Source organism: Pedobacter sp. AC379 (assembly GCF_979258145.1).
This window is the reverse complement of record NZ_OZ409839.1, coordinates 2,710,563-2,825,905: the sequence shown is the minus strand read 5'-3', so window position 1 is coordinate 2,825,905 and position 115,343 is coordinate 2,710,563. Positions and strand designations below refer to the sequence as shown.

General features: G+C 39.1%; 91 protein-coding genes, 5 tRNA genes and 1 pseudogene (1 of these 97 only partly in view). 50 read left to right on the top strand and 47 right to left on the bottom strand.

Going from position 1 to position 115,343, the window contains the following annotated elements; translation table 11 throughout:
- Positions 1-47 precede the first annotated feature (47 nt).
- The gene (locus tag ACZZZW_RS12695; RefSeq protein ID WP_055904708.1) at positions 48-1,682 is read right to left on the bottom strand and encodes an ABC-F family ATP-binding cassette domain-containing protein; all 1,635 of its coding nucleotides are present in this window, start codon (positions 1,680-1,682) and stop codon (positions 48-50) included.
- Between the two features lie 277 nt (positions 1,683-1,959).
- Here ACZZZW_RS12695 and ACZZZW_RS12690 point away from each other — a divergent pair, with 277 nt between their 5' ends.
- The 3 genes from ACZZZW_RS12690 (at position 1,960) to ACZZZW_RS12680 (ending at position 3,636) form a co-directional block, all read left to right on the top strand.
- Positions 1,960-2,535, top strand: a complete 576-nt coding sequence (locus ACZZZW_RS12690; protein WP_463493815.1) for a Crp/Fnr family transcriptional regulator — start codon at positions 1,960-1,962, stop codon at positions 2,533-2,535.
- Between the two features lie 111 nt (positions 2,536-2,646).
- Positions 2,647-3,327 (top strand): type 1 glutamine amidotransferase domain-containing protein, encoded by a 681-nt coding sequence (locus ACZZZW_RS12685; protein WP_055904437.1) that lies wholly within the window; start codon positions 2,647-2,649, stop codon positions 3,325-3,327.
- A gap of 3 nt (positions 3,328-3,330) precedes the next feature.
- Positions 3,331-3,636: a putative quinol monooxygenase gene (locus ACZZZW_RS12680; RefSeq protein WP_055904433.1), complete on the top strand. Its 306-nt coding sequence runs from the start codon at positions 3,331-3,333 to the stop codon at positions 3,634-3,636.
- 373 nt (positions 3,637-4,009) lie between these two features.
- Here the strand turns inward: ACZZZW_RS12680 and ACZZZW_RS12675 are convergent, their stop codons facing one another.
- A complete protein-coding gene (locus ACZZZW_RS12675) occupies positions 4,010-4,744 on the bottom strand; it encodes a DUF92 domain-containing protein (protein ID WP_055904430.1) in 735 nt (244 codons plus the stop codon).
- A 152-nt stretch (positions 4,745-4,896) separates the two neighbouring features.
- Here ACZZZW_RS12675 and ACZZZW_RS12670 point away from each other — a divergent pair, with 152 nt between their 5' ends.
- Positions 4,897-5,382: a glycosyl-4,4'-diaponeurosporenoate acyltransferase CrtO family protein gene (locus ACZZZW_RS12670; RefSeq protein WP_055904428.1), complete on the top strand. Its 486-nt coding sequence runs from the start codon at positions 4,897-4,899 to the stop codon at positions 5,380-5,382.
- A gap of 56 nt (positions 5,383-5,438) precedes the next feature.
- Here ACZZZW_RS12670 and ACZZZW_RS12665 read toward each other — a convergent pair whose 3' ends face one another.
- The 3 genes from ACZZZW_RS12665 to ACZZZW_RS12655 all read right to left on the bottom strand — a co-directional run bounded on the left by ACZZZW_RS12665 (position 5,439) and on the right by ACZZZW_RS12655 (position 7,177).
- The gene (locus ACZZZW_RS12665) at positions 5,439-5,945 is read right to left on the bottom strand and encodes a 2'-5' RNA ligase family protein (RefSeq protein ID WP_055904425.1); all 507 of its coding nucleotides are present in this window, start codon (positions 5,943-5,945) and stop codon (positions 5,439-5,441) included.
- A gap of 173 nt (positions 5,946-6,118) precedes the next feature.
- Positions 6,119-6,502 carry a DUF4260 domain-containing protein gene (locus tag ACZZZW_RS12660; protein WP_055904421.1) on the bottom strand — a complete coding sequence of 128 codons (384 nt, stop codon included), beginning with the start codon at positions 6,500-6,502 and terminating at the stop codon, positions 6,119-6,121.
- 78 nt (positions 6,503-6,580) lie between these two features.
- Positions 6,581-7,177: a Crp/Fnr family transcriptional regulator gene (locus tag ACZZZW_RS12655; RefSeq protein ID WP_463493812.1), complete on the bottom strand. Its 597-nt coding sequence runs from the start codon at positions 7,175-7,177 to the stop codon at positions 6,581-6,583.
- Between the two features lie 386 nt (positions 7,178-7,563).
- Between ACZZZW_RS12655 and ACZZZW_RS12650 the strand changes: the two genes are divergently transcribed.
- Positions 7,564-10,017, top strand: coding sequence for an outer membrane beta-barrel protein (locus ACZZZW_RS12650; RefSeq protein WP_055904416.1), 2,454 nt, complete (start codon positions 7,564-7,566; stop codon positions 10,015-10,017).
- Positions 10,018-10,097: 80 nt separating this feature from the next.
- On the opposite strand, the gene ACZZZW_RS12645 is transcribed toward ACZZZW_RS12650, so the two are convergent.
- Entirely contained in the window at positions 10,098-10,292 is a 195-nt protein-coding gene (locus ACZZZW_RS12645) for a hypothetical protein (protein WP_055904413.1), read from the bottom strand.
- Positions 10,293-10,711: 419 nt separating this feature from the next.
- Here ACZZZW_RS12645 and ACZZZW_RS12640 point away from each other — a divergent pair.
- Positions 10,712-11,551 (top strand): annotated as a pseudogene (locus ACZZZW_RS12640) (manganese catalase family protein); the annotation flags it as partial.
- Positions 11,552-11,672: 121 nt separating this feature from the next.
- On the opposite strand, the gene ACZZZW_RS12635 reads toward ACZZZW_RS12640, so the two are convergent.
- Positions 11,673-13,388, bottom strand: coding sequence for a glycoside hydrolase family 2 protein (locus tag ACZZZW_RS12635; RefSeq protein WP_463493809.1), 1,716 nt, complete (start codon positions 13,386-13,388; stop codon positions 11,673-11,675).
- Between the two features lie 465 nt (positions 13,389-13,853).
- Complete coding sequence (locus ACZZZW_RS12630; RefSeq protein WP_235526004.1) at positions 13,854-14,033, bottom strand: hypothetical protein; 180 nt, start codon at positions 14,031-14,033, stop codon at positions 13,854-13,856.
- Between ACZZZW_RS12630 and ACZZZW_RS12625 the strand changes: the two genes are divergently transcribed.
- Complete coding sequence (locus ACZZZW_RS12625) at positions 13,947-14,744, top strand: glycosyltransferase family 2 protein (protein WP_235526003.1); 798 nt, start codon at positions 13,947-13,949, stop codon at positions 14,742-14,744. The genes ACZZZW_RS12630 and ACZZZW_RS12625 overlap by 87 nt on opposite strands.
- On the opposite strand, the gene ACZZZW_RS12620 is transcribed toward ACZZZW_RS12625, so the two are convergent.
- The 4 genes from ACZZZW_RS12620 to ACZZZW_RS12605 form a co-directional block, all read right to left on the bottom strand.
- Entirely contained in the window at positions 14,730-15,704 is a 975-nt protein-coding gene (locus ACZZZW_RS12620) for a glycosyltransferase (RefSeq protein ID WP_463493807.1), read from the bottom strand. The two genes, ACZZZW_RS12625 and ACZZZW_RS12620, sit on opposite strands and share 15 nt — an antisense overlap.
- A gap of 79 nt (positions 15,705-15,783) precedes the next feature.
- Positions 15,784-16,869: a glycosyltransferase gene (locus ACZZZW_RS12615; RefSeq protein ID WP_055904402.1), complete on the bottom strand. Its 1,086-nt coding sequence runs from the start codon at positions 16,867-16,869 to the stop codon at positions 15,784-15,786.
- 294 nt (positions 16,870-17,163) lie between these two features.
- A complete protein-coding gene (locus ACZZZW_RS12610) occupies positions 17,164-18,024 on the bottom strand; it encodes an SDR family oxidoreductase (protein ID WP_055904399.1) in 861 nt (286 codons plus the stop codon).
- Between the two features lie 76 nt (positions 18,025-18,100).
- Positions 18,101-18,670 (bottom strand): Crp/Fnr family transcriptional regulator, encoded by a 570-nt coding sequence (locus ACZZZW_RS12605; RefSeq protein WP_055904397.1) that lies wholly within the window; start codon positions 18,668-18,670, stop codon positions 18,101-18,103.
- 721 nt (positions 18,671-19,391) lie between these two features.
- On the opposite strand from ACZZZW_RS12605, the gene ACZZZW_RS12600 reads away from it, so the two are divergent.
- Both ACZZZW_RS12600 and ACZZZW_RS12595 read left to right on the top strand, forming a co-directional pair.
- Positions 19,392-19,745 carry an ISAon1 family transposase N-terminal region protein gene (locus tag ACZZZW_RS12600; RefSeq protein WP_463493804.1) on the top strand — a complete coding sequence of 118 codons (354 nt, stop codon included), beginning with the start codon at positions 19,392-19,394 and terminating at the stop codon, positions 19,743-19,745.
- Positions 19,738-20,061, top strand: coding sequence for a hypothetical protein (locus tag ACZZZW_RS12595; RefSeq protein WP_463493802.1), 324 nt, complete (start codon positions 19,738-19,740; stop codon positions 20,059-20,061). The genes ACZZZW_RS12600 and ACZZZW_RS12595 overlap by 8 nt, the downstream gene beginning before the upstream one ends.
- On the opposite strand, the gene ACZZZW_RS12590 is transcribed toward ACZZZW_RS12595, so the two are convergent.
- The gene (locus tag ACZZZW_RS12590) at positions 20,036-21,019 is read right to left on the bottom strand and encodes an ISAon1 family transposase (RefSeq protein ID WP_463492337.1); all 984 of its coding nucleotides are present in this window, start codon (positions 21,017-21,019) and stop codon (positions 20,036-20,038) included. The two genes, ACZZZW_RS12595 and ACZZZW_RS12590, sit on opposite strands and share 26 nt — an antisense overlap.
- A complete protein-coding gene (locus tag ACZZZW_RS12585) occupies positions 21,012-21,365 on the bottom strand; it encodes an ISAon1 family transposase N-terminal region protein (RefSeq protein ID WP_463492336.1) in 354 nt (117 codons plus the stop codon). The genes ACZZZW_RS12590 and ACZZZW_RS12585 overlap by 8 nt, the downstream gene beginning before the upstream one ends.
- A 72-nt stretch (positions 21,366-21,437) precedes the next feature.
- Here ACZZZW_RS12585 and ACZZZW_RS12580 point away from each other — a divergent pair, with 72 nt between their 5' ends.
- Positions 21,438-22,163 carry an ISAon1 family transposase gene (locus ACZZZW_RS12580; RefSeq protein ID WP_463493800.1) on the top strand — a complete coding sequence of 242 codons (726 nt, stop codon included), beginning with the start codon at positions 21,438-21,440 and terminating at the stop codon, positions 22,161-22,163.
- A gap of 154 nt (positions 22,164-22,317) precedes the next feature.
- On the opposite strand, the gene ltrA is transcribed toward ACZZZW_RS12580, so the two are convergent.
- Both ltrA and ACZZZW_RS12570 read right to left on the bottom strand, forming a co-directional pair.
- Positions 22,318-23,592: a group II intron reverse transcriptase/maturase gene (gene ltrA / locus ACZZZW_RS12575; protein WP_463492318.1), complete on the bottom strand. Its 1,275-nt coding sequence runs from the start codon at positions 23,590-23,592 to the stop codon at positions 22,318-22,320.
- A gap of 619 nt (positions 23,593-24,211) precedes the next feature.
- Positions 24,212-24,285, bottom strand: a tRNA-His gene (locus tag ACZZZW_RS12570).
- Positions 24,286-24,459: 174 nt separating this feature from the next.
- On the opposite strand from ACZZZW_RS12570, the gene rnhA reads away from it, so the two are divergent.
- Positions 24,460-24,930: a ribonuclease HI gene (gene rnhA, locus ACZZZW_RS12565; protein WP_055910649.1), complete on the top strand. Its 471-nt coding sequence runs from the start codon at positions 24,460-24,462 to the stop codon at positions 24,928-24,930.
- Here the strand turns inward: rnhA and fbp are convergent.
- The 5 genes from fbp to gloA2 form a co-directional block, all read right to left on the bottom strand.
- Positions 24,927-26,006, bottom strand: a complete 1,080-nt coding sequence (gene fbp, locus ACZZZW_RS12560; protein WP_463493797.1) for a class 1 fructose-bisphosphatase — start codon at positions 26,004-26,006, stop codon at positions 24,927-24,929. The two genes, rnhA and fbp, sit on opposite strands and share 4 nt — an antisense overlap.
- Positions 26,007-26,025: 19 nt before the next feature.
- Positions 26,026-26,517, bottom strand: coding sequence for a metallophosphoesterase family protein (locus tag ACZZZW_RS12555; protein WP_055910655.1), 492 nt, complete (start codon positions 26,515-26,517; stop codon positions 26,026-26,028).
- 233 nt (positions 26,518-26,750) lie between these two features.
- Positions 26,751-28,562, bottom strand: coding sequence for a serine hydrolase (locus ACZZZW_RS12550; RefSeq protein ID WP_463493795.1), 1,812 nt, complete (start codon positions 28,560-28,562; stop codon positions 26,751-26,753).
- 83 nt (positions 28,563-28,645) lie between these two features.
- Positions 28,646-29,347 carry a tRNA1(Val) (adenine(37)-N6)-methyltransferase gene (locus tag ACZZZW_RS12545; protein WP_055910661.1) on the bottom strand — a complete coding sequence of 234 codons (702 nt, stop codon included), beginning with the start codon at positions 29,345-29,347 and terminating at the stop codon, positions 28,646-28,648.
- Positions 29,348-29,728 carry an SMU1112c/YaeR family gloxylase I-like metalloprotein gene (gene gloA2 / locus ACZZZW_RS12540; protein ID WP_463493793.1) on the bottom strand — a complete coding sequence of 127 codons (381 nt, stop codon included), beginning with the start codon at positions 29,726-29,728 and terminating at the stop codon, positions 29,348-29,350. It lies immediately after the preceding gene.
- Between the two features lie 231 nt (positions 29,729-29,959).
- On the opposite strand from gloA2, the gene purL reads away from it, so the two are divergent.
- Positions 29,960-33,658 (top strand): phosphoribosylformylglycinamidine synthase, encoded by a 3,699-nt coding sequence (gene purL / locus ACZZZW_RS12535; RefSeq protein WP_463497743.1) that lies wholly within the window; start codon positions 29,960-29,962, stop codon positions 33,656-33,658.
- A 453-nt stretch (positions 33,659-34,111) separates the two neighbouring features.
- Here purL and ACZZZW_RS12530 read toward each other — a convergent pair whose 3' ends face one another.
- Positions 34,112-34,462, bottom strand: coding sequence for an FEKKY domain-containing protein (locus ACZZZW_RS12530; RefSeq protein WP_463493791.1), 351 nt, complete (start codon positions 34,460-34,462; stop codon positions 34,112-34,114).
- An 11-nt stretch (positions 34,463-34,473) separates the two neighbouring features.
- On the bottom strand, positions 34,474-35,319 hold the full coding sequence (locus tag ACZZZW_RS12525) for an energy transducer TonB (RefSeq protein WP_463493789.1): 846 nt from the start codon (positions 35,317-35,319) through the stop codon (positions 34,474-34,476).
- A gap of 202 nt (positions 35,320-35,521) precedes the next feature.
- Here ACZZZW_RS12525 and ACZZZW_RS12520 point away from each other — a divergent pair, with 202 nt between their 5' ends.
- Both ACZZZW_RS12520 and ACZZZW_RS12515 read left to right on the top strand, forming a co-directional pair.
- A complete protein-coding gene (locus tag ACZZZW_RS12520; protein WP_055910677.1) occupies positions 35,522-37,696 on the top strand; it encodes a glutamine synthetase III family protein in 2,175 nt (724 codons plus the stop codon).
- 868 nt (positions 37,697-38,564) lie between these two features.
- Positions 38,565-39,746, top strand: coding sequence for an AIR synthase related protein (locus tag ACZZZW_RS12515; protein WP_463493787.1), 1,182 nt, complete (start codon positions 38,565-38,567; stop codon positions 39,744-39,746).
- Positions 39,747-39,809: 63 nt separating this feature from the next.
- Here ACZZZW_RS12515 and ACZZZW_RS12510 read toward each other — a convergent pair whose 3' ends face one another.
- Positions 39,810-40,091 (bottom strand): hypothetical protein, encoded by a 282-nt coding sequence (locus tag ACZZZW_RS12510; RefSeq protein WP_463493785.1) that lies wholly within the window; start codon positions 40,089-40,091, stop codon positions 39,810-39,812.
- 214 nt (positions 40,092-40,305) lie between these two features.
- Here ACZZZW_RS12510 and ACZZZW_RS12505 point away from each other — a divergent pair, with 214 nt between their 5' ends.
- Complete coding sequence (locus ACZZZW_RS12505; RefSeq protein ID WP_463493783.1) at positions 40,306-40,941, top strand: acetyltransferase; 636 nt, start codon at positions 40,306-40,308, stop codon at positions 40,939-40,941.
- 97 nt (positions 40,942-41,038) lie between these two features.
- On the opposite strand, the gene ACZZZW_RS12500 is transcribed toward ACZZZW_RS12505, so the two are convergent.
- Both ACZZZW_RS12500 and ACZZZW_RS12495 read right to left on the bottom strand, forming a co-directional pair.
- Positions 41,039-41,350 carry a hypothetical protein gene (locus ACZZZW_RS12500; RefSeq protein WP_463493781.1) on the bottom strand — a complete coding sequence of 104 codons (312 nt, stop codon included), beginning with the start codon at positions 41,348-41,350 and terminating at the stop codon, positions 41,039-41,041.
- A gap of 118 nt (positions 41,351-41,468) precedes the next feature.
- Positions 41,469-44,831 carry a TonB-dependent receptor gene (locus ACZZZW_RS12495; protein WP_463493779.1) on the bottom strand — a complete coding sequence of 1,121 codons (3,363 nt, stop codon included), beginning with the start codon at positions 44,829-44,831 and terminating at the stop codon, positions 41,469-41,471.
- A gap of 695 nt (positions 44,832-45,526) precedes the next feature.
- On the opposite strand from ACZZZW_RS12495, the gene lpdA reads away from it, so the two are divergent.
- The 8 genes from lpdA (at position 45,527) to ACZZZW_RS12455 (ending at position 54,047) form a co-directional block, all read left to right on the top strand.
- The gene (lpdA, locus tag ACZZZW_RS12490) at positions 45,527-46,915 is read left to right on the top strand and encodes a dihydrolipoyl dehydrogenase (RefSeq protein ID WP_463493777.1); all 1,389 of its coding nucleotides are present in this window, start codon (positions 45,527-45,529) and stop codon (positions 46,913-46,915) included.
- A gap of 135 nt (positions 46,916-47,050) precedes the next feature.
- Positions 47,051-47,890, top strand: a complete 840-nt coding sequence (locus tag ACZZZW_RS12485; protein ID WP_463493775.1) for an MBL fold metallo-hydrolase — start codon at positions 47,051-47,053, stop codon at positions 47,888-47,890.
- The gene (locus ACZZZW_RS12480; protein WP_463493773.1) at positions 47,890-48,453 is read left to right on the top strand and encodes an N-acetyltransferase family protein; all 564 of its coding nucleotides are present in this window, start codon (positions 47,890-47,892) and stop codon (positions 48,451-48,453) included. The genes ACZZZW_RS12485 and ACZZZW_RS12480 overlap by 1 nt, the downstream gene beginning before the upstream one ends.
- Positions 48,454-48,564: 111 nt before the next feature.
- Positions 48,565-48,924, top strand: a complete 360-nt coding sequence (locus tag ACZZZW_RS12475) for a hypothetical protein (RefSeq protein ID WP_055910707.1) — start codon at positions 48,565-48,567, stop codon at positions 48,922-48,924.
- Positions 48,925-49,295: 371 nt separating this feature from the next.
- Positions 49,296-49,823, top strand: a complete 528-nt coding sequence (locus tag ACZZZW_RS12470) for a ferritin (RefSeq protein ID WP_463493771.1) — start codon at positions 49,296-49,298, stop codon at positions 49,821-49,823.
- Positions 49,824-50,547: 724 nt separating this feature from the next.
- Complete coding sequence (locus ACZZZW_RS12465) at positions 50,548-51,996, top strand: circularly permuted type 2 ATP-grasp protein (protein ID WP_055910711.1); 1,449 nt, start codon at positions 50,548-50,550, stop codon at positions 51,994-51,996.
- A 10-nt stretch (positions 51,997-52,006) separates the two neighbouring features.
- A complete protein-coding gene (locus ACZZZW_RS12460; RefSeq protein ID WP_055910714.1) occupies positions 52,007-52,942 on the top strand; it encodes an alpha-E domain-containing protein in 936 nt (311 codons plus the stop codon).
- A 109-nt stretch (positions 52,943-53,051) separates the two neighbouring features.
- Positions 53,052-54,047, top strand: a complete 996-nt coding sequence (locus ACZZZW_RS12455) for a transglutaminase family protein (RefSeq protein WP_463493768.1) — start codon at positions 53,052-53,054, stop codon at positions 54,045-54,047.
- Positions 54,048-54,128: 81 nt separating this feature from the next.
- Here ACZZZW_RS12455 and ACZZZW_RS12450 read toward each other — a convergent pair whose 3' ends face one another.
- Entirely contained in the window at positions 54,129-55,460 is a 1,332-nt protein-coding gene (locus tag ACZZZW_RS12450) for a MutS-related protein (RefSeq protein ID WP_463493766.1), read from the bottom strand.
- A 255-nt stretch (positions 55,461-55,715) separates the two neighbouring features.
- On the opposite strand from ACZZZW_RS12450, the gene asnS reads away from it, so the two are divergent.
- Positions 55,716-57,164 (top strand): asparagine--tRNA ligase, encoded by a 1,449-nt coding sequence (gene asnS / locus ACZZZW_RS12445; protein WP_055910722.1) that lies wholly within the window; start codon positions 55,716-55,718, stop codon positions 57,162-57,164.
- Between the two features lie 525 nt (positions 57,165-57,689).
- Here the strand turns inward: asnS and ACZZZW_RS12440 are convergent.
- From ACZZZW_RS12440 to ACZZZW_RS12430, 3 genes are read right to left on the bottom strand one after another with little or no spacing between them, the layout of a single operon-like run.
- A complete protein-coding gene (locus tag ACZZZW_RS12440) occupies positions 57,690-59,351 on the bottom strand; it encodes an FMN-binding glutamate synthase family protein (protein WP_055910727.1) in 1,662 nt (553 codons plus the stop codon).
- A 10-nt stretch (positions 59,352-59,361) separates the two neighbouring features.
- Positions 59,362-59,616: a Txe/YoeB family addiction module toxin gene (locus tag ACZZZW_RS12435; protein ID WP_055910729.1), complete on the bottom strand. Its 255-nt coding sequence runs from the start codon at positions 59,614-59,616 to the stop codon at positions 59,362-59,364.
- Positions 59,609-59,866: a type II toxin-antitoxin system Phd/YefM family antitoxin gene (locus ACZZZW_RS12430; RefSeq protein WP_055910731.1), complete on the bottom strand. Its 258-nt coding sequence runs from the start codon at positions 59,864-59,866 to the stop codon at positions 59,609-59,611. The genes ACZZZW_RS12435 and ACZZZW_RS12430 overlap by 8 nt, the downstream gene beginning before the upstream one ends.
- A 125-nt stretch (positions 59,867-59,991) precedes the next feature.
- Between ACZZZW_RS12430 and ACZZZW_RS12425 the strand changes: the two genes are divergently transcribed.
- The 5 genes from ACZZZW_RS12425 (at position 59,992) to nhaA (ending at position 72,135) form a co-directional block, all read left to right on the top strand.
- On the top strand, positions 59,992-60,612 hold the full coding sequence (locus ACZZZW_RS12425; protein ID WP_055910747.1) for an L-threonylcarbamoyladenylate synthase: 621 nt from the start codon (positions 59,992-59,994) through the stop codon (positions 60,610-60,612).
- Positions 60,613-62,615: 2,003 nt separating this feature from the next.
- On the top strand, positions 62,616-68,390 hold the full coding sequence (locus ACZZZW_RS12420) for a T9SS type B sorting domain-containing protein (protein WP_463493762.1): 5,775 nt from the start codon (positions 62,616-62,618) through the stop codon (positions 68,388-68,390).
- Positions 68,391-68,398: 8 nt separating this feature from the next.
- The gene (locus tag ACZZZW_RS12415) at positions 68,399-69,319 is read left to right on the top strand and encodes a PorP/SprF family type IX secretion system membrane protein (protein WP_055910741.1); all 921 of its coding nucleotides are present in this window, start codon (positions 68,399-68,401) and stop codon (positions 69,317-69,319) included.
- Between the two features lie 828 nt (positions 69,320-70,147).
- Entirely contained in the window at positions 70,148-70,387 is a 240-nt protein-coding gene (locus ACZZZW_RS12410) for a hypothetical protein (RefSeq protein WP_463493759.1), read from the top strand.
- 587 nt (positions 70,388-70,974) lie between these two features.
- Positions 70,975-72,135, top strand: a complete 1,161-nt coding sequence (nhaA, locus tag ACZZZW_RS12405) for a Na+/H+ antiporter NhaA (protein ID WP_055910745.1) — start codon at positions 70,975-70,977, stop codon at positions 72,133-72,135.
- An 858-nt stretch (positions 72,136-72,993) separates the two neighbouring features.
- Here nhaA and ACZZZW_RS12400 read toward each other — a convergent pair.
- From ACZZZW_RS12400 to trpD, 8 genes are all read right to left on the bottom strand, one after another.
- Complete coding sequence (locus tag ACZZZW_RS12400) at positions 72,994-74,400, bottom strand: TolC family protein (RefSeq protein WP_463493757.1); 1,407 nt, start codon at positions 74,398-74,400, stop codon at positions 72,994-72,996.
- The gene (locus tag ACZZZW_RS12395; protein WP_463493756.1) at positions 74,387-77,581 is read right to left on the bottom strand and encodes an efflux RND transporter permease subunit; all 3,195 of its coding nucleotides are present in this window, start codon (positions 77,579-77,581) and stop codon (positions 74,387-74,389) included. The genes ACZZZW_RS12400 and ACZZZW_RS12395 overlap by 14 nt, the downstream gene beginning before the upstream one ends.
- Positions 77,582-77,606: 25 nt before the next feature.
- Entirely contained in the window at positions 77,607-78,809 is a 1,203-nt protein-coding gene (locus tag ACZZZW_RS12390; protein WP_055910926.1) for an efflux RND transporter periplasmic adaptor subunit, read from the bottom strand.
- Positions 78,810-78,879: 70 nt separating this feature from the next.
- Positions 78,880-79,485, bottom strand: coding sequence for a TetR/AcrR family transcriptional regulator (locus ACZZZW_RS12385; RefSeq protein WP_055910893.1), 606 nt, complete (start codon positions 79,483-79,485; stop codon positions 78,880-78,882).
- 634 nt (positions 79,486-80,119) lie between these two features.
- The gene (gene trpA, locus ACZZZW_RS12380) at positions 80,120-80,887 is read right to left on the bottom strand and encodes a tryptophan synthase subunit alpha (RefSeq protein WP_055910895.1); all 768 of its coding nucleotides are present in this window, start codon (positions 80,885-80,887) and stop codon (positions 80,120-80,122) included.
- 92 nt (positions 80,888-80,979) lie between these two features.
- On the bottom strand, positions 80,980-82,161 hold the full coding sequence (gene trpB, locus ACZZZW_RS12375; protein ID WP_132396539.1) for a tryptophan synthase subunit beta: 1,182 nt from the start codon (positions 82,159-82,161) through the stop codon (positions 80,980-80,982).
- A 153-nt stretch (positions 82,162-82,314) separates the two neighbouring features.
- Positions 82,315-82,947 carry a phosphoribosylanthranilate isomerase gene (locus ACZZZW_RS12370; RefSeq protein WP_463493754.1) on the bottom strand — a complete coding sequence of 211 codons (633 nt, stop codon included), beginning with the start codon at positions 82,945-82,947 and terminating at the stop codon, positions 82,315-82,317.
- Positions 82,941-83,930 (bottom strand): anthranilate phosphoribosyltransferase, encoded by a 990-nt coding sequence (trpD, locus tag ACZZZW_RS12365; RefSeq protein ID WP_055910900.1) that lies wholly within the window; start codon positions 83,928-83,930, stop codon positions 82,941-82,943. Before trpD ends, ACZZZW_RS12370 begins: the two co-directional genes overlap by 7 nt.
- A gap of 579 nt (positions 83,931-84,509) precedes the next feature.
- Between trpD and ACZZZW_RS12360 the strand changes: the two genes are divergently transcribed.
- Complete coding sequence (locus ACZZZW_RS12360; RefSeq protein WP_055910901.1) at positions 84,510-85,451, top strand: ion channel; 942 nt, start codon at positions 84,510-84,512, stop codon at positions 85,449-85,451.
- Between the two features lie 227 nt (positions 85,452-85,678).
- Here ACZZZW_RS12360 and ACZZZW_RS12355 read toward each other — a convergent pair whose 3' ends face one another.
- The 4 genes from ACZZZW_RS12355 to recR all read right to left on the bottom strand — a co-directional run bounded on the left by ACZZZW_RS12355 (position 85,679) and on the right by recR (position 88,855).
- Positions 85,679-86,518: an alpha/beta hydrolase gene (locus ACZZZW_RS12355; protein ID WP_055910903.1), complete on the bottom strand. Its 840-nt coding sequence runs from the start codon at positions 86,516-86,518 to the stop codon at positions 85,679-85,681.
- A 144-nt stretch (positions 86,519-86,662) separates the two neighbouring features.
- Positions 86,663-87,481 (bottom strand): SDR family oxidoreductase, encoded by an 819-nt coding sequence (locus ACZZZW_RS12350; RefSeq protein ID WP_055910904.1) that lies wholly within the window; start codon positions 87,479-87,481, stop codon positions 86,663-86,665.
- Positions 87,482-87,500: 19 nt separating this feature from the next.
- Complete coding sequence (locus ACZZZW_RS12345; protein WP_055910906.1) at positions 87,501-88,238, bottom strand: PI-PLC domain-containing protein; 738 nt, start codon at positions 88,236-88,238, stop codon at positions 87,501-87,503.
- Entirely contained in the window at positions 88,238-88,855 is a 618-nt protein-coding gene (gene recR, locus ACZZZW_RS12340; protein ID WP_055910908.1) for a recombination mediator RecR, read from the bottom strand. Before recR ends, ACZZZW_RS12345 begins: the two co-directional genes overlap by 1 nt.
- Positions 88,856-89,368: 513 nt before the next feature.
- Here recR and ACZZZW_RS12335 point away from each other — a divergent pair.
- From ACZZZW_RS12335 to ACZZZW_RS12320, 4 genes are all read left to right on the top strand, one after another.
- The gene (locus ACZZZW_RS12335; RefSeq protein ID WP_463493750.1) at positions 89,369-90,877 is read left to right on the top strand and encodes a sodium:solute symporter; all 1,509 of its coding nucleotides are present in this window, start codon (positions 89,369-89,371) and stop codon (positions 90,875-90,877) included.
- A gap of 17 nt (positions 90,878-90,894) precedes the next feature.
- Positions 90,895-91,602: an LOG family protein gene (locus ACZZZW_RS12330; protein WP_055910912.1), complete on the top strand. Its 708-nt coding sequence runs from the start codon at positions 90,895-90,897 to the stop codon at positions 91,600-91,602.
- A gap of 152 nt (positions 91,603-91,754) precedes the next feature.
- Positions 91,755-92,261 carry a hypothetical protein gene (locus tag ACZZZW_RS12325; protein ID WP_463493748.1) on the top strand — a complete coding sequence of 169 codons (507 nt, stop codon included), beginning with the start codon at positions 91,755-91,757 and terminating at the stop codon, positions 92,259-92,261.
- Between the two features lie 24 nt (positions 92,262-92,285).
- Positions 92,286-92,780, top strand: a complete 495-nt coding sequence (locus tag ACZZZW_RS12320; protein WP_055910916.1) for a hypothetical protein — start codon at positions 92,286-92,288, stop codon at positions 92,778-92,780.
- Between the two features lie 314 nt (positions 92,781-93,094).
- On the opposite strand, the gene ACZZZW_RS12315 is transcribed toward ACZZZW_RS12320, so the two are convergent.
- Positions 93,095-93,685, bottom strand: coding sequence for a DUF502 domain-containing protein (locus ACZZZW_RS12315; protein WP_055910918.1), 591 nt, complete (start codon positions 93,683-93,685; stop codon positions 93,095-93,097).
- 115 nt (positions 93,686-93,800) lie between these two features.
- Positions 93,801-96,260 carry a bifunctional UDP-N-acetylmuramoyl-tripeptide:D-alanyl-D-alanine ligase/alanine racemase gene (locus tag ACZZZW_RS12310; RefSeq protein ID WP_055910920.1) on the bottom strand — a complete coding sequence of 820 codons (2,460 nt, stop codon included), beginning with the start codon at positions 96,258-96,260 and terminating at the stop codon, positions 93,801-93,803.
- Between the two features lie 61 nt (positions 96,261-96,321).
- Between ACZZZW_RS12310 and ACZZZW_RS12305 the strand changes: the two genes are divergently transcribed.
- The 10 genes from ACZZZW_RS12305 to ACZZZW_RS12260 all read left to right on the top strand — a co-directional run bounded on the left by ACZZZW_RS12305 (position 96,322) and on the right by ACZZZW_RS12260 (position 104,374).
- Complete coding sequence (locus tag ACZZZW_RS12305) at positions 96,322-96,810, top strand: regulatory protein RecX (RefSeq protein WP_055910922.1); 489 nt, start codon at positions 96,322-96,324, stop codon at positions 96,808-96,810.
- 94 nt (positions 96,811-96,904) lie between these two features.
- Positions 96,905-96,980 (top strand) — tRNA-Gly (locus tag ACZZZW_RS12300).
- 72 nt (positions 96,981-97,052) lie between these two features.
- Positions 97,053-97,136: transfer RNA gene (locus ACZZZW_RS12295), tRNA-Leu, on the top strand.
- Positions 97,137-97,349: 213 nt separating this feature from the next.
- Positions 97,350-97,703: an ISAon1 family transposase N-terminal region protein gene (locus ACZZZW_RS12290; RefSeq protein ID WP_463493745.1), complete on the top strand. Its 354-nt coding sequence runs from the start codon at positions 97,350-97,352 to the stop codon at positions 97,701-97,703.
- Positions 97,696-98,679, top strand: coding sequence for an ISAon1 family transposase (locus ACZZZW_RS12285; RefSeq protein ID WP_463493743.1), 984 nt, complete (start codon positions 97,696-97,698; stop codon positions 98,677-98,679). The genes ACZZZW_RS12290 and ACZZZW_RS12285 overlap by 8 nt, the downstream gene beginning before the upstream one ends.
- A gap of 241 nt (positions 98,680-98,920) precedes the next feature.
- Positions 98,921-98,993: transfer RNA gene (locus ACZZZW_RS12280), tRNA-Gly, on the top strand.
- Between the two features lie 70 nt (positions 98,994-99,063).
- Positions 99,064-99,147: transfer RNA gene (locus ACZZZW_RS12275), tRNA-Leu, on the top strand.
- A gap of 118 nt (positions 99,148-99,265) precedes the next feature.
- Positions 99,266-100,084, top strand: coding sequence for a helix-turn-helix domain-containing protein (locus ACZZZW_RS12270; protein ID WP_055903969.1), 819 nt, complete (start codon positions 99,266-99,268; stop codon positions 100,082-100,084).
- Between the two features lie 38 nt (positions 100,085-100,122).
- Positions 100,123-101,682, top strand: a complete 1,560-nt coding sequence (locus ACZZZW_RS12265) for an FAD-dependent monooxygenase (RefSeq protein WP_463493741.1) — start codon at positions 100,123-100,125, stop codon at positions 101,680-101,682.
- A 151-nt stretch (positions 101,683-101,833) separates the two neighbouring features.
- On the top strand, positions 101,834-104,374 hold the full coding sequence (locus ACZZZW_RS12260; RefSeq protein WP_055903962.1) for a multicopper oxidase domain-containing protein: 2,541 nt from the start codon (positions 101,834-101,836) through the stop codon (positions 104,372-104,374).
- Between the two features lie 324 nt (positions 104,375-104,698).
- Here the strand turns inward: ACZZZW_RS12260 and ACZZZW_RS12255 are convergent, their stop codons facing one another.
- Positions 104,699-104,953 (bottom strand): hypothetical protein, encoded by a 255-nt coding sequence (locus ACZZZW_RS12255; RefSeq protein ID WP_055903959.1) that lies wholly within the window; start codon positions 104,951-104,953, stop codon positions 104,699-104,701.
- A 187-nt stretch (positions 104,954-105,140) separates the two neighbouring features.
- Positions 105,141-105,956, bottom strand: coding sequence for an alpha/beta hydrolase (locus tag ACZZZW_RS12250; protein ID WP_463493738.1), 816 nt, complete (start codon positions 105,954-105,956; stop codon positions 105,141-105,143).
- Positions 105,957-106,142: 186 nt separating this feature from the next.
- Here ACZZZW_RS12250 and ACZZZW_RS12245 point away from each other — a divergent pair, with 186 nt between their 5' ends.
- Positions 106,143-107,237 carry an AI-2E family transporter gene (locus ACZZZW_RS12245; protein ID WP_055903956.1) on the top strand — a complete coding sequence of 365 codons (1,095 nt, stop codon included), beginning with the start codon at positions 106,143-106,145 and terminating at the stop codon, positions 107,235-107,237.
- A 356-nt stretch (positions 107,238-107,593) separates the two neighbouring features.
- Here ACZZZW_RS12245 and ACZZZW_RS12240 read toward each other — a convergent pair whose 3' ends face one another.
- Entirely contained in the window at positions 107,594-108,133 is a 540-nt protein-coding gene (locus tag ACZZZW_RS12240) for a peroxiredoxin (protein ID WP_463493736.1), read from the bottom strand.
- Between the two features lie 120 nt (positions 108,134-108,253).
- Between ACZZZW_RS12240 and ACZZZW_RS12235 the strand changes: the two genes are divergently transcribed.
- From ACZZZW_RS12235 to ACZZZW_RS12215, 5 genes are all read left to right on the top strand, one after another.
- Positions 108,254-109,444, top strand: coding sequence for an SGNH/GDSL hydrolase family protein (locus ACZZZW_RS12235; protein WP_055903953.1), 1,191 nt, complete (start codon positions 108,254-108,256; stop codon positions 109,442-109,444).
- Positions 109,445-109,614: 170 nt separating this feature from the next.
- Positions 109,615-110,127 carry a hypothetical protein gene (locus ACZZZW_RS12230; RefSeq protein ID WP_055903949.1) on the top strand — a complete coding sequence of 171 codons (513 nt, stop codon included), beginning with the start codon at positions 109,615-109,617 and terminating at the stop codon, positions 110,125-110,127.
- A 122-nt stretch (positions 110,128-110,249) separates the two neighbouring features.
- Positions 110,250-110,666, top strand: a complete 417-nt coding sequence (locus tag ACZZZW_RS12225) for an SRPBCC family protein (RefSeq protein ID WP_055903946.1) — start codon at positions 110,250-110,252, stop codon at positions 110,664-110,666.
- 466 nt (positions 110,667-111,132) lie between these two features.
- Complete coding sequence (locus ACZZZW_RS12220) at positions 111,133-112,524, top strand: TolC family protein (protein ID WP_055903943.1); 1,392 nt, start codon at positions 111,133-111,135, stop codon at positions 112,522-112,524.
- Between the two features lie 13 nt (positions 112,525-112,537).
- A protein-coding gene (locus ACZZZW_RS12215; RefSeq protein ID WP_055903941.1) for an efflux RND transporter permease subunit crosses the window boundary here: on the top strand, positions 112,538-115,343 show its 5' portion. Its footprint extends 479 nt past the window's final position; 2,806 of the gene's 3,285 nt are visible here — the first part of the coding sequence; it begins with the start codon at positions 112,538-112,540; its stop codon lies off the right edge, out of view.

Genomic DNA, 115,343 nt, shown 5'->3' with positions numbered 1-115,343 from the left:
GTTCAGCCCTTATCGAACTGAACCCGAAATACCTTAATAACATTATTTTAGCTTTGCTCAATTTCTTTCAAGCTGTTCATTTTCTTATAGGCCAGGAAGCCTTTAATATCTTCAAAATGTTCGCGCACACGTTTATTCCCAAACTCAAATACTTTAGCAGCCAATCCATCCAAGAAATCGCGATCGTGGGATACCAGGATTAAAGTACCATCAAAATCTTTCAGTGCATCTTTAATAATATCCTTCGTTTTCATATCCAAATGGTTGGTAGGCTCATCCAGTATCAACACATTTACAGGCTCTAAAAGCAACTTAATCATGGCAAGGCGAGTTTTCTCTCCGCCAGAAAGTACCTTAACCTTTTTCGTGGTATCATCGCCACTGAACATAAAAGCACCCAAAAGATCTTTTATTTTGATCGTGCCATCCGTTAACGGAATCTGATCAATGGTTTCGAATACTGTTAAGCTTTCATCAAGCAAGGCCGCCTGGTTTTGTGCAAAATATCCAATTTTGGCATTGTGCCCAACTTTTAAATTTCCTTCAAAATCAATCTCACCCATAATGGCTTTGATCATTGTAGATTTACCTTCGCCGTTTTTACCAACAAAAGCCACCTTTTCTCCCCTTTCGATCACCATCGATGCTTTTTCGAAAACAACATGGTCGCCATAGGTTTTGGTTAACTCTTCTACCATTACCGGATATTGCCCCGAACGTGGTGAAGGTGGAAACTTTAAGCGCAATGCAGAGGTATCCACTTCATCGATTTCAATTACCTCAAGTTTCTCTAGCATTTTTACACGCGATTGTACCTGCAGGGTTTTCGAATAAGTGCCTCTAAACCGATCAATAAATTCTTGATTATCGGCAATAAAACGTTGCTGCTCCTCGTAAGCCTTTAATTGGTGTATGCGGCGATCGGCCCGCAATTGAAGGTAGTGCGTATATTTTGCTTTATAATCGTATATCCTACCCATCGTAACCTCAATGGTCCGGTTGGTAATGTTATCCACAAAAGTACGATCGTGAGAAATAACCATCACTGCTTTTGCCGAGTTGATCAGGAAATCTTCCAGCCACTGAATGCTTTCAATATCCATGTGGTTGGTGGGCTCATCGAGCAAAATAAGATCAGGTTTCTTCAATAAAATTTTTGCCAGTTCAATACGCATACGCCAGCCGCCCGAAAACTCCGAAGTTTGGCGCGTAAAATCTTTACGTTCAAAACCCAGGCCTTTTAATACTTTCTCTACTTCAGCGTCGTAATTGGTTTCCTCTATCGAATAAAATGTCTCGCTCAGCTCCGATACCCTTTCAATGAGTTTCATGTAATCATCACTTTCATAATCCGTACGGATGGTAAGCTGTTCATTCAACTCATCAAGCTCCTTTTGCATTTTATTTACTTCTTCAAAAGCTTTCATCGTTTCCTCAAAAACGGTGAGTTTGTCCTGAGTTAATAAATGCTGAGGCAAGTAGGCAATTACAGCGTCTTTTGGTCCGGTAACACTACCAGTGGTAGGTTTGGCCACATCCGCTATAATTTTTAACATGGTTGATTTACCTGCACCATTTTTTCCCATCAGCGCGATTTTATCATTCTCGTTTATAGAAAAAGTTACGTCGCTAAAAAGGGTAGTTCCGCCAAATGAAACGGAGATGTTATTTACATTAATCACAATCTGGGGTATTAAATTAGCGGCAAAGATAAAATAAAGCAAGCAAATTATTACGACTGAATAAAAGCATCTTTAACTCAATGGCATTGGTATATGTTTAATTACGTTTTACGATTTGATTAAGCATTGGTTAAAGGTTAATCAATAAATCGAAACAAATTATTTCAAAATTCCTGCTTTTTGCCGTTGCAATCAATTGTTTTGTTTTTCCCTGATTGGTGCAACAGAGCGTTTTGAACAGGGCTTTATTTTTTCTACTTTCATCCGCTGAATACAAATGGAAAAATTAAGGAAACATATAGAAGAAATAGTTGCAGTAACTGATGAAGAATTTGCTTACATACAGACTTTTTTTACCACAAAAAGAGTTAAAAAACACCAGTACCTGATACAGGATGGCGACCAGGCAAATTTTGAGTACTTAATCTTATCAGGCATTTTCAGAATGTTTTATTTAGACAGTGATGGAAAGGAGCATATAGTTCAATTTGCTGGCGAAAACTGGTGGATGGCCGATTACCAGGCCTATTTTAAGGAGCGAAAAGCCACGCTTCACATCACCTGTATGGAAGATGCCGAAATACTGTGCCTCACTTTACAAGGCAGAGAAACATTAGCGGCCGAAATGCATAAAATGGAACACTTTTTCAGGGCAAAACTTACCAATGGTTATATAGCCCAGCAACGCCGGATTATTTCGCTGCTCTCAGGCAATCCGCAGCAACGGTATGAGGAGTTTGCACAGCTTTATCCCCATTTAATCCAGCAAATACCCAAAAAATATATTGCCGAATACCTCGGTGTAAGTCGCGAAACTTTAAGCAGGCTTTACTCGGCAAATAAAAACAGCTAACAGGAGTGTGATTACGATCACACTTTTTTAGTGACTTGCCTCCTCGTACAGCATTAGGATATTGAGGACATTTGAAATGTAAAAACAACCAACATTTTAAATGATAAAGTCATGAACAAGAAAATTTTAATCATTGTTTCCAATGCCAATGCCATAGGTCCAAAAAATAGAAGAACAGGTACTTTTCTTCCAGAAGTAGCACACCCATACGCTGAATTTGAAAAGGCAGGTTACCAGATCGATTTTGCCAGTTTAACAGGAGAAACACCCTATCTTGACGCCTTGAATTTGGCCTCTGATCCAGATAACCTTAATTTTTTAACCGGAAAAGGTTGGGAAGATATGCAACAGGGAACACAACTTTCAGCAGTAGATGCAAGTATTTACGATGCTATTTTTATTCCTGGTGGTTTAGCCCCTATGGTTGATATGCCAGAAGCTCCACTACTTAAAAAGGTTATTGCCGAAACCTACGAGCGAAATGCCGTTGTAGGTGCGGTGTGCCACGGCCCGGTATCGTTACTTAATGTAAAATTAAGCGATGGTTCATTTTTAGTAAACGGTAAAAATATAACTTCATTTACTACCGAAGAGGAAGATCATTATGCAAAAGCAGATGTTCCTTTCGATTTGCAAACTGCACTTGCAGCACAGGGGGCAATTTTCCATACCGCAGCACCATGGGCCGATAATAGTATTGCAGATGGCAACCTGGTAACTGGCCAAAACCCAGCTTCGGCCAAAGCAGTAGGAGAAAAAATTGTAGCGATTTTAAACACTGTAAATGCATAAAAAATGAAAAACGAAGCTATTCATGTATTTGCCACCTGGCAGATCAAAGACGGACAATTGCAAAACGTACTTAACTTACTCACTGAAGTAAGGAAACAAAGTATTGCTGAAGAAGGAAACTTGTTTTATGATGTACACCAAAGTCATACCGATGCAAATACGTTAATTCTGTTTGAAGGTTATGCCGATAAAAACGCTCTGGATGCGCACCGCAGCTCAACGCATTTTAAAACGCTGGTGGTAGAACAGATTGTGCCGTTATTACAAGCACGTGAGGTGGTGTTAACTACACCACTCAATATAGATTAAAGCAATTTATGCATGCGTTAGAAAAGAGCGCAAACATAAATGAATCCGGGCATCAAATCGTCATTGCTGAGAAGGCTTTTTCAGCCGACGAAGCAATCTTAAACGATCGCAAACATATATGAATCCGGGCATCAAATCGTCATTGCGAGAAGGCTTTTTCAGCCGACGAAGCAATCTTAAAACGAGCGCCATTGGCATGCGCATTAAGATTGCTTCGTACCTCAAAATGAAAATTTTTTTTGGATGCTAACGCTCGTTTCTAACGGGCGTTTTAAAAGCTTATCGTTTAAAACGATATCACCAAATCGTCAGTACCGATCAGTTGCACCTTTCGGCCAATTACGATCAGCAGATCAATTAACCACAAGGTATGCTAAAATAAAACCTGAAGAAGACCTACAGCAACTCCTGCCGACAAAGTACTTAAAAAATTGACTATATCGTTTCCAATTATTCCTTTTCTTTCCAACAAAGCGCCCAACACAGAATCGGTTAGGTTACCGATTGTACCAGCAATTACGATAAAGGCAATATTGATATTCCAGCCAAACCCTAGGCCGTAAAGCGTAGCAATAATACAACTGCCAGCAACACCAATTAAAGTACCTTCTAAACTAATTACCCCATCCATTCCGCAGCGGTCTGTTTTAAATGTTATTATATTAAAAAACCGTTTTCCATAAAGCATACCCAGTTCGGACGATAATGTATCTGCCGTGGCAGAAGCAAAAGCGGCCGCAATTACCAGTAACATTGTACTACGCAACCCAGGAAAAAACATGATAATTACAGCAGCCAGTGCTGAAACGCCTGCATTGGCCAAAACCTGAGATGCTGTACGACCTTTGCCTGTTTCTTCTTCAATCAAAAATGCCTGCTTTTTATTGCGTTGCCAAGATGTGGCAACTGAACCGGAAATAAAAAAAGCTGTCATCATTGCAACACCAATATAACCAGAAGCTAAATAAATAAGGCAGGCCAATATCCCACCTGTAACCGCAGCCTGAACGGTAAGTTTTTTTGCCAGGATAGCGTAGGCCATTCCAGAGAAAATAATAATTGGCAGAAATATACCACTATTTAAAATAGTACAAAAGATGTAGGCCATGCTCCAAATTTATATTTTTCTTGGCATTAAACACCTTTTAGAAGTTTAGCAGCGTAAAAAACGACCAGTAATTTTTAAGAAAGAAAATGTTTTTATGCCCGAATGCCAATAAATCCTATATTTTTATAAAAATTTCGCTCAACAACAAATTAATGATAAAGTACCTCACGTTTAGCTTTTCCATCTCGGTTATTTCATGGATTATAGGAATGGTTGTGAATGCAATCCTGATCAAGACGACATATTATAATCAGAACCTGACAAACCTCAATTTCCTTAAAAATGAACGTGTGAACAGTTACATTGGCATAGGAATATTTAAATGGATTATTATACATTCTTTCTTTAAATATTTTAACCCAAAGCTATCCATGAAGAAAAAAATTCAGCCATCTGAATTACCCAACCTTCGCCATGAAATGACTATTGCAGAAATCAGTCATTTGATCGGTTTTGCATTTGTAACGGCTTTTGCCATAGTAAAAATAGTTAAGGGTCAGTATTTATTTGCTTTAATAATTATGATTGTAAATATATTATTGAACCTTTACCCAACATTGCTGCAACAACAAAATAAAAGGCGGATTGATAAATACAATAGAATACTTGCAATCAGGGCATCAAATCTAGTCAAGTAAATCAGGATTAATTTCTTTATCATCTCGTTAGCAATGGAGCAAAGTAATTAAATGGACTACAAAGCTTCAAAGTTAAAATACCTGTAATGTTTCCAGGGGCCATTGAGGTAATGCCATAGATCGAGACCATGTACAGTTATTTTAAATGGCTCAAAGTTGGGCTGAAGTAGCTGTAATAGTTCTTTCGCCACTTCAGGTTTCACCTTATTTTGTATAGTAATGTGCGGCCTAATTGTTTGCCGATCCTGGGCACTTAAGTGCGGATGGAATTGATTCCCTAAATTCCGGTGAAGTTGTGAAAGTTCATTGCTTTCTATAAAATAAGCCACACCATTACCAATACTCTTTAAAGCAGTTACCCAGCATTCGAAAGGCTGCTGAGCTACATCTTCGACTATCTGTAGTGTCTGCTTTGTATCAGGGAGTTTATGAAACAACGTGAGATGGGCACTTAGCAAATTTCGCTCAGGAGGAAAATAACGTGACCTCATTTCATCAAAAAACACCTTACTTTTATCGTCAATACGGGCTGTGAGAATACAGGGTGGCTCGAAAATTTCCATAAAGTAGAAATTGGATTTGTGTTTTTTGTGCTTAGCACTTTATTCGATAATTAAATGCGATAATAATCATTATTTGCTTCAGTTGCCTTCTGGAGTTTGGAAAATATCCCCTGGAAGCTTCGCCATTGCTTTTCTTGGTAAATATTTGCTTTTATAAGTGTGTATTCCATGCGCTAAACTGCCTCATTATTCGTCAACTCGCCACCACCCATACTTCCGAGGTGTGTAAATTTAAATCCGGTTGAAAACTTAAGGCCATAACCCATCGCCCGATCGATACTACTATGGCCCAACAGCACCAACCCTGCCAGTTCTATATAATTGTAATGAAGTATGAAACCAATAACTGCAATAGCGGCGGCCAAAAGTTGATGATGGAAAAGATTATAAGAGAGCGCTCCTACCCTATTGCCGAACAAATAGCCAAGCATGCTAATGTCGGGAGCTAAAAAGAGCAGTACCCACATCCACCAGGCAAAGTGAATGGGTAAAGCGTAGATAAGGGGTAAAATGATTAAAAATGGTACGATGGCTTCTGCCCTGATAAGTTTTTTCATTTTCTTTTAGTTTAAGCCTCAAATTTCAATAATAGTTTAAGCCTGAAACGTTAACAAAAGATAATAAATACGCACGATTTACTTTTTTGTACCCGCACGCTTTCGGATGCGACTTAGGCTTACCGGAGTGATACCAAGATAATTGGCGATGAGGTGTTGGGGCATTCTTTCAAGAATCTTTTTCTTATTGCTGTTAAAAAGCCTGTTATACCGCTCTTCAGGTGAAAGCACCAAAAGCTCAACCATCCTTTCTTCAAGTCCGATTACTAAATATTCTGCCAGTTTTCTCCCAAAACGTTCCCATTTTGGCGATAGCTCATACATAAGCACCAGCATTTTATATGGAAAAGATATTAAGCGACAGTTAGACATGGCCTGGATGGATAATTTTGAAGGAGTTCCTGTTAATGCACTGAAATATGAGCTAACCAGATTGTTTTCGAAATAAAAGTATGTTGTTTTTTCTTCTCCATCATGGAGATAAAAGTGCCTCATACTTCCTTCAAGGATAAAACCAACCTGTTGTTCCTTTTCGCCCTCGGCTAACCAATAATCTCCTTTTTTAACATTTCTATAACTTAAATGTGGAATCAAGTGTTCCTTATCTTGCTGTGTGAGCGGTACAAAGCTATTTATAAGGTTAAATAAAAGCGAAATATCTTGTTCAGCAGGCATATGGAATAATATTTCGTTAATAATAAGAAATAAATTGTGCTTAACGATCTCCTTCTACACAACTTTATATGTTTGAGGGAGCAACCAATTTCAAATGAGCATTAACGCCACCAAGTGATATAAAAAGAAAAGAACAGTTTAATTTAAACGCGGTTGCAAAAATGTTTACCTTCAAAAATCATTTACCATTAACCTAATTAACCGATTTCGCCTAAGCCTCCTTTGCTTATGATGCGAAATAATAATCAAAGCCATGTATATTACTGCTCAATACAGTTCAAAATAAGAATTAACGCTGTTTTTACAGGGAAAAGGCTAAGTATAGTTTAGCAGGCAATGGAAATGTTAAGGCAGTTTAAAGAAATTAACAATAAAATTTGATCCAATTGGGCATTATAAAAACCATCAATTTAAGAAATATCTGTTATTTATTCTTCATCGTGACCTGTTTTTGTTCGAAATCATTTGCACAAAATACTCCGGGTTATAGGTTAAAAGGTATCATCAGGAATACGAACAATGAAGTTTTAGCAGGTGCAACCTTATTTTTAAAAAATGGCAATGATGGTGAGGCAATTAAACAAACCTTTACCGATAAGAATGGGGAATTCTCTTTTGCAGTAAAGGCTGGTACTTATATGATTTCGATCAGTTATTTGGGCACACTGGCTTACCAAAGCGACCGGTTAAAAGTATCAGGCAACATGGATCTGGGTATTATAAAGATTGGAACTACCACCCGTAGTTTAAAAGATGTTGTTATTCAAAGTTCAGGGAGTAAGCCGCTTGTTAAAATAGAAGGCCGGAAAATGATTTACAACATTGAAAACAGCATAACCGCTCAAGGTTTAAACGGCCTGGAAGCATTAAAAAAAACACCAGGAGTAATCGTAAACCAGGATAATACAATTACGCTTAACGGAGCAAGTAGTGCCTTGGTAATGATCAATGGCAGACAAACGTATCTTCAGGCTGAGGAGCTGGCGCAACTGCTCAAATCAATGTCTGCAGCTGAATTAAAAGCTATAGAAGTTATTAAAAACCCTTCGGCTGAGTACGATGCCGCAGGAACGGGTGGCATTGTTAACCTGGTGCTTCAAAAATCAATTGCCGAAGGGTTTAACGGTAGAATTAATAATGGTGTGGCCTTAGGTAATACCTTAAAGCAAAGTACCAATTTGAGCGTTAATTACAGAAAAGGTAAACTGAGTGCGTTTGGTAGTTACAACCATAATTTTGGCCATTATACAATGGACTACGACTATGACCGCACAACAAATGGAAAAATATATTTAAACTCCAATCATGACGTTGATAAAAAACATAATATTGGATCTACCGTGGGTTTGGATTATGCAATAGATACCAATAAAACAATCGGAGTGTTGTTGAAGGCTAATTCTTCAAGTGGCGGCGGCCTGATTACGCCGACAACAAATATATTTGATCAAACTACAGGGGCACTTTTACAAAAACTTATCAGTGAGAGCAGCTATCCCGAACAATTGGCGAGCCGTTATAATGCAAATTTAAACTACAGGTTTAAAGGCCGTAATCGAACCAGTTTGGACATAGATGCAGATTACGGTGTTTTTGATGCCGCTATAGATAACCTGAGCACTAACGCCTATTATTCACCTGAAGGAATATTTCTGTCTTCCAATAATTTCCTTATTTCCAATAGCCGGAAAATTAAACTCTATGCGGTTAAGGCTGATTACAGCTTTCCAATTGGTAAAGGAAAAATGTTCACAGGTGCTAAATTTTCTGACGTAGACGCTGAAAATGTTTTTAACCAGTACAATGTTAACAGCAACGTAAAAGTTATTGATTTTAACCGCTCCAATACTTTCAGTTACAATGAACGGATAAATGCCGCATACTTAAAATATGAGGCACCTGTGAATGACAAATTAAGTTTCGATATCGGAGTGAGATTGGAACACACCCATTCTAAAGGAGACTTACAGCCCACCGAAGGTAGTGGCCTATCCGAAATTTCTGTAGTCAGAAATTACCTTAACATTTTTCCAACAGCTGCAATAACTTATAAAACCGGGAAGGAAGGCACCTACAATCTAAGTTTTGCCCGTCGCATCGATCGCCCTGCCTACAACAACCTGAACCCATTTGCATACCCTATAGATGAGCTTTCTTATTGGAAAGGAAATCCGTTCCTGAAAGCGCAGTATGCGAATACTTTAGCACTACAATACAGCTACAAAAAAACAACTATCTCTACAAGTTATACGCATACAAGTGATATAAGCAGCACCATTACGGAAGTTTCGGATCGGAACATTATAGATATGATACCCCGGAATATTGGATTTCAAAACAATTTAAATTTAACCGTAACGCAACAGCTCACCCTCGCAAAATGGTGGAATATGAGCCTGACGGGCATGGGTTATCTGCTGGAAAATAAAGTGGGAACTACAGCCTATGGAAATTACAACCGAAGCCGTTTTGCGGGTACAATTAATGTTCAACAAACCTTTAAACTACTTGGCCACATTACTGCAGAGGCTACAGGCGTAATTAAATCAAAAAGCATAAGCGGATTAAATAGCTATATAAGAGGCAATTCGCAGTTTGACATAGGCCTGCAAAGACGTTTAATGCATGATAAAGCAACTTTGAGCTTAGCAGCCTCTGACATCTTCAGGACTAATAAAATTATTACAGATGCCCAGCTTAATAATTTACTGCTTCACACCACTTATATGGGCGAAACCCGGCAGATTAGATTAAATTTCTCCTATCGTTTTGGTAATACCAAAATTAAATCAAACGACAGCCGCAGAACTGGATTAGAAAATGAATCGCAAAGGCTATAGTAACAACCAATATTATTCCGGTAGAATTTAAGCGGAACGCAATAACTTAACCATCTATATTTTTATCATCGATATTGCTCTTATTGCACCTTATTATTCTCATTACCAGTCGAATCTCTTTTGCTGGTATCTTTCTTTTCTGTTGCTCCATCATTACGGCCAGCTTTTACTGATCCGCTTCCGGGATGAGAATCAGCAGGACTGTTCTGCCCTGAAGTGCAGTTGGTTAGCAATACCGTTATTGGAATCAAAAACAGTTTAATATAATTTTTCATGACTTGTGCTTTTCTCACATTACAACAGCCATAGGGCTTTGTTTTCAAAAGAATATAAATCACGTAGTTAGCACCTGTGCCAGGTATTCTACACAATTAACGTTGATTTAATCCATTCCTGATGATCAATACCGAAGAAACATCCGGTGTTTTTTTCGGCATAAACACGTAGATCGCTTTGCAAAACAGGTATTTACGCCGGCAACTTTTCATGCTTTTATAGGGTTTAAATTTTAGTTGCTTACGCATTTAATCAAAAGCAAGCGGATAATTTTATTGTACCATGCCCCAAAATGCATGCTTGTTAAAGGTTAAATGATGTAATGCAGCAGTAAAACAAGTTAAAATCACTAAATAATTATAACTAAATTTTAAAATCTATGTTTTATCACGACAACAACCTGTAGTACAAAGTTAGGGTAGATAAACCCAATCCTGCATTTGCGAAATTACTACAGCAAGCTATCGGCGGCATTGAGGGAGAAATCAGGGTTTGCCTGCAATACCTGTTTCAGGCATGGGGAAACCGCGGTCCAAATAAATACAGGGACATGCTTTTAGATACCGGTACAGAGGAAATCTCTCACATCGAAATGCTCTGCACCGCTGTAGCATTGAATCTGGATGGTGCTACCAATGAGCTGAAAGATAAAATTGCCTGAGAAAATCCTCTTGTTAGCAACATCCTGGGCGGTATGGATCCAAGGCAGGTATTATCTTCAGGCTTAGCCGCAATGGCTGTAGATAGCAACGGTGTACCTTTCAACGGATCATGAGTGGTAGGAAGCGGAAATATTGCAGCAGATATGTATGCTAACGTGATGGCCGAATCAACAGGAAGAGTTTTAGCAACCAGACTCTATGAACTGACCGATGATTCAGGAATGAAAGATATGCTGTCTTTTCTGATTACCAGAGATGCTATGCACCAAAATCAATGGCTTGCTGTACTGGAAGATTTAGGTGGTGTAAGTGAAAATTTGCCTATTCCGAATACTTTCCCAAGAGAAAACCATGTTCCTGGATTTGACTATGCTTTTGTATCAACAAATATTGAAAATCCGGGAGCATCACAAGGCCGATGGGCAAGCGGGCCATCAATTGATGGAAAAGGTGAGTTTCATGTAATTACGGCACAGCCTGGTGCCCCCATTCCGGATTTGGGTATTCCGGATGTGAAAGGTTATGCACAGCAGCAGCAAATGACTGGTGCTGATAAAGGATTGATTGAGAACATAAAAGATACCCTACTGCCATAATCAATCTATCAACTGTTGGCGCAAATAAGGCTAAAAACTTAATTTGCGCCTTCGGTTGTTTTACTGGTTTGAGTTTTCATATTATCTTCAAATACAAATAATCAAACCAACGTTACAAATGTTATTTTTTCTTTAGTGGATTACCTATTTTTAGCCCTTCAGCAATTAACGCCTTATTGATTTCACTTATCTTTTTAACATCCATTTTTTCAACTGCCCGGTCATAGGTCAACAACCCGTTCACTTCATGCTCCACATCAGTGGTTTGGGTATAAACTGCAACACTTAGTCCTTTGTACTTCATTAGCTGCTCTACCTGACTCATTAAAAGTAGATACCTGTCAGTCAGCGCAGAAACAGTCGGTTCATAAGCGTAAGCATTATTTTCTACAGGCCACATATGATCCCTCACAAAAAGGCCCACTCCCCCAAACTCGCCAAGAGAAGCCGCTCTTTTGCCATCAGGCATTGAAGCCTCGTAAGGACCTACATAGATATGTGTGTCTACAAAATCTCCGTTACCCGGATCACCGGCCGCCTTTTGATAACCGGGATTGTTGTTAAAGCCCGAATTTCCATTCACCAATCTTGAAGGATCATATTTTTTTACCCAATCTGTAATTTCCCGTACATCAAAAGCACCCCAGTTTTCATTAAATGGAACCCAGGTAATCACTGAAGGAGCATTATAATGATCATCCATGATGGCCTTTAGCTCACGCCTGAAAGCCGGCCGTACCCTTGCCGTGTCTTCGTTCTGGTACCAGATTGCCGGCATATCCTGCCACAATAGCATCCCCAGCTTATCCGCCCAATAATAAAAGCGCTTGGGTTCCGTTTTCATGTGCTTGCGGATGAGATTGAAGCCAGCTTTCTTTGTAAATTCGATATCAGATTTCAGCGCATCCTCGCCAGGTGCCGTCAGAATCCCGTCAGGCCAATACCCCTGATCCAGAAGACCAACCTGCATAATAAATTTTCCGTTCAGCAACGGCCTTACCACTCCTTCTACCTTGCCCAAACTGATTTCACGCATTCCGAAGTAACTGCTAATTTCATCAACAATTTTTCCTTTGGAATCCTTAAGCGTAATTTTCAGATCGTATAAAAAAGGATCATCCGGGCTCCAAAGTTTGGGAGAAGTTATGGGAAGATAAAATTCCTTTGCAGCGCTTGCCTCTACTTTTGATACGACCTTATTGCCATCAAGTGCTACTGCGGAGATGAGAGAGGAACCTCCATCTACTGTTATTTTTAACCTGCTATTTTCCAGATCTGGCAATAACCTGATGTTTTTAATAAAATTTGCACCAACCGGCTCGAGCCAAACACTCTGCCAAATCCCCGAGCTGAAGGTATAATCACCTCTTGGCCCGTTTTTTCCTGAAGGCATTCTGCCGTCATTTAAATCGTGGGCCGCAACAATCACCTCATTTGTTCCTGCTTTCAAAAATGAAGTAACATCAAATGAAAAGGAATCGTAACCACCCGAATGTGAACCAGCCTTTTTTCCGTTTACAAAAACAGTCGCGTCATGATCGACCGCCTCGAAATTGATCCGAACATTTTTCCCCTTCCAACTCTGCGGGATGTCAAAATGCTTCCGGTACCACATATTGATCTCCTGATTCCGTTCAATACCGGAAATAACTGATTCTGGGGAATAAGGAACAAGAATCTGTTCGTGTTTTGAGGCAAATGACGCTGGCATTTGCGGATTTAAAGCCCGCGGTTTATCCTTTCCACCAATATAATCCCATTTGCCGTTCAAAGATTTCCATTCTGTGCGTACCAACTGTGGACGTGGATAATCATGAAATGGATTTGATGCCTTCATTGCTTCCCCTGTCCATTTAGTGGGCAGCTTCCCTGTTTGGGAAAACACAGGTTTACAACAAATCAACTGAAACAGGATTATTAGGCACATAAAAGGTAAACCGGTATTTTTCATCTCCTCTATCTGGTTAGTATTTTAAATTATTGAATACTAATGTAGTAATTTTCAATAAACATAAATCGATTTATGTGTTAAATGCACAGCGAAAAACAATAAAAAAGCTGAAAAAACATGCTATCAAATTAACGTTACTTGGTGCAAGTGTGAAACTTAAATAATTTTAATTAAGAATTGATTCGGAACAACACCTGAATTACAAAGCCTTTTTGATGGACGAATAATTTATTATGCAAAATCTTTCAGAAAAGATGTGGGCAAGAAGATTGAAGGGATTTAATAATCAAGCATTTTTCGATTCTCATTAACTATCCAGGTTGTGGAATCATACATGATAACGACCCTGCCTTAATAGCGTACAAATTCTGTTTCTGTTTTGGCTATAAAACTATTTGCAATAAAAAAGGTTAGCAAACTATGAACATTTCCATCCTTACCATTGTGCGCAATCGCAAAACTGCTATATTGAATCTGATTGCTGGGTTGTGTAATGGAATCAAACTCCCTGGTGAGCTTATAATTGTTCATATGAATGAAGAAATTTATGGTTTAGCGGATTCCCTTTTCCCCATTAAAGAATATAAATTTTCTTCTGAAGAACCAATACCTTTAGCTTCTGCAAGAAACTTTGCTGCGTCAAAAGCAGTATATGATCAAATGATATTTTTGGATGCAGACTGTATCCCTTCCACTAATTTTGTTCAGGTATATGAAAATTCATTTTCCGAGCAAGATTCGCTACTATCGGGAAGGATAGAATATCTTTCAAGGTCTGCTATGGACAGGCCTGATTTATTAGATCGAATGCATGAGGTATCTACCATTGATCCTATTCGTGGTAATCTTGACCAATACCCGTACCATTTATTCTGGTCTATAAATTTTGGTTGTTCAAAAAATGTTTACTCCAAAATTGGTGGTTTCGATGAAAATTTCGTTGGTTATGGTGCCGAAGACACTGACTTTGCATTTTCTGCAAAAGCACAGGGAATTAACCACCATACTATCGATGCAACAGCTTATCATCAATATCATCCCAGTTACGATCCACCATTGAATCATTTAAATGATGTAGTAAAAAACGCCAGTCTTTTTAACGTTAAATGGGGGATGTGGCCAATGCAGGGTTGGCTTGATAAATTTTGTGCCATGGGCTTTACTGAATTTGAAAATGGAAAATTGCAAATTTTAAAATATCCCACAGGCAAGCAGATAGAGGATGCGCTAAAGCACACTTGATGTTTTAAAAACAGTGTTGTAGATACTTTTTAAGTATTCAGCGGCAAGCGTGGTGGCTTTATTTGAGATTATTCCTTTCCAAACCGGTTTTACCGTAACCATATTTTCAAAGATTCCCCGCCAGCTCGTAATGCATAAATCCTGGGGGGATATTATTCTGGCTAATCCAAGCTCATGCAGTACACGGGCTTTTACCACTTGCTCATTAAATGGACGATCCTCAGGAATAGTGATAAACCTTTTTCCTAAAGCAGCTACCTCCATAACCGTGTTATGTCCGGCATTGCCAATAACGATACAGCACTTTTCCATAATACCGTCGGGATGCGATACTTTACCATGGTAACAAATATTTTCATATGTGTTATTTGGGTTTTTTACCTCACCGAGTACTTGTAAGCACCAATCTGGGCAGCAATTTGCGATATGCTCAATTAACGGAATGTTAATGCTCGTACCACCCTGGCCCACAACTATTGCTACTTGCTTTTCCCTTGGTTCAGCGGCATCTTCCCGTACTTCAAAGCGCGATATGCCGCCGGCAAAAAAAGTCTTCTCTATAATCCATTTAATGTCGTTCCCACTCATCGTTTTGGGATATGGTGCAAGTACACCTACAGCATTGCTATAGGCATGGATATGAGGCAAATCTATCCGGTCTCCATGTTGTTTTACAACAATGAACGGAACTCCTGAGAGCGTGGCTAGCATAGCAATTTCCACTGAAACATCCACTACCAGAAGCAGCGGAAAAACCGTAGAAAAAAGATGTGTCAAGATATTTACCCTCTTTCGCTGCCCCTCAATATTCAATGGAGCATAATGCAACCCTGCAGGAAGATTGTTACCCACATATAAATCATTGCTACTTGGGGTATCCATAGGTAAGTGTATCACTTTATAATGTGATGGAATTATGTGCATATAATTTTCCAGGTCGCTTCCTAACAAAGTTACCATGCAGTTGGATAATGCCTTTGCTATGGCTAATGTCCGCATGATGTGACCTGAACCATGATGATGGACATAAAAAGCAATATTACATGGCTGGGACATTCTTTTTCTGATCAATTGTATCCATCAAAATACGCTCATATGCATTTACCATATGATCGATGTTAAGAGATTTTTCTGCATGTTCCCTGCATTTCCTTCTATTTAAGCCTACGGCGTTTTCAATGCATTTAGCCAATTCAATAGGGTCGGCACTGCTGGTTAGGCTTCCAGTTTCGTTATTGACTAAAAATGGCAATGCACCTTTCGATATTCCTGCAATGGGCGTTCCACAGGCAAGGCTTTCAGCAACTACTAAACCAAAAGGCTCTTCCCAACAAGGTGTGATAACCGCGCATAGCGCATTTCCAACCAAATCACTTAACTCCTTATGAGAACGGTTTTTTAAAAGTTCTACCCCCTCATCCAGTAAGGGCAATACGTAAGTATTATAATAGTGGTGATCTGCTATACTTCCTGCTATTTTGATTTTGTAACCGGCTAATTTGGCCGCCTGAATAGCAATATGCGTACCCTTATCAGGATGGATCCGTCCAAACCAAATTACATATTTACCTAAAGGCTGCTCAACATATTTCCAAGACTGCAAATCAACCCCATTAGTAATTACATCACAATAATTTAAGTATGGACGCCAGGCTATTTCATTTGAATATGACACACTTACGTAGCGCATTTTGCCACTCTTCCGCTCATGCGACATTGCCCTTTTCAATTCGAAGATAGGCGGAGTGTGCAGAACGGTAACCATGGGCGTATTAATAATAGTGCTCATGGTTATGGGAACGTAGTTTAAACTATTATTGAATATAATGTCATGATCTTTACTATCGATATCCTGCATCAGCTCCAGATAGGCATGGTGGGTAGATATGAAATCTTCGCTTAACTCGTGCGAACGAAATCTGCTGAACGTTTCGCGATCGTAATCCATATCGCTAAAAATAACATGAATGTTCAATTCTGGGTCTGACAACTCACTGGCATATAAAGTGACGGTATGTCCTTTGGCAATCAATCGTTGGGTAATATCATAGGTAAAAGCCTCCAGACCTCCCATAAAGGGCTTTTTTATCGGATGTTTAAGATGCGCAATTATTCCAATGTTCATAAATATTGTTTATATAACAACTGTGAAAATCTGCCTTAAGTTTTCAATTTGAAAGAAATTTCCATTTTGTTATCAAATTATTGTTAACAAGCATTGCGGAAGGGGGTACTGTGCTGACTATACTGCGAAGGTGGGATTTTATCAGCAAAAGGGTTTTACCCGTATGCCGCGCTGTGCTTTGGAAAGGTGCTTTGGTGAAGGCTTTTTATAAGTATTGCCTACAATGCTGAAATAGCTACAAACAAAAACGGCAGTAGCTTTATGCCACTGCCGTTCCGGTTACTGCTGTTAAAACTACAATAGTTCGCCCATTCCGAATACTGTTAGCCCTTTGGCAAACTGTTCGGCTATGCTTTGGTTGGCAGCTTCAATGTATTGACCGGTTATGGGATCAACCACTGTGCGTAACGGCCTGGAACCTTTTGAAGTGGCAATAAGTTTTACAATGGCATCAGCAACATCCTGCGGGTTAGGATTCTTAGCGTGCATTTCTCCACCTAATGCAGCAAACATTTTGTTGGGAATATCAGCAATAGCTCCATATCCCTCAAATACACCCTGATCGGATGCAGGGTTGTTTTTTTGCTGCATTTCGGTAGGGAAAGCACCCGGCTCTACAACAACCACATCAATACCTAAACGCTTTACCTCGTAATGCAGGCCTTCGCTTATTCCCTCCAGCGCAAATTTAGAGGCTGCATATATAGTGGCGAATGGAAACGATACCCTTCCAAAGCCGCTGGTTACGTTAATAATCAGTCCATCAGCCTGCTTACGCATGGCGGGCAGCACCTGTTTCATCAATCGCCACGGGGCATAAACGTTAATATCAAATGTAGTATGCACATCGGCCGTGGTAAAGCTCTCTGCTACACCACTCATGCTGTATCCGGCATTGTTTACCAGCACATCAATGGTTCCTTCTTTCTCCAGAATAAGGTCAACGGCATGCTTCACGCTTTCATCATCAGTCAGGGTAACATCCAAAACCGTTACGTTCTCTAAGGCCGCAAGGGCAGCCGCTTTATCGGCATTACGGCCTTTTGTGTCGCGCATCGTAGCGTACACTTGATGTCCTAAGGCAGCTACGCTGTGTGCGGTAAGCCAGCCAAAACCACTATTTGTTCCTGTTATCAGTACAATTTTTTTGCTCATCTTTATATTATTTAATGACTATGCAAATATTGAAAATAGCACTACAAGAACATTTACCAAATGGTAAAAAAAGCAGTTAATGAATACTACGGCGTATTCTGCTTAATGATTGCTGGGTGACGCCAAGGTAGGAGGCCACGTAGGAAAGCGGGATGCGGTTAATGATGTTGGGAAAAGCTTTAATAAAAGTTAGGTAACGGGTAGTGGCATCTTCTGATATGAGTGGACTGCGCCGCTCCATGGCCAGGGTAAGGCATTTTTTGACCATCTTTGCCTTCATCATTTCCCATCCCACAATGGTGTTGGATATCTCGTCCCAATTCTTTTTATTAAAAACAAGAACTTTGCAGTCGGTAACGGCCTGCACATATTCAGAAGCTGCGATTTGCGATTCGAACTTTTCGTTATCAACTACAAAATTGCATTCGTCTACAAAATAATTGGTGATCTCTTCACTCTTGTTGTTATAATAACAAAAGCGGAACACACCTTCAACCACGAACGCCACATAACGGGGAATCTTTCCGGCTTCCGACAGGTATTCGTGCTTTTTTAATTCGAGCATTTCTGCCTTGCTTAGTAAGAATTCGATCTGCTGTTTGTTCAGGTCGCCAAATTGCAGGATAAGATTTATCATCGCTTCCATGATGTAAAGATAGTATATAGCGTAATTAGTTCTATTTAAAAAATCGAGCACTAAATCCAGCGTTTACGAAAAGACTATATCCTATGCCTTTATTGGCACCGCTAATTAATGCTGTCTTAATGATTGTTTTTTAATTTATAAACACAAAATTGCACTGTATTTACATGATTACCTTTACCAAATGGTAAAAAGCGTTAGCGTATGTTCTTTCTTATCCGACTTAATCAACCACAAGGTTATTTTCGCTAATGAAACATCGGGTTATTTCCTCACCTATGTTACTATAATAGCAGCCCCTAACCACACCTTCTAATACAAATCAATCTTGCATAGGAATTTTTCCTGCTTCTGAAAAGTAACTATTTCTATCCAACATTACTTCTTTGTTGGTAACCAACATAATTTGCTGAGAATTTAAATTTCCGAACTGTAAAATATATTCGATCAACTTATCCATCCACAAAGTTAGCTAAAGTATAACTGAACCATTTTATCAAATGGTAAAAGCAAAGGAAGGGTTAAATTATCCGACGATTTAAGCAAGTTTTATTTCTACCTTAAAAAAAGCTTTTAAGGACTGCTTTAAAACTTATGGGGTCATTAACGGTGAGTAATTCGAACCATAGCCCTTTTTTCGGTGAAAAATGTGGGATCAAGCGGAAAAGTTGGGGGTAATCGAATAATTTGTTTCTTTTGTAGTTAATAGTAATTACAAATTCCCTTGAATCCAGCCGAACAAACCCTTATCAGTTTTTTATTACCAGAAGGCATTCTGGATTATTTCGAAATACTCAAAGTCGAAAAAGAGTCGAAAGAGCTTCAGATCTTTCTTGAAGAGAAGAATATAGCTCCCTCTGGTTACGGGATAACTGAGCTCGAATCAAAGGGCTTTCTTCCAGAAGTTTCCATTCAGGATTTTCCTATTCGTGGGCAAAAAGTTGCCTTACGTATCAAGAGACGTAGATGGACGGTAAAAAAGACTGGGGATATCATTGGTAGAGATTGGGATTTAGTAATAAAAGGGACTCGGATGACTACGGAATTCGGTCTTTTTTTAAAAGGAATATTTGGATAACCACCCCATTAGCTGCTATCATTTAGGGCATTATTTCCAAATAGACGGCAAACAACTCCAGGAGCAATATAAAGAGCACATCAGTGATTATAGTAGTTGGGATCAGAAAGGGCATGCGGATGATTGGATGCTTTTTGTAAAGAATGTGAGCCCCAGGCTCAGTATTGATGAAACAGCTTTATCCAATGGAGAGCTTTATACTATTGTAACCAATAAGGAAGCCAAAGGTAGAAAGGGTGCTATTGTAGCGATGATCAAGGATCAAGCGGAAAAGTTGGGGGAGTTAAACTCTAGGCATATATTTTCGATAATCTGAATAAGAAAAACTTAATATCCCTTACACCTCTCGATGTTGCTCTAAAGGCTTTGATCTTTGCATTGAAAGATTCTGCAGAAGCATTTGTAGCCCTGTTAATAAAGAAGTTAAGGATATACAGGTAATGCGATTGAATTGATCTGGCAACAGTCCTAAAGGAATCAATTCCGCATGCTTCGACCTCATTATACCAGATTGCCAATCTTTTAAAGGCCTGTTCCTTACTTTTGCACAACCTGAATATATCTCCCAATTTTTGGGCAATATTATATGCATTCTTTAATTTGGGATACCTTATGAAAAGTAGCTCTGCTCTAAGTTCTTGATTCCGTGTCCATTTTGAGGGGTGTTTAAACAAAAGATACCTGCTCCGCGCCAGCAATTGCTTTAAAGTATCTCCATTAGCCAACACTTCTGGATGGTAAGCAGTTTTGTTCTTTTTTGCCGTTGCGATATCCTCATTTTCTGCATCGATAGCCTCCCAACGATACTTTATCCTAACTTCCTGAACTGCATCATAAGCCAATTTCTGAACATGGAAACGATCAATTACCCGATGCGCGTTTACAAAACATCGTTTTATGGCCAATTGCATGTTGGCAGCCATATCCATGGTTACTTCCCGCACCCGTTTTCTCAGTCTTTCCGGAATCTTTTTCAGTACAGATATAATGTTTTCGGCCACCGTACCCTTGATCATCGCTACAATAGCACTCTTTCTACCTTTGGCTTCCTTATTGGTTACAATAGTATAAAGCTCTCCATTGGATAAAGCTGTTTCATCAATACTGAGCCTGGGGCTCACATTCTTTACAAAAAGCATCCAATCATTCGCATGCCCTTTCTGATCCCAACTATTATAATCACTGATATGCTCTTTATATTGCTCCTGGAGTTGTTTGCCGTCTATTTGGAAATAATGCCCTAAATGATAGCAGCTAATGGGGTGGTTATCCAAATATTCCTTTTAAAAAAAGACCGAATTCCGTAGTCATCCGAGTCCCTTTTCTTACTAAATCCCAATCTCTACTAATGATATACCCAGTCTTTTTTACCGTCCATCTACGTCTCTTGATACGTAAGGCAACTTTTTGCCCACGAATAGGAAAATCCTGAATGGAAACTTCTGGAAGAAAGCCCTTTGATTCGAGCTCAGTTATCCCGTAACCGGAGGGAGCTACATTCTTCTCTTCAAGAAAGATCTGAAGCTCTTTCGACTCTTTTTCGACTTTGAGTATTGCGAAATAATCCAGAATGCCTTCTGGTAATAAAAAACTGATAAGGGTGTGTTCGGCTGGATTCAAGGGAATTTGTAATTACTATTAACTACAAAAGAAACAAATTATTCGATTACCCCCAACTTTTCCGCTTGATCCATGATCAAGGGTACGGTGGCCGAAAACATTATATCTATACTGAAAAAGATTCCGGAAAGACTGAGAAAACGGGTGCGGGAAGTAACCATGGATATGGCTGCCAACATGCAATTGGCCATAAAACGATGTTTTGTAAACGCGCATCGGGTAATTGATCGTTTCCATGTTCAGAAATTGGCTTATGATGCAGTTCAGGAAGTTAGGATAAAGTATCGTTGGGAGGCTATCGATGCAGAAAATGAGGACATCGCAACGGCAAAAAAGAACAAAACTGCTTACCATCCAGAAGTGTTGGCTAATGGAGATACTTTAAAGCAATTGCTGGCGCGGAGCAGGTATCTTTTGTTTAAACATCCCTCAAAATGGACACGGAATCAAGAACTTAGAGCAGAGCTACTTTTCGAAAGGTATCCCAAATTAAAGAATGCATATAATATTGCCCAAAAATTGGGAGATATATTCAGGTTGTGCAAAAGTAAGGAACAGGCCTTTAAAAGATTGGCAATCTGGTATAATAAGGTCGAAGCATGCGGAATTGATTCCTTTAGGACTGTTGCCAGATCAATTCAATCGCATTACCTGTATATCCTTAACTTCTTTATTAACAGGGCTACAAATGCTTCTGCAGAATCTTTCAATGCCAAGATCAAAGCCTTTAGAGCAACATCGAGAGGTGTAAGGGATATTAAGTTCTTCTTATTCAGATTATCGAAAATATATGCCTAAAGTTTAACTCCCCCCAACTTTTCCGCTTGATCCCAACTTTTCCGCTTGATCCAAAATGTGTCCAAATTTACTCCAATCGAGTAAGAAGCAGGGAATTAGTTTCCCTGCTGTCTCCTCACACCACCGTACGTACCGTTCGGTATACGGCGGTTTGTTAGAATAACTTCGTTTGGTGTGTCGTTTTCCAATAGTAATAATTGGTAAATCCATCAAGTCCATGCCTCAAAAAGAACTTCTTGTCAAGGGTTGTAAGTAATATCGGGCTGTTTGCAGTCCTACAGTACCCCTTACGGGTATTGGCCAATTGATAGGCCCTTGATTTTACCAACCCCATCTTCATTAAATTCCGCGCTCTACCCGTTATACTCTTCCATTGCTTCCAAAGAACAATCCGCAGTCTGGTCCTCATCAACTCGTCCAGTCTGGTCATATGACTCTTTGCTTCTGCAATAGAGAAATAATTAACCCAACCATGAATGATTTCCTTAAGCGTTAATATTCTTTCTTGGAATGGAACTGGTTGGCTACGTTTAGTTTGCTCCCGGATTTTCTCCTTGATCGCTCTTAGAGATTTGGATGAAATTCGCATCTTCCATCCCTCTTTGCTACCATAGAATGAAAACCCGAGCAGACTACTTTGGCTTGGCCTGCTAACCTTACTTTTCTCCCTGTTAACCTTCAGTTTCAGGCAGTCTTCCAGATATACTGAAATACTTCTCATTACCCGGTGTCCTGATTTCCTGCTTCTTAGATAGATACTGCAATCATCAGCATATCGCACGAACCTGTGCCCACGCTCCTCGAGCTTAACATCGAGTTCGTGAAGGATAACATTTGATAGTAACGGACTTAATGGACTGCCTTGTGGCGTTCCTTCTTTTCTTGGGCTGACCAATCCATTCTCCATGATCCCCACACTCAAATAAAGACGAATAAGCTTCAATGTCCGCTTATCCTTTATCTTTACTGACAGCAGATGCATAAGTTTATCATGGTTTACCCGGTCAAAAAATTTGTCCAGGTCAAGTTCCACAATCCAGGTGTAACCTGTGTTAAGATATTCCTGAGCCTTTAACACTGCCTGATGGGCATTGCGATCTGGCCGGAAACCATAACTATCAGAGGAAAAGTCGCCCTCGTACTTGGGGCTCAGCCATTGAGAGATGGCCTGCTGGATCAACCGGTCAATGACCGTTGGGATGCCAAGCATCCTCTTACCACCACTGCCTTTGGGTATCTCTACCTTTCTTACAGCGTTCGGTCGGTAATGGCCTGATAAAATATCACTCCGTAATGCCTGCCAGTTAGCATTCAGGTAGTCGCGAAGTTCATCGGTCTGCATACCATCAATACCACCAGCACCCTTATTGGCAGTAACCTGCCTAAAGGCTCTTTGTACATTTCGGATGTCTAATATTTCTTCAAGCATAATACTAAAAAAAAACTCCTTCCCAGGCATTGTGTACATTGGTTGCACGGCTCGGCTCAGCTCCTCTTATAATTTACTCTCGGATTCCGTCCTACCCTCATATAAGCAGTTCTCTAATGTGGTTCCGCTGTAAACGCTCTGCCATAAACTTCCTGTTTCCTTTGCCATCCTAACATTTGGTCCTTTCTGCATCCGAAAAATGCAGTACTACGACCGCTGCTGACTTCTGATTGAGGCATTTAACATCTCTGCCAAATGTTTCTTCTCCTGTAATCGCGCTTACAATTGACAGAACTCATTCAGATCTCCCGGGGTAAGACAATCTACTTCCTATGGATGTGGCCTCTGTATCTGCGTAATAGTCCCCGTGCAGTATTGGGCTTCTGTTTGTTTCGCAACATCACCCGGACTAAATCCGCCTCGTATACAGTTTCTGTTCGTAAGCCCCCATATTTGCCGCGGACTTCCTTCAGATTCGCAGTCACCCACGACACCCTTGTCTCGAGCTAACACTTCCTACTGCTAAGCGTGTTCGGGACTTGAACCCTATAGTCGATTGCCATGCCCGGCGCACAAAACAAAAAAAGCAGCTCTTTTCAGAACTGCTTTAAAACTTCAGGGTGGCTGATGGGGCTCGAACCCACGACCCTCGGCACCACAAACCAATACTCTAACCAACTGAGCTACAGCCACCGTTTTTTGATGTCACAAAAGTACGACTTTTAATATCTCTTGCAAATATTTTTTTCAAAGTTTTTACTACAAATTTTTAATTCCTTAACATTCAATTATTTGAAATTGAAAAATTTTTTCCCTAACAGATAAAATAAGCTATTTTGAAGCTAAAAACATAACTTTACAACGTTTATGATCGAAATTTATACAGACGGAGCAGCTAGCGGAAACCCTGGACCAGGAGGTTGGGGCACTATTTTAAGGGCAGGACAGCATTATAAAGAATTAAGTGGCGGTTTTAGGATGACTACAAACAACCGCATGGAACTGCTTGCTGTAATTAAAGGATTGGAAGCATTAAAAAGCCTAAATCAACAGGTAACCGTTTATTCTGATTCGAAATATGTGGTAGATGCCGTAGAAAAAAAATGGGTTTTCGGGTGGGTGACTAAAAATTTTAAAGACAAAAAAAATAAAGATCTTTGGCTTAGATTTCTTGAATTATACAAACTCCACAAAGTAAAGTTTATTTGGATAAAAGGCCACAACGACCACCCTGAGAATGAACGTTGCGACCGTTTAGCGGTTTTCGCCTCGCAAGACAAGCAAAATTTAGCTATTGATACCTTTTTTGAAGTGGAAAGAAGTAAAGCACAACTTTAATCAACTCCACCGATAACATTTAAATCTTCCAGTTTAGCGTTTACATTGGCATCAACGGAAATTGATTTTGCCGTATAAAGCATCATCATCTCCTCTGCTTTTTCGACCATTTTTTTTGAGCCTATAAAAATAGGAACCCTTTGGTGCAATTCAGTAGGAATGATATCCAGTATACGATCAAAACCTGTACTCGCCTTTCCCCCAGCCTGCTCAATAATATATGCCATCGGGTTACACTCATACAGCAACCTTAATTTTCCATTTGGAGAACGCGAAGTGGTTGGATAGATATAAATCCCGCCTTTTATTAAATTTCTATGGATATCGCCAACCATTGAACCGATATAGCGTGATGTATATGGACGTTTTGTGGCTTCATCTTCTACCTGACAATATTTAATGTACTTTTTAACCCCATCAGGAAAGTGAACGTAATTTCCCTCGTTTACCGAATACATATACCCTGTTTCAGGTATTTTCATTTGTGGATGCGAAAGGCAAAACTCCCCGATTGATGGATCGAGTGTAAATCCGTTAACACCTTTACCAGTTGTATACACCAACATGGTAGATGAACCATAAATTATATACCCGGCGGCAACCTGTTCTGTACCTTTTTGAAGCACATCTTCCATACTGGCCCTGCCCTCAACCGATTTCCTTCTGTAAATTGAAAATATTGTACCTACCGCAACGTTTACATCTGTGTTGGAAAAGCCATCCAACGGATCGATACACACAATATATTTGGCGTTTTGAGATACAGGCGATTCAATATGGATAATTTCATCTTCCTCCTCGGTAGCCACAATACAACATTCGCCACCACTGGTTAAGGCAGCAATAAACTGCTCATCTGCATATACATCAAGTTTTTTTTGTTCCTCACCCTGAATATTGGTGGTTCCCATATCGCCAAGAATATCAACTAAACCGGCTTTGTTAATTTCGCGGTTTACAATTTTTGCAGCTATGCCAATATCTCTGAGTAACCTCGAAAGTTCACCTTTTGCATATGGAAAATCTGCTTGTTTTTCTATAATAAATTGTCCTAGTGTTTTAACGCCACAAACCATACTTAGTGTATATTTTACATTATCTACCCGATAACTCTATAACTTCTAAGGTATGAATATTTTCATCAGTTATGCAAAATCTAATCAAGGTTCTCACTTTGTGCCAGCCTTGTTTTCCGGCTGCACCAGGGTTTATATGCAAACATTTTATTTTTTCATCAAACATCACCTTTAAAATATGCGAGTGCCCGGTGATGAATAATTTTGGAGGGTTAGTGTATATTTCCGGCTTTACAAAAGAAGAGTATCGGCCAGGGTAACCACCAATATGCGTCATCCAAACATCAACAGATTCACAACTAAATCGATTTTGTTCAGGAAATTCATTTCTAATACCGGCATCATCTATATTTCCAAACACGCCACGCAATGGTTTAAACGCAGCCAGGGGCGCTGCTACACCAGGGCCAAAATCGCCCGCATGCCAAATCTCATCTACACCATCGAAGTGCTTAAAAACCGCATCATCTAAAAAACCATGTGTATCAGAAATTAATCCTATTTTTTTCATTTTGTAAAGTTAACACCCAGCACCTTTCACACATTTACCTGAGCTAAAAATTATTTATTTGGAGTTATAAAATTCGGAAAGCAAACTTTTTTAAATCTAAATTTCACGCAAACTTAAATCAGGCTCCTTTTTTAAATTGTAGGATATTATCATTTATTAAACCTATCTATTTCTAGCCCGCAATTGAATCCAGCTAAGCGATTAGTTGATTATTCAACATTCAATGCGCTTATTTAATCGTATCTTAATTGCTTAAACGTTCCATTAGGCTGAATAAAACAAACTGATGAAGCCTTCTCCATCCCCGCTTTCTTTTCAAATTTGAGACTAAATCCCTTTAAATTTTTAAAGTTAAAAGTGTCGTTTCCTATCGATATCGTTTCATACTCCGGTTGCCCGGGTACCGAAACAAATAAAACTTTTCCTTTTAAATATACTTTACTCATGCCTTTTTCTCCATAACTGCCTGTATAACTCATTAAGGCGTTAGCATTTAAATCAACTGTTTTGGTTTTGTAAGCAAACACAATAGCTTTCATTCCCCGTTCCAGCGGAATATTCACACTTTCAATTTTACCATCCTGTCCGCTGCTAAAATTAAAACGCAAATCACTTTCTGCAGTGTCAATCTTACCGTTCTTATCAATATCACTAATACTGAAAACATCGTAATGATAGTGCCTTAACAATAGTTTCTCCTTCCCCATCCTAGCAAAAAGCGAATCATTTTTGAAAGTTATATCAATTACACCATAGGCAGGATTATCAAACAAACCATCATAATCTTTAAGTGGACGCGAAGGTTTTGTATTTAAAACACGGGCATTTTCTGCCGTTTTCTTTACTGCCTTCTCTCTCTCCTTAGCCTTTGCCTTTTCTTTGTTGGCTCTACCATTCCAATCAATATTTTTCAACCCCAAAACCCTATCGGCAATGCTGCTGTATACAATTTCCGGAACGCTTGAAGTATTTTGATTGGTTAATACCACAATGCCTAATTCATCGGTTGGAAAAAAGGATACACTAGCCGAAAATCCATTAATATTGCCACCGTGCTCTACCATGTAATGACCACGATAAGAATTGATCATCCAACCAAAACCATAAGTAGCCAGGTATATATCTTTATCTTCTGAAGGCAAACCTTCACTCCTAACCATTTGAGAACTTGCTGCTTCCCCGATATATGATGAAGGTAAAATTTCTTTCCCATTATAAGTACCGCCGCTAATCCAAACCTTTAGCCAATGCGTCATGTCAGTTACACTGCTGTTAATACTTCCCGCTGGCCCCATTCCATCAATATTAAAATAATCAGTCTTTTCTATAGCACCTTTATTATTTACGGTATAAGGCAAGGAGGCTTCGCTATCTTTCTCGAATTCGAAAATATTAGTATTGGAATGGCTCATTTCCAAAGGATCAAAAAATTTCTCTTTAATATTCTGTTCCCAGGTTTTTCCGGTCAGCTTTTCAACAATCATACCCTGCGCTAAAAACATAAAGTTGTTATACTGCCATTTTTCACGGATACCAGCAGTTGGCTCCATGTAACGCACCCTTTGGATGATGCTATCACGGTTAGCGGTATTAAATATATACCACGACAAATCGTAACGGGATAAACCTGTGCGGTGGCACATCATATCCCGCACCGTTATCTGGTTGTTCATATTGTCGTTATAAAATTTCAATTGTGGCAAATAAGAAGTTGCAATACCATCATAAGCCAGTTTCCCCTCTTTTTGCAATAAACCAATAAGTGAAGAGGTAAATGCTTTCGTACTCGAGCCTATGGCGAAAAGTGTATTTGGTGTTACCGGTTTTTTATTTTCGAGATCGCGATAACCGAAACCTTTGCTATAAATTACCTGATCCCCTTTTACCACCGCTACCGCAAAACCGGCCACTTTCTGATCTTTTAATATGCGGTTTAATAAAGTATCAATGCCTTTTAAAGGATCAACTGTTTTTTGTTTTTTTGATTGAGCAAGAGCAGACAGTGCTATAAAGCACAGCAAGAATACATTTAGGATACGTTTCATTTTAATTCAGGTGAGATAATTTGCCCTAAATTACAAATGATTATGAGGATAATATCAGAAAATGATTAAATTGAACTATTTCTTTAGTAAGCGAGAAAAAAATCCTTTAGCAAAAGCTTATATTCAGCTGTATGAGCTTTTAAAGATTGATAAATATAAAAATGCCGTTCATTTAAAATCATTTCCCCTTTTTTTAAACAAATAATCTGCCTAAAAGTGGGTTTATTTTCATCGGAATGAATATTAACTCTTTCCGTTAGGGATAAACCATATTGAGCAGCAATAACAATCACTTCATCAGCCTGTTTTATAGGTAAAATCAACCAAATCATGCCAGTATCATTCAATAAATGAACAGCTTTTTCAATTAATACGGCAAAAAAGTCTTCATCAGCATGCCTGGCGATCCCTTTTCTAATCTCTTCGTTTTTTAAATCATTTACAAAAAAAGGTGGATTGGAAACGATAAGATCAAATTCCTGGTTGCACTCAAATTCTTCAATGGCTATATGGCTAACCGTTAAACGATTACTGAAGGCTGAAAACTCAAAATTTTTTCCGGCAGTTTCCGCAGCCTGTCCATCAATTTCTACAGCATGTACATTTGCATCAGGAAAACGTTGCGCCATCATTAAGGCGATTACGCCAGTGCCTGTACCAATATCGAGTATGTTTTTTGGAGCCGGATGGTTAACAGTTGCACCAAGCAATACACCATCGGTGTTAATTTTCATGGCACAACCTGTTTGGTCGACTTCGAACTGTTTGAACTTGAAAATACTCATCTATTTTTCATACAATTCTAAAGGTAATCCATCCGGATCGGCAAAAAAAGTAAACCGCTTATCAGTGAACTCATCAATACGGATGGGCTCGGTAATAATGCCATGATCATTTAAACGTGCAATCTCCTTTTCAATGTCATCAACTTCGAAAGCCAGATGGCGCAAACCCTGCGCTTCTGGTCGTGATAGCCTTGCAGGAGGGTTTTCAAAAGAAAACAACTCGATCTGATATACGCCATTAACGGCAAGATCTAATTTATACGACTTTCTTTCAGCCCGGTAAACCTCTGCCAAAACGGTAAAACCCAATTTATTCACATAAAAATCTTTCGATTTTTCATAATCTGAACAGATAATGGCAGTGTGGTGGATGCGAAGCATAAATAATGATTGAATTTTGAATGAGTAAATGAGTGAGTTAGCGTTCAACAAAAATGCGCATTCTCTAATTGAATTAACCAATAATTATTTCAACATTCTCTCATTCAAAATTCAATCATTCTCTCATCAGCCATTCTCTCATTTAATAATTATCTAATTCGATCATTATATTTTGACATTCAATCATTCAAATTCTCTCATTCAATCCTGTAATCACACCAGTTTTTTCATATAAAAAAGCTATTTTTGCAACTTCAAAAAAAAAGCATGATTCATTTCTTCCTTAGTCAATCGCAGGCGATTTTTGTTTTACAAACAGACAAAGCGCTTTCTACCACTGATATTACTAAACTTGAATGGTTATTTGGCGGTGCCAAAATCTCGCAAGAAACAGCGCTAACAGGCTTTTTCGTTGGGCCAAGAGCAGCAATGATTACTCCCTGGAGTACCAACGCCGTAGAGATTACCCAAAACATGGACATGCAGGGCATCATCAGGATCGAAGAATTTAAGCAGGTTGATGAAAACTTTGCTGATTACGACCCAATGCTTTCTCAAAAATACGGCAAGCTTGATCAAGAGGTTTATACCATCAACATCAAACCAGAGCCGATTTTAGAAATTACTGATATTGCCGCTTACAACAAACAGGAAGGGCTTTCTTTAAGTGATGAAGAAGTTGAATACCTAAATACCCTGGCGCAAAAACTGGAAAGACCTTTAACCGATTCTGAGGTTTTTGGCTTCTCTCAGGTAAACTCAGAACATTGCCGCCATAAAATTTTCAATGGTAAATTTGTAATCGACGGGGTAGAACAACCTACCTCTTTATTCAAATTAATCCGCAAAACATCAGAAGAAAACCCTAACGATATTGTTTCTGCTTATAAAGATAACGTAGCTTTTATTAAAGGCCCTAAAGTGCAGCAATTTGCACCTAAACGTGCCGATCTACCTGATTATTACACTACAAGTGATTTTGACTCTGTAATTTCATTAAAAGCAGAAACCCATAATTTCCCAACAACAGTAGAGCCTTTTAATGGCGCAGCAACTGGTTCGGGTGGCGAAATAAGAGACCGATTAGCAGGCGGACAAGGTTCGTTGCCTTTAGCGGGAACGGCAGTTTACATGACCGCGCTTTCGCGTTTGGAAGATAACCGCCCATGGGAAAAAGGTGTTGAAGAAAGAGCATGGTTATATCAAACTCCGATGGATATCCTGATCAAAGCATCAAACGGTGCTACAGATTTTGGAAATAAATTCGGACAACCCCTTATTACAGGTTCGGTTTTAACCTTCGAGCACGAAGAAAACAGCAGGAAACTTGGTTTCGATAAAGTGATCATGCTTGCAGGTGGTATCGGTTACGGTAAAGCCAGCCAGGCACAAAAACTTAAACCAAAAGAAGGCGATAACATTGTTATTCTTGGTGGAGAAAATTACAGAATCGGAATGGGTGGTGCAGCTGTTTCATCTGCAGATACCGGCCAACATGGAAGCGGCATCGAATTAAATGCGATTCAGCGTTCAAACCCTGAAATGCAAAAACGTGCAGCAAATGCGGTGCGCGGCATGGTAGAAAGCGATCACAATTCAATTATCTCTATCCACGATCACGGAGCCGGTGGACACTTAAACTGCTTATCAGAATTGGTGGAAGAAACAGGTGGTTTAATCGACCTGGATAAATTGCCAGTTGGCGATCCTACCCTTTCGGCTAAAGAAATTATCGGTAACGAATCTCAGGAAAGAATGGGATTGGTAATCGGCAACGACCATATCGAAACTTTACAAAAAATTGCCGATCGCGAACGTTCACCTATGTATACCGTAGGTAAAGTAACCGGCGATCATCGTTTTACATTTAAATCTGCAACAACAGGTTTAAAGCCAATGGATTTTGAACTGGCTGCGATGTTTGGCAGTTCGCCAAAAATCGTAATGGACGATCAAACCATCGATCGTAAGTACGAAGCAATAGAATATAATCAAGCAGAATTAAATACTTACCTTGAGCAAGTACTTCAATTAGAAGCAGTTGCAGCTAAAGATTGGTTAACCAACAAAGTAGACCGCTGTGTAGGTGGCCGCGTTGCCAAACAACAAACCGCAGGACCATTACAATTGCCTTTGAACAACTGTGGTGTAATGGCGTTAGATTTTCAGGGTAAAGAAGGTATTGCCACTTCAGTTGGCCATGCACCACTTTCTGCCTTAATAGATCCTGTTGCCGGTAGCCGCAATGCCATTGCAGAATCACTTTCGAATATTGTTTGGGCACCGCTAAAAGATGGCTTAAAAAGTGTTTCACTTTCTGCCAATTGGATGTGGGCCTGCAAAAATGAAGGAGAAGATGCCCGTTTATATGCAGCAGTAAAAGCTTGTTCTGATTTCGCTATCGATTTAGGAATCAACATCCCAACCGGAAAAGATTCATTATCGATGAAACAGAAATATAAAGATGGTGATGTAATTGCGCCAGGTACCGTAATTATTTCTGCAGGAGCCAATTGTGATGACATTACTAAGGTAGTTGAACCGGTATTGCAGAAAAACGGCGGATCAATTTATTACATCAACTTATCTAACGACAATTATAAATTAGGCGGTTCATCTTTTGCACAGATTTTAAACAAAATTGGCACAGAAACCCCAGATGTTAAAGGTGCTGATCAATTTAAAACAGCATTTAATACCTTACAACAATTAATTAAAGCAGATAAAATTCAGGCTGGACACGACATTGGTAGCGGTGGTTTAATTACAACCCTGTTGGAAATGTGTTTTGCAGATCGTGATTTAGGGGCTTCGATCGATTTATCTTCATTGGCAGAAACTGATAGCATTAAAGTATTATTTGCTGAAAATATTGGTATTGTTTTCCAGGCTGATGCTTCGGCTGAAAAAACTTTAACACAAGCAGGAGTTGTTTTCCATAAAATTGGTGAAGTGAACTCTACAGCTAAACTGGAAGTTAAAAATGCAACAGATAATTTCAGTTTTGATATTGATCATTTGCGTGATGTTTGGTTCAAAACTTCATACTTGCTTGACAGTAAACAAACGGGTAACGGTTTAGCGAAAGAACGTTACAACAATTATAAAAATCAGGTATTAAAGTACAATTTCCCATCACAATTTGATGGCAAAAAACCTGTTATCGATACAACCAAACCACGCCCGAAAGCGGCAATTATCCGAGAAAAGGGAAGTAATTCGGAACGCGAACTTGCAAATGCCATGTATTTAGCCGGTTTTGATGTGAAAGATGTACACATGACCGATTTAATTACAGGCAGAGAGACTTTGGAAGATATTCAGTTTATCGGTGCTGTTGGCGGTTTTTCTAACTCTGACGTATTAGGATCTGCCAAAGGTTGGGCTGGTGCATTTTTATATAATGAAAAAGCAAGAGTGGCTTTAGAGAAATTCTTTGCCCGCCCTGATACCTTATCTGTTGGTGTTTGTAACGGTTGCCAGTTATTTGTAGAGTTGGGCTTAATTAATAAAAACCACGAAGAAAAACCTAAGATGCTGCACAACAAAAGCGGCAAACATGAAAGTATTTTTACTTCATTAACCCTGCAAGAAAACAATTCGGTAATGTTATCTACACTGGCCGGAAGCACTTTAGGTGTTTGGGTATCGCATGGTGAAGGAAGATTCTCATTACCATATGCTGAAGATCAATATAAAATCGTAGCAAAATATGCATATGAAGGTTATCCGGCCAGCCCGAACGGATCTGATTACAACACCGCAATGTTATGCGATGAAACTGGCCGCCACCTGGTAATGATGCCACATATTGAGCGTTCATTGTTCCAATGGCACTGGGCAAATTACCCACAAGGCCGTAAAGATGAAGTATCGCCATGGATGGAAGCCTTTGTTAATGCACGCAAGTGGATTGAAAACAAAGGATAAATCAATAAAATTTATATAAAGTAAATGGATGATGAGATTAAAAACCATCATCCATTTTTTATTTACAAGCATTCATCATTTCGAGCAGGTTGTTTATTAAAATCGTCATGCTGAACTTGATTCAGCATCTATCATTCTCATCAGATCCTAACTCTGAAGTGGCCATTAGACCTTTGAAATTATAAAAATTACTAATAAAACAATTTCAGGGTGCGGAGCCGCGAAAACAAAAAACGGCCTGAGCTTTTGCCCAAACCGTTTCAATTTACCCAACCTCACATTTATCTATAAGAGCATTAATAGAAAAATCATTTTTTAAATTTAAAAGAAATGGCATCCTGGGGGTTAATACCAATCGTTAAGTCGTCCTGCTGAACTTGATTCAGTCAATCCTACAGATCATAAAATCGATTTCCCTCAAGCATAAACTTTCTCCCAGCTCTTCAATATCCTCTAAATCCCCTGAATATCACTCCTCACTTCTTTCCTCCACTCAGTTCCATATTTAAGGTCCATAAAAGAAGCAACTACTTTGTTATAATCATTGATAGAAATATTAACAGGCATTACGCAGCCATAACTATAATAGGCAATACCATACTTCTTTTCAAACACTTCCTGGCCTTTGGTATATGAAGATACAATGCCACCACGGATTAAAAATTTAACGCATCCGTTTTTCAAATCTGCATGAGCAAGTTTAGTACTGTGTATTTCCGCACTATCAATAGGTTTTACAACTTGTGCACTCAAATTGAGCTTTATAAAACAAACAAAGAGCAAAATCAAATAGGATTTTTTCATGGAGGGGTATTTTAATTAGAAATCTGAAAATTGATGGCCATATTATACCTCACGCGTACTGCTGTACCTTTGTTTTTACCTGGTTTCCAGAGGGGAGATTTTTTAATTACTTTAATTGCTTCTTCATCACAACCAAATCCAATTCCTTTAACCACCGTTACATCCGTAATAGAACCATCTTTCTCTACCACAAAGCTCACAAACACTTTACCCTGAACATTTTCCTCTTGCGCTTTGTACGGATACCTTAAATTACGCTCCATATATTTAGACCAGGCTTTGGCACCACCAGTAAACTCCGGATATTCATCGGCTCCTAAATAAATCTCTTTATCTTCACCCGCACCAGTACCTTCTTTAGCTGTTCGAGTACCATCTCCACTTCCTTTACCATCAGCAATGGTAGCATTAGGTGCTACAACACCATCCTGTGTCTTAGTGCTGATCACTGCTAATTTTATATTATCAACCGTTGGCGGAGGTGGAAGCTCTGTTTTGTTAACTACCACTACTTGTGATGGAACCGCTATAGTTTTAACCTTTACCAGATCCGCTTTAGCAGGCTCAACCTTTTTCTCTAGTTCAGGAGTTTTTGGTTTCATCTGATGGATCACATTTTTCAAATCAACCACCGTTGGAGGAAGAACATCTACAATAATTTCTTTTGGAAAAAGTTTAGCATAAATTAATGGCGAAAAACACAGCAAGATAAACAGGCTTCCGGATGCGAAAAGTGCCCTGGTCATAATCGATGAAGATTTAGACCTTAATTGATAAGCACCATAGTTTTTGTTGCGGTTTGCAAATACAAGATCGAGCCACTCGGTTTTGTATACGTTAATTAAAGAGTTGAACATAGCTTTTGTTTTTATAGCATGATGCAGCTAAAACATCAATTCCATAAAAACGTTAAAAAATCTATTTTCTTTACAAAAAATGAAATTTTTCATCTGAAAAACATTTTTTTATTTCATTTTCAATAAAATTATCATAAAAAACACGATTGTTTTACGAAAATTAATAAAATATACTATTTTTGACAAAAAACATAACAAATTAATGAAAAGCTTAAGAACCATCGCATTAAAAGAGGCTCAAAACAGAATTTCACCAGAAGTTAAAGCACCATCAGCAAAAATTTCTGACTTTTTTGGCGCTAATGTATTTGATAAGAGAAAAATGAGAGATTTCTTATCTAAGGACGTGTATGAAAAATTAATATCATCTATCAACCAAGGTGAGTTAATTAATTCTGACGATGCCAACCAAATTGCAACCGCTATGAAAGCGTGGGCAATGAGCGCTGGCGCAACGCATTATACGCACTGGTTCCAGCCATTAACTGGTACAACTGCAGAAAAACACGATTCATTTTTTGAACCTAGTGGCGATGGAGCTATCGAGAAATTCGCTGGTAGTGCACTAGTTCAACAAGAACCAGATGCATCAAGTTTCCCTAACGGTGGTATCCGTAATACTTTCGAAGCGCGTGGTTATACTGCCTGGGATCCTTCTTCTCCAGCTTTTATCATGGAAAGTAAAGCAGGTAAAACACTTTGTATCCCTACTGTATTTGTATCCTATACCGGTGAAGCCTTGGATTATAAAGCACCTTTATTAAAAGCATTAGCTGCGCTTGATAAAGCTGCTGTTGATGTTTGCCAATATTTCGATAAAAGCATTACTAAAGTAAATGCTTCTTTAGGTATCGAACAAGAATATTTCCTGGTTGATGAGTCATTATTTAATGCTCGTCCCGATTTATTATTAACAGGCCGTGCTCTATTCGGACACATGTCTGCTAAAGGCCAGCAATTAGAAGATCATTATTTCGGTTCTATCCCTGAGCGCGTATTCAGCTACATGGTAGATTTCGAAAACGAAGCCTTAAAATTAGGTATTCCATTAAAAACCCGTCACAATGAGGTTGCACCATCACAATTTGAGTGTGCGCCGATTTATGAAGAAATCAACTTGGCTATCGATCACAATCAATTGTTGATGGATTTGATGGAGAAAGTTGCCCGTCGTCACCATTTCCGTGTATTGTTACACGAAAAACCATATGCAGGTATCAATGGATCAGGTAAACACAACAACTGGTCGCTAATTACCGATACTGGTAAAAATTTATTGGCACCAGGTAAAACGCCTAAAAACAACTTAATGTTCCTTGCTTTCTTTGTTAACACAATTAAAGCCGTTAGTGAGCACGCCGATTTACTACGTGCAAGTATTGCATCAGTAAGCAACGATCACCGTTTAGGAGCAAACGAAGCGCCACCTGCAATTATCTCAATCTTCTTAGGTTCTCAATTGAACGATGTATTAGACGAGATTGAGCACTCACGCATCAGCAAAAAAATTAAAGAAGACAACGCACTTTGGTTAGGTATTCCTAAAATCCCTCAGATTTTATTGGATAATACCGACCGTAACCGTACTTCGCCATTCGCATTTACAGGTAATAAATTCGAGCTTAGAGCTGTTGGATCTTCAGCAAACTCTTCTGCCCCAATGACGATCTTAAACGCAATTATGGCTGAGCAATTGGTTAAATTTAAAGTTGAGGTTGATAAATTGATCAAAAAAGGCGACAAAAAAGACATCGCTTTATTAACAGTGATCAAAAAATACATCAAAGAATCTAAAGGTATCCGTTTTGAAGGAAATGGTTACAGCCAGGAATGGGAAGATGAAGCTGCAACACGCGGTTTATCAAACATCAAAACTACACCAAAAGCTTTAGATGCATATTTAACTGAAAAATCTGCTGAGTTATTTGCTACAACAGGTATTTACAGTGCACGTGAAATTCATGCCCGCCATGAAATCATGTTGGAAAACTTCTACAAAAAATTACAGATCGAAGCACGTGTTATGGGTGAAGTGGCTAACACTGCAATCATTCCAGCTGCAATTGCTTACCAAAACTCTTTAATCGAAAACGTACAAGGATTAAAAGCAATTGGTGTAGATAGCAAAGTTTCTATCGATATCGTAAAAAAATTATCAGAGCATTTAGAAATTGTGAAAACCAATATCGATGCCATGTTAGAAGAACGTAAAGTAACCAACAAAATCGAAGATACCCGCGAAAAAGCGATTGCTTACGATGAGAAAGTTAAATCTTACTTCGACATTATCCGTTACCATGCTGATAAATTAGAGCAAATTGTTGACGATAGCGTTTGGCCTTTACCAAAATTCAGAGAATTATTATTCATGAAATAGATTTTAAGCCGTAAGGTTTAAGGTATAGGGCGTAAGGTTTAACTTTACGCCCTTTTTGTTGGTTTATTGACTCAATTTGTCCGGTGATTTAAAACCCGAAAATTGTAAACTGGTTAATCGTTTAATTGTAATCATTTAGAAAGCAATCTCCCTCCATATCGTCCTCCTGAACTTGTTTCAGGATCTAACCGAAAGGTCTACAACAAACATCCATTCAAAAGGCAAAACTCACCTTTCCTACCATAAACCTTCGCGTACTTCGTGCCTTCGTGGTGAAACAACCTTAATAAGCTCAGCTTTGTAATCATTTAGAAAGCAATCTCCCTCCATATCGTCCTCCTTAACTCGTTTCAGGATCTAACCGAAAGGTCTACAACAAACATTCATTCAAAAAGAAAAATCCACCATCCTTAATTCACACTTTGTGCCTTCGTGGTTAAACAACCTTAATAAGCTCAGCTTTGTAATCATTTAGAAAGGAATACTCCTCCATATCGTCCTCCTGAAATTGTTTCAGGATCTAACCGAAAGGTCTACAACAAACATTCATTCAAAAAGAAAAACCCACCATCCTTAATTCACCCTCTGGGCCTTCGTAGTTAAACAACTTTAATAAGCTCAGCTTTGTAATCATTTAGAAAGCAATCTCCCTCCATATCGTCCTCCTGAACTTGTTTGGATCTAACCAAAAGGTCTACAACAAACATTCATTCAAAAAGAAAAATCCATCATCCTTAATTCACACTTTGTGCCTTTGTGGTAAACAAACTCAGCTGTAAAATATCAAAAAACCCTTACCATTTTGCTTGAAAAAACGTTAAGTATTTAGCTTTAGTTCTTCCTGTTAAAACCTTATCTTTGCGCCAACATGAGTGATAACAGGTACAATCAACGTGGCGTTTCTGCCTCAAAAGAAGATGTGCACAATGCCATCAAAAACATCGATAAAGGAATTTTCCCTAAAGCATTCTGCAAAATCATCCCCGATATTTTAGGTGCTGATGAAGCATATTGTAATATCATGCATGCTGATGGTGCAGGTACCAAATCATCTTTAGCTTATGTTTACTGGAAAGAAACCGGCGATATTTCGGTATGGAAAGGCATTGCACAAGATGCCATCATTATGAACATCGACGATTTAATCTGTGTGGGTGCTACTGACAATATCTTACTATCCTCAACCATCGGGCGGAACAAAAACCTAATCCCTGGTGAAGTAATTGCTGCCGTAATTAACGGAACTGAAGAAATTTTATCCGACTTAAGAGAACAAGGCATCTCCATATATTCTACAGGTGGTGAAACTGCCGATGTGGGCGATTTAGTGCGGACAATAATTGTTGATTCTACAGTAACCTGCAGGTTAAAACGAGAAGACATTATTAGCAACGACAACATTAAGCCCGGAGATGTAATTGTGGCCCTAGCTTCTTATGGTCAGGCAACATACGAAACTGAATACAATGGCGGAATGGGATCGAACGGTTTAACCTCTGCCCGGCATGATGTTTTTGATAAAGCAGTAGCCAACGGCTACCCTGAAAGTTTTGACCCCGCAGTACCATTTGATCTTGTATTTTCAGGAAAAAAACAGCTGACAGAGGAAATCGAAATTGAAGGATTTGGCAAAACCACTATAGGCAAATTGGTATTATCGCCAACCCGTACTTATGCACCGGTAATTAAACAGATTTTAGCGAGTTACCGCAGTCAAATTAATGGAATTGTACATTGCAGTGGTGGCGCACAAACCAAGGTATTACATTTCATCAATGATGATATCCATGTTATTAAAAACAACTTATTCCCTATTCCACCACTATTTAAGCTGATACAGGAACAATCTGGTACCGACTGGAAGGAAATGTACAAAGTATTTAATATGGGGCATCGAATGGAACTTTATGTACCGCAGGAGATTGCCGAAAGTATTATCGAAATTTCAAAAAGCTTTAATATTGACGCTAAGATTATCGGACGGGTAGAAAAAGGTAGCCAGAAACAGGTAACCATAGAAAGTGACCAAGGAACTTTTGTTTATAATTAAGAAACAACATAATGATTTATATAAGGCTGCTGAGCGTAAATTTCAGCAGCCTTTTTTTATTGACTAGTCACGTGTTACAAATTTATGAAACGTGCTATCTTCCCCATCAGCTTTTTTATCCTGATACAAAAAATCCAGTTTATGCTCATCAAAAGTTTTAAAAAAGGTATCCCAATCCGTTTCCTTTAAATCAGAAGAATTGTTGCTATGTTTTGGAAAATGTATTCTTAAAACGCCACCGTTATCAGTTTTAGCGGTATCACCAACAATTGCTGGCACACCATCGTGTTTTTCTGCCCATGCTTTTATAGTAGCATGATCATGGGTTTGTTTCGAACTGCTCATTGTTTTAGTATTAATAATTAATGGATAGATCTATTATAAGAATCACATTCAGCTAAAAATGGTTTTAATAATTGTGAAATATTCTATACAAATGTTATCCAATAAGTATAAAAACCGTTCACAATCATATTTTTATCGATACATTTTAATATTTTTTCAGCACATCATCTAAATTTGTTTGTTATTAGAGTATGCGATTTCAAATTTTAACCACATGATTAAAGTGTATCTTCTGGGTGCAGGCAAACATGCTGCAGAGCTGAGTGAGTATTTTAATAGCAGTAGAGCGTACGAATTAGCGGGATACATTACCAATGTTGCTGATGCTGTTAACCATCCAAACCTGGCCAAACCAATAATTTCCCTATCCTATTTTTTAAAAAACAAGCCTGCTTCTTCAAATTTCACTCTTATCGGTGCAATTGGTAATTATGAAAGGAAAACAATTATTGAGCAATTGGAAAATAAGGGCTATCAGTTTATTAACATCATCCATCAACACAATTACATCAGTTCATCAATTAAGATCGGCTATGGAAACTGTATTGCTCCTGGTTGTGTAATTAATGCAAATGTGCAGATAGGCAACCATTGCATTGTGAATTCCAACTCCAATATCAGTCATGATTGCATACTTGAAAACTATGTAACCATTTCTCCTGGTGTTACCATTGCCGGTAACGTAATGATTAATGAAGGTGCTTTTATTGGCGCGGGTGCAACTGTAATTCCAGGGATAACCATTGGTAAAGGAGCATATATTGCAGCCGGAGCTTGCGTAACCCATAATGTTCCAGAAAATGTGATGGTAGCAGGAGTACCTGCGAAGGTTAAAAAAACAATAGATTAAGCCATCTAAAATAATGAATACTTTAGAAGTTGATATAAATAAAAGATCCCCGGTTTTAATGACCGGGGATTTGTAAAAAATAATAAGTATCGATAAATTATTGTAACCTCAAGATCCGTTCACCATACTTAATTTCTGTTTCTGAGGTGATTTCAAATTCATATTCTTTTCCTGAAGTAACAGTAAGCTTTTTACCTTTGATTTTGTAAGTACCTCTATATGCTACATCGCCACCAGGCACAATATCTGCCTTGCCGTCTACCATGAGTGTAACGCGTATTGCGCTTGTAAGGTATCCATCAGGCTTGGGTACATTAATTTCATAAAATGTTTTTTCTTCTTTTACCGTAAGCTTTTTACAAGAAGTAAAGCATATAAACAAGATGGTTAAATAGATTAGGTTTTTCATATTCATTTAGATTTACAGTAATAACGTATTGGAAATTATAAACGCTACAAACAGCTGAATAACAAAAAAAGCCCAGATCGTTTGATCGGGGCTTTGACATTATATAATTTGTTAGGTATTAGTTAAAGTTATAACGAACACCAAATTGCATATAGTAAGTAGAAGAGATAGTTTGAGAAGTACCAAACGTTTCTCTAGTAATATCACCTTGACTATTATTTAATCTAAATGTTGGCTTCGTGGTATTGTTAACTGCTCCGGCATTTTGTGGAACTAAAATAGATGAGCTATTTACAAAGTTTACATTACCCCATTTGCGGTTCAGTAAATTACCTACATTGAAGATATCTACTGTGAATTGAAACGAGTTTTTAGATTTGCCAAAGTTTTTGAAAACTTCCTGAGTTAACCTAAAATCAAACTGATTTCTCCACGGAGAAGTTGCAGCATTACGTTGCGCAAATTCACCTCTATGTTTACTTAAATACTCATCCTGTTGAATATAAGCTTCAAATATGTCTGACTGTTCTTGAGCGCTATATGCAACTTTGTAGTTTGTTGTCCCAGCAGGGATGGCAACAAATGAAGACGCAGGCATTTCTCCTTGTTTAGGGATATAAATTAGGTCGTTTCCAGATTGACCATCACGATTAAAATCTGTACTATATGTATAAGAGAATCTTCCTTGTTGAGTTCCCTCATAAAATAATGAAAAAGATGTCGCTAAATTTCCAAAATACTCTTTCCTGTAGGAAATATTGGCAATGATGCGGTCTGGATTTAAATTTTGAGAATAACTTAGAGTAGGGCTATTTGGATTGCCAGCAGTAGCAGGGATTGACCACAAATTCAACAACTGATCGCCACCACCATCACCGTAATTACGTTGATCAGAACGTGTATAAGCAATTATGGCATTAAGACCACCTTGGAATTGCTTTGTCAATTGAGCAGTTGCTTGCCAATTGTATCCGCCTTTTGCATTGCTCATTTGAATCACGTTAAAACCAGAAGAACTCGTTGTAGCGGCTGTTGTAGCAACAGCTCCACCAGAAGTTAATGAAATATTTTGTCTAGCAAATGCTCCGGCAGAAGTTGTTGGCAATTGTCCCCCAGAAGGGAACATCAATCTAGTATCACCGTAGCCACTGATATTCAATGCTGTTGGATTAACTAAATTTATATTTTGAGCAACAGCAACATTTAAATCTCTGCCATAAATACCTTCTAAAGTACCAACAATACCCCAAGGTAATTTAACATCAAATGCAATACTTGATTTCCAAGTTTGTGGTAATTTCAAATTTGGTGACATTACACTTATACTACTCGGAATTGAAGAACCTGCGGCAGGTGCAGCAGATAATAAATTCGGTGCAATATTTGGGTTGAAAGACGGGGTATTTGCCTGACCAGAATATGTTTGAGTATATTGTAATAAACCTGCATCACCCGATTGGGAAACAATCCATACAAATGGTATACGACCCGTAAAGATACCTGTACCTCCACGTACTTGGAATGAACGATCACCAAATACATTCCAGTTAAAACCAAATCTTGGTGAGTAAGAAATTCTGTTCTCAGGTAAAACACCTGTATCTACTTTTTGACCTGCAAAGCTTAAACCAGCTACTAATGGATGTGTTCTTACTTCAGAAACATCAGGATAGCTAGCTTGTTCAACACGTAAACCAGCAGTTAATTTTAAACGATCAGAAACGGTAAATTCATCCTGCAAATAAGCTGAATACTGATTGAATTTAAAGCTTGGATAAGCTTGAGAACCATCCGCAGTTAGTGGATAAGTTACAGCATAGTTAGATGGTTTTGCATTATTTACAAAATCATTCCAAGAATTAAATACATAGTAACCTGTTCCAAAACGTTGGAAACCATTTTTGGTTGTACTAAATTCTGCTTGTAAACCAACACTTAGGTTATGTTTACCTAGGGCAATACTTAAGTCATCAGAATATGTATAACCTTTAACATCCCTTAAGTTTCCATAAGTAAACGGCTCATAACCAAATGATGTTGCTACAGCAGGACCATCCAAAATATCAACCAAAGGAAAAGGACTACTATCTGATTTTCTAGGATCGTTTTGATGAGAGTATGTGGCTCTAGCAACATTTGTAAATCTACTACCGAAAGAAGATGTCAACTCAGCTACCGCAGAATATAAATTTGCTGCTTGGTAGTAATTTGAATTGGCAAATGATAACGCTGTACTTGCAGTTCTATTATTTGCTGAAGAAAAACTCGTACCTGAACCAGTAGTAGAATTACTTAATGGCGAAGGTGATTGACTTTCAACTTGATTGTAACGAACACTAAAACGTTGCGATTTCGAAATATTCCAATCTAAACGAGCAAACATTTTTTCGTTATCACTAACATTAGAATATCCTTGATAAGGACCAGCATCATAACCATATTTAGATTTCAAATATGATGAAACGGTATTTAAAAAATCTTCAGTGGGCTTAGCAACATATGAAGGTGTATTTTTTCCACCGAATGCAAGTTGTGAAGTGGATGCAATTTTATTTGTTCCTGGCTGAATAGTATGTTTTTTTTCATAATTCACAAAGAAGAACAACTTATCTTTAATGATCGGACCACCAAAACTGGCACCGTAATTTTTCTCATCTAGCTTTTGAAGCGTACTTAATCTAAATTCTTCACCAATTCTTTTTCCTTGCTGCTCTTCACCTCGCATCGTGTAAAAAGCATTACCCGTGAAATTATTCGTACCAGAGCGGGTAACTGCAGTTACAGAACCTCCTGTAAAACCTGTTTGACGAACATCAAAAGGAGTTACATTGATCGAAATCTGCTCTAATGCGTCAATTGAAATTGGAGAACCGCCAGCAGGAATATTCTGACCAATACCAAACTGGTTGTTAAAATTGGCACCATCTACAGTAAAATTATTTGAACGGTAGTTACCGCCACCAATCGAAGTACCATTAGCTTGTGGCGTTAAACGGGTTAAATCGTTAACACTACGGGTAATAGTAGGTAGGTTTTGAATTTGTTGTTTTGTAATAACGGTAGATGTACCATTTCTGCTTGAGTTCATGATACTGTTAGTACTTTGACCTACAACTTTAACTTCGGATAAAGTAGAGCTATTATCAGTTAAAACGACATTCAACAAATAAGGCTCACCTAATTTTAGGTAAACATCACTTAATTTTTGTGGATTGTAACCAACAAAGCTTATTTCAATTAAATATGGTCCGCCTACACGAGTACCACCTATTGTAAAACGGCCATCACTGTTTGTAGATACTGAATAAACAGTACCAGTTGGGGTATGCGTTGCTTTAACACTTGCACCAGGTAAAGCGCCTTTGGCATCTTTAACTGTTCCTGTTATCGACGATGTGGTTACCTGTGCATTAACACTTAAGGTAAGACCTACAAACGCAACAATAACAAGCACTAATCTTAAAAGTAAAGATTTCTTCATACTTTGTTTTTTAAATGTTTTTTGTTGTTGAATAATAATCTAATAGGGATATTATGCCGCAAATGTACCCAATAAAATTTAACACATTTTAACATTCAATGTTAAATAATTATTAAGTCCGGAAAAACTTTTCAACATTTAACACATATTAGCACCTTTATAACTTTCACTTTATCAATACATTGATAAAAAATCCAAATTTTTAATAACGAAACACACGGTTGATTATAATTTACACATTAAACACCTCTTAATGTTGGTATTTTTCCAATAATGCCTATTAACAATAAGCTTTTAAGCAAAAACACTAGCATAATTTCCCCCATAGTAGAATATTCATTATGTTTTTCATAAAATCACACCTTATTATGATTAACATCCAAACGTAAATTTGCTGCACCAATATTCACTTATTGTAAATTTTACCAGCTATCTTAATATAGGTCTAGCCAATTAACATTTTTTTTTTAGTTTTGAGCGATTGTTTGAGGATTAACTTCCGCTAACATTTGTAATGTGGATGTAGGCAACTAGAAACACGAGACTAATCTGTTCAACAGAGACTCCTTCACCAGAAGATTACGGTTTATAAAAAAAAATGAAAGATAAATCTCTTTAATTAGAATGAAACTTAAATAATGCTATTCATTATTCAAGCGCTTTTTATGAGATAAAAAATAAACTAGAAAAAACAGATGAATTACGATGTTATTGTTTTAGGCAGCGGCCCAGGTGGTTACGTAGCTGCAATCAGAGCTTCTCAATTGGGACTAAAAGTTGCAATCGTTGAGCGCGAATCATTAGGTGGTATTTGTTTAAACTGGGGCTGTATCCCTACTAAAGCACTTTTAAAAAGCGCACAGGTTTTCGAATATATTAATCATGCGGCTGATTACGGAATTACTACTGCTGGTGCAACTGCAGATTTTGCAGCTGTGGTAAAGCGTAGTCGTGGTGTGGCAGACGGCATGAGCAAAGGCGTTCAGTTTTTGATGAAAAAAAATAAAATTGACGTAATCATGGGTACTGGTAAAGTAAAGCCAGGAAACAAATTAGAAGTTAAAGGTGCCGATGGTTCGCAACAAGAACTGAGTGCAAAAAATATCATCATCGCTACAGGTGCACGTTCAAGAGAATTACCAAACCTGAAACAAGATGGTAAAAAAATTATCGGTTACCGCCAGGCCATGGTACTTCCTGAATTGCCAAAAAGTATGGTTGTAGTAGGTTCTGGTGCTATAGGTGTAGAGTTTGCCTATTTCTATGCTACAATGGGTACCAAAGTAACCATTGTTGAGTTTATGGATAATGTAGTTCCTGTTGAGGATGAAGACGTTTCTAAACAATTATTGCGCAGCTTGAAAAAAGTAGGTATTGATGTAATGACTTCAGCAAGTGTTGAAGCCGTTGATACCAGCGGAGCAGCATGTAAAGTTTCTGTTAAAACGGCTTCAGGTATGCAAACCATCGAAGCTGACATTGTACTTTCTGCAGCTGGTATTGTTGCCAATATCGAAAACATTGGTTTAGAAGAAACCGGAATTAAAACTGAAAAAGGTAAAATTGTTACTGATGAGTTTTACAATACATCGGTTAAAGGTTATTATGCAATCGGTGATGTAGTTGGCGGACAAGCGCTTGCTCACGTTGCATCAGCAGAAGGTATTATCTGTGTTGAAAAAATTGCTGGTCAACACGTTGAGCCATTGGATTATAACAATATCCCGGGTTGTACCTATTGCACGCCAGAAATCGCTTCAGTAGGTTATACCGAAAAAGCCGCAAAAGCAGCTGGTTACGAATTAAAGATTGGTAAATTTCCTTTTTCAGCTTCAGGTAAAGCAAGTGCTGCCGGAGCTAAAGATGGTTTCGTAAAATTAATTTTCGACGCTAAATACGGAGAATTATTAGGCGCACACATGATCGGAACAAACGTTACCGAAATGATTGCTGAAATTGTAGTGGCCCGTAAATTAGAAACTACCGGACATGAAATGATTAAATCTGTTCACCCTCACCCTACCATGAGCGAAGCCATTATGGAGGCAGCTGCTGATGCTTACGGTGAAGTGATCCACTTATAGAGATATAAGGTTTAAAAGGTAGAAAGCATAAGGCTAAAGCCGTAAATAAAACCAATATTATTACAAAAACCCTTTAGCTAATCCTAAAGGGTTTTGTATTTTTAGAGATAATTTTTTTTTAAACTTTGACCCTAAATGAAACTTCACACCATAAATACAGGATTTTTTAAATTAGATGGCGGTGCCATGTTCGGCGTTGTACCTAAGGCCATTTGGCAAAAAACCAATCCGGCCGATAGCAATAACCTTTGTACATGGGCCATGCGCTGTTTATTGATCGAAGAAGGTAACCAGTTGATTTTGGTTGATACAGGAATAGGAAATAAACAAGATGAAAAGTTTTTCAGTCACTACTACCTGCATGGTAATGACTCATTGGAGAAATCGCTGGCACAACTAGGCTTCGGAAAAACTGATATTACAGATGTTTTTCTTACACACCTACATTTCGATCATGTTGGCGGAGCAGTGATAAGAGAAAATGAAAAACTAACGCCCTCCTTTAAAAATGCGGCCTATTGGAGTAACCAAAAACATTGGCAGTGGGCGGTAGAACCTAATGCAAGAGAAAAAGCTTCTTTTCTAAAAGAAAATATCCTCCCAATTCAAGAAAGCGGTCAGCTAAAATTTATAACCGAACAAGAAAATATCGAATGGCAAAAAGATATTAATATCAGTTTTGCTTATGGGCATACCGATGCCATGATGTTGCCCAAAATCAATTATAAAGGAAAAACCATTGTGTATATGGCCGACCTTTTGCCATCAGTTGGACACCTTCCCCTACCTTATGTAATGGCTTATGACATGTTTCCTTTAAAAACCCTTACAGAAAAACAAGCTTTTTTAGAAGAAGCCGTAAACAATAATTACATATTGTATTTAGAACATGATCCTATTAATGAATGCTGCACCCTGCAAAGAACTGAAAAAGGAATCCGTGTAGCAGAAACTTTTAACCTAAGCGATATTTAATGATCAGACCAGCCAGGCCCCACGATGTTGAACAAGTTGTGCCGTTGATTATTCAGGCAATGGGTACCTTGGCTAAAAAATTAACTCATGTTGAAGATCAGACTACAATCGATAAAATTTTTAAACACTTTTTTCAGCAGTTAAACAACCAATACAGTTATGAAAACATTTTGGTTTATGAAGAGGATGGCAAAGTCATCGGCTCATTAAATGCCTATGATGGTGGAAATCTGGAAAAGCTTCGAAAAACTTTTTTAGCATATATTGCAGAACATTACGGTGCAAATAGCCTCAATCAGGATGCAGAAACGCAAGATGGAGAGTTTTACCTTGACAGCATTAGTGTTCACCCTATCGCTCAGGGAAAAGGAATTGGAACACAATTGATCGAAGCCGGTATAAATTGGGGCAAAAAACTTGGTCACAATACTATAGGCCTGCTGGTAGAACAAGATAATGCGAATGCATTGAAGCTATATCAAAAAATGGGCTTCGTTATCGAGAATGAAAAACACTTTATGGGCGGATGGTATTACCATATGGTTTTTAAGGCCAAAAAGTAGTGCTAAATTATCTAACTTTTATAGAACACAATGTTCCTAAAATAATTGATCATCAAATTTATTTCCATTTTTATTTGTATTTAATCTAAATAATGCCAATTTTTGTAACCGATGGAAAAAGCATGTATCGATATTAACGAACTGGTTAACGTATTCTCAAATACCCATGGTTCTATTTATCAATCAGATAAATTAAATTGCTTTTATGTAGATTTTGGGGGCAAGTTTGCCCGCTTCAATTGCCTTTCACTTCAAAAATTAAAAAAGGTTGTAGAGCAGATTGATATTGAAGCGCTACTTTTAAATACCCACAAAGCAGACTTCGAACTGGTTACGTTTAATGGTTGTGAACACATCTACCTGTTAAGTGCATTAGAAATTATTGCATTAAAAGATTTACTTCAAGGTACTTTCACCATGTTTAAACTCAATCACCTCATCAGCGATTGCCTTTATAGACTGGTTTATTAATTTTAAGTAGTCGGTGAAATTTTTTATTGGTTAACTTTTGCAATCGCAATTGCGGGTTCATGGCTGATTTTTTTAAAAAGGTTAATTGCTTTCTGCTTTATCAGACTGATAACTGCTAACTAAAATCACCAACTGAAAACTTCCAGCTGAACAATGTAAACCGAAAACTAACCTTTACATCACTGATCCTCAACCAGTATCCGTTTCGCGTTATTGTAATATCTCCCACCCTATTTCTTACGCTGCTGCTCTTATTTAAACTCATTACAAATAACTTATTATCAGCAATTTAGACTAATTTCATATTGCAAATAAATTATAATGGAGAACAAATTCCATTTACATTTGTATTGTTATAAAAGCACAGAAACATGAAAGATCTAATGCGTATCAAATGTTTAATATCTCAGGATATAGAAACATTATTAAATCAGCAAATTAAAAAAGAAGCACATTCTTCATCACTATATTTATCAATGTCATCTTGGTGTGACCAAAACGGATTCGACTACTCAGCTGATTACTTTTTAAAGCAATCAGAAGAAGAAAGAGTTCATCAGTTAAAATTGTTCAAATACGTTTTAGATATGGGTGGAAATGCCATATCTCCAGAAGTAAACGGCATTAAAACTGAGTTTTCCGGGTTTAGAGAAGTTTTTGAAGATGCCCTGGAAGCAGAAATTGCGATTACCCAAAGCTTTAAAAACTTAGCTGCAAGATGCCATAAAGAACAGGATTTTGTAACCATGGAATTCTTAAACTGGTTCTTAAAAGAACAACGCGAAGAAGAATATAAAGCACGCAGAGCTTTAGAATTGTTCGAAGTAATTGGTGAAGAAGGTACAGGAAGATGGGAAATTGATAAACACGTTAACAAAATCAGTTATTCAGAAGCATAACAACAACAAAACATATATTGAAGCTATCCCGGATAAAACCAGGATAGCTTTTTTTATGAGCAGAATCCAGATAGCGATCGTCATCCGATAGCTATCGGATGCGAAGCCAATTTTTTATTGGATAAAGCAATCTTCATCACCAGGCTCGCAAACATGAAAGTTTGCTTCCCCAAAAAGCCCGAACCCACCTTAAATATCCTCCGCGTATGTAACGGGGAAGCGTGAGAACAGCGATTTTATCGCGCTAATTAGCAACCTACTTAACTGCGTTTTTGATCTTTTTAAATCTGCGGGAAAACGTTACGTCGCTTCCCGCTGATCACGCAGAAAAAGATACAGATCTATAGCGATTATACTTAAACAAAAAAGATAATAAAAAGAAAAGCCCCAGTTTTGCTGGGGCTTCCTTAGTTTAGGTTGTTTGGTTTATGTTGATTATGAATAAGTCTTGAAAGTTTTATAAAAAAAGCGCCGTTACCAGCGCTTTTTTTAAACCAAATATATAATAATAATTAACGAGCATTACAAAAGTACAAACTTTATTCATACTAGCAAACATTTTGATTAAAAAATTGAAATATTCTATATAAAAACACATAAAACTCTAAAATACAGCTATAAAAATTTAAATTATTAGATAAAAAATATATAAACATCAATTATTTAACATTAAATACTAGTTTTTTAGGTATAAAATCATACTTTAAAGAAATATTTAAGCAAAATGATAGAAGATTTTATAAAAAATTACTTTAATCATCCCAAAACTTACGATGAAATGTTTCTGAATGGAGATAATTACCGAGATCACTATTCAAATTTTATCAGAAATTTCTCTAAAGAGTCTCTCGAAAACCTAAACAAAAAAGAAGAACTCGCAAAAAAACTGTTCATGAGTCAAGGTATTACCTTTACGGTGTACGATAGTGGCGAAGGAATAGAAAAAATATTTCCTTTTGATATCATTCCGAGAATAATTACCTCTACAGAATGGAATTTTATAGAAAAAGGGATAAAACAACGTTTAAAAGCGTTGAATCTTTTCCTAAAAGATGTTTATAGCAATCAATTTATCTTAAAAGACAAAATTGTACCTATAAATGTAATTTATTCATGTCCACATTTTCTTCGCGAGATGCACAACGTAAATGTTTTGCATGATATTTATATCCATATTGCGGGTATAGACTTAATAAGAGACCACGATGGAACCTTTTACGTACTCGAAGATAATCTCCGTACGCCATCGGGTGTAAGTTACATGCTCGAGAACCGGGAAATCACCAAAAGGTTATTTCCAGATCTGATTCCACAATGCGGCGTAAGAAGCGTAACCGAATACCCTTCCCTATTGTACAAAAATTTAATGTCTCTCTCACCAAGGGCCGTTTCTAATCCAACAATTGTGCTTTTAAGCCCGGGGATGTATAATTCTGCCTATTACGAACATACTACATTGGCCCGTTTAATGGGAGTAGAACTGGTAGAAGGTCGAGATCTTGTGGTTAAAGATCAGAAAGTATTTATGAAAACCACCACAGGTTTGCAGCAGGTAGATGTAATTTACAGGCGTGTAGATGATGATTATATTGATCCGTTAGTGTTTAATCCTAACAGTGTGCTTGGCGTTGCCGGCCTGATGGGCGCTTACCGAAAAGGCAATGTAGCCATAATAAATGCAGTTGGAAATGGCGTGGCCGATGATAAAGCGGTTTACACCTATGTGCCCGATATGATCAGGTATTACCTAAATGAAGAACCTATTTTAAAAAACGTACCCACATATCAGCTCAGCAATCAGGACGAACTCGATTACGTATTTGCGAACATCAATACCATGGTAATTAAAAAAACAAATGGCAGCGGTGGTTATGGCATGTTAATGGGCCATGAAGCGAGCGAACAGGAAACTGAAGAATACAAAATTGAAGTATTGAAAGATCCACGCAATTTTATTGCTCAACCCACCATCAGCCTATCTTCGGCCCCATGCTTTATCAATGGAAAACTGGCACCACGAAGAATAGACCTACGCCCTTTTGCACTTAATGGACCAGATGGCATTTCAATTGTGCCGGGCGGATTAACCAGGGTGGCCTTAAAAGAAGGATCACTGGTGGTAAACAGCTCCCAGGGCGGAGGCAGTAAAGATACATGGGTTTTAACTTCTTAAAATACGAAATATGCTAAGTAGAGTTGCTTCAAGCTTATATTGGCTAAGTAGATATGTTGAGCGCAGCGACGGTATGCTGCGCATGTTAAAAATAAATTACGCTTCCTCACAAGATACCATACAGGAATTTACCTGGAAGCCTGTAATCAGAATTTTTTCTTCTGATGATGAAAATGAACTGTTAAATATCCAGCATGATAGTCGTGCCGTAATTGAATACCTTTTGCTCAACCGCGATAACCCGAATTCGATTTTAAACATCGTAACCCTCGCCCGCGAAAATGCCAGAAGCGTTCAGGAACATATTCCAAAAGATTTATGGCAATGTTTAAATGAATATTACCATGCAGTTAAAGACGAAAAATTACTCTGGTATGTACAACAGGACGACCCAATTACTGCATTGGATGTTTTAATTAAGCAGGTAATGTTATACCATGGTACAGCAGATAGCGTAATGGAACGTGGCGAAAGCAGAAGTTTTATGAAAATCGGCAAGCACCTGGAAAGGAGTATACAATCGATAGACATTTTAGATATTAAATTCAGTTCCATTAGCAGCAATCCGGATCTGCTCACAGATATTGCCTACTGGAAACACCTGCTACTCTCATTAGGTGGTTACGAATTGTATTTAAAAACATACCGGCAGGGTTTCGATGCAAAAAACATCATCGAACTGGTAATGCTCAATAACGATTTTCCGAGGTCGGCATTGTATGCCATGCACAATATTGAAAGGTATTTTAACCGCCTAAAAAGCGAAAGCAATATCGATCACTACAATAACCTATCGTTTAAAATAGGTAGGCTAAAAAGTATGATTACCTACAGTTCGGTAAACACTATGGACGAAGAGCAGCTGCACCATTACCTTACAGAAATAAGGGCAGAACTTTTTGGTATCGGAAATCTGTTGAACGAATACTATTTCGCAAACTCATAAAAATTATAAATATTAACCGCAGATGAACAGCAATTAACACAGATATCCCTTATACTTAAAAAATCTGTACGCATCCATTTTATCTGCGGTTAAACATAACAACAGCCTTATGCCAATTTTCAAAATCAAACATATCACTAATTACAAATACGAACTGCCGGTACGTGATAGTGTCAACCAGATCATTTTATTTCCAATTAAAGATGATTATCAAAAAGTGATAAAACATGACCTGAATATCTCCGGAAGTCCGGAAATTGAAATCTTTATCGATTATTACGGCAATGAAGTAGGCACGTTTACGCAAAACGAACCGCATACCCAACTTAAAATCTTTTCTAAAGTAAGTGTAGAAACCTTTGCAAAACCACTGCCCCAGGATGATATGTTTAGCAGCGAACAATGGAACAGCCTGAATGCCCTTAAATACGAAGTACACTATATTGATTATTTACGTCAGGAAAGTTTCGAAGGCATTATCCAGCTTAAAGAAACCGCTTTAAATATCAAACAGCAGGAAGATACGCCATACCAAACTGCAATAAAATATTGTTCAGATGTTTTTAGTAATTTCGAGTACATTAAAGGTGTAACCGCTGTAGATACCACTATTGACGAGATTTTGAAACTAAGGGCCGGCGTTTGTCAGGATTTTGCACACGTATTAACAGCGATGTTGCGTTTAACAGGTATTCCTGCAAGGTATGTAAGTGGATACATTTGTCCGAATAGAGATGGCATGCGTGGAGAAGGCGCAACCCATGCATGGGCCGAAGCCTATTTGCCCGAATATGGCTGGCTTGGTCTGGACCCTACGAACAATTGTATAGCCAATGAAAACCATGTACGCTTAGCCGTAGGCCGGAATTTTACCGATTGCTCGCCAGTAAAAGGCGTTTACAAAGGCGGTTTCGAACATATTATGGAAGTTAATGTATCGGTAGGCTACAACGATGAAGATTTTAATGATAATGAAACTTATTTCCAACCCAAAGAAGTAAACTATCCTAAACCTTCGGGAACGATAACCACCACCAGAACAAAAAACAGCTATCAGCAGTATATGGAGGCCATTCATCAGCAACAGCAACAACAACAGCAGTAGGCAGTTTTCAGTTAACAGTTTTCAGTTGGGAGTTTCAGTATACAGTTGGTAATTTACAGTTCAGAATAAAACAGTAGAGATCTAATTCAAATCTCTGCTGTTTAGGATTTCAGCAATTCCTTCATTTTCAATAATCCACATTCCTATACGCTCATCGGTAATTCCATCCATAAGCTGGTATGTAAAGGTTGGTTTATTGTTTATCATTTTGGTAAACAGGTATTTGAACATGATGTTTTTGTTTTCTTTTAACATTTCGGCAACTTCTATAATATGCGTTGAAATCATAAAACAACAGTCATTTATTTTGGAAAATGATTTAATGATAGATAAAGATCCATCATATGCATCCTTTACATTTGTACCCCTAAAGAGTTCATCAAAAATCACAAAAATATTTTTCGAGACTTTAATTTTCTCTGCAACATGTTTTACCCTTAAAACTTCATTGTAAAAATGACTGTAGCCTTCGTTTAAGTTATCGGGCAGGTTTATTGTCGACACCAACCCCTGCCATATGCCGGTCTCCATATATTCTGCAGGAACAGGAAGTCCTAAATGCGCCAGATAGATGGAAATGCCAACTGATTTCAGAAAGGTCGATTTCCCAGCCATATTACTTCCTGTAAGAAAGCATACGTTCTTTTCCACTTCAAATTCAATATCATTCGCGGTAGGTTGATTTAAAAAAGGATGGAATACCCCTTTAATAATGAGATAACGTTCTTTTAAGTTTAGATGAGGCAGCGTGAAGTTGTATTTCCGAGCCGCTTTTACTACCGCAAAATACGCATCTACCTGATAGGTTAAATCTAAAAACAGCTTAACGGTTTTTAATTCAATGCCTCTTAATATAAGATCCAGTTGCTCTAGTTCGAATATTGTAATCTTACTTTCACTACGCTCAACAACTTCTTTAACCAGTTGATGCTTAAATAATGTACATATAACCTCATCAAATGCTTTAACCAATGCAGGCTTAACTTCATCACTCAGGCCAGCAAAAATTTCAGCGAGCTTTTTAAGTAAAAATACAATCTCCCCAACACCTTTCTCTTTTAGGTAGTACGCCTGATTTGGATAAAAAAAATAGTTAGCAGCTTTAGTTAATGCCGATATCCTGGAGTAAGATTTGATTTTAGAATTTTGTAACAGATAGCTCTCAACAAAATCCATATTGGTACGGTCAAAATTTAATGCACCCGAATAATTAGACAGATATTTTATCAATTCCTGCCGTTCATTAAGGATCTTAATATCAGTGGTGGCTGATTTAAAAATTTCGATCAATTTATCGTTGCCTTTAATCGTTGAAGTGAAATTGAATAAAGAGAAAATACTTTTATTTACACCATATGCCTCAAATATATTCAGGTCTGCTAAAGTTTGTTTATCTATATCAAATGTATTCATGAGGGATATCAGGCGTTAAAACAATAATCAACTAAAAACTAAGTTAAATATAACTTTATTATGGCAAAATTAATTTAATATTAAAATCTGTTAAAGATTAGAATTAACATCAAACAACAGCAGTAGTTTGGCGTTGTTGGTTTTAAGTTCGCAGTTGGGAATACAGTTATAACTTAAAAAACTGAAAACTGTACATTGAAAACTGCTGACTGATACGTTTTTTTTTCTAAATTTGCGCCTTTTACAAATAACAATATGATTAAGAGACAGCAAATTAAAGATTTATTAAAGTCGACAGCATTTGACACAGAAGTAACGGTTATGGGATGGGTTAGAACTTTCCGTAATAATCAGTTTATTGCATTAAATGATGGATCTTGCATGGGCAATATCCAAGTAGTGATCGATTTTAATAATTTACCTGATGAGCTGTTAAAAAGAATAACAACAGGCGCGGCAATTTCTGCAACAGGAAAACTGATCGAATCGTTAGGTAAAGGTCAATCCGTTGAAATTAAAGCAACAAGCGTAGAAATATTGGGCGATAGTGATCCTGAAAAGTTTCCATTACAACCCAAAAAACACAGTTTAGAGTTTTTACGCGAAATTGCACACCTGCGTTTCCGCACCAATACTTTTAATGCTGTTTTCAAGGTGCGCCATGCACTCGCTTTTGCAATCCACCAGTTTTATAACGAACGTGGTTTTGTATACATGCATACCCCTGTAATTACAGCAAGCGATGCAGAAGGTGCCGGAGAAATGTTTAAGGTTACCACTTTAGATTTCGACAATACACCACGTACAGAAGATGGTAAAGTAGATTTTTCGCAGGATTTCTTTGCCCGTGCTACCAATTTAACGGTATCGGGCCAGTTGGAAGGTGAGTTAGCGGCAATGGCATTCGGACAGATTTATACTTTCGGACCAACCTTCAGGGCAGAAAACTCGAATACCACACGCCATTTGGCAGAATTCTGGATGATTGAGCCTGAAGTTGCTTTTGCAGATTTAGAAGACAACATGCAACTTGCAGAGGATATGATGAAGTATGTAATTAAATATGCTTTAGACAACTGCAAGGATGAACTGGAATTTTTGAACACCCGTTTAGCAGAAGAGGATAAGCAAAAACCGCAGAACGAGCGCAGCGAATTTACCTTATTGGAGAAATTGGATTTCTGCCTTGCAAACGATTTTGAGCGTTTAACGTATACAGAGGCGATCAGGATTTTAAAATCTTCTAAGCCGAACCAAAAGAAACAGTTTAAATACCTGATTGATGAATGGGGTGCTGATTTACAAAGCGAGCACGAACGTTACCTGGTAGAAAAACACTTTAAAAAACCGGTAATTTTAACTGATTACCCTGCAGATATTAAATCATTCTACATGCGCCAAAATGAGCCAGATGCTGAAGGCAGACAAACTGTTGCTGCTATGGATATCTTGTTTCCGGGCATTGGCGAAATGATTGGCGGATCGCAACGTGAAGAGCGTTTAGACCGATTAACCAAACGCATGGAAGATTTAAATATTCCGCAAGATGAGCTTTGGTGGTATTTAGATACCCGCCGTTTTGGATCTGCTCCACATGCAGGGTTTGGTTTAGGTTTCGAACGTTTAGTATTGTTTGTAACCGGAATGACCAACATCCGTGATGTAATTGCTTTCCCAAGATTCCCTAAAAACGCAGAGTTTTAGAAGAGGTTTAGGGTTTAGGGTTTAGGGTAAACAAATAGCCCTATATCAAAGAAGTCAAGTTTTAAAAACTTGACTTCTTTTTTTTTATGCAAATATTTCTGAAGGAATCCTTTATTGTTGCAAAAAACACCAAACATCCCTACGGAACGAAAAAAAAACATTCCATTTTTTTTTCTACCCACGAAACGTCCCGATGGGACGGCAAAGGAAAATTTTAAAATCACCAATCGTCCCATCGGGACGCCTCATGGGTAGAACCGCCAATTGCAAAATTGGCGGTTTCGTTCCGTAGGAACGTTTGGTGTTTAAACCCATTAATAGTTTTCCTATCTCTGCCAACTAAACCTGATTGGAATGAAAAGCACGCAATCACGATTTTTCATCGTGAGCGGACTTGTAATGAAAGCAGGACTGAACAACCCCAAGCACCACTAACCCCGCTTTCCAAAAAACTATTGATTTAGCCATGCGCTAAACTTACGAAGTTCTGCCTACGCTTAAGCCTTTCAAACTTCGGAAGTCCCCTTAACGCCCATCATCATGCATGGTATCGCTATATGGATTGGCATGTGCATAATCAACTGCCGAAACTTTATAATCTGTTGGCGCAAAGCTGGCCGAAGTACTCAAAGCCATGCCCAATTCGTATCGGGTAGGATAAGGCGTTTGCAACAAACTCCCTGCAGGAATGTATGGAAAACTCTCTAAATAACTTTGCATAACACTCGGACTCACCCTCCTATTGATATAAGCCCTGCTTAGCTGATGCGTTTCTCTTAAACCCGCAGCACCCAACAACTCCACAGCACTGGCTACGGTAAGGTTATGGAAATTTTTAACACGAACGGTTTTATCTTCAACCACAAGCCCTTTCATTAAACTCTGATCTTGTGTGGCCACACCTGTTGGGCAAGTATTGCTATTACATTCCAAAGCCTGGATACAGCCCAGGGCAAACATCATTCCACGGGCGGCATTACACATATCGGCACCCAATGCTATATTTTTAACCAGATCAAAACCTGTTGCTACTTTTCCTGATGCGATAATTTTAATGTGTTTCTTTAAATCGAAACCGTTTAAAACATCATATACAAAAGCCACACCTTCGCGCAGCGGCATACCAACTGAATTGGAAAACTCCTGTGGTGCTGCACCTGTACCACCCTCACCACCATCAACGGTAATAAAATCAGGATAAATTCCGGTTTCTACCATGGCTTTACAGATGGCATAAAACTCGCTCTTTCTCCCGATACACAATTTAAATCCTACGGGCTTGCCACCCGATAAATCCCTTAGCTTTTTAACAAATTCGATTAAACCGATAGGGGTGTTAAAGGCAGAGTGTGCAGGTGGCGACAATACATCTTTACCTTCGGGTACCAAACGGATTCTGGCCACTTCTGGCGTTACCTTTTTAGCTGGCAACATTCCCCCATGACCTGGTTTTGCACCTTGTGAAAGTTTAATTTCGATCATTTTCACCTGATCAGTTTGAGCCCTTTCTGCATAAGCATCATAATTGAAAGTACCATCCGCATTACGGCAACCGAAATAACCGGTACCAATTTGCCAGATTAAATCGCCACCCGGCTGACGGTGATAATCGCTGATTCCACCTTCACCCGTATTGTGAGCAAAATTGCCCAATTTAGCCCCACCATTTAAAGCTAAAATGGCATTCTGACTTAATGAACCAAAACTCATTGCCGAAATATTATAAATACTGGCAGAATAAGGTTTTTTACAATCAGGACCACCTACTGTAACACGAGGATCAAGATTTAATTCGTGGTGCGAAATGGCTGCAATACTATGACTTAACCATTCATACCCATTATCGTAAACATTTAACTGCGTTCCGAAAGGGATGGTATCATTGTCTTTTTTAGCACGTTGATAAATAAGCGAACGGTTTAACCTGTTATAAGGCGTTCCGTTGGTATCACTTTCTACAAAATATTGGTAAACTTTGGGCCTTAATTCTTCCATAAAGTACCTTAACCTACCAAAAACAGGATAATTTCTTACTATACTGTGTTTGGGTTGATATAAATCGTAAACCCCAAGGATTACAAAAGGACCTGTAAAAATGAATGTCCACCATAAAAAAGGGTGATATAAGCCTAACATAATGGTTAGGGCAATTAGAAATGCAGCAATTGCTACGAAAGCTTTTCTCATGTTGTTATTGTTAAGTATGATACCTGCACTGTAAGAGGATAATTTTGTTATCTTCTACTTTGTAAACAAGTCTATGTTCTAAATTAATCCTCCTCGACCACCATCCAGAATATGTATGTTTTAGTGGTTCGGGTTTTCCGGTACCTTCAAAAGGTGTGTGTTCGATTTCTTTTACCAGTGCATTTATTTTCTTGAGGATCGATTTATTCACCGATTTCCAGTGGAGATAATCCTCCCAAGCACCATTAAGAAACAATTTAATCATTATCGATCAAGTCTTGCTTTTTGGCTAAACCATTCTCATAATCTTTTAGTCCCTGCTCAAGCCTAATTGCATTCTTTGGGCTTTTTAGCAAATAAAAAGTTTCCTGCATACTATCATAATCTGCTTTAGATAGCACAACAACATCTTCTCCTTTTGCCCGGGTAACAAATAAGGGAGTGTGGTTCGTAAAAACCTTATCTAAATAAGACTTTAAGCTCTGCCTGAATGAGGTATAATTTGTGATTTCCATTTACTTGTTAATAATCTTCAAAATTAAAGATAATAAAAAAGCTGTACAATTATTTGTACACATTTAGAATGTTTATGATTAATGTTATTCAAACAACAAACGCATTAATTTGTTATTTTTACGCTATGCTTATTAAGATTTATCCAGAAAACCCCAACGAAAGAGCCATTGAACAAGTTGTTGAAGTGCTAAAAAAGGGTGGTTTAATCATTTACCCTACGGATACCATTTATGGTTTGGGCTGCGACATTACGAACCCTAAAGCAATCGAAAAAATCTGCCGTATAAGAGGCATCAAGCCAGAAAAAGCAAACTTCTCTTTTATATGCCATGATTTAAAGCACATTTCCGATTACATTAAACCTATTGATAATACCACATTTAGGGTATTAAAAAAAGCCTTACCAGGGCCGTTTACCTTTATTTTTAATGCGAACAACAATGTACCCAAATTATTAAGTTCGAACAAAAAAACAGTGGGTATCCGTGTGCCCGACAATAACATTGCACGTTGTATTGTAAAAGAATTAGGCAACCCTATACTCTCTACCTCAATAAAAGATGATGATGATGTGATCGAATACTCTACCGATCCTGAATTGATACATGAAAAATATGAAGATTTGGTAGACTTAGTCATTGATGGGGGTTATGGTGATAATGAGGCTTCTACAGTTATCGATTGTACTACCGGAGAATTCGACATCATCCGTGAAGGAAAAGGAAATATAGAAGAATATTTGTAGTTGTCGTTTAGGGTGATTATAGCTTCGCAATCGCGCTATCATTTTATCTGTTAATGCTTGAAACAGGCCAAATTAAAAGATTTAGTTTAAATTTAAGCGACCACATTAAAATTAGCTACGCTAAACACTACGCGGTTCCTGCATGCACGAGTATGACGGCCGGGTTAAAAATCCCTACTAAAAAGATTGATTCGGCTCTCTCTTCCCCAGCAATAACGAATTTATGGTGATAGCAAATCCAAAGATCTCTCCACTACGGTCGAGATGACGATTTTATGCGTTCCCTCATAGTTTAAAAAGAATTAATTTACGGATGCTAGAATCTGCGCTTCGCCATTTACGCCCTGCTATCTGGCATAGCAGATTTTCGCAGGAAAAACCATGGAAATCTTTGCACTTCCATTCCCTTCACACAAACCAAGGCAGGATCAAGCAGGTGCGTATGGAAAAGTGGGGGGAGAGCCTAGATACTGCCGCAATTAAGATTTCCATAGGTTTTTACAAGAAAGGATGCAAGCCTTGATTTTTGGTTACCTTTTTATCAAGAAAAAGGTAAGAGCCTCCTCGGTGGCGGTGAACCGAGGCAAGCCCGAGCGGAGCGAAAGCATTACGATTCCCGCATGCGCGAGAATGACGACAGTATTAGAAACATTACCAGAAAGATTGCTTCAGCTCGCTCTCCCCCAGCTTCGCAATGACGGATTTAACGCATTCCGTGCACCATGCTATTTGTATCTCGCTATTTGAATTATGCTATCTCCTCCCTGCTCTCCGGCATAGGAAATGATGGAAGGATAAAACGTTAAAGCTTTATCGTTACCTTTTCCTCTATAACTGAATTGAGGCAGCACACACTTTCCGCCCCCTTCGGCGGAACTTGTGCTGACGACAAAAAAGCTTTAACGAATTTATCCGACATCAGTTCCAAGCCTTGGGCTTTTGTTACTTTTGGGCCAAGCCAAAAGTAAGAGCCCTTCGGTGGCTGACCTGTACCGATTTCATATCGGTAACCGAGGCAAGCCCGAGCGGAGCGAAAACATAGCGACCGCATTACGATCCCCGCATGCGCGAGAATGACGACCGTGTTAGAAACATTACCAGAAAGATTGCTTCAGCTCGCTCTCCCCCAGCTTCGCAATGACGAATTTAACGCATTCCGTGCATCATGCTATTTGTATCTCGCTATTTGAATTATGCTATTTCCTCCCTGCTCTCCGGCATAGGAAATGATGGAAGGAGAAAACGTTGAAGCTTTATCGTTACCTTTTTCCTCTATCGCTGCATTGAGGCAGCACAAACTTTCCGCCCCCTTCGGCGGAACTTGTGCTGACGACAAAAAAGCTTTAACGAATTTATCCAACATCAGTTCCAAGCCTTGGACTTTTGTTACTTTTGGGCCAAGCCAAAAGTAAGAGCCCTTCGGTGGCTAACCGAGGCAAGCCCGAGCTAAGCGAAAACATTACGATTCCCGCATTCTCGAAAATGACGACCGTGTGTTAAAAATTAAAAATATTGCTTCAACTCACTCTCACCACTTCACAACAACGAATTTTATCAACATCCAATCTAAATACCAAAGAAATACATACTTTTATAACATTAAAAGTTTATTGCCCAAGCTTTTAACCGAACAACAAGTAAAATTAATACAACTATAATATTAAATTAATACCCAGCACTTATTTTCGTAACCTAATCATCTAATATGGCGCTACAATTACTCCAATAAAACTGCATTTCAGTTAAAAAAAGCATTTGTAGGGCAAATTTGTTCCTTCAGGCAGTTTGGTATACTGTATATATTATTTTTGAGTGCATTACTTTTACCGAATAATCAAAATTCTCCAATCAATATCCTTATTATCCACTTATGGTAAAACGTTACTCCTAGTTATTTACATCCTTTCGGCATCGTTCCCAACAACCTTAAGCAATTACCCTACACCCGCTTAAACAACTTATTATAAAAATCATTCATCATTTCATATCCCTAAAAAACTTATATGAAAAAACTTTTACTCTTTTCCCTATTATTTCTCATAACAGGCAGATTACTGGCGCAAGTTACGCTTGGCATTTCTCCATATGTAGAAACCTTCGATGGTATCGGAACAGCTTTACCAGCTGGTTTTTCTACCAGAGTTAATGCCACAGCCACAGCACTGGGTACAATTTCTCCATTTACAAATACAGCTACCGCATGGAACAATGGTACAGGTGCATTTAAAAATTTTGCATCGGCTACTGCAGGGGCCACAGCAACACCAGTAGCACAAACTGCTGCAACCGACAGGGCTTTAGGCTTAAGACAAACCGCTGCGCTTGGAGATGGCAGTGGAGCATTTGTTTTTCAATTGGCCAATACCACAGGGAAAACAGGTTTTAAGTTAAGTTTCAACCTACAATCTGTTGATGCTACCTCTCCACGTACGGCAACCTGGCGTATTGATTATGGGATAGGTGCTGCACCATCAACCTTTACAGCAGCAACCACTACAGGCACATTAACAACCGGAAACAATTTATTTACAAATAATGTGGTAAATGTAGATTTCGGAAATGCATTAGATAACAATGCAAATACCATTTGGATCCGCATAGTATCTTTAAATACCACAACAGGTTCAGGCAACAGGCCATCAACCGCTATTGATAATTTCAACTTAAGCTTTATCTCTGGCGGTGGCTCTGCCACCCCTGCATTGGCAGCATCACCAACCAGTTTGGCATTTGGCAACCAAAGTATAGCAACAAATTCAACAGCACAGAGTTTTACACTTAGCGGCAGTAATACCACAGCAAGTACCAACGTTACCACCACATCACCATTCACAATATCGAAAGATAATAGCACCTTTAGTACAGCTATTGTTTATAGTGTTGCCGAAGTTACAGCAGCGCCAACCGTTTATGTAAGGTATAGCCCAACAGTTGCGGGCCCATCGGCAAGCAATGTTCAAATTACCAGCACTGGCGCAACTACCATCAATGTTGCCGTAAGTGGTACAGGCGTTGCTGGCGATGTAACCCCACCCATTACCGCAGCAACCTACCCAAAAACAACAACCGTTACCACAATTTCAGTAGCATTTGCAAACAACATAAGCGAGGCAGGCGCCACCTATTATGTGTTATCTCTTACGGGAGGAACAGCCCCAACACCTGCACAAATTAAAGCTGCACAAGATGGCAGTGGCTCTGCAGCCTTAAAATCAGGCTCATTTACCAACACGGCCAATACCGATGCAAGCACAACAATTTCAGGGTTAAACATCGGCACCGCTTACACCTTATATGTAGTGGCACAAGATAATGCCGGCAACCTGCAAAACACTGTGGCCACGGTTGATGCCACCACAGCTAACCCTCCGTTGGTGAGTTCGCCAGTAATCATCAGTCAATATTACGAAGGCGCATCGGTAAACAAATGGATCGAATTAACCAACCTCACCAATGCCCCTATCAATACCGCATCACCACAATTAAAATTAGCTTTATACAATATCTCGGGCGATGCAGGTAACATCAACATAACCGGAGCACCCTCACAAACGGTAAACTTAAATTTCACCATTCCAGCATTGGGGTCGGTACTTTTGGGCAACTCAGGCAATACCACCGAAGTTCCTTACCTAACACAGGCAAATGCCATACTCATCAGCAATACCGTTATCAACTTTAATGGTAACGATGGAGTAGCACTTTTAGATGCCAACAACAACATTATCGATGCATTCGGACAAGGGGTGAACGCTAAAGACGTTTCTTATGTAAGAAGCCTCAATGTAACCGCACCAAGTCCAACTTTTATAGCTGATGATTGGACCAGAACACCATTGGCTACCGTTCAAAACGCCATTGATGATGATGATGCCGACCGTTTGGGCGTACATTTCCCACCAAACCTACCAACCTGTGCAGCGCCAACCAGCCCTGCAACAGCACTAACATTCAGCGCGGTAACTACCGGAAGCATTACCGCAACCTTCACCAAATCGGCTGATGCAAACGAATACCTCATCATCAGGAGCAAAAGTGCTACATTAAGCACATTACCAGTTGATGGTACAGCATACGCCATTGGTTCTGCTTTTGGAGGTGGTACAGTAATCAACAAAATTGTAAGCAATACCTTTACCGATAATGCTTTAAGCAGTTCTACCACCTACAACTATTTTATTGTTCCTTTAAATAACCTTTCATGCACGGGCGGCCCCAAATATTTAACCACCAATATTTTAACTGCAGCACAAACCACTAAAACCTTATTGCCCTGTGCAACCCCAACCGCACAACCCACAAACTTTAGTGTAACCTCATCTAACTACAATTTTATACAGGCAAGTTTTACAGCACCAAATGCGGCCGACGAATATTTGGTGGTAATGAGCACCAGCAACACGCTAACCGCAGCACCCGTAAACCAAACCGTTTACAATGTTGGCGATCAGCTTGGTGGTGGTATCGTGGTAAAAAGAGGAACCGGAACATCATTTATCAGAAATGGATTAACACAGAACACCAATTACTATTTCTTTACCTACGCGCTAAACAGTGCATGTAGCGGTGGCCCGTTATACTTAACTGCACAACCCCTTTTAGGAAACTTTAAAACAGGAATCCTCGATGTAAACAAACTGAACTTTTACTACGGCAACTTACACAGCCACAGCAGTTATTCAGACGGTAACAAAGATGATTTAACCAAAAAACCCGAAGATGATTATGCATTTGCCAAAACAGCAATGAATCTGGATTTCCTGGGCATATCAGAACACAACCATACCCAGGCCGGCATGTCGCTAGCCAACTGGCAGCCAGGCATCGATGCCGCTAAAAAAGCAACCACTTCCAATTTTGTTGCCTTGCACGGCATGGAGTGGGGCGTAATTAGTGGCGGCGGACACGTAATCGTATATGGTATCGATTCACTGATCGGATGGGAATCAGGCGAAAACCAGATCTATGTACCAAAAAGCACCTATACAGGGCCTGCAGGTTTATTTAGAATTATAAACAGACATGGATTAAATGCCATTGCAACCTTGGCCCACCCCAACACAACCGATTACAACAACATCTCTGCAACTTACGATTTAAGTGCCGATAGTGCCATAGTAGGATCAGCTTTAGAAAGCGGCCCCGCCTTTTCTACAAATGTAACCTATTCCGATCCTGCCAGCTCAATGAGTTATTTAAGTTACTATAACCGCATGCTCGCCAAAGGGTATCACCTGGGTGCAACCATCGACCACGATAACCACAATTTAACCTTTGGTAAACATACCTGTGCCCGTTTAGTGGTATTGGCCCCTGCCCTTACCGAAAATGATTTATTGGATGCCATTAAAAAAATGCGGTTTTATGCCTCAGAAGATTCGGCTGCCAAAGTAATTTTTACCATTAACAAACAGCCCGTAGGCAGCATATTTAAAACAGCCGGAGCACCGCAGATTTCGGTAAGTTCCATTACAACCAGTGCCATAGCGAGTATTAAAATTTTATTCGGCACACCAGGAAGCGGCACCAACCCGGTTGAGTTAACAACAAGCGCAACACCAGGTTTAACCTATACCGATAATGGATTGGCAAATTTAGCCACAGGGTATTATTATGCCGATATTTTAGAAACAGATGGCAGCCGCATCATTACATCACCCATTTGGTATACACGGGATGATGCCACGGTAAAAAAAGACCAGAACATCACTTTCACAGCAACAAGAACCGCTACCTATGGCGATCCCGACCTGGTTGCAGGTGCCACAAGCGATAACAACACCATCAATATCGAATATACCAGTAGTGATACCAATATTGCCACCATCAGCAATAACGACATCCATATTGTTAAAGCAGGTACCGTTACCATTACCGCCAATCAGGCTGGCGATACTTTTTTTAATCCCGCAGTTGCTAAACAACAGCTATTAACCATTGCGCCAAAAACCATTGCCGTAAAAGCCGATGCCAAAACCAAGGTAGAAGCAACAACCGAACCTGCATTTACATACGTATCTGCTCCGGCCTTAATCGGCACCGATGTTTTTACAGGCAGCTTAACCCGCTTGCCGGGCGAAACCGCTGGCGATTATGCCATTCAACAAGGCACATTGGCTTTAAATACCAACTACACCATTAATTACACGCCAGCAAACCTCCGTATTTATCCAAAACCTGTTGCTGCAATAAGCGGCAACATCGCTGTGCCAGTAAATACAATAGCCCCTGTAATAACCTTTACAGCAACTACAGGCAATGCCCCTTTTACCTTTACATACAACATTAATGGCGGCGCAAACCAAACCCCAACCACAAACACCAATACAGCCACGGTAAATGTGCCAACAAATGTGGTGGGTACCTTTGTATATACCGTTACCAGCATTACCGATGCTTACAGTACACAGGCACAAAATGTTTCAACAACAGTTAAAATTAACCCGATTCCGGTAGCCAGTATTTCGGGCACTACCGCATTGTGCTTAAACGGTACCGCACCAAACATTACATTTACAGGCGGTAACGGCACAGGGCCTTACGTATTTACCTATAACATTAATGGCGGGGCAAATAAAACCATCAGCACTACAGGTACCAATACCACAGTAACGGTATCGGCACCAGCCAACGTTGCGGGCACCTTTAATTACAACCTCGTAAGTGTTGCCGATGTAAATGCAGCCCAAAACCAAAGTGGTACAGCTACCGTAACCGTACGCACACTGGCAACCGCAAGCATTGCAGGCACTACAGCAGTACCAAACCTGGCACCCGCACCAACCATTACCTTTACCGGAGCCAACGGAACCGCACCATACACCTTTACCTACAACATTAATAATGGTACAAACCGAACAGTAACCTCTACCGGTAATACTGCAACCGTTACAGCACCTACAACAACAGTGGGTACATTTACTTATAACTTAGTAAGCGTGGCCGATGTAAACTGTAGCCAGCCACAAACCGGTACCGCAACAGTATTAATCCGCCCTTTACCAGTGGCAACCATATCTGGCAGCACATCCGTATGTAATTTTGGCAATACCCCAAACATCACCTTTACAGGCGCAGTAGGTACAGCACCTTACACTTTTACCTACGCCATTAACGGAGGTGCTAACCGTACAGTAACCACAAACACAACCATTGCTACCCTTAGCGTGCCCACCAATACTACAGGCACCTTTACTTATACATTGGTAAGCGTGGCCGATGCTTATGCCAGCCAGTTACAAACCGGAACAGCAACAGTAACCGTAAATGCTTTACCAGTGGTTTCCATCAGCAGCAATAAAGGATTATCAATTTCCAAAGGAGATGCCATCATTTTAACAGCAACAGGCGGTACGCAGTACAGCTGGTCGGGCTCAGAAATCATCAGCGGACAAAGCACTTCAGCATTAACCATCCGCCCGAAACAAAGTGGATCGTACAGGGTAACCGTTACCAATGCAAGCGGTTGTGTGAGCGATCAAACCATTGCGGTTACCGTAATAGATGATTATAAACTGGAAGCCAGTACCGTAGTTACCCCTAATGGAGATGGATACAACGATAAGTTTATTGTGAAAAACATCGATTATTACCCAAACAATACCTTAAAAATATTCGATAAGGCCGGCCGGATGCTGTACACCAAACACACTTATGCCAACGATTGGGACGGAACCATAAATGGTAGTCCGTTAAGCGAAGGCACCTACTATTACATTATTGATTTAGGTAATGGTATCGGCAATTTTAAAGGTTACATCAACATCATTAGAGACTAATTACAGACATGAGAGCAATTACAAAAAACATAAAGCAAATGCGTCGCGTAACGTTTCTCTTTGCTGCAAGCACATTATTTTTAGGTTCGGTAAAAGCGCAGATCCTTCCACTAAATGCACAATATTTCCAAAACCGTTACCTCGTTAACCCATCAATGGCAGGTATAAACGAAGGTTTTAACATCAACGGAAGTTTCCGCAAGCAATGGTCTAACATTCCCGGTGCCCCCATCACACAAAGCGTAACTTTAGATCAGCAGGCAAACAAAGTAGGCTGGGGAATAAACATTTACAACGAGAAATCGGGCGGTATCCAGCGTACCAAAGCCGTAGGAACCTTTGCCTACCACCTGCCCTTGAGCAACGAAGACCAGAAATTAAATTTCGGAATCTCTTTTGGTGCAAGTCAGGATAAACTCGATTTAAGCAGTGTAAGAAACAGCGACATCAACGATCCATCAATTGCCCGTTTTAACGACAGGGGCTATTATCTTGATGGCGATTTCGGAATTTCCTATACATCCAGGGGATTAACTGTTGAAGGAGCCGTGCCGAATATGCGTTCCGTTTTCAGAAAAGATGATTTAAATTATGCCGACAAGCCTACTTTTTATTCAGCAGTAAGCTACAAATTTGCTTTAGGCTCAGGCATCAACGGAATCAGTATCGAACCTAAAGGCGTATTCAGGGGCATTAAAAACTTCGATAACCTATGGGATGCCGGTTTAAATGCCAACTTTGCCAACGATAAATTATACCTGATGGCGATGTACCACAATACACAAAACGCCACTGTAGGTTTCGGGATGAACTATAAATCTACCCTATATTTCATGGCTTATTACAATACCGCAACCTCTGCAATTAGTGGTTATACCGATGGCGATTTTGAAGTAAACATCAGGGTAAATATTGGTAAGAAACCATAAATATTCCTCTTACGTCATCCTGGCGTATTAAAGCCATCCCGAATCTAATATCGGGATGGCTTTTTGTTTTGGATGAGTTTTTACCTTCCGCATTTCCTCGCTCAATGCCTATAAAAGCTTTTCGTAAATCGGTGATGATACTAGTTGGCCCCTGAGCGTTTTAAATTGCATGAAAGATACTGGACTGAATCCGATAGCTTATCGGATCAGCATGACGACCTCTTTAAGCGTAGGGCAAACATATTTGTAAAACATAGCGACCGCATTAAGATTCCCGCATGCGCGAGAATGACGGCCGTGTTAAACTTACTACAAAGATTGCTTCCGCTCGCTCTTCCCCAGCCTCAGCAATGACGGATTTAACACATTCCCTGCATCCCGCTATTTGCTTCTCGCTATCTCCTCCCTGCTATCCGGCATAGGAAATGATGGAAGGAGAAAACGTTAAAGCTTTATCGTTACCTTTTCCTCTATCACTACATTAAGGCAGCACACACTTTCCGCCCCCTTCGGCGGAACTTGTGCTGACGACTAAAAAGCTTTAACGAATTTATCCGACATCAGTTCCAAGCCTTGATTTTTCGTTACCTTTTTATCAAGAAAAAGGTAAGAGCCCCTCGGTGGCGGCGAACCGAGGCAAGACTGAGCGAAGCGAAAACACAGCAACCGCATTACGATTCCCGCATGCGCGAGAATGACGACCGTGTGTTAAAACTAAAAAGATTGCTTCGGCTCGCTCTCCCCAGCCTCGCAATGACGAATTTAACGCATTCCCTGCATCATTCTATTTGCACCTCGCTATCTCCTCCCTGCAATCCGGCATAGGAAATGATGGAAGGAGAAAACGTTAAAGCTTTATCGTTACCTTTTTCTTTCATCACTGAATTAAGGCAGCACACACTTTCCGCCCCCTTCGGCGGAACTTGTGCTGACGACCAAAAAGCTTTAACGAATTTATCCGACATCAGTTCCAAGCCTTTCAGTTATGCCTTATTGTTTGTTGTTTTTATAGGTAGTCATGCTTTCGCTGCGCTCAGGTTTGTTACTTTTGGGCCAAGCCAAAAGTAAAAGCCCTTCGGTGGCTAACCTGTACCGATTTCATATCGGTAACCGAGGCAAGCCCGAGCGAAGCGACCGCATTACGATTTCAGAATGCGGGAGAATGACGACCGTAATAGGGATTTACAACAAAGATTGCTTCGGCTCGCTCTCCCCAGCCTCGCAATCACGGATTTAACGCATTCCCTGCATCATTCTATTTGCACCTCGCTGTTTGAATTATGCTATCTCCTCCCTGCTCATCCGGCATAGGAAATGATGGAAGGATAAAACGTTAAAGCTTTATCGTTATCTTTCCTTCCATCGTTGCATTGAGGCAGCACACACTTTCCGCCCCCTTCGGCGGAACTTGTGCTGACGACCAAAAAGCTTTAACGAATTTATCCGACATCAGTTCCAAGCCTTGATTTTTGGTTACCTTTTTATCAAGAAAAAGGTAAGAGCCCCCTCGGTGGCGGCTAACCGAGGCAAGACTGAGCGAAGCGAAAATAAAGCGATGGCATTACAACTCCCCATCCCTCACAACCCCACTCTCCTCTTCAAAAAAAACAAAAAACATCCCCTCTATCCCCCTTCATTTTACTATTTTTACCATTATGCCTAAAATCATTAATTTAGAAGTATTTCAACGTTTCTTCCGCTCCGGACAAGTGGGCGGTTTCCTATTGCTCATTTGCGTTGCCATCTCCCTACTCATTGCAAATACCGCTTCAAAAGAAAGTTTCGAAGCCTTTTTAGAAACCAGATTAGGATTTGACTCCCTTAATTACAGCATCCTCGCCTGGATAAACGACGCCCTAATGGCCATATTCTTCCTCCTTGTCGGCTTAGAAATTAAACGCGAACTTATAGAAGGAGAGCTGTCATCCATAAAAAGTGCTGCACTCCCTGTAATTGCCGCCCTGGGCGGAATGCTTGTACCAGCAATTATTTATTCCCTGTTTAATAAAGGTTACGAAACCGCCGGAGGCTGGGGCATCCCCATGGCTACCGATATCGCCTTTGCCCTCGCTATAATTGCGATGTTAGGTAAAAGCGTGCCAACCAGTTTAAAAATATTCCTTGCTGCTTTGGCTATTGTGGATGATTTAGGTGCCATTTTAGTCATCGCCATTTTCTATACCAAACAAATTCATTTCGAGTACCTTGCCATGGCCGGAGGGATCTTAATCTTGTTAAGCCTGATGAATTATTTCGGCGTAAAAAAACTAGTGTTCTACCTTATCCCTGGTGCTTTCCTTTGGTATTTCATCCACCACTCCGGCATCCATGCCACCATTGCAGGGGTACTACTGGCATTCACTATTCCTACTAACGAAACAGATGTAGAATCGCCATTAGAAAAACTCGAACATTTTTTAACCACTCCCGTAAACTACATCATTATGCCTGTTTTCGCACTGGCAAACACCAATATCACTTTCCAAAAAGAAATGCTTACCGGGCTTGTTTCTCCACTTGGCCTGGGCATTATTATAGGTTTATTTGCAGGTAAAACCATTGGCGTAACCCTTTTTAGTTGGTTAGCCGTAAAATTGAAATGGGCCAACCTCCCTACAGGCGCAGGCTGGAAACATGTTTTAGGTTTAGGCATCCTCGCTGGAATCGGTTTCACCATGTCGATTTTTATAGCCCTGCTTTCTTTTAGTGATTCATTGCATGTTTCGGAAGCGAAGTTTGCCATTTTAACCGCTTCAATCCTTTCGGGAGTAGTGGGTTTTGTGTTTCTGAAATCGGTGAGGAAGGTTTCACAATAGTATGGCGGCTGATCTTTACCGATTTTATGCGGCGAACCGAGGCAAGCCCGAGCGGAGCGAAAACAGCAACCGCATTACGATTCCCGCATGCGTGAGAATGACGACAGTATTAGAAACTTACTAAAAAGATTGCTTCAGCTCGCTCATTCCCTGCCTCGCAATGACGAATTTAGCGTATTCCCTGCACCTCGCTATTTGAACCTCGCTATCTCCTCCCTGCTCATCCGGCATAGGAAATGATGGAAGGAGAAAACGTTAAAGCTTTATCATTACCTTTCCCTCCATCGCTGCATTAAGGCAGCACACACTTTCCGCCCCCTTCGGCGGAACTTGTGCTGGCGACCAAAAAGCTTTAACGAATTTATCCGACATCAGTTCCAAGCCTTTCAGTTATGCCTTTGTGTTTGTTGTTTTTATAGGTAGTCATGCTTTCGCTGCGCTCATGTTTGTTACTTTTGGGCCAAGCCAAAAGTAAGAGCCCCCTCGGCGGTGGTGAGCCGAGGCAAGACTGCGAGAATGGCAAGCCCGAGCAAACTAGCCAAAATAGCGACCGCATTACGATTCCCGCATGCGCGGGAATGACGGCCGTATTAGGAATTTACAACAAAGATTGCTTCGGCTCGCTCTCCCCCAGCCTCGCAATGACGGATTTATGGTAATAGTAAATCCAAAGATCTCTCCACTACGGTCGAGATGACGGATGAATGCTCCCCTAATACTCTAAAAAAACAAAAACACCAAAACCACCAGTTAATACCTGGCAATCTTAGTGTCTTTGTAAAAAAACGCTTTAAATACTTTTTATAAATTACTTCAGCTTAAGCTAGTAAAACCTCAGCAATCACGAGCGATGTACGCTTACTGCCATCCCCCCCCTAACGAGCGGTACAAACCAACAACAGCATTAAGCTGTTCAGTTTTAATGGTAGTTAACTCCAGTTCACTTTGTAATAGATTGCCTTGTGCCGTAATAACCTCTAAATAATTAGCCATACCGCTTTTAAATAACATACTGGCATTTTTAGATGCCTGTTGTAAAGTTTGTGCCCTTTTTTCGGCAATACTATATTGCGCTTTAAGTTTCTCTACTTTCGTTAACTCATCCGATACTTCGCCTACAGCATTTAATACCGACTGGCGAAACTGGATTACCGATTTCTCACGGTCTATTTTAGCCAGTTCAAGAGAAGTTTTTAACTGCCCTCTTTGGAAAATCGGTTGTGTAATCCCCGCACCAACCAGGCCGAATAATGATGCAGGCACGTTAAACCAGTTGCTTGCTTTAAACGAGTTGATGCCACCACTTGCGGTAATTACCAACGATGGGTATAAACTTGCTTTTGCAACCCCAACCTTTGCATTGGCAATGGTTAAAGCCAGTTCGGCACTTTTAATATCAGGCCTGCGGCTCAACATCGACGATGGGAAACCAGCATTTAAATCCTGCGGAATATTCATTTTATCCAAACGGCTATCGCGGTTAATCGCCTTAGGCAAAGTACCAATCAAAACACTCAAAGCATTTTCCTGTAAAGTTACATTCTGCTCCAAACGCGGTATCAGCTGTGCTGCATTTAACTGTTGAGCCTGCGCCTGTTGTATAGCCAGTGAAGTAACCTGCCCGGCATCAAACTGTAAATTGATAATCCGAAGTGTACTATCATTCAGTTTAAGGTTCTTTTTGGCAATTTCCAACTGCGCATCAAGCATCAGCAAATTATAATAACCTTGGGCAACATTACTTACCAAACGCGTTTGCACAGCCTTACGTGCCTCTTCTGTTTGCAAAAAACTGGCTAAAGCGCCAGCTTTTTGATTGCGTATTTTACCCCAGATATCCGCTTCCCAAACCACACCCAAATTAGCATTGTAATCTTCAATGTGTGTAGAGCCCGTAAACTGGTTTAAACTTAAGCCGTTTAAACTGTTATCCGATGGGCGGCTCGAGCTTGCAGCAACCTGCAGTTTAAGCTCAGGCAAATAGCCCAGTTTCGATTGTTTAAACAATACTTCAGCTGCATCGATATTTTTCAATGCAATTTGCATATCGTAATTTTTAACCAAAGCCGTATCAATTAAATTTTGCACAGTAAGGTCATTAATAAAACTCTTCAAAGGCATAGAGCCAACACTCGAAGAATCTTTAGGTGATGAGTTTCTAAACAAGCCAGGCACCACATTAGGCAAGGCTGTATCTTTCGAAACCGAACATCCGCTCCATATTAAAGCAAGGAGCAGGATGGTAATTAGATTAAACCGTTTCATAAACTGCATGATTATTTACAGGTTCTCCATGGTGATGAACAACCTCATTTGATGATTTTTTTGATAGTTTTTCCTGTAAAGCCTGGAAGATCACGAAAAGTACCGGAATGATGAACAAACCTAAAATTACACCCGAAACCATACCACCCGCAGCACCGATACTGATAGAGTGGTTACCCTGTGCTGATGGACCGGTTGCAATACTCATCGGGAATAAGCCGAATACAAACGCAAGTGATGTCATGATGATCGGCCTGATCCTTAAGCGCGCAGCCTCAATAGCCGAATCTACCAAACTAAGCCCTGCCCTTCGTCGCTGCACCGCAAACTCCACAATCAGAATCGCATTTTTGGCCAGCAAACCGATAAGCATAATCAGTGCTACCTGTACATAAATGTTATTTTCGATACCAGTTAAACCCAATACCACAAACACACCGAATATACCAGTAGGGATAGAAAGTATTACCGCCAATGGCAGGATATAACTTTCATACTGTGCCGATAATAAGAAATAAACAAATACCAAACACAACAGGAAAATCACTGTAGACTGCCCGCCCGAAGAAATTTCCTCACGCGTTTGGCCCGAAAATTCGTAAGCGTAACCAGTTGGCAATTGTTCTTTGGCCGTTTCCTCAATCGCTTTAATCGCATCACCCGAGCTAAAGCCAGGTTTAGGAATTGCATTAACCTCGATAGAGTTAAACAGGTTATAACGCGAAGCCGTTTCCGAACCATATACACGGGTTAATTTAACCAGCGTACTAATTGGCACACTTTCGCCAGCTTTGTTTTTAACAAACACACGGTCAATAGCCGAAGGGTCAGTCCTGTCGGCAATATCAGCCTGCACCACCACACGGTAATATTTACCAAAGCGGTTAAAATCTGATGCCTGCGCAGTACCGAAATAAGTTTGCATCGTTTGCAGAATATCCTTTTTACTTACACCCAGCTGATCAGCCTTTTCATCGTTAACATCCAATTGTAACTGCGGATAATCTGCTTTGTACGAAGTAAAAGCATAGGCAATTGCAGGTTTAGCCATTAACTTCGCAATAAAGTTATTCGCCACACCACTAAATTTATCCAGTCTGCCGTTTGTTTTATCCTGCAACATCACATTCATTGCCTCAACGTTACTAAAACCAGGCACCGTAGGAAAACTGAATACAAAGAAAGTACCAGCAGATATAGCCGCCATTTTAGCCCTTACAATATTCTGTATCTCATCGATGTTTTTAACTTCGCCCCGCTCCTCATTCGGTTTCAACAATAAGAAAATCTGTCCTGCCGACGAACTGTTGGATGCCGTTAAAAAGTTATAACCAGCCAACGACATTACGAACCTTGCCGATGGCATAGCCCTTAACTCCTTTTCGGCCTGTTTTAACATTTTGTTCGTATTCGCTAACGAAGTTCCCGATGGACTTGCAACCGCAATAGCCACAAAGCCCTGATCCTCTGTAGGGATAAAACCAGTTTTGGTTCTGCTTACCAGGAAAACCGTAACCAATACAATTAACAAAAGCCCGCCCATACTTAACCATTTATTACGGATAAGCACCTTTAAGCCGCCAACATAGCGGTTAGTCATATAGTTAAAGCCACCGTTAAAGCCAGCATAAAACTTTTCTACAAAGCCTTTCTTAGGAGCCTTATGGCCATCGGCATGTTTATTCTTTAAAAATAAAGCAGCAAGCGCCGGGCTTAAAGTTAAAGCGTTAACAGCCGATATAATAATGGCAATAGCCATGGTTAAAGCAAACTGTTTGTAAAATATACCAGTAGAACCCGTCATAAAACCTACCGGTAAAAATACCGCAGCCATAACCAGTGTAATCGATATAATTGCCCCTGTAATTTCGCTCATGGCCTGGGTAGTGGCCTCCTTAGGAGAAAGCGTGGGGTCTTCTTCCATTTTTGCATGCACCGCTTCTACCACCACAATCGCATCATCAACCACAATACCGATAGCCAGTACAAGTGCAAACAACGTTAAAAGGTTAACCGAGAAACCGAACAACTGCATAAAAAAGAAAGTACCAATAATAGCAACCGGAACCGCAATAGCCGGAATTAAAGTAGACCTGAAATCCTGAAGGAAAATAAATACTACGATAAACACCAACAAGAAAGCCTCAATCAGAGTATGCTCAACCTGGTTGATGGATTCATCAAGATCGGTTTTGGTACGGTAAAACTGGTTATATTTAATCCCTGCCGGAAAATCTTTAGATAGTTTTGCCAACAGTTTATCAATCGAAATCTGTATCTCATTCGCATTCGAACCCGATAACTGAATTACACCAATCGTAATCCCATCGTGCCCGTTTAAACGGTTTACACTACCATAACTATAAGCACCCAGCTCTACACGGGCCACATCTTTTAAGCGCAAAATAGAACCATCAGCGTTAGAGCGGATCGCGATATTCTGGTACTCATCAGGTTTGGTAAGCTTACCTTTATATTTAATTACATATTCAAAAGCCTCATCGCTACGTTCGCCAAGCCTGCCCGGAGCAGCCTCAAGGTTTTTATCCTGTATGGCACCGATAACCTCATTAGGCGTTATTTTATAAGTAGCCAACTGACTTGGGTTTAACCAAATCCGCATCGAATAATCTTTAATACCCCCAAATACACTTGCAGAACCTACACCAGGGATACGTTTAAGCTCCGGTATAATGTTAATCTGCGCATAGTTGTTTACAAAAACCGCATCATATTTTTTAGGGTCTTCAGAGTAAACACCAATTGCACCGATAAAACTGTTTTGCTGTTTAGTAGTGGTTATACCATATTGTACAACTTCTGCAGGCAACTGGCTTGTAGCCTGCGATACACGGTTTTGAACGTTAACAGCAGCCTGATCGGGGTTAGTTCCCTGTTGAAAGTATACTGTAATGGCCAGGGTACCATCGTTACTGGCACTGGAGGTCATGTATGTCATGTTCTCCACACCGTTAATTGCTTCCTCCAGCGAAGGAGTTACCGAACGTAAAATGGTTTCGGCATTTGCCCCAGGGTACACCGCAGTAACCAATACCGACGGAGGTGCGATATTTGGAAAGCGCTCTAAGGGCAACTTTGATAAGCCAAGTATACCAACAATTACCAATAAGATGGAAATTACTGTTGAAAGTACCGGCCTGTTTATAAATTTCTGAAACATGACTTCTTAAACTTTAAGTGTTGTATTAGTTTTTTGTTTTTGCCACAGCTACCTTATCAGCTGCCTTTTGAGGTTGGATAACCATGCCCTCCTGTAATTTATCAATGCCGCTCAATACAATCTGGTCGCCCGCTTTAACACCACTGTTAACCAGGTAATTTTCACCTGCTTTACCCACAATGCCAATGGCCTGTTTTTTAACCTTGCTGCTATCGCCAACGGTAAATACAAATACCTTATCCTGCATTTCTACCGTAGCCGATTGCGGTACCAGAATGGCATCATCATGTTGTAACCCTAAATGTATTTTGCCCGTATTACCCGAGCGGAGCACACCACTTGCATTAGGGAAACTAGCCCTGAGTGTAATAGAACCCGTGTTTTTATCAAACTGACCATCAATCATGTCAATTTTACCTTTAAGCGGGTAAACACTGTTATCCGATAATAAAAGTTCAACAGCAGGTAAATGCTTAATCCTGTCGGCAGGGGTTTTGCCAGGGTAGTTTACATTAAAGTTATTGAAGTCGTTTTCCGCAAGTGCGAAATAAACATGTACCTCATGTATATCAGATAACTGCGTTAAAGCAACCTGGTCAGTCGGCGAAACCAGGCTGCCCTGTTTTTTAGGGATACGGCCAATGTAACCACTTACGGTAGCCTTAACATTGGTATAACCTAAATTAATTTGTGCCGAAGCCACACCGGCTTTAGCCTGCTCGGCATTAGCCTGTGCTATTTTAAGTGCTGTTTTAGCAGTTTTTAACTGAAAATCAGATACAACCTTATTTTGCACAAGCGGGGTTAATTTATCTACTTCAAGCTGTGCATTTAAAATTGCAGCTTCAGCAGCATGTAAGCTTGCTTTTGCATTGTTTAAAGCCTCGCGGAAAGGATTTTCATTTATTTTAAAAAGCGTTTGGCCTGCAGTTACATAAGCACCTTCGTTAACCAGTACACTTTGTAAATAACCACTAACCTGCGGCCGTACATCAATATCAACAGCACCCTGTATCGATGCCGGATAATCTACAAACGTAGTTTCTGTACTCGCATTAATCGAGGTTACAGGTAAAACTGGTGGCGGTGGTGCAGCTGCAGCCTGATCGGGAGCAGATTTACAACTCACCAAAGCAATGGAAAGAAGCGAAATTGTTAACAATAACTTAATACTATTAAACCATTTAACGGTGTTAAGTAAGGGATACAAGCGATGTAGAGATTTCATATGATTAAATTTAATTGGAATTAAAGTGTATAAATAATTTAACAGTGTTAAATTAAGGGGTAAAAAAAAATTAGCTGTTAATGGATAATGTAATGCCTTTGATGGCATCCTTTAAAATTTGTTGGTTTAGTTCGTCGGTTGTTCTTCCATTAGGGCGAACCAGGTTAATGGAAATTAAGCCATGAATGATAGACCAGTAAGTGTAATACTTCATGCAGATATCATCATCTGATACTGGTTTCTTCTCGAATAATGATTCAATCACATCGCCAAGCATACCACCTACGTTTTCGGCTTCGGGCATTGAATTTTTTACTGTACAACAAACCATATCCACACCATACATCAACTGATAAAATTCTTTATGGTTAAAAGCGAAGTTCCAGTAGGCAATCCACATGGCTTCCATTTTATCTTCCGGAGATTCGTGTTTGTCTCGGGCCTCGCGGATATCTTTGGCCAACATCAAATAACCTCGTCTGGTAAGTTCCAGTAAGATGCCATCTTTGTTAGAAAAGTACTCGTAAATAATTGGTGCAGTATACTCAATCTGGTCGGCAATTTTACGCATACTCAATGCCTGCCAGCCCTCAGTTTGAACAATGTTCAAGGCAGCATCCAGAATTTTTGTTCTGGTTTCATCTTTTAAACGTAGAATTCTTTCTTTACTTCCCATGATTGGAATATTAGGTGTAAATAATCTAACACCGTTAAGCAAATGTAGAACCAATTACAGAATTCACAATCATTGATTTGTCATAAACATTTTTAGGCACTGTTTGGCAGGTGCAAATCAGCGGTTAAAGCTGTTAAAACGCATATTATTAATTTAAAACATTTTTCTTGAGATGATGAAATGTGATTTTCTGCGTGGCAAAATTGACTGACAGATGTGCTATTCAGATTGACAGGTTAGGATAATGATGCGCGATTTGGCAGTTTGTTTGCCTCGATGTGCAGAAAGGGGTATAACCACAGAGGCACAAAGGCAATGAAGTTTGTAATGAGATAGGTTGTTTTTCAAACGCAGGCGGGACACCTAATGCGGCATAAAAACCCTACCAGAGCATTACGATTCCCAATCAAGTTGGGAATGACGATATGGCCTAGGAAGGAATACCAATAATGCTTACTAAGATAGGTCGTGTTTCAGGCGCAGGCGGAAACCTTAATGCAGCATAAAAACCCTACCACAGCATTACGATTCCCAATCAGGTTAGGAATGATGATATGGCATAGGAAGGAATACCACAAAGGCACAAAGTACACAAAGCGCAATCTTAGTGTCTCTGTGCCTTAGTGGTAAACAATTAAGCTTTAAACGCTTTCATAAAACTACTCACTTGCTCCTCTAAATTTCCTTGAGCAATTGCTTTAACGAATGCTGTACCAATAATGGCTCCATTTGCGTACGAGCAGGCTTTATCGAAAGTTTGTTTATCACTGATCCCAAAACCAATCATGGTTGGGTTCTTTAGGTTAAGGTTTTTAATCCTGCTAAAATAAGCTTCAGTAGTATCGCCAACTTCTAAATTTTTTCCTGTAGTGGCAGATGATGATAACAAATAAATAAATCCGTTGGTTAAAACATCAATTTTATGAATGCGTTCTTCGGCGGTTTGAGGGGTAATTAAAAACACATTGCTCAGGTTATGTTTCTCAAAGCAATCTTGATAAAACTCTTCGTACTCTACCATCGGCAAATCGGGTACTATACAACCATCAACACCTACTTCGGCACAAGCCTCACAAAATTTTTCGACACCAAACTGCAAAACAGGATTAACATAGCCCATTAATAACACAGGGATGCTCACCGTTTTACGTAAATCTTTCAACTGCTCAAAAAGCAAGTTAAGTGTCATGCCCTGATCGAGCGATTGTTTACTGCTGGCCTGAATTACCGGTCCATCGGCAACAGGATCCGAATAAGGAAAACCGATCTCGAGCATATCTGCACCCGATTTCTCTAGTAATTCAGCAATCTGTAAAGTATCGCCGGTGTTTGGGTATCCGGCAGTATAATAAATTGATAATATGTTTTTCTTCTCCTGGAAGAGTTGTTTAATTCGATTCATGTTCTTTTGAGATGTGAGATGGAGATGTGAGATTTGAGATTGATGACCTGGCAAGGAAATCTACTTTCTAATATCTCACTTCTCAAATCTATCTATAAGTTAAAATATTTAATATAAGTATCCAAATCCTTATCACCACGGCCTGAAAGGCAAACCACTACATTTTCGCCACCTTTAAACTCCATTTTTTCTAAATAAGCCAAAGCGTGTGCGCTTTCAATGGCCGGGATAATTCCTTCCAATTGTGTACAAAGCAAACCAGCATCTAAACTTTCTTCATCAGTGATGGAAACATATTGGCCACGCCCGGTTTTAAACAAATGTGCATGCTGTGGTCCAATACCCGGATAATCCAATCCGGCTGATACCGAATGTGGTTCTACAACCTGGCCATCTGGCGTTTGCATTAAAATGCTCCTGCTTCCGTGTAATACACCTTCTTTACCTAAATAAGTGGTTGCAGCAGAAAACCCGCTCGATACCCCTTTTCCGGCAGCTTCAACAGCAATCAGCTTTACATTTTCATCATCCATAAAGTGGTAAAACATACCCATGGCATTGCTTCCACCACCTACACAGGCCAACACATAATCAGGTTGATCGCTGCCGGTTTGTTCCAACAATTGCTTTTTGGTTTCTTCAGAAATAATCGACTGAAAAATGGCAACCATATCAGGATATGGATGTGGACCAACTACCGAACCGATAATATAATGCGTATCAACCGGGTTATTAATCCAATCGCGCATGGCCTCGTTGGTGGCATCTTTTAAAGTTTTACTTCCTGAACTTGCCGGAACAACCTTTGCGCCCAACATTTTCATACGGGCTACATTTGGTGCCTGGCGTTCAATATCTACCTCACCCATGTAAATAACACACTCCAGGTTACGTAAAGCACAAACTGTGGCCGTAGCTACCCCATGCTGCCCCGCTCCTGTTTCGGCAATAATTCTTTTTTTGCCCAATTTTTCGGCCAATAAAATCTGCCCGATGGTATTGTTGATTTTGTGTGCCCCGGTATGATTTAAATCCTCTCTTTTTAAGAAAATATTGGCACCAAAACGCTCAGAATATCTTTTAGCAAGGTATAAAGGGGAAGGACGGCCAACATAATCTTTTAACAATTGATGAAATTCCTTTTGAAAATCGGCATCATCAATAATCTTTAAATAGTTTTGACGCAATTCTTCTACGTTTGGATAAAGCATTTCGGGGATGTACGCACCTCCAAAATCTCCATAATATCCTTTTTCGTTTACTTTGTATTTCATAATATTTTTATCAACTAGTTTGCCACATTGAAAGCTGCTCAAGATAAGTCGTCATTCCAGCACAGGCGGGAATCTTAAAGCTCATTGCATTACTATTCCCAATCAAGTTGGGAATAACGGATCAACTTATACTTAATCACCTTCATGATGACATTATTTCGTGTTCATTTCTTTAATAAATTCTTTAATCTTCCCGGCATCCTTCAAACCTGGCTCAATTTCAAACCTGCTATTAATATCAAGCGCATATAAACGCTCATCACGTATATTTTTTATTGCTTCGGTGTGTTCAAGGTCAATTCCACCGCTTAAAAAGTAAGGCTTTTGATCTTTATATCGATCTAATACTAACCAATCAAATGTTTTTCCCGATCCACCGTGTGCTTTGGTTTTGGTATCGAACAAAAAGTAATCAACAACATTTAAATAAACTTCGACACCTGAAAAATCAAAATCTTCATCTATTCCGAAAGCTTTAATTACTTCTAAAGCGGGAAAGCTTAATTTTAATGTTTCACAGTATTCGGGCGATTCGCTGCCATGTAACTGAACAGCCTTCAGCTTCAAAGTGTTTACCTTATCTTTTACTTTTTCAATATCTTCATTTACAAAAACGCCTACAGTTTTAATCTCAGAAGGAATGTACTTAATTAATTCAGCAGAAACATCACTGATTAATCGCTGCGATTTTTCATAAAAAATGAAACCCAAATAATCTGGCTGAAGCTCTGCAACCGCAGCAATATTGGCTGCCAAACGCATTCCGCAAACTTTTAATTTTAGCATGCCAATAGGTTTTTAAAGCTCTCCAATGCTTTTTTGCTCATTAACGATTCTTCCGCTGCGTAAAAACAATCGGCAAAAGATAATTCAGGTTTAATAGTCTTAATTGCCAATGCCGAATTGCAAAGCACCACATTGTTTTGCACATCTGTAGCCTCGCCATTTAACACATCCATAAATATTTTCGCTGATGATTCTACAGTATCTCCACCTTTTATGGCATTTACCTCAACCCGCTCAAAACCCATATCCTGAAGCGTTAAAATCTGCTCTCCTTTATTCGAAAAGGTTTTCACATCACAGGTTAACGAAACCTCATCATAACCTTCCAAGGCATGTACAATGGTGTAACTTTTATCGGTATCCTGATATAAATAAGCATATAAACGGGCCAGTTCTAAACTAAATACGCCCACCATCTGGTATTTTGGCTGCCCGGGGTTAACCATTGGCCCTAACATATTGAAAAAAGTTTTCACACCCAGTTCTTTACGGATAGGTGCCACAATTTTCATAGCGGGATTAAACAATGGTGCATGTAAAAAACAAATACCCGCTTTATCCAAATTGCGTTTTAAGGTATCCTCATCATTAGTAAAAGTATAACCTAAATGTTCCATCACGTTAGAAGAACCGCAGCCAGATGATACACCATAGTTACCGTGTTTGGCCACATGGTGCCCTGCACCTGCAACCACAAATGATGATAAGGTAGATATATTAAAAGTATCTTTACCATCGCCACCCGTTCCACAAAGGTCAATAAGATCGTAACCCGATAAGTTTACTTTCACACACGTATCAAGCATTGCATCACGAAACCCCTGTAGCTCCTGCACGGTGATGTTGCGCATGGCATAGGCAGTTATAAAAGCTGCAATCTGTGAAGAATTAAAAGCCCCTTCAGAAATGGAAATTAAAATGTTCTTTGCCTCTTCCCTGCTAAAACTCTTGTTCTCGAATAAATGGTTTAATATTTTTTTCATGTTTATTGTTCAATCTTATTTAACCACAGATGAACACGAATACACACAGATTTTATCCGTGTTCATCTTTTTTATCTGTGATTCATTTCTCATTTATCTCCATGGTCTGTGTCCTCACTAACCATTCATCTTCCTCCGTTTCGTACATACACCAAACGTAGCGTTATTATTATATTTCCCATGGTCTGTGTCCCCACTAACCATTCATCTTCCTCCGTTACATACATACACGAACCGGGGCGTTATTACTATGTCTCCCATGGTCTGTGTCCCCACTAACCATTCATCTTCCTCCGTTTCGTACATACACCAAACCTAGCGTCGCCTTTAAGCTTTTTTTTAAGGTGCTGAAATAAATTCAGCATGACGATCGCTATAAAAATCGCATAAAAAAAAGGATTGCTTTTTGGGCAATCCTTTTCATTGTGTTTAAAATATTTTAAAATATATAACAATAGAATTTGCCTAACGAATTTCGTTATGCCACCACCAATTGTTATTTAAGTTTTTAATTATCATGTTTGTATAAAGCAAATATTGATATAGTTTTTTAATATTCCAAAATCTTTCTAAAAATATATGTCTTTCTTCAAAAGAAAAGTACAGTTTAATGATGATTTGGGCTTCGGATCCAATCCGGTAACCAAAAATCAGCGCATGCTAAACCCCGATGGTTCTGCAAATATAGAACGTACAGGCTTGCCATGGTTTAAGTTCGATGATACTTATACCCGATTGGTTACCATGAGCTGGCCGCGGTTTTTCTTCGTCATCCTACTCGCTTACCTTGTCGTAAATACGATTTTTGCAGTTTTATACAATGCAGTAGGAATAGAAAATTTAAATGGTGCTAATGGCGTTACATTTCGCGATCAGTTTTTTGATGCCTTTTTCTTCTCAGCCCAAACCATTTCTACCGTAGGTTATGGCCATATTTCGCCACAAGGTTTTGTTACCAGTGTGCTCGCAGCTTTTGAAAGTATGCTGGGTTTGCTCGCTTTTGCACTGGCCACCGGATTATTATATGGCCGTTTCAGTCGGCCCACTTCTAAAGTGAGTTTCAGTAAAAAAATGGTTATTGCCCCTTACGAAAAAGGCCACGGTTTGATGTGCCGTTTAGTAAATTTACGCCGCAATCAACTCATTGAGGTAGAAGTGCAAATGGTAATGTCGTATAACGAAACGGTTGATAATAAACAAGTGCGAAGGTTTTATCCGTTGGCTTTAGAACGCGATAAAATTGGGATTCTTTCTTTAAACTGGACACTCGTGCATCCTATAACCGAAGAAAGTCCGTTTTACGAGAAATCATTAACCGAATTGCAGCTTGCCGAAGTAGAAGTTTTTGTAATACTTAAAGCTTTTGACGATACCTTTTCGCAAACCATTCACACCAGAACCAGTTATCAGGATGAGGAAATAGAAATGGATGCTAGATTTGAGAAAATGTATTACCACAATGAAGAAGGTAAAATGGTGATGGATTATAGCAAACTCGATCAGGTTAGCCGTACGGTGTAAGTATCTTTTTCTTATGTTAAACTTGTTTTTGTTTTTGGAAAGCAATTGCCGTGCTAATCGGTTATAGCTTCCTGCCATACGCTTTATCTCGATTGAAGGAATCGGGATGCCCGCTGCTGCCAGGTTTATGGAACCTAGGTCGGTGCAATAAAAATACTATCGCCTTAATTGCATGTTCTCCAGAGTTTTCCACTTGAATAGCAGATAGGCTAAAAAGTTGACAACTCTTATGAAGATGACTTTTGTATAAACCCAACAATATCTTTATACAAATCATTTCCACCAAAAATCATCTGACTAATCATTGGTACATGGCTTTTGCCTTTAATTTCCTTAATTTCTACAGGAATGTTGTTAGCTTTAAGTTTTTCGTATAACCTTGGCGTTTGCAATTTAATGGCTCCGTAAGTTTTGCTTCCAAAAAAGAGTAAATGCGGATTTTTAATGTTATTTACATAATTTAATGGTGAAGCCAGTTTCCAAACGGCAGATTGATCAGTAAAAGTTCTGATGAAATCGAAGTAAAAATGATCTTTTTCTGCTGTAATTAAATATTCCTGCATATCTAAGCCAAAAGGATCGTTCAGGATTAATCCTTTAATCGGATTTTGGATACCAGCTTTTTTAAAGTATTTAGGATCTGCGTTGATCAGTTCACCTAAGTGCGCTCCTGCAGAATGGCCCATTACGAAAATTTTATCCGGGCTTGCTGTGTAATCAGCAATGTGCTCTTTTACCCATTTAACCGCTAAGGCACAATCATCGCCCATTTTCTCATACTGAACATTTGGTGCCAAACGGTAATTGATGATTACGGTAACAACGCCCTTACGTGCAAAGTTTCTGCCCAACCACCAATAGGTTTCTTTTTTGCCACTGCTCCAGGAGCCACCGTGGATAAAAATGAGAACAGGTTTGTTTTTTATACTGTCATTTTTATAAAAAATATTCAGCGTATTGGCCTCATCAGCATTGCCTGCATAATTGATATTTTTTACTTTTTTAACCTGTGCAGAAGAAAGTATCGTTTGAAAAAGGAGCATTAATAAAACAAGGGATTTGTACATAATAAAGATTTATCTCTTCACTCAATAAACGAAATTGTTGTAAAAGTGGATTTTTAATAATTGATCTTCGACTCCACTCAGACTGAAAAGTAATTGAAGTTAAATCCAATGCGGTTTAACGTACTAAACATTAACCGCAATACACTATCCTTTAATCAGCGGATTCTTTTCTTTCGCAAACAAATCAAAAACCTTTTTATCAACAAAAGCCGGAAAGAGTTTATTCATCCATACGGCTAATTTACCTTGTCCGGTCATGATGAGGGTGCGTTTGCGTTGTTCAATCCCATCGGCAATAATGCTTGCTACATCTTCTGATGTCATCATTTTACCTTCATCCATACTGGTTTCGCCATGTGCGGCACCATCTTTAGATAAAGCGGTTACGCGAATGTTTGATGCGGTAAAGCCCGGGCAGGCCAATAACACATTTACACCCGTTTTTAATAATTCGGTACGAAGGGATTCCATAAAACCGTTCATTGCAAATTTAGAGGCCGAATAACCGGTTCGGCCCGGCAAACCGCGGAAACCTGCAATTGATGAAACACCTACAACTGTTCCTTTGGTTTTAAGAATCTCAGGCAAGGCATATTTTGTGCAATATACTGTTCCCCAAAAGTTTACATCCATCAGGTTTTTAAGTACCGATAAATCTAAATCATTAAACAGCGCACGCATTGATAAACCAGCGTTATTAACCAAAATATCAATCTGTTGAAACGAAACCAAAGCTTGTTTAATAATCAGTTCACAATCTGTTTCTTTACTCACGTCAGCCTGAACAGCAACGGCCCTGATGCCATATTTTTTTTCCAGTCCGGCAGTAATTTCGCAAAGTGTTACATATTGACGGGCAGCTAAAACCAGGTTGGCACCACGTTTGGCAAATTCTTCGGCACAGGCTTTTCCAATTCCGCTGGATGCTCCGGTGATAATGATTACTTTATTTTTTAGATTCATTTTGAGTAGAACGATTTGATTAGTTTGTTTTAAAATAGTTTGTGGCTTCAGTAACTTCGTCGGAATTGATGATATCTGCACCAAGCTCATGCAACAGCTTCCAACAAGCTTTAGTATCGGGCGCACCCCAAAAACGGAATGGTTTACCGATTTTATGCGCATTTTGAATCAGGTTTAACAATTTAGCTTTATCCATTGTTGAAATTTCTCCAACACCTTTCCATTTAGAATAAGTGGCAAAATTATCGCTGATCATTGCCACTTTCGCTAAATCGGCCTGGCTATAAATATGGTTGGGCAAACCATCGAAATATAAATTTGGGTATTTATGAAAACTGCTATCAGCCGGGCGGTTTCCACTAATTACTACAATGCTATTTTTACCCTGCTTATTAAAGTATTGCTGATATTTTTTTAAACCCTTATTCAGTAAATGATATGTCGAATCCCAATCTCCCTTTACATCAACCATCAATTGAAAAGCGTAATATTCATTACTGTGAGATAAGGTTTTTATCCGTTTTAAATACAATGCATCTAAAGTATTGCCTGTTTTAATTTCTTTTTTACTATGGGCAACAATTAACGAATTGCCAACTACAAAAACATCAGCTTCTATAGAAAAAGCCTTGTTTTGCACGGCATCATAAAAAGGTTTTTGGTGGGTATAATCGTTATGTGAGTGAATTTTAACTTGTGCCTGAACAAACAATCCGGATAAAATTAGCAGGGAGAAAACCAGGAAACGCTGTACCATTATTTCATCATTGCTGTTTCGTAAGGCACGCGGGTTACAATGGATCTGCCGAGCGTAATTTCATCGGTATATTCTAACTCGCCACCAAAAGCAATACCTCTTGCAATGGTAGTTACAGGAACATTAAATTCTTTTAATCTTTTATAAAGGTAGAAAAGTGTGGTATCGCCCTCCATATTAGGACTTAAGGCTAAAATTACTTCTTTAATTCCTCCTACTGCCATCCGCGACACCAATCCTTCTATAAATAAATCAGAAGGTCCAATTCCATCCATAGGCGAAATTAATCCACCCAAAACATGGTAAACCCCAAAGTATTGTCCGGTATTTTCGATGGCCATTACATCACGGGTATCTTCTACCACACAAATGGTTTCTTTATCGCGCTTAATTGAAGTACAGATTTCGCACACGGTATAATCCGAAATGTTATGGCAGGTAGTGCAGTGTTTAATCTGTTGTTTAAGCTTTATAAATGTATTGCCAAACTGATTCACCTCCTCCTGTTCTTTATTTAAAAGATGTAACACCAAGCGTAAAGCCGTTTTTTGCCCCACACCAGGAAGTTTCGAGAATTCGTTTACCGCATCTTCGAGCAGTTTGGATGAAAAATTCATAATGCAAAAATAGGTAAAATGCTTTGTTAGTTCAATAGGCATTAGTTTATTGGTTAATAGTTAAATAGTTCATTGTTGATGGCTTGATGTTTCAGCATTCAGTCCTCTTTATTTATTGGTAACTGGCAATTGCGAAGGGATATTTACATAGCAGATGGTTAGTTAACCCCGATATACTTTTGTGCGCTATGTTTATGCAAATCAGCCATCAACCCAATAGCAAAACTAAACCCATTGAGCATATACTTTTGTGCGCTATGTTTATGCAAATCGGCTATCAACCATTTAACCATCAGCCATCAACCCAATAGCAGAACTAAACCAATTGAGCCCTATACTTTGGGCGTTATGTCTATGCAAATCGGCTATCAACCATAAGCTATCAACCAAATAGCGAAACTAAACCCATGTAATGCGTCATCTTAATCCAAATCAGCTATCAACCAAATAGCAAAACTAAACCCATTGACATTAAATCCGAATTTCTTACATTTATCAGCTTAACACAAAACTATGTCTCCAACCATTCTCTTATGTTTTCTGATCGGTTATTTTCTATTGCTGATTATTATTTCATTTGTAACTTCAAAAAACTCATCCGACAATTCGACATTTTTTATAGCCAACAGAAATTCTAAATGGTACCTCGTGGCCTTTGGTATGATTGGCACAGCCCTATCAGGTGTTACCTTTATATCTGTACCGGGCGAGGTTGGTGCACCAAGCGGAAACCAGTTTCAATACTTCCAGTTCGTACTCGGCAATGCAGTTGGTTTTATCATTATAGCCACGGTTTTGCTTCCACTTTACTACCGGATGAATTTAACCTCTATTTATAGCTACATAGAGAAAAGATTAGGCCACTTCAGTTATAAAACAGCAGCATCTATATTTTTATTGAGCCGAACATTAGGATCTGCAACAAGATTATACCTGGTGGTGATTGTTTTGCAACGCTTTATCTTCGATAATTATGGCATTCCATTTTGGTTAACGGTTTTAATTTCACTGGCCTTAATTTGGTCGTATACATTTAAAGGTGGGTTAAAAACGATAATTATTACTGATACACTGCAAACTTTTTTCTTGGTGCTGTCCGTTTTTTTAACGATTTATTTCATTTGTAACAGCCTGAATTTTGATATTCCTCAGGCATTCGAAACCGTAAAAAACAGCAGCTATTCAAAAATTTTCTTTCTAAATGATTTCCTCACCAACAAATTTTACTTCAGTAAACAGTTTATCGGCGGTATTTTTGTTACCATCGCCATGACGGGTTTAGATCAGGATTTGATGCAGAAAAACCTGAGTATGGGCACCATCAAAGAGGCACAAAAAAACATGTTTACTTTTACAGGGGTATTTGTAATTTTAAATGTTTTCTTTTTGAGTGTTGGTGCATTATTATACATTTTCGCCGCAAAAAATGGAATTGATATTCCTTTAGATCATATTACAGGCAAACCACGTACAGATTTATTGTTTCCAGAAATTGCGCTAAATAACTTAGGTGCAATACCAGCAATTATATTTATGCTGGGTTTAACGGCCGCAACATTTGCGACCACAGATTCTGCCCTTACCGCATTAACTACCTCATTTTGTGTCGATTTTTTAGGGATGGATAAAGCTGCAAATGTAAACGCAGAAGATGCTGTAAAAAAGCGCCATACGGTGCACGTAGCATTTTCAATTTTAATGTTTTTGGTAATCCTCGTGATTAATGCATTTAACAGTTCATCAGTAGTGAGCTTGATTTTTACCATTGCCTCTTATACCTACGGACCGCTTTTAGGGCTCTATAGTTTTGGATTATTTGTAAAAAAACGCGGTTTACATGATAAATTAGTGCCGATAGTTTGTTTATTATCACCTTTTTTATGTTACTTGCTTTCTACGCACTCTACCACTTTATTGGGCGGCTACGTTTTTAGTGTCGAACTGATTTTAATTAACGGTTTAATCACATTTATAGGCTTATTGTTCATCAGCAAAAAAACTGATGCACAAACCAGATTTTAATATTAGAATAACAGTATATGACGAGTGAAGAAAAAATTAGAAGTGCTTTTGAAAACAAAGACTGGCAGGAAATTAAAGTAACAGATTCCTGGCAAATTTTTAAAATCATGGCCGAATTTGTAGATGGCTTTGAAAAACTGGCTAAAATTGGTCCTTGCGTTACCATATATGGATCGGCCCGTACAGCGCAAACACACCGCTATTACCAATTGGCAGAACAGTGTGGCAAATTATTAACCGATCGTGGTTATGGGGTAATAACAGGCGGTGGTCCGGGTATTATGGAGGCTGGTAACAAAGGTGCACATACCAATGGCGGTAAATCTGTAGGTTTAAACATTGAGTTACCTTTTGAGCAATTCCACAACAAATATATCGACCATAATAAATTATTGGAGTTTGATTATTTCTTCGTCCGCAAGGTGATGTTTATGAAGTATAGTCAGGGTTTTGTGGTTTTACCAGGTGGTTTTGGAACCATGGACGAGCTTTTTGAGGCTTTAACCCTAATCCAGACCGGTAAAATTGCCCGTTTCCCAATTGTATTGCTTGGAGTAGATTATTGGGGCGGATTAATTGACTGGATAAAAGGAACAATGCTGCAAAAAGAACACAATATCCATGAAGAAGATTTAAACCTATTTAGATTGGTAGATACTGCAGAAGAAGCAGCAGAACACATTTTCCGTTTCTACGATAAATATGTACTTAAACCGAATTTCTAGGCAAGTTTGATGGATTGATTGGTTAATCGGTTAACTGACAATCGAAAAATGAAAACTGCTAATTGAAAACAGAAAAGTGCTTACAAACAATAAGCACTTTTTTCATGTAACATCTGAAATGAATTGCCATCTAAAATGAAACGCAATTAAATATGTCGAAATTCATCAATTGGAAAAGTAATTGGCTCAACGGAAACTTTCAACTTTTTGTTGGTGGGCTGCAAAAAGGTGCAATAACTTTTGCAACGTGGAAAAGTGATGCAGAAAGCGTTTTTGAAGATAAAAACTATCAGTTTATAAATGAGGGTGTTTGGCAATCGAGTACAAAAGTGGTTGATAGAAAAACAAACGAAACGGTAGCCATGATTACTTACGACTGCTGGAAATCAAAAGCTGTAATTAGTTTAAAATCGGGTGAGCAATACGAATGGAAATCAAGTGGAATATGGAAAAAACAGTGGACGGTAAGCAATTATAACAACGAACACATCATGTACAGTTCCAGCAATAATTGTGGTGCAATCTCTTCTGATACAGACAATGAATTATTGATTTTAGCAGGTTTATTTATTAAACAGATTTACAACAAACGGGCATTGCTACTTATTGTGTGCATTATGCCAATTATTTCAACATCAACGCTTCATCACCATAATTAAAAGTAAAATTAACCCTTTTGTGAGATGGAACAGGTATTAAACTGGAGAAAAGGTTTATTTGATAGTAACTATCAGGTAGTAAATAATGGTTTGCTGAGATTTTCTTTAAATTTTAGTTCATGGAAAAATTCTGCAATTGCCACTACTCAGGGTGGAATCTACCTCTTAAAAAGCGAAGGATTTTCTAAACCCGAAACTAAAATTGTAGATAACAAAAACACAGTTTTAGCCGTAATTACGTATGATTGGTTGAATTTTAAAGCCAAAATCATATTTGCCACAGGCGAAACTTTCGATTGGAGCTACCAGAACAGTTGGTTAAGTCGCTGGTCGTTAAATAACCATAAAGATAAACAGATTTTATATAACGCATCTGCAGGTAATGGATTGATACATACGAATGTAGATGACGATATGGTTGTATTGTGCGGCCTTTTTATAAGGGAATACTATTCACGGCTCCTCTTCGGATTTATCATTGTTGTATTTATCATGCTTAGTTTCAAAAGCATTTTTTAAAGCTTAGTAGGAACTTTTTTGTACCTACCCTGGTCGTTGCGCCTCCAGGTTATTGAGTTAAGAGTTTCTCACCACAGATGGACACAGATAAACACGGATCTTTATAGCTGTGTGTTCGTTTTGATCTGTGGGGTAATTTTATTTGGCGGTGATTAGGGCTTACTCAATATCATTGTTAGCGTGTAGCTAAGTTTAAGTGAAAATGATTAGACAAGTAACCTTAAATAATTCATAGTATGATAGATGCTGAAACAAGTTCAGCAAGACGGTCACTTGGGGGTTTAAACGCGCGAGATGCTACAATAGTTTGGTGTTTAAAGCCCGCTAACGCCACCACTCACTACCAGTTTCATGGCGTCCGCCGCCGTCATGTGTAAATCGGTAACCTTTTCTCTGCTTACAATACAAAGCTGGCCGGCAAAAGAATAAGATAATGGAAAATATACTGCTACCTCATTAGGCAGGTTAAGTTTATGCAGATCGTTCTGTGTTAAAAATCCAATCTTTTTTAATCCACCTTCCACCTCAACCAGCACAGGGTGATTAAATTTCTTTTCATCGCCCACAAAAGCTTCTGTTAAATCTTTGATGGATGAATAGATAAAGTTAAGCAAGGGCAACCTTTGCATAATCCGCTGGAACCAGTTATACATTGGTTCGGTTACCAAATTGGTTACAAAAATTCCTGCAAGTAAAATGAGGGTTAATACGGTTAATAAACCCAAACCTGGGATATTCCGGCTTTCGCCTGTGCGTGGATTTACACCTAAAATATTGTTTACGTTTAACCAGCTATCAACGGTTGTAACTGCCCAAACTACAATAAAAATACTCACGGCAATGGGCACAACAATTAATAAACCTTTAATCAAATAGTTTAAAATAGCTTTCCCGACTTTATTCATGGTGCAAAAATAACAATTTTTAATTCATTTGCGTGGCACGTTCAATAGTCATTCGCCATTGGTTCAATCGTAATTGATTCATCGGTGTAGGGTGCATAACCCATCAATTAATAAACTATTCATAAAAATAAACCCGCTTAACCCGCTGGGAGATATTTGTCAAAATTTCATAAGGGATTGTATTGATATCTTTTGCCAGTTGCATAATAGTATGTTCTTTATTAAAAACTATGGCTTCATCACCAGGTTTTACATCAATACCGGTTACATCCAACATGGTCATATCCATACAAACAGAACCTACTACAGGAACTAAATTACCGTTAATCAGCATTTTACCAACACCATTACCAAAATAACGTGTATAACCATCAGCATATCCAATTTTTACAGTCGCTATTTTACCGCCGTTTGGCATTATACCTTTTCTGCTATAACCAACAGTTTCACCAGGTTGCAAGGTTTTTACTTGTGTAACGGTTGTTTTAAGTACCATTACGGTTTGTAAGCCCCGATTATTGGCCAAAGCAGAATCAAAACCGTATAAACCGATGCCTAAACGCACCATATCCAGCTGCCCTTCAGGCCAGCGCGAAATGCCGGATGTATTAGAAATGTGGAGCAAAGGTTTGTAATCCAAAACATTGATCAGTTGATTGGCAACGGTTTTAAATTTAGTAATCTGTTGTTGGGTAAATCCATCGTGTTCTGCAGCATCACTTGCCGCCAGGTGAGAAAATATACTCTGAACTTTTACCCGCTCCGAATCTTTCAACAACATGGAAAGCTGGTCTATTTCTGACTCATCAAAACCCAAACGGTGCATTCCGCTGTCTATTTTGAGGTGTATAGGGTAATCGAAATCATAATCAGAGAGGGAATTTAAGAAACTGTTCAGAATTTCAATACTGTAAATTTCGGGTTCAAGGTGATGTTTTATGATCGCCTCGAAAGCAGATTCTTCAGGGCTCATTACCATAATAGGCAAAGTAATTCCAGCTTTTCGTAATGCAATGCCTTCATCGGCATAAGCAACAGCCAAATAATCTACCTTATGAAACTGCAATAAATTGGCTATTTCAAAACTTCCGCTACCATAAGAGAAAGCCTTCACCATAGCCATTATTTTTACTCCCGGTTTAACCTTTGCACGATAAAAATGCAGATTGCCCACCATGGCATTCAGATCGATTTCTAAAACAGTATCATGTATTTTTTGGGTAAGCAATTTACTGATTCTGCCGAATTCAAAGCGCCTGGCTCCTTTTACCAATATGGTTTCATGGTTAAATTGCAAACCCGGGAAAGCCTCAATAAAGGCATTGGTATCATCAAAAAACTCGGTTTCGAAGTTAAAAATGCCAGCAAAGCGCGAAATATGTGTGCCAATACCAATTAATCGGTTTACCTTCTTCTGTAAGAGCAATTCGGCTATTTCCGTATATAAATCGAAATCGTCCCTTCCTGTTTCAAATAATTCAGAAAGAATAACTGTTTTCTTTGGATGCTGGTTTTGCTGGTTTAAGAAATCGAGTGCTATCGCCAGCGATGAAATATCAGCACTGTATGAATCGTCGATAATGGAACATTGGTTAATTCCGTTTTTCAGTTCCAAACGCATGCTCACATGACTTAGCTTCTCCAGACGCAAATCGGCCTGCTCTGGTGTGTAACCTAAAGCGAGCAGCGTTGCCCAGCAAATCATGCCATTTTCTATCGAAGCTTTATCTTTAAAAGGCAGAATGCATTCAATTTCACGATTTTGATAAATTGCCCTCAGATAACAATTTCCTTCAATAGGCTCTACAGCAACCACCTGTAAATCAGCAGCCTGCTTACTACTCCAGCTAAACTGTTTTTTGCCTGGCAATTCTTTAATGCTTATTTCGCTTACATATTCTGGCGAATAAATAAAAAGTTCAGATGCAGCAAAAAGTTTCAGTTTCTCAGTCAGTTTTTCTTTTTTAGAACTGAACCCTTCGGCATGTGCTTCGCCAATATTGGTTAAAATCCCTACCTCAGGTTTTATAATTTCAGCCAGACTTTGCATCTCATTTACCGCAGAAATTCCGGCCTCAAAAATGCCAAGGGTATGATCTGCTTCAAGCTGCCAGATGGAAAGTGGCACGCCAATTTGAGAATTATAACTTTTCGGGCTTTTAACAATGTTAAAATCAGCGGCTAATAGCTGATACAACCATTCCTTAACAATCGTTTTACCGTTACTGCCGGTAATGCCAATGGTTTTTAAGTCGAACTGTTCACGGTGATAAACGGCTAGTTTTTGCAGGGCAGACAAGGCATCGTGAACCAATAAAAAATTGCAATCGGGGTATTGGTTAACGTATTTTGCTTCGGTAATTACGAAATTACGGATATCTTTTGCGTAAGCGTCTTTTATAAATTCGTGTCCGTCGCGGTGGGATGATAGTGCAAAAAAAACAGAATGCTCCGGCACCAAAACAGAACGGCTATCAATCACGAGGTATTGAATAATAACCTCTCCATCAACCATTTTGGTATCGGCTTTTAAAATTTCGGCTATTTTGGCAACGGTATATATTGGGTTTAGCATGCTATTATATTCAGAAAAATACGGTAATCGCTTTAATTTTTACGAATTTCAGTAATTAATTATGAAAAGCAGTAAACAAGAGACAGTAATATTAGATAAAAAACAAGCTTTGGCCAAAGCAGAAAGTTTTTGTGTTTACCAGGAGCGTTCGCAGAAAGAAGTACGTTATAAATTGGTAGAATGGGGCATGCGCGGCGATGAACTTGAAGAAATAATTAGCGAGCTGATTGTAAACAATTTTTTAAATGAAGAAAGGTTTGCCAAAAGTTACGCATCAGGCAAATTTAACATTAAACACTGGGGCCGGATTAAAATTAAACAAGGTTTAAAATTGAAAGGTGTACCGGATAAAATTTTGCAAAAGGCAATTTACAGCATCGATGACGATGATTACATACTTACCATAGAAAAATTGGCCCTTAAAAAAGCACAGAGTTTAAGTGAAAATGATCCGTTTAAAAGAAAAAATAAGCTGATGAACTATCTTCAGGCAAAAGGTTTTGAAACTGATTTAATTTTACTTGCACTGAAAGCCAGCAATTTAAATTAAATATTAAATTTTTAACAAGAAATCTCTTGACAGAAATATAAATCTGCCTATATTTGCATCACCAAAACGAAACGACAACATCAGTTTTGTAAATGCGAAAGTAGCTCAGTTGGTAGAGCACGACCTTGCCAAGGTCGGGGTCGCGAGTTCGAATCTCGTCTTTCGCTCCAAACAAATGCCTTCCTACCAGAAGGCATTTATTTTAAAGTTAACCAAGCCGATGGAGATCGGTAGCGGCTAATGCTCGGGTGGTGGAACTGGTAGACACGCAGGACTTAAAATCCTGTGCTTTCAAAGGCGTGCGGGTTCGATTCCCGCCCCGAGTACACAAAAAAAATCGAATGAAAACCTTTCAGAAATGAAAGGTTTTTTTGTTTATAAGGATTTTTGAATCAATTAAATTTAAAATTGCTCTTAGTTTTATTTTTTTTCATCAGCCATAATTCCAGGATCATTAAAGTTTGTGTGGATCAAGCGGAAAAGTTGGGGGTAATCGAATAATTTGTTTCTTTTGTAGTTAATAGTAATTACAAATTCCCTTGAATCCAGCCGAACACATCCTTATCAGTTTTTTATTACCAGAAGGCATTCTGGATTATTTCGAAATACTCAAAGTCGAAAAAGAGTCGAAAGAGTTTCAGATCTTTCTTGAAGAGAAGAATGTAGCTCCCTCTGGTTACGGGATAACTGAGCTCGAATCAAAGGGCTTTCTTCCAGAAGTTTCCATTCAGGATTTTCCTATTCGTGGGCAAAAAGTTGCCTTACGTATCAAGAGACGTAGATGGACGGTAAAAAAGACTGGGTATATCATTGGTAGAGATTGGGATTTAGTAAGAAAAGGGACTCGGATGACTACGGAATTCGGTCTTTTTTTAAAAGGAATATTTGGATAACCACCCCATTAGCTGCTATCATTTAGGGCATTATTTCCAAATAGACGGCAAACAACTCCAGGAGCAATATAAAGAGCATATCAGTGATTATAGTAGTTGGGATCAGAAAGGGCATGCGGATGATTGGATGCTTTTTGTAAAGAATGTGAGCCCCAGGCTCAGTATTGATGAAACAGCTTTATCCAATGGAGAGCTTTATACTATTGTAACCAATAAGGAAGCCAAAGGTAGAAAGGGTGCTATTGTAGCGATGATCAAGGGTACGGTGGCCGAAAACATTATATCTGTACTGAAAAAGATTCCGGAAAGACTGAGAAAACGGGTGCGGGAAGTAACCATGGATATGGCTGCCAACATGCAATTGGCCATAAAACGATGTTTTGTAAACGCGCATCGGGTAATTGATCGTTTCCATGTTCAGAAATTGGCTTATGATGCAGTTCAGGAAGTTAGGATAAAGTATCGTTGGGAGGCTATCGATGCAGAAAATGAGGACATCGCAACGGCAAAAAAGAACAAAACTGCTTACCATCCAGAAGTGTTGGCTAATGGAGATACTTTAAAGCAATTGCTGGCGCGGAGCAGGTATCTTTTGTTTAAACATCCCTCAAAATGGACACGGAATCAAGAACTTAGAGCAGAGCTACTTTTCGAAAGGTATCCCAAATTAAAGAATGCATATAATATTGCCCAAAAATTGGGAGATATATTCAGGTTGTGCAAAAGTAAGGAACAGGCCTTTAAAAGATTGGCAATCTGGTATAATAAGGTCGAAGCATGCGGAATTGATTCCTTTAGGACTGTTGCCAGATCAATTCAATCGCATTACCTGTATATCCTTAACTTCTTTATTAGCAGGGCTACAAATGCTTCTGCAGAATCTTTCAATGCCAAGATCAAAGCCTTTAGAGCAACATCGAGAGGTGTAAGGGATATTAAGTTTTTCTTATTCAGATTATCGAAAATATATGCCTAGAGTTTAACTCCCCCCAACTTTTCCGCTTGATCCGTTTGTGTAACAAAAAACAGGATCAGCAATGCGCTTTGAACAGTCGTTTTTGCAGAAAATTTGTTACTGATTAAAAAACACAATATTTATCCCGCTGATTATGAGACTTTAACAATCTCTATTGAAAATTTTATTTTATTTTTTTGATTTGGAAAGTTTAATTTCTATATTTGCAACCCCAAAGGAATACAACACAATGTATTAATTTGCGAAAGTAGCTCAGTTGGTAGAGCACGACCTTGCCAAGGTCGGGGTCGCGAGTTCGAATCTCGTCTTTCGCTCTAAATGCCTTCCTACCAGAAGGCATTTATTTTAAAGTTAACCTACCGAAGGATTTCGGAACAGGCTAATGCTCGGGTGGTGGAACTGGTAGACACGCAGGACTTAAAATCCTGTGCTTTCAAAGGCGTGCGGGTTCGATTCCCGCCCCGAGTACACAAAAAATCGAACAAAAACCTTTCAGAAATGAAAGGTTTTTTTGTTTCCTAACTATTGCCAATGTACAACGTGGCAAATATTTGGAAAACCAATCCAAAATTGATTAACTTTCGATATGCAGCACCAAGAGTTCGAACCTTATGAAGCACTTCAGGATACCATAAAATGTTTATGGCACAATAAAAGAGAATTCGGGCCAATTGAATCAGGTTTTGAGGTAATTCCCGATGGTTATGCAGAAATTATCTTTCATTTTGGAAATGGCTGCAATGCTTTTTATAATGGTAAACTACAACCTTTGCCATCACCATTTATGATTGGCCTGCTCAACCAACCTGTTCATTTCTATGCAAAAAATCAGTTGGAGATTTTGGCCATCAGGTGTTTCCCGTGGACGGTATTCGATCTGCTTGGGTTATCGGCTGACAAAGAAGAATTACACATTTTTGAACATCCGCTCGCACAGCTACAGTCTATTTTAAGTGATCTTGTTAAGGAAGATAGAATAAAAGAGGCTATTGAACATTTACAACAATTTTTACTGAATTTGAGATCGGGAATTGCTACCGACAGTTTGTTATTTAAAGCTGGTGCGGCCATGCAGGGGGCAAATGGTGCTATCCAGGTAAGCGAAGTGGCTACGGCTGCACATGCAACAGTGCGTACATTGGAAAGAAACTTTAAGCAATCTTCGGGCTACACTGTTAAAGATGTGGCAGGCTTAATGCGCTTTGAGCAAGTACGGAACCAGTTATGGCTTAATCCAAGTGCAAACATTGCCAGCCTGGCCCACGAGTTTGGCTATACAGACCAACCGCACCTCAGCAGGGAATTTAAACGTTACAGCGGCACTACACCAGCAGCCTTTGCCCGAAAGGCAAAAAAGGGCAAAAAGCTGGTGAGCAATAATTTTGTCGCATTTATACAAGGCTAAACGGGTATTAGTGGTGAATTTTGTGCTTCAATTATTTAATGATGAGCACAACAATTAAAAACCATACCTCAACTGATACAAATTTAATTTACGATGTTATTATTTCAGGTGCCGGGCCGGTAGGCCTTTTTCTCGCCTGCGAACTGGCACTGGCCAAATGTTCGGTATTGATCTTAGAAAAAGCTGATGATCGGTATTCTCCCCTGAAAAAACTTCCTTTTGGTTTGAGAGGACTTAATGCAACCAGTATAGAAGCACTTCACAGGCGCGGCCTGCTTGAAGATCTTCAGTTACATAAACAGATAAAAAATCCTCACTTAAAACAAGGAACCCAACGCCAGGGCGGGCATTTTGCAGGCATCGTGTTTTATGAGGGTCATATCGATACTGCACAATGGAAATATCGATTGCCTGGCAAAACGCAAACCAGCTTAATAACTGAAATGGAAGAGCTTGAAACAATACTGCAACGCCGCGCAACAACACTTGGGGTAACCATTGAATACGGAAAAGCACTAAAATCTTTCCAACAAACCGATGAGAGTATAACTGTTCAATCAGAGGATCAAATTTTTCAAAGTAAATGGTTAATAGGCTGCGATGGTAGCAGAAGCATAGTACGTAAAACCGCTGGTTTTGAATTTGCAGGTACAGAACCAGAATTTACAGGTTATTCGACAAAAATTGATCTTTTAGATCCCGAAAAGCTCAGTCCTGGGCGAAATGTTACCCCTACTGGCATGTATCTGCAATCTCAGCCAGGCTATGTAATTATACAAGATTTTGATGGCGGTGCATTTCATCATTCAAAAAAGCCAATTACCCTTGAACATGTTCAGCAGGTGTTACGAAAAGTATCAAATACAGATGTTACGGTAACTGCATTGCACATTGCCACCACCTGGACTGATCGGGCGAGGCAAGCCACCACTTACCGTAAAGGACGGATACTTTTAGCCGGAGATGCCGCACATATCCACGCGCCATTGGGCGGCCAGGGGCTTAACCTAGGTTTAGGAGATGCCATGAACCTCGGTTGGAAACTTGCAGCAACGATTAAAGGTAAGGCACCACAAACTTTGTTGGATACTTATTTTACAGAAAGACATCCCATTGGAGAGCAGGTACTGGATTGGTCGCGTGCGCAGGTAGCCATTATGCAACCAAACCCACATGCAAAGGCATTGTATGCAATCTTCCGCGATCTGATGAACACAAAAGATGGTGCTACCTATTTTGCAGGGAGGATTTGGGGCGTTAATACCCATTACAAATCGGATTCTCAACATCCATTGGTCGGCCGCAGCGTACCGGATTTTGAATTGGAAAACGGCACAACAATCGGACAGTTAATGCATACAGGCAAAGCAATATTACTTGATTTTAATACTGATGCTAACCTTGAACAGTTTGTTGCAGAGTATGGCACTCAAATTGAATACATTTCAAATCATGCGAAAGATCAACTTGGCTTTGGCGCAATCCTGATCCGCCCTGATGGAATCGTAGCCTGGGTTTCTGAAACCGAGGCAGATTACAGCGAACTTTACGAAGCTATTGCTCGCTGTTTTGCAATTAAACCAAAAATTGAACACTAAATTAATTCATCTTCTGTACTCATGTATCAGTTTGATAAATTTAAGCATAAACCCATCCTGAAACCACATAATGATATAAGATTTACCTAAAATTATATAAACTTCCATCCTCATTTAGCGATAGGTTTGCTGTACAATGAACAGCATATAGATGAGAAATATAATTTTTAGTATTTTAATGGGTTTTTCAATGGCAGTTTCTGCCCAGGATATGAAAAACATGAAGATGCCCGATCAGGAAAATCCAAATCAAATAACATACACTTGCCCAATGCATCCTGAAGTACTATCGGCCAAACCCGGGAACTGCCCAAAATGCGGAATGAAACTGGTTGAAAAAAAGATAAGTGCAGCAAAAAGCAAAACCCAAAACATGAATATGCCCAGTATGCAACATGACGCAAAGCATGATGCGATGGAAAATAAAGAAACGGGTGATGTGGAGATTGGCAAACCTTCCACTTTGTTTGATAATATTAAAAATGCAAAGGCGAACCTTGGTCCGATTAAAACCCTGCCGGCTCACTATCCTCCCCGTACATTACGCTACGATTTATATGTTGCAGATACAACGGTTACCTATGCAGGCAAATCAAAACATGCCATCGCAGTTAATGGAAGCATCCCTATGCCTACCTTAACCTTTACCGAGGGCGATACCGCAGAAATTTATGTACACAATAAGCTAAAAGAAGAAACCTCTTTACATTGGCATGGGCTTTTTTTGCCTAACCGTTATGATGGTGTACCCAATATGACACAGATGCCTATTAAACCAGGTGCAACGCATCTATATAGGTTTCCGATTGTGCAGAACGGCACACATTGGTACCATAGCCATACCGGGCTTCAGGAGCAGATTGGCATGTATGGCGCATTTATCATCCAAAAAAGAAAAGAGTGGGATATTCCTTCCATCCCCTTGGTATTGAGCGAATGGACCAATATGAACCCCATGGAAGTACAAAGGAGTTTACATGCAGCTACAGATTGGTTTTCCATTAAAAAAGGAACCACCCAGAGTTATACGGAAGCCATTCGGACTGGCAATTTTAAAACCAAGGTGGCCAACGAGTGGAAACGAATGAATGCGATGGATGTAAGCGATGTTTATTACGATAAATTCTTGATAAACGGGAAAAATGAAGTTAGTAATCCTCAATTTAAGGCGGGTGATAAAGTACGGTTGCGCATTGCCAATGCAGGTGCATCCTCCTATTTCTGGCTTAAATATGCTGGCGGAAAAATAACCGTGGTAGCAACCGATGGAAATGATGTTGAACCTGTAGAGGTAGACAGGTTGATTATTGCAGTATCAGAAACCTATGATGTGGTGGTAACCATTCCGGAAAATAAAAGTTACGAATTTTTAGTTACCCCCGAAGACAGGACAAAATCGGCCTCCTTATGGCTGGGAGATGGTGAAAAAGTTTCAGCAGGAAAAATGCCAAAACTAAAATATTTCGCCGGAATGAAGATGATGAACGACATGATGGACATGAATGGAAACATGGTTGAAATGAAAGGCATGAAAATGCAAAATCAGGTTATGGACATGAATACCGTAATGTATCCGGAGATTACAGGGCCGGAAAATGGTACTGATACGCATGATCCAGACCAAATGGCGGGCATGAATATGAATACCGAACCTGCAAAGGTTGTTACTTTAAATTACAACATGCTGCGCGATCCTAAAAAAACGATTCTACCTAAAGGGCCGTTAAGAACCTTAAAATTCGATCTTACCGGAAACATGAACCGTTATGTGTGGACATTAGATAATAAAACTGTTTCAGAATCAGATAAGATTTTGATTAAAAGGGGAGAAAATTTAAGAATCATTCTTTACAACAATAGCATGATGCGCCACCCGATGCATTTGCATGGCCACGATTTTAGGGTAATAAATGGACAGGGCGAATATGCACCAATGAAAAATGTACTCGATATTATGCCTATGGAAAGGGATACCATTGAATTTGCAGCATCGGAAGCGGGCGGAGACTGGTTTTTTCATTGCCATATATTATACCACATGATGAGTGGCATGGGCAGGGTATTCAGTTATGAAAACTCTGCGCCAAACCCTGATTTGCCAAATCCAAAACTTGCCCAACGCAGATTATTTTGGGACGATAGGATGCCACACTCAATGGGCCGGATCGGTATAGAAAGCAGTGGTAGCGATGGTCAGTTGATGTTGGCACAAACCCGCTGGTCGCTCAATACCATGTGGCATTTAGGCACCAATGCCATGATGGGGTATGAAAGTGAAACCACGCTTGGCCGATACATTGGACGAAACCAATGGCTGTTTCCTTATGTAGGCTTCGATTACCATTACAAAAAATTTAATCCTGATGAAAAAAATATCTTTGGAAGTGACGAACGTAATATGTTCGGCCAGCTTAGCAACAAAGAAAACAGAAAAACAATTGTTGCCGGTATTGCCTATACCCTACCCATGTTATTGGTTGCCGATGCCAGGATTGATGGAAATGGAAAACTGAGGTTTCAACTTGGGAGAGAAGATATACCGGTATCTAAACGGTTACGAGCTAATTTTATGGTTAATACCGATAAAGAATATGCCGCTGGCCTTCGCTACATACTTACCAAATACATTGCAATTTCTACCCATTACGATAGTGATATGGGGCTTGGAGGAGGCTTTACTTTTAATTATTAATGATCTCCACATTTATATGTTAGCGAAAAATTCTATTTAATAATCGTTTTCAACTACAGAAAAAAATGAATCACAAAGCACCAATTGTACGATCGACATTGTTAAGGTACGAAGCATTTTTAAAGCAATAGCAAAAAGCGATCATTGTAAATTGTTTCGCAGGCTGAAAAAGCCTTCGCGCAATTACGATTCAGTTAGGCCTGTAGCCTTACCGCGATGCTTTTAAAATCTTTCTAATGGTCGGTTCCTCACCGACCATTAATTCAAATGCAAACGTCTTAACTAAAATAACAGCCTCAAACGCTTGCTCAGTAAAACAGACTGTTAGCTTAAAATAATCTGATAATTCACATTTACTCTTTTCGGATAGTTACTTTGTTCGTTGTTTAAGGAAACAAATGCAGCATTACCATGAACTTCATTTTTTAATGCATGCTCATAATGTGCCTGGATAGTTTCTTGATAATCGTGTTGAAGGCCTTTTGTAGTTTCGGCTAAAAGATTTCTGTCATTCAAGTTTTCTGGCAATAAAGTAATATCGCAGTTTCCTTCACTGATTTCTTTGACTAAGTATTTCATTTTTGGTTTTAAATCTTCGTTTCCTGTTTTATAAATAAGATTTCGAGAACGGTCAAAAATATGGTAAGTCTTTATTTTGTATGTAATCTAAAAGTTAATTTTTTATCTAAAATGATGTATCAGTTTTAATGCAGCCTGTATGCGTATCACCACATTAAATTTCTTTATTGCTAAAAAAAACACCTTATTATTTGGTATTAAAATAATTATTCATAAAAACACTCTGAAACTTGATGGCATTTGCCCAGTAATCCCAGTTATGTACACCGGGCCGGGTTGTAAAATCGTGCGGGATATTGTTGTACAAAAGCTCATCGTGCAAACGCACATTCATTTTATAAAAAAAATCTTCAGTACCGCATTCAATTGCAATGGCAAGCGAGCCAGGTTTTATTTTGTGAATCATATCAATCACACTATTCTGTTTCCAACGCTCAGGATATTCATCCTCAGGTCCCAATCGTTTTGATATATTCCATCCATTTGGAAAAGGCTTAATATCCACACCACCGCTCATACTGCCAACGGCACCATATACATCAGGGTGTTTAATGGCCAGATAAAGCGCACCATGCCCACCCATACTCAAACCCGTAATTGCACGGCCTTTCTTTTCGGCAATGGTTTTGTAATGTTCATCAACATAAGTTACCAACTCTTTGGCTACATAGGTTTCATATTTCCATTCGGGATCAACCGGACTATCGAAATACCAGCTCGTTACATTTCCATCAGGGCAAACGATGATAAACTGATACTGATCGGCCAGATTTTTAATTCCAGGTACTTTTTTAACCCACTCTGCATAATTGCCACCAGCACCATGAAGCAGGTAAACCACCGGAAAAGATTTTCCGGTTTTATAACTATCAGGTTTAATAACTACAGCTTTGATATTCTTCTTCATCGATTTGCTATAGGTAGAAGCCGTATCAACTTCGGCAGCCTGAATAACATTAACAAAAAGGAAGAGACAGATGACTATTGAAAAATAATTTTTCATTGGGAATTTACCGTTAAAAAGACACAAATTGATGATAAATTTATAAAATAACTTAACATTGTTTACCATTTCAATGGAATGAAATAAAAAAGATACCTGCAACCGAAATTGCATTCCCATAAGATCTACATAACTTTAAAACAATTTTGTTACATTACGGTTATTGAACGACGAAACAATATACAAATGCTTAAAACTTACCCATTTTACATCAAGGCTCCTGTAATTTTATTAGGGCTTGTAATTACTGTATTTATGATGAGTGTGCTGAGGGATATCCTTGTGCCACTGGCCTTTGCCGCGCTAATAGCCATTCTGCTAAATCCACTCACCAATCGTTTCGAACGAAAAATGCCCAAAATATTAAGCATCATATTATCAATGCTTATTGGAATTTTAGTGGTAGTGGCCATACTTTATTTTCTCTCCTCTCAAGTGGCTCACTTTTTTGATGACCTGGAAAGCATTAAACAAAAACTATCTCAATTGTTAGAAGAAATCAGGCATTGGCTGCAAACAACTTTAGGCATCTCGTCGCAAAAGCAAATGCAAATGGTTAACGATGCTGCAAATGGAAGCAAAGCATTAATTGGCCAAACGCTGAGTGGCTTAATGGGGGTTTTAAGTGTTGTGTTCCTGATTCCTGTTTATACTTTCTTGATTCTGTTATACAAAACCTTGATTCTTAATTTTATTTACGAAGTATTTTCGGAAGAAAACAAAGAAAAAGTTGCAGAGATTTTGGGCGAAACCAAAGCTGCAATCCAAAGTTACATTATTGGCTTACTGATCGAAACCTCGATTGTGGCAGTAATGAATTCTGCAGCCTTGTTAATTCTTGGAGTGCAAAATGCGATTTTAATTGGCGTTATTGGGGCAATACTGAACCTGTTACCTTATATTGGTGGTATTATAGCCATCGCTTTACCCGTATTAATGGCCACTTTAACCAAAGATGGTTTTACCACTCAACTGTTAATTATTGCGGCTTATGCATTAATCCAATTTATTGACAATAACATTCTTGTACCGCGTATTGTATCGAGCAAGGTGCAAATAAATGCCTTAATTTCCATCGTGATTGTATTAATGGGAGCAGCATTGTGGGGAGTACCGGGCATGTTCCTTTCCATTCCATTTATTGCGGTACTAAAAATTATTTTCGATCGGATTGAAGGACTTAAACCCTGGGGCAAATTGCTCGGCGACAATATACCTACTGAACATATGGGGCAGGTAAAAAGGTTTAGAAGAAAGAAAAAGTTGGCAACCACTACTTAGTAGGGAAATAACTAAGTAGCTTAACATCACAATACATTATTGCAAGAATAGCTTTTAGCAATGCTTCGGTAGCGGCTCATACTGATCAAAAATCATAACGGCTGCTACCGGATTTATTAAATAATTTGCTAAAAACAATCCATCCCGCCGATCAGCTTGGCATTGCTTGTGCTACCTGGCCCCTAATGATTGCCACCTACGAATATTCATCTGGACAAAATGAAAATCGGGAACAAGCCTACATCGAGGGTCCAAATCGCGCTCCTGATTTTTCAAATAATAGTTATCTTTAAAATTGCCCTTCAAGTGAAAGATTGCTTTTAAATGGTCATCTGCATTTATAATTAGGGCTTAAATTATTTCTTTTTTAAAAAAGCCAACACACTACTGGCATGTTCATCACCTTTAAGCATACCTTTAAATTTGAATACTACTTTTCCATCCAGGCCTACTAAAAACGTTTCTCTACCGGTTAAAAACATTACGTCCTTAACACCAAACATTTTTAAAACTTCATTATTTGGATCACTCAAAAGGGTAAATGGCAAATTATGGTGTTTCTTAAAATCGGCATGACTTTGCAGGCTTCCAGAATTTATTCCGATAATTATAGCATCAGTTGATTTAAATTCTTCGTAACTATCCCTAAATGCACAGGCTTCTTTAGTGCAAACACTACTTTCGTCTTTCGGGTAAAAATAAATTACCAGTTTTTTCTTTCCGATATAATTGCTAACCTTAAAATCTTTCCCGGCATCATCTTTCAGTATAAAATCAGGAATTTTACTTCCTACCTCTATCCGTTGGATTTTCATTTGTGCTTTTTCCTGAGCTTGAGTGGCTATACATACAATGCATATAAAGGTTAATACAAGGGTTGTTATCTTCGTTTTCATAAATTTATTAGGGTTTATAGTTACATACGTTAAATTATACCAAATGGATGGCAGTTTTCTGCACGAATCTATCCAATAATACTTTACAAATTTCATTACTTTTGGCTTAATCTGATTGATATGAAATTAACCTCTTTTCTTTACTTAATGGTTTTGTTAACTGCATTAAATGCTAAAAGCGTTGCACAAAACAAACTTGAATCTTCTTCATTTATTACATTTAATAATTTTAGCAGCAATACAGCCGAAAAACTGACCAAAAATGAGCCGGTAACTGTTGCATTTTTAGGTGGATCGATTACCAATATGGAAGGCTGGCGCGGTTTGGTATGCAATTACCTCAGCACAACCTATCCTCAAAACAAATTTAAATTTATTAACGCAGGTATCCCATCATTAGGAAGTTTACCCCATGCTTTCCGCTTGCAGCGCGATGTGTTGGATAGTGGAAAAGTAGACCTGTTATTTGTAGAATCGGCAGTGAATGACCATGTGAATGGAACACCGGAACAAACCCAAAAACGGGCGTTAGAAGGCATAATCAGACACACTTTAAGTAAAAATCCAAAAACCGATATTGTACTGATGGCATTTGCCGATGAAAATAAAAACGAAGATTTTAATAAAGGTACAATCCCCGCTGAAGTAAAAATACATAGCGATTTGGCCGAATATTATCATTTGCCATTTATTAACCTCGCTTTAGAAGTAGATAAACGCATAGCCAACGGAGAATTTACCTGGAAAAATGATTTTAAGGATCTTCATCCATCACCATTTGGCCAACAACTTTATTTTAACACGATAAAAACCTTTCTCGAAGAAAACCAGAAAAACACTAAAAAAGCATCAGCAGGGATTCCCAAAATCATTGATAAATTTGCATATACCAAAGGGCAGTATCTAAACATTACTGCTGCCGGAAATTTAAATACGTTTAACATCAATAAAAACTGGAAACCCAATGATGGCATCGATACCAGAACCGGTTTTGTAAATATCCCTGTTTTAGAAAGCACCACCAGAAACAGCACTTTCGATTTGGTTTTTAAAGGTAATGCGGTCGGAATTGCAGTATTATCTGGTCCCGATGCCGGCGCACTGCACTATCGGATAGATAATGGCGCTGAAAAAATGGTCGATCTTTACACCCAATGGAGTTCGGGCTTGCATTTACCTTGGTACCTGCTACTTGCCGATCAATTAGGGGCTGGCGAACACAAGTTAAGCATTCGCATCAGCGATATGCATAACCAAAAATCAACAGGTTACGCCTGCCGCATTGCCTACTTTTTAGTGAACGCTAATTAATTGCATTAAAACTTTCCATCCTTCGCGAATAGCAATCCAAAACCATTTAAAATGCAAATTTACAACCTGCATTAAATTCATTTAATCAAAATAGTTAATCGTTTTAGTAAAATCAGATTCCAATCAAACATTATCAATTTCCATTTGCTTATATAAACAAAAAACATCTCATGAAAAACATTAAATTAATTATCCCTGCTCTTTTATTATTGTTTTCTGCCTGTAGCGAAGCCACCAGAAATACAGCCAACAGCAAAAGCGAAAATGGTACAACTCAAAATGAAAGCGATTCATTGGTAGCTAAAATCAAAGTAAACGGAAACGTAACGCCCGGCGATCCATTATTATTAAGATTTGTGGTATACAATAATACAACCGCCACCAAAAGTTTTTGTATTTGGCATACGCCGTTTGAACCGCTAACGAGCAGTTACCTAAGTATAACCAATGAGAAAGGCGAAGAAGCGCAATACAAAGGCGCAATGGCTAAAAGGGTAATGCCACCTCCGGCCTCGAGCTATGCCAAGGTAAACCCTGGTGATAGCCTTGTAGGAAACGCTGATTTATTAAAAGCTTACGACCTAAAAAAAGGATCAAGCTATAAAGTAACCTACACTGGCGGCAACATTAGCGGATTGGTTTCTACAGATACTGTGATCTTTATTTATAACGAACTGCGTTAGCTAAGGATTTTTTGTTCAAGGATAGTAATTGAGGTTATTCTACACCCTTTTTTGTCGCATTAGCACTTTTGCACTTGTAAAAGTTAACATAACTTTACATATACAATTTAAACAAACAAAACATGGAAAATAGAACTTCAATTACTGTTGAAACCACTGTAAATGCGCCTGTAGAAAAAGTATGGGAATTTTGGAACAACCCTGATCATATTACTAAATGGAGTTTTGCCTCACCTGAGTGGCATACTCCATATTCGGAAAACGATTTAAAAGTTGGTGGTAAATTTAAAAGTACCATGGCTGCAAAAGATGGTAGCATGAGTTTTGATTTCGGCGGAACGTACACCACAGTTGATACCAACAAAAAAATAGAATATACGCTTGAGGATGGTAGAACTGTGAGCATTATTTTTGATGCATTAAGTGAACAAACCAGGATTACTGAAACTTTCGACGCTGAATCTACCAATCCTGTTGAAATGCAGCGTGGAGGATGGCAGGCCATACTTGATAACTTTAAAAGCTATACAGAACAGTAAAGCATATTCAGTACTTTTTGTAACATGTTATTAATATCAGTTTATAAGATTTCTCCACTACTGTCGAAAAGGACGAAATTTCACATCAAATTTGGTTCTTCTGCAAGCTATTACTAACGAACTCCGGTATAGCGGTCGGCATTGCGAGGCACGAAGCAATCTTTCTAGTAAGGAAGCAAAATCGTCATCCCGACCGAAGCACCGCGAAGTGGAGTGATCTTTAAACAATGTTTTCATTTCTAGAAAGGCCGATAAAATCACAATTTGCTTTTTGCGCCCATTAAAGCCTAATGTGGTTATGTTGAGTATGTAAAAACACGATTATATTCTATTTAACCTTTCGAAATAATTTACAACTTTGCTTAAGTAACAATTCGATGATTATTTGATTCGCATAATTTTTGATTTGAACCGAATACTTTGATATTGCTGCCATAATTTACATTTGCCGTGTAAATTATACACTATGCATCGTATATCTTTATTTTGTTTATCGTTATCACTTTTTTTTAGTTCCCCTTTCAGTGTAAGCGCACAAACGCTGAGTTTAAAACAGGCTGTAAACACCGCTTTAATTAATTATGGCACCATTAAAGCCAAAAATAATTATGCTAATGCATCAAAATCCTCCATCCAGCAGGCACGAAGAGAATATCTGCCAAATTTCAGCCTGAGTGCGCAACAGGATTATGGAACCATAAATGGCCAAAATGGTCCACAATATGGTTTAGGTGGCTTAGGAACTGCCTCATCTGGACCAGCTTTAGACAAACAAAATTGGAAAGCTGCCTTCGGCGGGTTGTACCTTGCGAATGTTAACTGGGATTTCTTCACTTTCGGAAAAATCAGAGAACGCATCAAAATTGCTGATGCTGCTTATCAAAGAGACAAAAATGACCTGGAACAGGAAAAGTTTCAACAAGAAATCCGTGTTTCTGCTGCATATCTTAATTTATTGGCCGCACAACGGTTAACCAGATCACAACAAAACAACCTCAATAGAGCAATTACTTTTAAAAATACTGCAGTAATCAGGGCTAAAAATGGCTTAATTGCTGGCGTTGATTCTTCTTTTGCAAAAGCAGAGGTTTCTAATGCGAAAATTGCGCTCACAAAAGCAAAAGATCTGGAACAGGAACAGGCCAACCGCTTAGGTGTTTTAATGGGCGTAACCGCAACATCCTATGATGTAGATACAGCCTCCATTACGCGAATACCTAACAATCTGCTCCAGGATACAGTCATCAAAACTTCGCATCCCCTGTTAAAGTTTTACCAGAACCGCGTGGATGTTAGTCAGCAACAGGTTAGCTATTTCAAAAAATTATACTATCCAACATTTACTTTCTTTGGTGTAATGCAGGGCAGAGGATCAGGCTTTGGCTCCGGCTATGCGCTAGATCAAACTGCTTATTCTACCGGTTATGCTGATGGCATTAATCCTACACGTGGAAACTATTTGATTGGCATAGGAATGACGTGGAATCTCTCTACATTACTTAAAAACCGACCGCAGGTACGGGCACAGGAATACATCAGTCAGGGTTTAAAAGAAGAATACAACATGGTTGATCAACAATTGAAAGCACAACTGGCCCTTGCAGAAACCAAACTCGCAAATGCCCTGGCGAATTACCGCGAAGCACCTATCCAGGTAAAAGCAGCATCTGATGCATACCTGCAAAAAAATACGCTTTACAAAAATGGATTAACTACACTGGTTGACCTTACACAGGCATTATTTACCTTAAACCGTGCAGAAACCGATCGCGATATTGCATTTACCAATGTTTGGCAGGCCTTGCTTTTAAAATCGGCAGCATTGGGCAATTATGACATATTTATCAATGAATTTTAATCTGGCTATATAAATGAACTTAATACGTTTCGCACTTCGCAAACCCATATCCATCCTGGTTTTAGTAGCAGGATTGTTCTTTTTCGGTATCGGGGCCATCAACCAGATTAAAGTTGATATTCTTCCACAAATGAACCTTCCGGTGATTTACATTGCCCACCCTTTTGGCGGTTACACACCCGACCAAATGGAAGCTTATTTTGGTAAACAATACGTTAATATTTTACTTTTCGCAAACGGTATCAAAAGCATCGAAACCAAAAACACGCAAGGTTTAATGTTGATGAAATTAACCTATTACGAAGGCACCAATATGGCTCAGGCCGCAGCAGAGTTAAGTGCACTTTCTACCAGGGCACAGGCCATTTTCCCGCCAGGCTCGCAACCGCCTTTCGTTATCCGTTTCGATGCCTCTTCTCTTCCCGTTGGACAGTTGGTATTAAGCAGCCCTATCCGTACCAATAATGAATTGCAGGATTTAGCCAATACCTATGTTCGCCCTAGTTTTTCGGCCATTCCGGGCTTGCTTTCTCCTGCTCCTTTCGGTGGTAGCCCCCGAACGATAGAGATAAACGTTAACCCTTCACTGCTACGTTCGCATAACTTAACGGTAGATCAGGTGGTGGAGGCCATTAGGTTAAACAACCAGACTGCGCCTTCAGGAAATGTAAGAATAGGTGATAAAAACTACCTTACCCCTACCAATTACACCATAAAAAAGGTTAAAGAGTTCGAAAACATTCCTTTATTTAAAGGCAGCGTACAAAATCTGCAACTGCGCGATGTGGCTACAGTGAAAGATGGGGCCGATTTAGTGGCCGGTTATGCCTTAATCAATGGCAAACGTTCGGTATATTTAAGTATTGCCAAATCTGGCGATGCATCAACCTGGGAAGTGGTTAAAAATTTAAAGAAAAATTTACCAAACATCCAAAGTTCCTTACCCGAAGATGTTAAGCTTTCTTATGAGTTTGATCAATCTGTTTATGTAATTAATGCGGTAAAAAGCTTAATCAGCGAGGGCGCAATTGGTGCAATATTAACCGGATTGATGGTTTTACTTTTCCTGGGCGATAAACGCGCTGCCTTAATTGTAATCTTAACAATCCCAACATCAATCATTGCCGGGGTGTTGTTCCTAAAGTTATTCGGACAAACAATTAACATCATGACGTTGAGCGGATTAGCTTTAGCTATTGGCATTTTGGTTGATGAATCTACAGTGACCATAGAAAATATCCACCAGCATTTTGATATGGGAAAACCCAAGGCACTGGCCATTTGGGATGCCTGTAAGGAAATTGCTTTCCCTAAATTATTGATTCTGTTCTGTATCCTTGCCGTATTTGCACCTGCTTTTACGATGACGGGAATTCCTGGTGCATTATTTTTACCATTGGCATTGGCAATTGGCTTTTCAATGGTGGTTTCCTTCTTGTTATCGCAAACTTTTGTGCCGATTATGGCCAACTGGCTTATGGTGGCACATCAAAAAAAAGGAAATGAAAACCATCCCGGCATTACACAGGATGAAGCTGATTTTAACGCAACAGGCATTACACTCGAATCGGAAAAAGATACCCTTAACCAGAAAAAGGTTTTGGTAGCACGTGAAGATTTTAGTGGCAACGGTAAAATTGGTTTCTTCGATAAATTCAGAAACCGTTTTATGCGTTTCCTTGATCGCATATTGCCACATAGAAAACCAGTGGTATTGGCTTATTTAGTGATCATTATTGGTCTGGCTGCATTATTATTGGTTAATATTGGTCGCGATGTTTTACCAAGAGTAAACTCAAGCCAATTTCAGTTGCGTTTGCGTGCACCAGATGGAACCCGTTTAGAACGTACGGAAGAAAAAGCAAATGTAGTATTGGCAGAGCTGAAAAAAATGGTTGGCGAAGAGCATATGGGCATTTCTTCAGTGTATGTTGGGCAGCACCCGGCGCAATTTTCGGTAAACCCAATTTACCAGTTTATGGCTGGTCCGCATGAAGCTGTTTTCCAGGTAAGCTTAAAGGATTTTGAGGAAGACATGGACGATTTTAAAGATCAGTTCAGGGCGAAAATTAAACAGGTATTACCTGATGTTAAGCTTTCTTTTGAACCGATAGAATTAACAGATAAAGTATTGAGCCAGGGCTCTCCCACCCCTGTAGAGGTACGCATTGCCGGTAAAAACAAAAAACTGAATGAAAAATATGCAAATAAAATTTTAGCAGAACTGAAGCAGATCCCCTACATGAGGGATGTTCAGATTGCGCAACCCATTAAATACCCGTCATTAAATATCGATATCGACAGAACGCGTGCTGCACAAATCGGAGTAGATATGGCTGATATTTCGCGATCATTAATTGCCTCAACTTCATCATCACGTTATACAGATAAAAACATATGGCTGGATGAAAAAGCCGCCTTACCATACAGCGTACAGGTACAGGTACCGCTTAACCAAATGACGAGCAAGGATGATATCGGAGAAATTCCTTTATTAAAAAACTCGGCCAGACCTGTACTAAGCGATGTAGCGAAAATTACACCCGATACCACTGCTGGTGAAAATGACAACATCGGTGCCATGCCTTTTCTATCAGTTACGGCAAACCTTTACCATACCGATTTAGGTGCAGCCTCAAAAGATGTAGAAAAAGCCATTAAAAACGTTGGCGAACTGCCGCGGGGATTAAAAGTTAACGCCATAGGGTTAAGTAAAGTTTTAACCGATACGTTAGACAGTTTGCAATCGGGCCTATTTGTGGCCATTGTAGTAATTTTTCTGATGTTGGCAGCCAATTTCCAGTCGTTTAAAGTGCCTT

What these genes read in the sequence shown, in the direction of transcription:
- nhaA (WP_055910745.1), top strand. Translation starts at nt 70,975, where the DNA reads ATGCCTAAAATCATTAATTTAGAAGTATTTCAACGTTTCTTCCGCTCC.
- ACZZZW_RS12455 (WP_463493768.1), top strand. Translation starts at nt 53,052, where the DNA reads ATGCCAATTTTCAAAATCAAACATATCACTAATTACAAATACGAACTG.
- ltrA (WP_463492318.1), bottom strand. Translation starts at nt 23,592, where the DNA reads ATGCTTGAAGAAATATTAGACATCCGAAATGTACAAAGAGCCTTTAGG.
- ACZZZW_RS12255 (WP_055903959.1), bottom strand. Translation starts at nt 104,953, where the DNA reads ATGAAATACTTAGTCAAAGAAATCAGTGAAGGAAACTGCGATATTACT.
- ACZZZW_RS12680 (WP_055904433.1), top strand. Translation starts at nt 3,331, where the DNA reads ATGAAAAACGAAGCTATTCATGTATTTGCCACCTGGCAGATCAAAGAC.
- ACZZZW_RS12460 (WP_055910714.1), top strand. Translation starts at nt 52,007, where the DNA reads ATGCTAAGTAGAGTTGCTTCAAGCTTATATTGGCTAAGTAGATATGTT.
- recR (WP_055910908.1), bottom strand. Translation starts at nt 88,855, where the DNA reads ATGAATTTTTCATCCAAACTGCTCGAAGATGCGGTAAACGAATTCTCG.
- ACZZZW_RS12360 (WP_055910901.1), top strand. Translation starts at nt 84,510, where the DNA reads ATGTCTTTCTTCAAAAGAAAAGTACAGTTTAATGATGATTTGGGCTTC.
- ACZZZW_RS12520 (WP_055910677.1), top strand. Translation starts at nt 35,522, where the DNA reads ATGAAAAGCTTAAGAACCATCGCATTAAAAGAGGCTCAAAACAGAATT.
- ACZZZW_RS12660 (WP_055904421.1), bottom strand. Translation starts at nt 6,502, where the DNA reads ATGAAAAAACTTATCAGGGCAGAAGCCATCGTACCATTTTTAATCATT.
- ACZZZW_RS12390 (WP_055910926.1), bottom strand. Translation starts at nt 78,809, where the DNA reads ATGAAATCTCTACATCGCTTGTATCCCTTACTTAACACCGTTAAATGG.
- asnS (WP_055910722.1), top strand. Translation starts at nt 55,716, where the DNA reads ATGATTAAGAGACAGCAAATTAAAGATTTATTAAAGTCGACAGCATTT.
- ACZZZW_RS12220 (WP_055903943.1), top strand. Translation starts at nt 111,133, where the DNA reads ATGCATCGTATATCTTTATTTTGTTTATCGTTATCACTTTTTTTTAGT.
- ACZZZW_RS12635 (WP_463493809.1), bottom strand. Translation starts at nt 13,388, where the DNA reads ATGAAGGCATCAAATCCATTTCATGATTATCCACGTCCACAGTTGGTA.
- ACZZZW_RS12325 (WP_463493748.1), top strand. Translation starts at nt 91,755, where the DNA reads ATGTCGAAATTCATCAATTGGAAAAGTAATTGGCTCAACGGAAACTTT.
- ACZZZW_RS12400 (WP_463493757.1), bottom strand. Translation starts at nt 74,400, where the DNA reads ATGAAACGGTTTAATCTAATTACCATCCTGCTCCTTGCTTTAATATGG.
- rnhA (WP_055910649.1), top strand. Translation starts at nt 24,460, where the DNA reads ATGATCGAAATTTATACAGACGGAGCAGCTAGCGGAAACCCTGGACCA.
- ACZZZW_RS12410 (WP_463493759.1), top strand. Translation starts at nt 70,148, where the DNA reads ATGATGGAAGGAGAAAACGTTAAAGCTTTATCGTTACCTTTTTCTTTC.
- ACZZZW_RS12415 (WP_055910741.1), top strand. Translation starts at nt 68,399, where the DNA reads ATGAGAGCAATTACAAAAAACATAAAGCAAATGCGTCGCGTAACGTTT.
- ACZZZW_RS12305 (WP_055910922.1), top strand. Translation starts at nt 96,322, where the DNA reads ATGAAAAGCAGTAAACAAGAGACAGTAATATTAGATAAAAAACAAGCT.
- trpD (WP_055910900.1), bottom strand. Translation starts at nt 83,930, where the DNA reads ATGAAAAAAATATTAAACCATTTATTCGAGAACAAGAGTTTTAGCAGG.
- ACZZZW_RS12385 (WP_055910893.1), bottom strand. Translation starts at nt 79,485, where the DNA reads ATGGGAAGTAAAGAAAGAATTCTACGTTTAAAAGATGAAACCAGAACA.
- ACZZZW_RS12245 (WP_055903956.1), top strand. Translation starts at nt 106,143, where the DNA reads ATGCTTAAAACTTACCCATTTTACATCAAGGCTCCTGTAATTTTATTA.
- fbp (WP_463493797.1), bottom strand. Translation starts at nt 26,006, where the DNA reads ATGGTTTGTGGCGTTAAAACACTAGGACAATTTATTATAGAAAAACAA.
- ACZZZW_RS12440 (WP_055910727.1), bottom strand. Translation starts at nt 59,351, where the DNA reads ATGAGAAAAGCTTTCGTAGCAATTGCTGCATTTCTAATTGCCCTAACC.
- ACZZZW_RS12315 (WP_055910918.1), bottom strand. Translation starts at nt 93,685, where the DNA reads ATGAATAAAGTCGGGAAAGCTATTTTAAACTATTTGATTAAAGGTTTA.
- ACZZZW_RS12345 (WP_055910906.1), bottom strand. Translation starts at nt 88,238, where the DNA reads ATGGTACAGCGTTTCCTGGTTTTCTCCCTGCTAATTTTATCCGGATTG.
- ACZZZW_RS12330 (WP_055910912.1), top strand. Translation starts at nt 90,895, where the DNA reads ATGACGAGTGAAGAAAAAATTAGAAGTGCTTTTGAAAACAAAGACTGG.
- ACZZZW_RS12235 (WP_055903953.1), top strand. Translation starts at nt 108,254, where the DNA reads ATGAAATTAACCTCTTTTCTTTACTTAATGGTTTTGTTAACTGCATTA.
- gloA2 (WP_463493793.1), bottom strand. Translation starts at nt 29,728, where the DNA reads ATGCTTCGCATCCACCACACTGCCATTATCTGTTCAGATTATGAAAAA.
- ACZZZW_RS12270 (WP_055903969.1), top strand. Translation starts at nt 99,266, where the DNA reads ATGCAGCACCAAGAGTTCGAACCTTATGAAGCACTTCAGGATACCATA.
- ACZZZW_RS12690 (WP_463493815.1), top strand. Translation starts at nt 1,960, where the DNA reads ATGGAAAAATTAAGGAAACATATAGAAGAAATAGTTGCAGTAACTGAT.
- ACZZZW_RS12670 (WP_055904428.1), top strand. Translation starts at nt 4,897, where the DNA reads ATGATAAAGTACCTCACGTTTAGCTTTTCCATCTCGGTTATTTCATGG.
- ACZZZW_RS12355 (WP_055910903.1), bottom strand. Translation starts at nt 86,518, where the DNA reads ATGTACAAATCCCTTGTTTTATTAATGCTCCTTTTTCAAACGATACTT.
- ACZZZW_RS12225 (WP_055903946.1), top strand. Translation starts at nt 110,250, where the DNA reads ATGGAAAATAGAACTTCAATTACTGTTGAAACCACTGTAAATGCGCCT.
- ACZZZW_RS12525 (WP_463493789.1), bottom strand. Translation starts at nt 35,319, where the DNA reads ATGTTCAACTCTTTAATTAACGTATACAAAACCGAGTGGCTCGATCTT.
- ACZZZW_RS12485 (WP_463493775.1), top strand. Translation starts at nt 47,051, where the DNA reads ATGAAACTTCACACCATAAATACAGGATTTTTTAAATTAGATGGCGGT.
- ACZZZW_RS12545 (WP_055910661.1), bottom strand. Translation starts at nt 29,347, where the DNA reads ATGAGTATTTTCAAGTTCAAACAGTTCGAAGTCGACCAAACAGGTTGT.
- ACZZZW_RS12480 (WP_463493773.1), top strand. Translation starts at nt 47,890, where the DNA reads ATGATCAGACCAGCCAGGCCCCACGATGTTGAACAAGTTGTGCCGTTG.
- ACZZZW_RS12505 (WP_463493783.1), top strand. Translation starts at nt 40,306, where the DNA reads ATGATTAAAGTGTATCTTCTGGGTGCAGGCAAACATGCTGCAGAGCTG.
- trpA (WP_055910895.1), bottom strand. Translation starts at nt 80,887, where the DNA reads ATGAATCGAATTAAACAACTCTTCCAGGAGAAGAAAAACATATTATCA.
- ACZZZW_RS12265 (WP_463493741.1), top strand. Translation starts at nt 100,123, where the DNA reads ATGATGAGCACAACAATTAAAAACCATACCTCAACTGATACAAATTTA.
- ACZZZW_RS12685 (WP_055904437.1), top strand. Translation starts at nt 2,647, where the DNA reads ATGAACAAGAAAATTTTAATCATTGTTTCCAATGCCAATGCCATAGGT.
- ACZZZW_RS12310 (WP_055910920.1), bottom strand. Translation starts at nt 96,260, where the DNA reads ATGCTAAACCCAATATATACCGTTGCCAAAATAGCCGAAATTTTAAAA.
- ACZZZW_RS12615 (WP_055904402.1), bottom strand. Translation starts at nt 16,869, where the DNA reads ATGAACATTGGAATAATTGCGCATCTTAAACATCCGATAAAAAAGCCC.
- ACZZZW_RS12620 (WP_463493807.1), bottom strand. Translation starts at nt 15,704, where the DNA reads ATGGTAACTTTGTTAGGAAGCGACCTGGAAAATTATATGCACATAATT.
- ACZZZW_RS12530 (WP_463493791.1), bottom strand. Translation starts at nt 34,462, where the DNA reads ATGAAAAAATCCTATTTGATTTTGCTCTTTGTTTGTTTTATAAAGCTC.
- ACZZZW_RS12450 (WP_463493766.1), bottom strand. Translation starts at nt 55,460, where the DNA reads ATGAATACATTTGATATAGATAAACAAACTTTAGCAGACCTGAATATA.
- ACZZZW_RS12420 (WP_463493762.1), top strand. Translation starts at nt 62,616, where the DNA reads ATGAAAAAACTTTTACTCTTTTCCCTATTATTTCTCATAACAGGCAGA.
- ACZZZW_RS12475 (WP_055910707.1), top strand. Translation starts at nt 48,565, where the DNA reads ATGGAAAAAGCATGTATCGATATTAACGAACTGGTTAACGTATTCTCA.
- ACZZZW_RS12370 (WP_463493754.1), bottom strand. Translation starts at nt 82,947, where the DNA reads ATGCTAAAATTAAAAGTTTGCGGAATGCGTTTGGCAGCCAATATTGCT.
- trpB (WP_132396539.1), bottom strand. Translation starts at nt 82,161, where the DNA reads ATGAAATACAAAGTAAACGAAAAAGGATATTATGGAGATTTTGGAGGT.
- ACZZZW_RS12515 (WP_463493787.1), top strand. Translation starts at nt 38,565, where the DNA reads ATGAGTGATAACAGGTACAATCAACGTGGCGTTTCTGCCTCAAAAGAA.
- ACZZZW_RS12260 (WP_055903962.1), top strand. Translation starts at nt 101,834, where the DNA reads ATGAGAAATATAATTTTTAGTATTTTAATGGGTTTTTCAATGGCAGTT.
- ACZZZW_RS12430 (WP_055910731.1), bottom strand. Translation starts at nt 59,866, where the DNA reads ATGGAAATCACAAATTATACCTCATTCAGGCAGAGCTTAAAGTCTTAT.
- ACZZZW_RS12550 (WP_463493795.1), bottom strand. Translation starts at nt 28,562, where the DNA reads ATGAAACGTATCCTAAATGTATTCTTGCTGTGCTTTATAGCACTGTCT.
- ACZZZW_RS12425 (WP_055910747.1), top strand. Translation starts at nt 59,992, where the DNA reads ATGCTTATTAAGATTTATCCAGAAAACCCCAACGAAAGAGCCATTGAA.
- ACZZZW_RS12240 (WP_463493736.1), bottom strand. Translation starts at nt 108,133, where the DNA reads ATGAAAACGAAGATAACAACCCTTGTATTAACCTTTATATGCATTGTA.
- ACZZZW_RS12435 (WP_055910729.1), bottom strand. Translation starts at nt 59,616, where the DNA reads ATGATTAAATTGTTTCTTAATGGTGCTTGGGAGGATTATCTCCACTGG.
- ACZZZW_RS12465 (WP_055910711.1), top strand. Translation starts at nt 50,548, where the DNA reads ATGATAGAAGATTTTATAAAAAATTACTTTAATCATCCCAAAACTTAC.
- lpdA (WP_463493777.1), top strand. Translation starts at nt 45,527, where the DNA reads ATGAATTACGATGTTATTGTTTTAGGCAGCGGCCCAGGTGGTTACGTA.
- ACZZZW_RS12335 (WP_463493750.1), top strand. Translation starts at nt 89,369, where the DNA reads ATGTCTCCAACCATTCTCTTATGTTTTCTGATCGGTTATTTTCTATTG.
- ACZZZW_RS12230 (WP_055903949.1), top strand. Translation starts at nt 109,615, where the DNA reads ATGAAAAACATTAAATTAATTATCCCTGCTCTTTTATTATTGTTTTCT.
- ACZZZW_RS12645 (WP_055904413.1), bottom strand. Translation starts at nt 10,292, where the DNA reads ATGAAAAATTATATTAAACTGTTTTTGATTCCAATAACGGTATTGCTA.
- ACZZZW_RS12500 (WP_463493781.1), bottom strand. Translation starts at nt 41,350, where the DNA reads ATGAAAAACCTAATCTATTTAACCATCTTGTTTATATGCTTTACTTCT.
- ACZZZW_RS12320 (WP_055910916.1), top strand. Translation starts at nt 92,286, where the DNA reads ATGGAACAGGTATTAAACTGGAGAAAAGGTTTATTTGATAGTAACTAT.
- ACZZZW_RS12555 (WP_055910655.1), bottom strand. Translation starts at nt 26,517, where the DNA reads ATGAAAAAAATAGGATTAATTTCTGATACACATGGTTTTTTAGATGAT.
- ACZZZW_RS12675 (WP_055904430.1), bottom strand. Translation starts at nt 4,744, where the DNA reads ATGGCCTACATCTTTTGTACTATTTTAAATAGTGGTATATTTCTGCCA.
- ACZZZW_RS12495 (WP_463493779.1), bottom strand. Translation starts at nt 44,831, where the DNA reads ATGAAGAAATCTTTACTTTTAAGATTAGTGCTTGTTATTGTTGCGTTT.
- ACZZZW_RS12665 (WP_055904425.1), bottom strand. Translation starts at nt 5,945, where the DNA reads ATGGAAATTTTCGAGCCACCCTGTATTCTCACAGCCCGTATTGACGAT.
- ACZZZW_RS12580 (WP_463493800.1), top strand. Translation starts at nt 21,438, where the DNA reads ATGATCAAGGGTACGGTGGCCGAAAACATTATATCTATACTGAAAAAG.
- ACZZZW_RS12510 (WP_463493785.1), bottom strand. Translation starts at nt 40,091, where the DNA reads ATGAGCAGTTCGAAACAAACCCATGATCATGCTACTATAAAAGCATGG.
- ACZZZW_RS12470 (WP_463493771.1), top strand. Translation starts at nt 49,296, where the DNA reads ATGAAAGATCTAATGCGTATCAAATGTTTAATATCTCAGGATATAGAA.
- ACZZZW_RS12655 (WP_463493812.1), bottom strand. Translation starts at nt 7,177, where the DNA reads ATGCCTGCTGAACAAGATATTTCGCTTTTATTTAACCTTATAAATAGC.
- ACZZZW_RS12610 (WP_055904399.1), bottom strand. Translation starts at nt 18,024, where the DNA reads ATGAGCAAAAAAATTGTACTGATAACAGGAACAAATAGTGGTTTTGGC.
- ACZZZW_RS12605 (WP_055904397.1), bottom strand. Translation starts at nt 18,670, where the DNA reads ATGGAAGCGATGATAAATCTTATCCTGCAATTTGGCGACCTGAACAAA.
- ACZZZW_RS12250 (WP_463493738.1), bottom strand. Translation starts at nt 105,956, where the DNA reads ATGAAAAATTATTTTTCAATAGTCATCTGTCTCTTCCTTTTTGTTAAT.
- ACZZZW_RS12630 (WP_235526004.1), bottom strand. Translation starts at nt 14,033, where the DNA reads ATGAACAATTATAAGCTCACCAGGGAGTTTGATTCCATTACACAACCC.
- ACZZZW_RS12350 (WP_055910904.1), bottom strand. Translation starts at nt 87,481, where the DNA reads ATGAATCTAAAAAATAAAGTAATCATTATCACCGGAGCATCCAGCGGA.
- ACZZZW_RS12395 (WP_463493756.1), bottom strand. Translation starts at nt 77,581, where the DNA reads ATGTTTCAGAAATTTATAAACAGGCCGGTACTTTCAACAGTAATTTCC.